Below are 98940 nucleotides of genomic sequence, written 5' to 3' on the forward strand. Positions count from 1 at the left end.
AAGGGGGAGAAGGAACCCTTTGAAAAGGGTTCCTTCTCCCCCTTCCCCACGAAAATCGACGCCGCATCATACCCTGGGCGCTCAAAAGGCGTCAGATGCAAGGAGCAAGGAACGCCCAAGCCCGACGCGTATTCCCCATACGCGAGGGTTTGGGCGTTCCGCAGCGACGCAGCGGATGGCGTCTTTTCAGCGTCCTAGGGCATGGAATAGGCGGCGATGCACAGCACCGCGCCCTGCGGGTCCTGGAACACGCCCATGCGGCCCACGTCGGGCACGTCGAAGGCCGGGACCAGGACGCGGCCGCCGTGCTTCTCCACCAGCGAGAGGGTGTCGTCCACGTTGTCCACGGTGACGTAGCTGCCCCAGTGCGGCGGGATGTTGTGCTCGCCTGCAGGCATGGACATCATGCCGCCCGCCCAGCTCTCGCCCACCTTGGCCGAGGTGTAGGTGCCGCCCGCCATGGGGCTGTTCCCGCCGATGACCATCTCCTCGTAGGTCCAGCCGAAGAGCGCGGCATAGAATTTCTTGGCCGCCTCCACGTCCGTGGTCATCAGTTCGTTCCAGGAAAACGCGCCGTGCGTATGCATGGGATCCATGTCGTGCCTCCATGGCATATGGGTTCATGGTTCAAAAACTCGGACCCATGCTATCCCAGAAAAGGACGGCCAGGGCAAGGCGGATGCCGGGGAAGGGGAGCGCGGCGGGGGGCGTTGCCCGCGGGGGCTTCTGGCGGCGCTTCGGCAGCCGCCTCAATCGTCGCTGAAGATGCAGTGTATCTTCAGCTCTGGGCCCTGCTCCTTCACGAGCTGTCGGCGGATGCTCTCCTGGTAGGCCTTGCTCAGGATGACCACGTCGCCCGCGTGGCGCCCGATGTCCGCCGGGTTTATCACCGGCCTGCCCAGGAACTCCTTGCCCCAGGACGACTTGTCGTTGTCCGCGAAGGCCGCGAAATGGAGTTCGCCGAGGCGGCTGTCCGCCAGAATGCGCGCCGCGGCGCCGCCCGTGCCGAAGCCAACCACCGGCCGCTCCCCGAGCTCGTCCACGAGCGCGTCGATGCGCCGCTGCGTCCTGCCCCACCAGAAGGGCCGGAAGCGGACCGAGGCCTGTGGCGCGGAGCGCGCGAGAACGTCGGCGTACTTCGCCTGGAGGTTGGTGGGGGCGCAGACGAGCACGTTGCCGGTGTATCCGGCGATGTCTTCGGCCCTGCGCAGGGCGTGGCCGCAGTAGCTGCCGGGGAATTCCGTGAAGTCGTAGACGGCCTGGAGATGCTTTTGCTCCGGCCGCATGGTCAGGGCGCCGAGCAGGCTCGTGTCCGTGCCGAAGACGACGTAGGGCTCGCCGTCGAAGGCCGCGCCGAGCCAGTCGGCCAGGGCCTCGTCGCTCTCGCCCATCGCGGCGGAGCTCATGGTGTAGGTCTTCTGCGCCAGGTTCCGGGCCAGCGTCTCCCCGGCCTCGGCCAGGTGGGCGGCCGCGGCCGGAAAGTCGTCGCCGCAGGCCGCCACGGCCGCGTCGAGGTGCTCCTTCCAGCCCGAGCCCTCGAGAAGGTGCGGGAAGGCGAAGATGTTCTCGTCCAGGTAGTTGTCGCGGCAGGTGCCGAAGGAGGGCGTGAAGCCCAGCTCGCGCGCCAGGTTCACGATTCCGGCCAGGTGGGGCAGGGACGAGCGCATGATGACCGAGACGGTGGTCACCTGCCAGCCGGGCTTTTCGCGCGCCATCTCCGAAACCATCCGCAGGTTGGCCAGGAGGCGGTTCCAGCTGCCGCCCACGCGGATCTTCCCGTAGTCCTCGCCCGTGGCCTCAAGGCTCAGCATGAGGTGTATCTTCTCGAGGCGTTCGAGCAGTTCGCGCTGCGCGTGCAGCAGCAGGCCATTGGTGTAGACGCGAAGGGCCGGGCCCCGTGGCGCCTCGGCCGCGGCCGCGATGACGGCCAGGGCGTCGCGCGTGAGGAAGGGCTCGCCCCCGGCGATGATCATCTCTGCGACGTTCTCCCAGCCCAATCGGTCCAGCGCGTCCAGCAGGGCCGAGGCGTCGATGCCGTCGCGGTCGTGGTCCGGCTTGCTCGGGTAGCACATCACGCAACGCAGGTTGCAGCGCAGCGAGGTCATCAGGTTGTAGACCCTGGGCGGCGCCGCGAAGTCCGCTTCGCCCGCCTCGAAGGCGCGCCTTGAGGCCTCATGCGCCGCGGGCGTCGCCCCCCGGCCCTCGAAGGCGGGGAAGTCCGGCATGTGCCCGCCGCCCCGCACGCAGGCCTCGCACGGCGTCCCGGCGATGTCGCGCCCGGCGAGCCGCGCCCGCAGCTCGCGCATCTTCGCGCCGTGGTAGAGTTCCATGATCCCGTCCTGCGAGATGTCCAGTCCCTCGGGCTGGAAGAGCAGGGAGCAGCACGGGCCGAAGACGTTGTGGCCGAGCAGGAGGTAGTGCCAGGGAAAGGCGCAGATCGGTCGCATGTCGTTCCTTCGGCTCGCGGGAAAGGGAGAGCGCGCGGGCCGCGTCGGCGGCCGTGCCCGGACAGACTAGCAACAGGGGGCGCGCAAGCGCAAGCGCGGGCCGAGGCTCCTCCTGCTGTCCTGCAACGGGGTGGTTTCACCGCGGATTTTGCACGACCAGTTAGAAGGTGCGCAGTCGCGCTCGGATATGGTGGAATAATCATACCAACTTCCGCATCGGGGACATAGGCAAGGCGAAAGCACAAGGGGAAAGAATTTTTTCGGAGGGGGTATGAAACAGCTCTTGCGTATTCTCGTGTCGTTGGCCGTCTTCGCCCTGTTGCCTGCCTTGCTGGCGGCCTATGAAGTACCTGCCGAGATCGTCATCAAACGTCCGAAGAATCTCGAGGCGCAGTCCTCCTGGGTGGGGAGCGTGCAGTTTCCGCACGGCCTGCACGCGGTGATGAATCCGTGCCGGGCCTGCCACCATATGGAGACGGACAGCACCCTGGGCAATTTTCTGCCGTGCACCCAGTGCCACAACCAGCCCGGCGTCAAGGGCTCGAGCAGCTTCTACCTGGCCTTCCACAACTCTCGGACCACCAGTTGCCTCGGTTGTCACAAGGAGAAGCGCCTGAAGCGGGAGGCCATGCCGCCCATCTCGTGCACCCGGGGCTGCCACAAGCTGAAGCAGGGAGGCAAGTCATGAGCGCGAGCGCCCGCATCGAGGCGAAGCTGCTGGAGCGTCAGGTCGGCGGAGAGCGCATGTCCCGTCGCGATTTCATCAAATTCTGCTGCATCGTGGCCACGGCCATCGGCATGGAGGCGAGCCACGGCGCCACGGTGGCCAGGGCCCTGGAGAGCAAGACGCGGCCGAGCGTCATCTACATGCACGGGGCCGAGTGCACCGGCTGCACCGAGGCCCTCCTGCGCTCGGTGGATCCCTACTTCGACGTCCTGATCATGGAGACGATCTCCCTGGACTACTGCGAGACCATCATGGCCGCCGCCGGCAAGGCCGCGAACGAGGCCCTGGAGAAGGCCATGCAGAATCCCGCTGGCTATTTCTGCACCATCGAGGGGGCCATCCCCATGCGCGGCGGCGGCGTCTGGGGCCAGGTGGGCGGAGAGACCATGCTCTCGCTGTTCGCGCGCGTGGCGGGGGGGGCCAAGGGCGTCATCGCCATGGGCACCTGCGCCAGCTTCGGCGGAATCCAGGCCGCAGAGCCGAATCCCTCCATGGCGGTGGGCGTGGGGGAGGCCCTTGCGGCAATGGGCGTCTCGCCCATCAACATCTCGGGCTGTCCGCCGAACCCCATGAATTACGTCGGCACGGTGGCGCATCTGCTGACCAAGGGCATGCCGGAGCTGGACGAACTCGGGCGGCCCAAGATGTTCTACGGCTCCACGGTCCACGACCAGTGCGAGCGGCGCAAGCACTTCGACGCGGGCGAGTTCGCCCCGTCCTTCGACTCCAGGGAGGCGCGCGAGGGCTGGTGCCTGCATCTTCTCGGCTGCCGCGGACCCTACACCTACAACAACTGTCCCACGGCCCTCTTCAACCAGACCAACTGGCCCGTGCGCGCCGGGGCGCCCTGCCTCGGCTGCAGCGAGCCGGACTTCTGGGACACCATGGCCCCGTTCAACCGCGACGTCCGCATGAAGGGCGAGAAGGCGTAAGGAGGCGACATGAGCGGGAACAAGGCGTCAGGCCGCATCACCATAGATCCTGTCACGCGCATCGAGGGGCACCTGAAGATCGACGTGGAGCTGAAGGACGGCGTCGTCTCCAACGCGTGGTCCAGCGCCCAGCTCTTCCGCGGGCTCGAGCTCATCGTCAAGGGACGGCCGCCCGACGACGTGCACAACTACGTGCAGCGCACCTGCGGGGTCTGCACCACGACCCATTCCCTGGTCAGCATCCGCGCCGTGGAGAACGCCATGGGGCTGAAACCTCCGGTCGCGGCGGAGCTCGTGCGCCTGCTGATCCTCGGAACCCTCGTGGTGCACGACCATCTCGTGCATTTCTACCATCTGCACTCGCTCGACTTCTTCGACATGGCCGACGCGCTGAAGGCCGATCCCGTGGCCGCGGCGCGGCTCGCGGGCGAGGTCTCGGGGCGGGAAGCCCAGCCCGGCGACTACTTCGTGGTCCAGTCGCGGCTCAAGAAGTTCGTGGGCTCGGGCCAGCTCGGCTGGCTCTCCAACGCCTACTCCCTGGGCGGCCATCCCTCCTACCGCCTGAGCCCGGAGGAGAACCTGGTCCTTGCCGCCAACTACCTCCAGGCCCTGCGCGTGCAGGCGAACATCGCCAAGTCCATGGCCATCTTCAGCGGCAAGAATCCCCACTCCCAGACCATGCGCGTGGGCGGCGTGACCTGCTACGACAGCCTGCGGCCCGAGAGGCTGGCCGAGTTTCGCGCCCTGCACGAGGAATCTCTGGAGTTCATCAACCACAACTACGTGGGCGACCTGACCATCCTCGGCCGCCGCTATCCGGAGGCGGCCGCCTATGGGCGGACCACGAATTTCCTGGACTTCTCGGACTTTTACGACCCCGAGACGGGCAAGAATCCGTTCTTCCGCGGCGGGATCATGTGGGCCCGGGACTTCAGGCGGGTGGAGGAGTTCGACCCGGGCGAGATCAAGGAGCACGTGACCCGTGGCTGGTACAAGCCGAGCCCGCCCGCCCATCCCTACGACGGGGTCACCGATCCGGACTATACCGGCTATGACCCCGACGGCAGGTATTCCTGGGCCAAGGCCCCGCGCTACAAGGGCGAGCCCATGGAGACCGGCCCCCTGGCGCGCCGCGCAATGGCCTATGCCCGCGGGGACAAGGAGACCGTGAACCGCCTGAATGCCTGGTTCTCGGCCTGCAGGCTCGAGCCCGAAAACCTGTTCTCGACCATGGGGCGGACGGCCGCGCGCATGGTAGAGGCGGTGATCCTGGCCAACAGGATCCCCGGCTGGCTGGACGAGCTCGAGGCCCGCGCCAAGGCGGGGCCGGTGGAGATATTCAAGCCCTGGAAGATGCCGGACTCGGCAAGGGGCGTGGGCTTTTGCGCCGTGACGCGGGGCGGGCTCTCCCACTGGATCCGCATCGAAAAAGGCAGGACCGCCAATTACCAGCTGGTCGTGCCCAGCACCTGGAATCTCGGGCCGCGCTGCGCCGCGGGCAAGCTCTCGCCGGTCGAGGAATCGCTCGTGGGAGTGTCGGTGGCCGATTCCGATCGGCCTGTGGAGCTTCTGCGCACGGTGCACTCCTTCGATCCCTGCATCGCCTGCGCCGTGCACCTCATCGAGGCGGACAAGGCGGACGCGACCCGGATCATCCGGGTCGTGTAGGCGACCTCGTACACCGCTCGCCCGGACGCCCGGAGCGTGACCAAAAAGGCCGCCAGAAATGGCGGCCTTTTCGCGTCCATGCGCGGCGCCTCATTTCCCGGCCACTGCCGTGGCCTCGCCCGAGAGGCCGCAGGCGCGGCTGCAGCGTTCGCGGCAGGCGGCGTAGTCCTCCTGCTCCTCGTCGCAGATGAGCGTGCAGGCGAAGCACAGGGTGGGGGCGTAGCCGCTCGCCAGAACGCCCTCGCGCGCGCCCCAGTACTGCAGACAGAAGAGTTGTTCCGTACTGCCGAACGCGAGGCTGCGTTCAGAGCAGCGCGATTCTATCTCTGCTCGTCTGTCGTTGGCGTTTACGGAGCATGAAAAAAGCACGAGCAAGAGCGCAGCAAAGACGCAGGATGAGATCATGGAACGTATACAGACGTTCATTTGTTTCTCCGTACTGAAAAGTTGCGTCAGGTTTCGGCAACCGACGTGTCCATTTACTGCCATGTACCGTTTTCGTAGCAGTGCAGGACGTCTTGACCTTTTGTGTACGGGAAAGTAGAAGGCGAAATCCAACGACGTTTTCCGAACACGTCGTTCTCTTTTTCCGAAGACGGCCCCGTGCGGGCCCGCGTGTCCCCGCGCAGGGAGAACAGGAGGCAGGGGCGATGGACTTGAACCAACTCCGTTCCTTCGTGGCCGTGGCCGAGGAAGGGCACCTGACCCGGGCGGGCGAGCGGCTGCACCTGAGCCAGTCGGCCCTGAGCGGGCAGATCAAGGCCCTCGAGGAAGAGCTCGGCCTGTCGCTCTTCAGGCGCACGCCGCGCGGCATGCAGCTCACGGACGCGGGCGCGCGCCTCATGGCGCGGGCAGGCGCCGTGCTCGACGCCTCGCGCGCCGTGTTCGAGGAGGCCGCGCACCTGCGCGGCGAGGTCACGGGCAACGTGCGCATCGGCCTGAACACGGACGCCCCCTTCCTGCGCGTGCTGCACCTGCAGGAGGACCTTGCACGCCGCCATCCCTGCCTCTCCCCGGAATTCGTGCAGAGCCAGTCCGTGACCACCTCCGAGGCCCTGCGCCACGGCGACCTGGACTGCGGCTTCTGCTTCGGCGACCGCGCGGACGAGGGCATCCACAAGGAGCTCATGGCCCGCGTGGAGATAGTGGCCGTGGGCCCGGCTGCCTGGCGCGACAGGATCGAGGGCGCGGGCGTGGCCGAGCTGGCGGCGCTGCCCTGGCTGTGGACCACGAGCGACTACTGCCCCTGCTACGTGGACGGCGAGGCCCTGTTCCGCGCGCACGGGGTGTGCCCGAACACGGTCCTGCGCTCGGACACCGAGGACGTGCTGCGCGAGCTGGTGGTTGCGGGCAGGGGCATGGCCTTCCTGCGCCGCGACATGGCTGACGCCCTGCTGGCCGAAGGCTCGGCAACGGCCTGGCAAAGCGGACCTCCGCTCTCCGTGTCGCTTCACCTGGCGTTTCTCGCGCGGCGCGGGGCCGACGCCGTGATCGCGGCCGTGGCCGGTTCGGCGCGGGCCGTGTGGCGGACCTCCGCCGCCTGCTGCCGCGAGGCGGTCTCGATGAACGAGGCCGTCATGGTTTCTTCTCCGGCGTGAGCCAGCAGGAGAAGCAGGACGAATCCGGCGCAGAGGGCCAGGGCCAGGGCCAGGCGGAAGAGTTCGGACATGGCGGGTGCTCCCTTCGTTTTCGTTCCTCGGATGATCGATCCGTCCAGTGTGACGTCCGCAAAATACGCAGAGCCGTATTTTGCGGGAGATCGCTGCACCGAAAACGTGGTTTTCGGCTTGCTCACGCCGCCGCAGCTCTGCTGTCGGCATCCGTAAGACTCGCGCCTGAGGGCGCTCGCCTAACGGCTGCCGCTGGCGGCGGAACCGGGCGAATGCACGGTTCACGTGTCGCGTACGACTCCTGCGCGGCATGTCGACTTTTTTCACGGACGCGACACTAGCAGCCGCCGCGCGCCGGAACCCATGGCAATGTTTCGAAGCAGGCCTTCGGAAAAATCGAAGACCCGGAAGGGACGGGGAGCGGAAGGCACGTGGAGCTCTATCAACTGAGATCGTTCCTGGCCGTGGCCGACGAGGGCGGGCTGGCCCGCGCGGCCGACCGCCTGCACCTGAGCCAGTCCGCGCTCTCCACGCAGATCCGCGCCCTGGAGGAGGAGTTCGGCGTGCCGCTCTTCGCGCGCACGCCGCGCGGCATGCTGCTCACGGCGCAGGGCAGGGCGCTCCTGCCCCGTGCGCGCGAGGCCGTGCGCGCCGCGCAGGAGGTGCTGTTCGAGGCGCAGCGCATGGCCGGAGGGCTCGTCGGCGACATCTCCGTGGGCATCCCCACGGACCCGGACTTCCTGCGCGTGGCCGCCGTGGAGTCGCTGCTCAGCGGCGCCCATCCCGGGCTGCGCGCGCGGATCATGACCATGATGTCCATGCGCCTGCCCCAGGCCCTGCGCGAGGGCGAGCTGGACGCGGGCTTCCTCTTCTGCGCCGAGCCGCCCGCCGGGCTCGACATCCTTCCGCTCGGCGAGACGAGCATGGTGGTGGCCTGCCCGTCCGCCATGGCGGAGCGTGTGGCGGAGGCGGACTTCGCCGCCCTGGCCGAGCTGCCCTGGATCTGGGCCGAGTCCGGCTGTCCGTACTACGCCGCGGGCCGGGCGCGCTTCGCCGAGCTCGGGGTCAGGCCGCACGCCGTGGCCGCCTCGGACAGCGAGGAGGTCATCCAGAGCTTCGTCTCGGGCGGTCGCGGGCTCGCCTTCCTGCGCGCGGACAGGGCCAGGGCGCTCGAGGCCGAGGGCCGGATCGCCATCTGGGACCGTGAGCCCCTGGGCACGCGGCTGTTCCTCGGCTGCCTCGCGGAGCGTCGCGCCGAGCCCGCGCTCTGCGCCCTGTTCGAGGCCGCGGCCGCGGTCTGGGCCGCTCCGGGCGCGGCCGAGGACGCGGCGCTTGCCTCGGCCCCGGGGACGCCGTAACGTCGCCGCCATGCCGATGCCGCTGACCATCCGCAGCCTGGCCTCCGGGGGCATCATCACCACCTATCGCTGCGGCTCGCGCTGCGCCCACTGCCTGTACGACTGCGGGCCGCACCGCCGCCATGCCTTCATCGAGCCGGACGAGGCCGCCCGGGCCGCGCGCACGGCCAGGAGCCTCGGGTGTTCGAGCCTGCACGTGGGCGGGGGCGAGCCCTTCCTGAACCCGGAGAACCTGCGCGAGGTCCTGCGCGCGCTGCGCGGGGAGGGGGTGCGGCTCGAGTACGTGGAGACCGGGGCCTGCTGGGCCGGGCGCGAGGACGCGGCCGCGGACCTGCTGGCCGAACTTCGGGCCGCGGGGCTGCACAGCCTGCTCGTGAGCATCAGCCCGTTCCACAACGAGCACGTGGATTTTTCCCGCACCCGCGCGGTGCTTTCCGCCTGCGAGCGCAGCGGCGTGCGCGCGCTGCCCTGGGGCGCGCAGTTCTACGGCGAGATCGAGGCCCTGGGCGAGGGGCGCCACAGCCTCGCCGAATACGGGGCGCGCTACGGGGCCGACTATCTGCGCGCCGTCCCGGAGCGCTTCTGGGTGCACATGGGCGGGCGGGCGCTGGCGACGTACCGGCCGTACATGGAACACCGCCCGGCCGACGAGGCGGCGGCCGCGTCCGGCCCCTGCACGGCCCTGGCCGACGTGAGCCACTTCCACTTCGACCTCTGGGGCAACTACGTGCCCGGCCTGTGCGCGGGTCTCGCCCTGCGGCGCGAGGACGTGGGCAGGCCGCTCGAGCGCGAGCGCTACCCGCTGCTCTGGCTGCTCTGGGACGAGGGCGTGCGCGGGCTTTTGCGCGCGGCGCGCGAGCGCGGCTTCGCGCCCGAGGCGGAGGGCTACGTCTCGGCCTGCGACCTGTGCACCGCCTGCCGCCGCTTCCTCTACGCCGCGGGCGACTTCCGCGAGCTCGCGCCGTCGGGGTTCTACCGCAGCCAGGGGCAAGGGCCCGGCCCTTCGTCCGGGCCCCTGCAATCCCAGGCCCCGTACCCGCTTGACTCTGCCTGCGAAGTCCAGTAACCAGCACCGTCTTTCCGACGCAGGTGGGTGAATTGCGCCCTGCGTCCGCCCTGCGCCGGCCCTTGGCCCGGCGCGTAAAACGCCCGGGAGGCGAGACGGGGCGCGGATCGGAAGGCCTCGAGCCTGCCCTGTTTCCCGCGTCCGTGGAGTGTGTTCAGTGTTCGAGAGTCTTGGCGATCGGCTCGAAGGAGTATTCAAGAAGTTCCGCGGTCAGGGCAAGCTGACCGAGGAGAACGTCGGGGAAGGCCTGCGCGAGGTGCGTCTCGCGCTGCTCGAGGCCGACGTCAACTTCAAGGTCGTCAAGGACTTCGTCGAGCGCGTGCGTGAGCAGGCCCTGGGTGTGGAGGTCATGCGCAGCCTCTCGCCCGGCCAGCAGGTTGTCAAGATCGTCCACGAGGAGCTCATCCGGCTGCTCGGCGGAGAGACCACGGAGCTGGACCTGCGCGGCAAGCCTCCCGTGGGCATCATGATGGTCGGCCTGCAGGGCTCGGGCAAGACGACCTCCGCGGGCAAGCTGGCGCTGTGGCTTCGCCGCGAGAAGAAGATGAAGCCCTATCTGGTCCCCGCGGACGTCTACCGTCCCGCGGCCATCGACCAGCTGACCAAGCTCGCGGCGCAGATCGCGGTCCCGGTCTTCCCGTCCACCACGGCGATGAATCCGGTGGACATCTGCCGCGAGGCGCTCGCCCGCGCGGCCGAGGAAGGCTGCAACGTGGTGCTCTTCGACACCGCGGGCCGCCTGCACATCGACGAGCCGCTGATGCAGGAGCTGGCCGACATCAAGGCCACCTGCGCACCGAGCGAGATACTTTTCGTGGCCGACGCCATGACCGGCCAGGACGCGGTCAACGTGGCCAAGAGCTTCGACGACCGCCTGGACGTCTCCGGCGTGGTCCTGACCAAGATGGACGGCGACGCGCGAGGCGGCGCGGCCCTGTCCATCAAGTCCGTGACCGGCAAGTCGGTCAAGTTCGTGGGCATGGGCGAGGCCCTGTCCGAGATGGAGGTCTTCCATCCGGACCGCATCGCCTCGCGCATCCTCGGCATGGGCGACGTGCTGACCCTGATCGAGAAGGCGCAGGGCTCCATCGACGAGGAGGAGGCGCGCAACCTCGAGGAGAAGCTGAAGAAGGCTTCCTTCAACTTCGAGGACTTCCGCGTCCAGATGCGCCGCCTGAAGAAGCTCGGCTCACTCGAGGGGCTGCTCAAGATGATCCCGGGCATGGGCAAGATGGCCCAGCAGCTCGGCGACATGAGCGTGCCCGAGAAGGAGCTCGGCCGCGTGGAGGCCATGATCGGCTCCATGACCGTGGCCGAGCGCGAGAATCCGGAGCTCCTGAACAAGAGTCGCAAGGCGCGCATCGCCAGGGGCTCGGGCGTGAAGGCCTCCGAAGTGGACCAGCTGGTCAAGAATTTCGAGCAGATGCGCAAGATGATGCAGTCCATGATGGGCGGCGGCAAGGAGGGCAAGAAGAAGGGCAAGTTCGGCCTGCCCGGAATGCCCAAGATGCCCGGCCTGCCCCAGGGCATGCAGATGCCCCGCGGCATGCCCGGCATGCCGCGCGGACTGTCCGGAATGGGCGGCGGAATGCCCGGGATGTCCGGCCTGCCCGGCATGGGCGGGATGCCCGGAATGCCCGGCGCGGGCGCGGGCGGAGAGTCCCCCTCGCGCGGCTCGACCAAGAAGAAGAAAAAGGACCGCAAGAAGAAGAAAAAGCGTCGCTAGGGCGCGCTTGCCTTTTCGCTTGCATTTTCAGGCAACATCAATAGTATTGTAAAAGGAGAATAGGAATGGCTCTGAAGCTGCGTCTGACCCGTCTGGGCTCGAAGAAGCGCCCGTTCTACCGGATCGTCGCCGTGAACAGCGAAACCCGCCGTGACGGCCGTGCGCTCGACTATGTGGGACACTACAACCCCATGGTCCAGCCCGAGGAGATCGCCGTGGACAAGGAGAAGGTCGAGATGTGGATGGCCCGTGGCGCCACACCGTCCGACACTGTCCGCTCGCTCTTCAAGAAGGCCGGCATCTAAAGCGGGGCGGGGGCTTGCGCCCCCTCTCCCCTTTGCCGACCCATCCGACCGGCGGAACGCGAGCGACCCGAACGCGCCAGCGAGGCGCGTCATCTGACTGCGGAGGTTCCGATGTTGAAAGACCTGATCGAGTACATCGCCAAGTCGCTGGTGGATCAGCCCGATGACGTGCACGTTTCCGAGATCGAAGGCGAACAGACTTCGGTCATCGAACTCAAGGTAGCCAAGGAAGACCTGGGCAAGGTCATCGGCAAGCAGGGACGCACGGCACGCGCCATGCGCACCATCCTGGGAGCCGCCTCGACCAAGGCCCGCAAGAGGTCGGTCCTGGAAATCCTGGAATAGTCCACGCCTCGATGGCGCACGAGAACCGCATCCTCATAGGTGAGGTCGTGAAGCCGCACGGGCTTCGTGGGGAACTTTGCGTGCAATGGCACGCTGAGTCCCCCGAGCTCTGCGACGACCTGCCCAGAGTCTGGCTCGCGCCGGCCGCCGGCCGGGCCAGGTCTTTTGCCATCGCCTCCTGGCGCATGCACCAGAAACGCCTTTTGCTCACGCTCGCGGGCATCGACGGCCGCGACCAGGCCGAGGCCTGGCGCGGCGCGCGCGTATATGCCGACGCCGACGACCTGCCTTCCGTGGACGAGGGCGAAGTCTACCTGCACGAGCTCATCGGACTGTCCGTGCAGGACGAGTCCGGCGCCGTGCTCGGCAGGCTCGAGGCGGTCATGGCCGAGCCCCAGGAGGTCTGGACCATCCGCACCCCCTCGGGCGAGGAGATCCTCTTTCCCGCGCGGCCCGAGTTCGTCTCGGAGATCGACCTGGACGCGGGCACGGTGACCGTGAACCCGCCTCCCGGCCTGCTCGACCTCTACCTGGGCGGCGACGCGTCCGGCGAAGCCGGAATCCCGGCGGACGACGGCGAGAGCCGGGACTAGGTCCGGCAGGGCAGGGGGGCTTCGCGGCCTTTCGCCCCGGCCAGGCCCTCCACCGAGGTCTGCATGCGCATCACCATCCTTTCCCTCTTCCCCGAGTTCTTCGACTCGCCGCTCGCCTCCGGCCTCATGGGCAAGGCGCGCGCCAAGGGCGTGCTCGACGTCTCTTGCGTGAACCCGCGCGACTTCGCGCAGGGAAAGCACAAGAGCGTGGACGACTCGCCCTACGGCGGGGGGCCGGGCATGGTCATGCAGCTCGATCCCCTGGCCAGGGCCGTACGCGCGCTGCCCGAGCCCGGCCGCATCCTGATGCTCTCGCCCAAGGGCAGGCCCATGAGCCAGGCGCTCGCGCGCGAGCTTGCCGCCGAGTCCGCCCTGACGCTGGTCTGCGGCCGCTACGAGGGCATAGACTCCCGCTTCGAGGAGCTTTTCCCGGTGGAGCCCGTGTCCGTGGGCGACTTCGTGCTCAACGGCGGCGAGGCCGGGGCGCTCTGCCTGCTCGAGTCCGTGGCCCGGCTCCTGCCCGAGTACATGGGCAAGGAGGCCTCGGGCGAGGAGGAGAGCTTCAGCAGCGGGCTGCTCGAATATCCTCATTACACGCGGCCCGAGGAGTTCGAGGGGTGCCGCGTGCCCGACGTGCTGCTCTCGGGCGACCACGCGCGCATCGCCTCCTGGCGGCGCGAACAGTCGCTCGCGGCGACGCTCGACGCCCGGCCGGAGCTCCTGGCGGAGGCCGATCTTTCCCGCGCCGACCTCTCCTTCCTGCGCGCCCTGCCGCGCGCGAAGCCCGGCCGGAACCTGCATGTCGCGCTGCTCCACCACCCGGTCATGACCGGCGAGCGCAAGGTGGGCACGACGTCCTTGACCAATCTCGATTTGCACGATATAAGCCGCGTTTCCCGCTCGTACGGGGTCTGCAGCGTGTTTGCCGCAACGCCCCTGGAGGACCAGAGGGCGCTGGCCGAAAGCCTCGTCGCCCACTGGACGACCGGGCCGGGAGCTGCGGCGAACCCCGATCGGGCCGAGGCGCTGAGCCTCGTGCGCATCGTACCGGACCTTGAGACGGCCGTGCGGGAGCTGGCCCGGGAGACGGGCAGGCCGCCCCTGGTGGTGGCCACCAGCGCGCGCGGCGCGGGCACGATCACCGTGCGCGGGCTTCGCGAGCGGCTGGCAGGGGAGGCGGTGCTCCTCCTCCTCGGGACCGGGCACGGCCTGGCCCCGGAAGTGCTGGATACGGCGGACTTCACGCTCCGCCCCATACGGCCCTTCGGCGATTACAATCACCTGCCGGTGCGCGCAGCAGCGGCGGTCCTCCTGGACAGGCTCCTCGGGGACCACGGGTAGGGCGCAGGCAAGGCGCCACGGGCAACGACGATAGTAACGACGCATGCGTCATGAGAAATAGGAGAGGTTCTGGTCATGGACATCATCAAGCGTCTTGAGAACGAGCAGATGCGCCTCGACATGCCCGAGTTCAAGTCGGGCGACACCCTCAAGGTCCACTTCCGCATCATCGAGGGCGACAAGGAGCGCATCCAGGTCTTTCAGGGCGTGTGCATCCGTCGTCACCGCGGCACCACCGGCGCCACCTTCACGGTGCGCAAGGTCTCCGACGGCGTGGGCGTGGAGCGCATCTTCCCCCTGCATTCCCCCTTCATCGAGCGGGTCGAGATCGTGAGCGAGGGCAAGGTTCGCCGCAGCCGCCTCTACTACCTGCGCGACCTCAAGGGCAAGGCCGCCCGCATCAAGTCCAAGCGGGCCTACTAGCCAGCCACGGCGCCTGGCCCCGGGATTCCGGGGCCTGCGCCCCGGCTTCGTCCGGGCATGGCACGTCCCCGCCGCGGCCAGGCCGCCGGTCATCTTCTTCTGTCGCTGCCGTCCTCCTCTGGAGCGGACGGCAGCGATGCTTTTTCCGTTTTTCCGTCCGATCCGGCCAATCCGGCTGATCCGGGCCGTCTCCTCGCCTGCGGCATCGACGAGGCCGGGCGCGGCTGCCTAGCCGGGCCCGTGGTCGCCGCCGCCGTCATCCTTCCCGAACGCTTCGACCTGCCGGGGCTGACCGATTCCAAGGCCCTGACCGAGGCCAGACGCGAGGCCCTGGTGCCGCTGATCACGGCCCAGGCCACGGCCTGGCGGCTCGGCTTCGTCTGGCCCGCCGGTCCCGCGGGCATCGACGCCCTGAACATCCTGCAGGCCACCTTCCTGGCCATGTCCAAGGCCGTGCGCCGCCTGCCCGTGAGGCCCGCGCGCCTTCTCGTGGACGGCGACAAGACCGTGCCCGAGCGCTGGCTCCCCGGCCCCTACGCCCAGGAGGCCATCGTGGGCGGCGACGCCCTCGTTCCGGCCATCTCCGCCGCCTCCGTCCTGGCCAAGACCTTCCGCGACCGGCTGATGCGGGTGCTGGACCGCCGCCATCCCGGCTACGGACTGGCCGGGCACAAGGGCTACGGCACCAAGGAGCACCGCGAGGCCCTGCGCCGCCTCGGCCCCTCCGCCTGCCACCGCATGACCTTTGCCGGAGTGGTGGAGGACCAGTGCCGCCTGCCCGGAACGTAGGGCCCAAGGCCTCCCATCTGCTTCTGGGCGAGCGCGGCGAGGCCGCTGCGGAAAAGCTCCTGCGCGCAAAGGGCTACCGCGTGCTCTACCGCAACTGGCGCGCTGGCTCCCTGGAACTCGACCTCGTCTGCCGCACGGGCAGGACCGTCGTCTTCGTTGAGGTTAAGGCGCGCGGCGCGGGAAGCCGCGGCTCGCCGACCGACGGCCTGACTCCCGCCAAACGTTCGCGCCTCGCCCGCGCCGCGGCCCAGTGGCTGAGCGCCCACGACCTCTGGGGCGCTCCCTGCCGCTTCGACCTCGTGGCCGTGCACGCGGCGAAAGGGGAGGGCGGCGAGCCCGGAACCCTCGAGTGTGAGCACTTCGAGAACGTCATCGACATCGCCGAGGCACTCTCCGCCCAGGGTTCCTGGCAACCCTGGTGACAGGACGCTGAAAACGCGCCGTCTGCTGCGTCGCTGCGGAAAAGTCGCACCCTCGCGTATGCGCGAATACGCGTCGGGCGCGACTTTTCCTTGCTCCTTGCATCCGACGCGTTTTGAGCGTCCTGTCGCGTGGAGCTTCCGCACATCATGTTCTGCGGCCTGCCGCGCCCGGGTGGCCTGTGCCCTGCCGTCGGTCGTGACGCTTGCGAAGCGGGTCAAGGGCATCGCCCTTGTGCGGGAGGGTGCAGGGAGGGGCGCATAGCCCCTCCCTGCCCGCCGGAGGCATTCCCGGTCGTGCAAAATGCTTGACGCGGGTTTCGACTTGGTGCAGCCTCCCCTGTAACGGAAGAAACGGAACAGACCCATGCATACCCAGAACAGCCTACGCGTCACCGCCCTGAACACCGCCGTCGTACTCGACGTAGCGGTCGTCGTCGTTGTCGTCGTTGGCGAGGGTGCGCCGTAGCGGGTCGAATCGGTAGAGAACCGGAACGAAAACCCCCGTCGGCGCACCCGGCGGGGGTTTCGCCGTTTCAGGCCCCCCGCCCCCGCCCCGGGCAGGAGGTCAGCATGCCGAGCCTCACAGGTGCACAGATCGTGGTCCGTCTTCTGGAACGCCAGGGAGTCCGCCACGTCGCGGGCATTCCCGGCGGCGCCAACCTTCCCCTGTACGACGCGCTTTCCGAGAGCACGCGAATCCGCCACGTGCTGGCGCGCCACGAGCAGGGCGCGGGCTTCATCGCCCAGGGCATGGCCCGCGTCACGGGCCATCCGGGCGTCTGCCTGGCCACCTCCGGCCCGGGCGCGACCAACCTGCTCACGGCCGTGGCCGACGCCAAGCTCGACTCCGTGCCGCTGGTCTGCCTCACGGGCCAGGTGCCGGGCAGCCTTCTGGGCGAGGATGCCTTCCAGGAGGTGGACGCGTACGGCCTGGCCATCCCGGTGACCAAGCACTGCTTCATGGCCAGAAGCCCTGAGGAGCTTCTCGAGATCATCCCGGAGGCGTTTCGCATCGCGGCCTCGGGCCGCCCCGGACCGGTGCTCGTGGACCTGCCGCGCGACGTGCAGACCGCGAGCGCGACCTTCGAGGCCTGGCCCGATCCCGGCCTGCCCGCGCCGCCGCCCCTGGCGGCCGAGAGCGACCTTGGGCAGGCGGCCGGGCTCCTCGCGGCGGCCAAGCGGCCCATGCTCATCGTGGGCAACGGCGTGGTCCAGTCCGGCGCCGGGGATGCCGCGCGCGACCTCATGGAGCGCCTGGACATGCCCGCCGTGGCCACGCTGCACGGGCTCTCGGCCATGCCGGGCACGCATCCGCTCTTCCTCGGCATGCTCGGCATGCACGCCTCGCGCGGCGCGAACACGGCGCTCGAGGAGTGCGACCTGATCCTGGCCGTGGGCTGCCGCCTGGACGACCGCGCCACCGGCCGCCTGGACCGCTTCTGCCCGGACGCCGCCCTGGTGCACGTGGACATCGACGCCAGCGAGATCGGCAAGCGCCGCGCGGCCTCGGCCTCCATCGCTGGCGACGCGGGCGCGGCGCTCGCGGCCCTGGCCGGGCTGCTGCCGCGCATGGAGCGCCCCGCCTGGCGCGAGCGCGCGGCAGAGCTCAAGCGCGAGCACGGCCTGCGCCTGCCGGGCAGCGACGATCCGCGCTCGAGCTACGGCGTGCTGCTGGCCGCGGCCCGCGCGGCGGGCGAGAACGCCCTGGTGGCCACGGACGTGGGGCGGCACCAGATGCGCACGGCCCAGGCCTGGCCGCACTTCCGTGCGCGCGGCTTCCTGACCTCCGGTGGGCTCGGGACCATGGGCTTCGGCCTGCCTGCGGCCATCGGCGCCTCGCTGGCCGCGCCGGACCGTCCGGTCGTCTGCGTCTCGGGCGACGGAAGCCTGCTGATGAACGTGCAGGAGCTGGTCACGGCCGTGGAGCAGGGCGCGCGGGTGAAGATCCTGCTCATGGACAACGGCGGCCTCGGCCTCGTGCAGCAGCAGCAGGACCTCTTCATGGGAGGGCGCATCTTCGGCTCGCGGTTCGAGGCGCGCGCGGACTACGTGGCCCTCGCCCGGGCCTTCGGCGTGCCCGCCTTCGACCTGGCCGACGTCGCCGACCCCGAGGCGGCTCTGGCCGAGGCCTTCGCCGCGCCCGGCCCCTGCCTCGTCCGCTGCGCCGTGGAGGACGACGCCCACGTGCTGCCCATGGTCCCGCCGGGCGGGGCCAACTGCGAAATGATCTGCGAGCTTGCAAGCGAAACCGCCTGCGTCGCCAAGGGCGACGCCACGGCCGACAAGGAGGCCGCCCATGTCTGATCCCAACCATGATTCCATTCTGGGGAACGCGCCGGAGAACCTGACGTCCGATCCCCGCTCCGGGGCCCACGGCGGGGCCGTGCTGGAGCTGACCGTGAACAACCACCCCGGCGTCATGTCCCACGTCTGCGGCCTGTTCGCGCGCCGCACCTACAACGTGGAGGGCGTTGCCTGCCTGCCCGTGAACGGCGGGGAGACGAGCCGCGTCTGGCTCCTGGTGCGCGAGGACGAGCGCCTGCCCCAGGTCGTGCGCCAGGTGGAGAAGCTGCACGACGTGCTGGCCGTGACCCGCCACGACGACGGGCACCCGGTCTTCGCCGCGCTGTCCTCTTTCGTGGCCTGAGCAGGGGAGCGGGCTAGGAGCCGGGCAGGGGAGGGGGCCTTTCGTCCTCCGCCCCCGTTGCCCGGACCGCCGGGAACTATCATCCCTGCGCCCTTCCTGCCGGGGCGGCGCTGTGATAGGCAGGTGTGCGCCGCGCGGCGGCATGGATACGCATCGAGGAGCAGGGAGAGACAGGTGACCGAGGAACGCGGGCCGGACAAGCCGGCCGCAGGGCTCTACGTGGTGGCCACGCCCATCGGCAACGCGGCGGACCTCTCGCCGCGCGCGGCGGGCGTGCTGGCCGGAGCGGACATGATCCTGGCCGAGGACACGCGCCGCGCCGGGCTGCTGCTCAAGCGCCTGGGCATCGCGGGAAACCGCTTCGTGTCGTTTCACGACCACAACGAGGCCGAGCGCCTGCCCCAGGTGCTCGGGCACCTGCGCGCGGGCGGCAGCGCGGCCCTGGTCTCGGACGCGGGCACGCCGCTCCTCTCGGACCCCGGATACCGCCTGGTCGGGGCCTGCCGCGAGGAGGGCATCCGCGTCTCGCCCGTGCCCGGGCCGTGCAGCTTCGTGGCCGCGCTCTCGGCCGCGGGCCTGCCGCCGCAGCCCTTCGTCTTCCTGGGTTTTTTGCCGCGCTCGGCAGGCGACGTGAGAAAGACGCTCGCGCCCTTTGCCGCGCTTCCGGCCACGCTGGCCTTCTTCGAGCGCAAGTCGCGCCTGGCCGCGAGCCTGGGCCTGGCCCACGAGGTGCTCGGGGAACGCACGGTCTGCGTGGCGCGCGAATTGACCAAGGTGCACGAGGAGTTTATCTTGGGCGAGTTGTCGGCCCTGGCCCGCGACTGCCCCGACGTGCTGGGCGAGATCACCGTCCTGGTGGGCCCGCCGCGCGCTCCGGGGGAGGCCTCGGAGGACGACATCGAGGCCGTGCTGGCCGAGGAGGCCGCACGCGGCGGCAAGCCCCGCGAGGTGGCCCGGCGCGCCGCGGCCCGCCTGCCGGGGACCACGGCCAAGGAACTCTACGGTCGCCTCGCTGCCGCGGCCTCCCGCAAACCCTGACCCGCGCGCGCCATGACCCATACCCTGGCCAGAACCCCGGACCGCCGGACCCTGATGACCTGCTTCGCGCGGACGTATCTGGTCATGGCCGCCTTCAACACCAAGGGCATGCAGAACATCGGCCTGGTCTCGGCCATGGAGCCGGGGCTTCGGGCCATCCACGAGGACCCGGCGGCCCTTGCCCGGGCGCGGCGCCGCTACCTCAAGCACTACAACAGCCACCCCTTCTGGACGCCGCTCCTGGTTGGCCTGTTCCTGGCGCTCGAGCGCGACATCGCGCGCGGCTCGCTGCCTCCGGAGATGCTCGAGCAGGTCAAGGGGACCACCGTCTACACCCTCTCGGCCATCGGCGATTCGCTCTTCGGCGGCACGCTGCAGGCCACCTGGGCCCTGGCGACCATCTGTCTCCTGGCCTCTGGCAATCGGACCGGAGCCGTGCTAGTAGGGGCCGTTTTGTTCGTCGCCCTGCAGGCCTTCAAGCTGACGGGCTTCTGGCTCGGCTGGCGGGACGCCTTCAAGGTCCTGCCGAGGCTCAAGCGACTGAACCTGATCAACTGGGGACGGCGCCTCAAGTACGTCAACGCCCTGCTCCTCGTCCTGCTCTGGGCCATCGTCTGGCCCGGGGAGGTCGTCTGGTGGAGCTGGCTGGCCACCGTGGGGCTCCTGTCGGCCGCGGCCTGGCTCGTCTCGCGGCTGCTCGTGATCCGCGAGCTTCTGGTCGTCCTCGTCATCGGAGCCATGGCCTTCTGGCCCTGGTTCGTGCGCGCCGTGGCGCATTGACCCGGCAACATTCGAGAGTACGCGGTCCGCGAAAGCGGCCCGCTCGTGATAGTGGAGAGAAATGAACAGCCAAGCGACCCGACACGAAGACAGCGGCGAACCCCCCGCCGTGCTCCGCCACGTCTGCGTCCTCGACGAGATGGGGCTGCACGCGCGTCCCGCGGCCCGGCTGGCCCAGGAGGCGCAGAAATTTTCCGCCGACATCAGGCTCGTCTCCGGCAAGCAGGAGGTCGACGCCAAGAGCATTCTGGACATCCTGACCCTGGCCGTGGGCAACGGCGCGAAGGTGGCCATAAAGGCCGTCGGAGAGGACGCGGAAGAGGCCATCGAGCATCTGGAGCGCCTGTTCCGCAACAAGTTCCAAGAGGACTAGCGTGGCCAAGGCAGTCATCAAGGGCATCCCGGTCTCGGCGGGCATCGCCATCGGGAAGGCGCTCTTCCTCAACCGCAACCGCTTCGAGAACGTCCCTCGCCGGGCGCTCCCGCCGCACGTCGTGCCGCTGGAGCGCGAGCGCCTGACGCAGGCGTTCCTGGACACGGCCAAGGACCTGGAAGCGGCGCGGGAGAAGATCCCCCTCGAGCTGCGCGACCACGCGGGCATCATCGACTCGCACCTGATGATTCTGAAGGACCCCAAGCTGCGCGGGGCGGCCGAGAAGTATCTCGAGGAGCACGCCATCTGCGCCGAGTGGGCCCTGGAAAAGGCCGTGGCCGACGTGCGCCGCGCCTTCTCCGCCCTGGACGACCCCTACATCCGCGAGCGCATGAACGACGTGCGCATGGTGGGCGAGCGGGTCATGGTCCACCTCATGGGCGACGAGCCGGACTTCGGGGCCATCGAGGACCGCGTGGTGCTCATGGCCCACGACCTGGCCCCGGCCGACACCGTGGAGCTCGAGGTCGACAAGATCATGAGCTTCGCCACCTCGCTCGGCGCCAAGACCTCGCACACCGGCATCCTGGCGCGCTCGCTGCAGATCCCGGCCGTGGTCGGCGTGACCGACCTCGAGAAGTCCGTGACCGACGGCGACCTGGTCATCGTGGACGGGCTCAAGGGCCGCATCATCATCGAGCCCGACGACGAGGAGCTGAACCGCTACGAGACGCTGGGCCGCCAGTTCCAGAACTACCAGAAGAGCATCATCCGCTTCTGCCACCTGCCCGGCGAGACGCGCGACGGCTACTCCGTGTCCGTGCTCGCCAACATCGAGCTCTTCGAGGAGGTGGCCCAGGTGCTGGACAACGGCGGCGAGGGCGTGGGGCTTCTGCGCACCGAGTACCGCTACATGAACCGGCGCGAGCTGCCCACCGAGGACGAGCTGTGCGAGGAGTATTCCGACCTCGCCTCCATCCTCTCGCCGCGCACGCTCACGATCCGCACCCTGGACATCGGCGCGGACAAGATGTTCACCCATTTCGGCCACCTGGAAGAGACGAACCCGGCCATGGGGCTGCGCGCCATCCGCTTCTGCATGCGCTACCCGGAGGTCTTCAAGACCCAGATCAGGGCCATTTTGCGCGCCGCGGTCTGGGGCAACGTGCGGGTCATGTTCCCCATGATCTCGGGCCTCAAGGAACTGCGCTTCGCCAAGGGGCTCTTCCTCGAGGCCCAGGCCGAGCTGCGGCGCGAGGGCGTGGACTTCAACCCCGAGATCCCCTTCGGGATCATGGTCGAGGTGCCCTCCGCGGTCATGGTCTCCGAGTTCCTGGCCCAGGAGGTGGACTTCTTCTCCATCGGGACCAACGACCTCATCCAGTACTCCATGGGCATTGACCGCACCAACCGCTACGTCTCCTACCTCTACCAGCCGCTGCACCCGGCCATCGTGCGCATGATCAAGCACACCGTGGACGCGGCGCACGAGGCGGGCATCGAGGTGGGGCTGTGCGGCGAGATGGCCTCCGACCCCTTCTGCGTGCCCATCCTGATGGGCATGGGCATGGATTCCCTGTCCATGAACCCGCAGGCCGTGCCCGGCATCAAGCGCATCATCCGCCAGACCGACATGGACGAGTGCACCGAGCTTCTGAAGCTCGTGCTCGAGTCGCGCACCGTGAGCCGCACCAACCGCCTCGTGCGCGACATCATCTTCCAGCGTTTCCCCGAGGAATTGACCTTCTACACGTCCCTCCTGGACATCGAAGAGGCCCAGTAAATGAGTGGCACCGGCGCGTCGCGCAAGCTCGTCTCCGCCAACCGCAAGGCGCGGCACGAGTACGAATTCATCGAGACCTTCGAGGCCGGGCTCGCGCTCACGGGCTCGGAGGTCAAGTCCTTGCGCGCCGGCCGCGTCTCCTGGGGCGACGGCTACGTGGACTTCAAGGGCGACGAGGCCTGGCTCGTGGGCGTGAACATCGCCCCCTACGAGAACGCGGGCTATGCCCAGCACGACCCCGTGCGGCCGCGAAAGCTCCTCCTGCACGGCCACGAGATCCACCTCCTGCGCACGCGCGTGGAGCAGAAGGGGCTCTCCGTGGTCCCTGTGGCGCTCTTCCTCTCGCGCGGCCGCTTCAAGCTCGACATCGCCCTCGCCCGCGGCAAGAAGCTGCACGACAAGCGCGACGCCCTGCGCCAGCGCGACCTCGACCGCGAGGCGCGCCGGGCCATGGCCCGCGATTAGTCCCCGAACGGGCGCCCTTCGGCGCCCGCCTCGAAGGCCGCCCGCCGTCGCGAAAAAGAGATCGTGCCGTTTCCCGCACGAGTTCCCAACGAATTCTTTTTGCGCTACAAGTTCCGGAATCGTCGTTCTCCTCTCGACATAGGAACGACAACCACCAATCGAGGAGGATAGCATGTCCGACAAGACCATGGACAATCTGATGGAGGCCTTCGCCGGAGAGTCGCAGGCCAACCGTAAATATCTGGCTTACGCCGAAGTGGCGGACAAGGAAGGCCACCCCCAGGTCGCCAGGCTGTTCCGCGCCGCGGCCGCGGCCGAGACCGTGCACGCCCACTCGCACCTGCGCGTGGCGGGCAAGATCGGCAACACCGCGGACAACCTGAAGGACGCCGTGGCCGGCGAGACCCACGAGTTCAAGAGCATGTATCCGGCCATGATCACCCAGGCCGAGATCGACGGCAACACCTCGGCCGTGCGCAGCTTCTCCTACGCCAACGCCGTGGAGAAGGTGCACGCCGGGCTCTACCAGAAGGCCCTGGACAACCTCGGCAACGAGGGCAAGGTGGACTACTACGTCTGCCGCGTCTGCGGCCACACCGTGGAGAACGAGGCGCCCGAGAGCTGCCCCATCTGCGGCTCCGCCAAGAAGGCCTTCTTCAAGGTCGACTAGCCGCGCCGCGTGACGGCCCGCCCGGGGCCGGGAGCGCTTCGCCGCGCCCCGGCTCCGGGCGGCCTTCATCCCCGCGCGCCGCACTCTCCAGAGCCCTCCGCACTTGCCCTTCCCGCAAGAGATGACTACATTCTCCCGCGCCGCGGCGAAGAGAATCGCCGCGTCCGAACCGGCGGCGAAGAGTCCGCCGCCCCCCTGAACCGGCACGCATGCTCACCCCATCCCAACGCACTTTCCTGGAAAAGCTTTTCCCCGGCGACGCCGCGAGCTTCGGCCAGGCCCAGGCCGTGGTCCACGGCTCGGACGCCTCGCTGCTCGAAGGCCGCCCCTGGGGCGTGGTCCGCCCGGCGACGCCGGAGCAGGTGACCGAACTCATGGCCTGGGCCCAGGCGGAGCGCGTGCCCATCGTGGCGCGCGGCCGCGCCACGGGCGCCGTGGGCGGGGCGGTTGCCTCCAGGGGCGGGCTCGTGGTCTCCACGCTGCGCCTGAACCGGATCATCGAGATCTCGGCCGAGGACTTCGTGGCCGTGACCGAGCCGGGCGTCGTCACGGCCGAGCTGCAGAAGGCCTGCGCCGCAAGGCGCCTCTTCTACCCGCCCGATCCCGGCAGCGTGAACATCTCCACCATCGGCGGCAACGTGGCCACCTGCGCGGGCGGCATGCGCGCCGTGAAGTACGGCGTGACCCGCGACTGGGTGCTCGGCCTCACGGCCGTGCTGCCCGGCGGCCAGGTGGTGCGCTGCGGCGGCCGCTGCCACAAGAACGTGGCCGGGCTGGACCTCACGCGCCTCATCGTGGGCAGCGAGGGCACCCTGGCCCTGGTCACCGAGATCATCCTGAAGCTCACGCCCCTGCCCGAGGCCTCGGTCTCGCTGCTCGCGGGCTTCGCGGACATGGACGCGCTGCTGGCCGCGGCCTCGGCCGTGTTCCGCGCGGGCCTCCTGCCCACGGCCATGGAGTTCTTCGACAAGGGGACGATGCGCGCGCTGGAGCTGACCGCGCCCGCCGTGCCCTGGCCCTCCGTCGTGGACGGGGGCACGCAGGCCGCGCTGCTCCTGCGCCTGGACGGCAGCCGGGCCGCGCTGGCCGCGGACCTCGCCGCGCTCGACGCCGTGCTCGCCGCCGCGGGCACCACGTTCCGCGAGGCCGCGGGCGACGCGCCGTCCGAGGAGCGGCTGTGGGAGCTTCGCCGCCTGGTGAGCCCGGCCCTGCACAAGCTCGGCCCGGACAAGCTGCGCGACGACATCGCCGTGCCGCGCGGCTCCATCGCCAGGGCCGTGCACGCCTTCCATGAGATCGGCGAGCGCCTGGGCGTGACCGTGGTCTGCTTCGGCCACCTCGGCGACGGCAACGTGCACACGGACGTCATGTTCGACGGCTCGGACAGGCGCCAGTCCGATGCCGCGCACCGGGCCAAGGAGGAGATCCTGCGCGCCGTGGCCTCCATGGGCGGCACGCTCACGGGCGAGCACGGCGTGGGCCTCGTCAAGCTGCCCTTCCTGGAGCTGCAGCTGAGCCGCCCCGAGCGCGAGCTCATGCGCCGGGTCAAGGCGGCCTTCGATCCGTACGGCATCATGAACCCGGGCAAGGCCTTCTGATGGGCGACGCGAAGATTTCTCCCCGGACCGCACCCGGCCACGGAGCAGGCCACGACGCGGGGCACGGCGCGGGCCACAGGGCCGAGTGCGTGCACTGCGGCCGCTGCCTCTCGGTCTGCCCGCTGTTCGCCGCCACCGGGCTCGAGGAGACCGCGCCGCGCGCCAAGTTCCTCCTCGAGCGGGCGCTTGCGCACGGCGAGGCCGGGCTGTCCGAGGCCGAGGCCGTGCGCCTGGCCGGGCTCTGCCTCTCCTGCCGCCGCTGCGCCAAGGCCTGTCCCGAGGGGCTGGACGCGCCCGAGCTGGTGGCCGAGTTCCGGCGCACCCACCCGGGCTGGCAGTCCGCGCTCTGGAAGCTCTGGATCGGCCGCGCCTCCGCGCTCTGGCCCATGGGCAGCTTCCTCTCCCGGCTTCTGCCCGAAGCCGTGGCCGACGCGCTGCCGGGCAGGGCCGGGCAGGCCGTGGCCAAGCTGCGCGCGCTGCACGCGGCTCGCCGCGTGCGCCCCTGGCTGCGCTTCGCGCGGCCGGAAAATCCAGGGAACACCGCGCTTTCAGGTGAGAGCGGCAAGGCGCAGGGGCCTTGCGGGAAGGACGCAAAGGCCGTACTCTTCTCCGGTTGCACTGCGCGCCACCTGCGGCCGGACTGGAGCGGGAAGGCACAGGGGCTTCTGCGCGGCGCGGGCTTTGCCGTGGCCCCGGAACCGGATTTCGCCTGCTGCGGCTACACGCTCGGCAGCGCGGGCTGCGCGGCGGAGCAGCGCGCCGCGCGCGAGAGGAACCTCGCCGCCTGGCGCGCCGCGGGCCGTCCGCTGCTGGTGACCTTCTGCGCCACCTGCCGCGCGGGCCTCGCCGCCTACGCGGACGCCGACCTCGGCTGGGAACCGGGCGAGGCGGATGCCTGGCGCGCGGCCGTGCAGCCGCTGGCCGCGCTCCTGGGCGAGGCGGCCTTCACGGTCATGGTCGAGACCGCCCCGGCGCGCGCGCACTACCACCGTCCCTGCCACGCGCCGTCGGACGACCCGGACGAGGCCATGCTGCGCCGCGCCGCGGGAGACGTGCTCGGCCGGGTCTCGCGCGACAACTGCTGCGGGCTCGGAGGCGTGCTGCAGGTCGCGGCGCCCGAGCTCACCGGCAGGGTGGCGGAACAGGCCTGGAAATTTTTTGACGCGAATTCCGGGGATCAGGTCATCTCCGGATGCAGCGGATGCGTTCTTCAATTGATGTCCACCGCCCCCGGGGGCGTGGACGTGTGCCACTGGCTGGACGCCGTGGCCGATTCGTGATCCCCCCGGGCACATCCTCCAGCCGGAGTAAGGAATGTTCACCTACGTCGCCAAGAAGGTTTTCGGATCCGCCGCCGACCGCTACGTGAAGCGCGTTCGGCCCCAGGTCCAGCGCATCGCCTCCCTCGAGGACAAGTACACGGCCCTCGCGGACGAGGACTTCAAGCCCCTCGTCCAGTCCTGGAAGCAGGAGGTTGCGAACGGAAAAAGCCTCGACGACCTCCTTCCCGACGTTTTCGCCTGCGTGCGCGAGGTCGGGCGCCGCGTCCTGGAGATGCGCCACTTCGACGTGCAGCTCATCGGCGGCATGGTCCTGCACCAGGGCAAGATCGCCGAGATGAAGACCGGTGAAGGCAAGACCCTGGTGGCCACCCTGCCCGTGGTGCTGAACGCGCTCACGGGCAAGGGCGTGCACGTGGTCACGGTCAACGACTACCTGGCGCGGCGCGACTGCGAGTGGATGAGCGGCATCTACAACTTCCTCGGGCTCTCCACGGGCACCATCCTGCACGGCCTGACCCCGGACGAGCGCCGCGCGGCCTACGGCGCGGACATCACCTACGGCACGAACAACGAGTTCGGCTTCGACTACCTGCGCGACAACATGGCCTTCTCCCCGGACCAGCTGGTGCAGCGCGGCCACTCCTTCGCCATCGTGGACGAGGTGGACTCCATCCTCATCGACGAGGCGCGCACGCCGCTCATCATCTCCGGCCCCTCGGAGCAGTCCACGGACCTCTACGTGCGCGTGGACGCCGTGGTGCCCAGGCTCAAGAAGGAGGAGGACTTCACGGTCGACGAGAAGGCCCGCTCCGCCTCCCTGACCGACGAGGGCGTGGCCCGCGTGGAGAAGATCCTCGGCGTGGACAACCTCTTCGACCCGGCCAACATCACCGTGCAGCACCACGTGCTGCAGTCGCTGAAGGCCCACGCCATCTTCCAGCGCGACGTGGACTACATCGTCAAGGACGGCGAGGTCCTCATCGTCGACGAGTTCACCGGCCGCCTGATGCCGGGCCGCCGCTACTCCGACGGTCTGCACCAGGCACTCGAGGCCAAGGAGAAGGTGGAGGTCAAGGCCGAGAACCAGACGCTGGCCTCCATCACCTTCCAGAACTATTTCCGCATGTACGACAAGCTCTCGGGCATGACCGGCACCGCGGACACCGAGGCCGTGGAGTTCAAGGAGATCTACAACCTCGAGGTCATGGTCATCCCCACGCACCGGCCCATGGTCCGCAAGGACCACGCCGACGTCATCTACCGCACGCAGCAGGAGAAGTACCACGCCATCGCGGACGAGATCAGCGAGCTGCACCGGAAGGGGCAGCCGGTGCTCGTGGGCACGGTCTCCATCGAGAAGTCCGAGCTCGTCTCCGCGCTGCTCGACAAGCGCAAGGTCCCGCACAAGGTCCTGAACGCCAAGCTGCACGAACAGGAGGCCGAGATCGTGGCCGAGGCGGGCCAGCCCGGCAAGGTGACCATCGCCACGAACATGGCGGGCCGCGGCACGGACATCAAGCTCGGCGAGGGTGTGGTGGACCTGGGCGGCCTCTTCATCCTGGGCACGGAGCGCCACGAGTCGCGGCGCATCGACAACCAGTTGCGCGGCCGTTCCGGCCGCCAGGGCGATCCTGGCGCCTCGCGCTTCTACCTGGCCCTGGACGACGAGCTCATGCGCCTGTTCGGCTCGGAGCGCATCTCCGGGCTCATGGAGAAGCTGGGCATGAAGGAGGGCGAGGCCATCGAGAACAAGATGGTCTCGAAAGCCATCGAGAACGCCCAGAAGCGCGTCGAGGCGCACAACTTCGACATCCGCAAGAACCTCCTCGAATACGACGACGTCATGAACCAGCAGCGCGAGGTCATCTACACCCAGCGCCGCGAGATCATGACCAACGCCGACCTCCCGGCCCTGATCGACGCCTTCGCCGAGGACCTGGTGGACGACATCCTCGCCCCGGCCCAGCTGCGCGACGGCGCGGCCGACGAGGAGACCGTGTCCTCGGTGCGCGCGCGCCTGGACGAGGTCTTCGACATGCGCCGCTTCCCCGAGTTCCAGCAGGGCGGTCTGCCCACGGCCGAGCGGTGCCTGGAATGGGTCGGCTCCATCATCACCTCGCTCAAGGAGCAGGTGCCCGACCACTTCGACGAGATCGTCCGCTACTTCCTGCTCGAGTCGCTCGACCGCAACTGGAAGGAGCACCTCCTGAACATGGACCACCTGCGCGACGGCATAGGACTTCGCGGCTACGGCCAGAAGGACCCCAAGCAGGAGTACAAGCGCGAGGGCTTCGACCTCTTCCAGGAGATGCTCTACCGCATCAAGGAGAACACCCTCTTCGCCCTCATGCGCCTGCGCATCAAGAGCGAGCAGGTGCGCGAGGAGGATTTCCAGCACGAGGAGCAGAAGAACCTGAGCTACGGCGGTGCGGGCGAAGGCGAGGGCGGCAAGCCCGCCAAGAAGCCGGTCAAGCGCAGCCAGCCCAAGGTCGGCCGCAACGATCCCTGCCCCTGCGGCTCGGGCCAGAAGTACAAGAAGTGCTGCGGCCGGGGAAAGTAGCCGCGCACGCGCCGAGAGAGAAAACAGAGAGGGGAGGTCCTGGCGGGCCTCCCCTTTTTTTGCGTCCTCTCGCCGCGCGGGCCTCTAAGGCTTCGGCAGGCGCAGGGTGTCCGGGGCGTTGGCCAGGAACTTCGGCCGTTTGCCCTGCCGGTAGCGCTCCATGTTGGCGACGAAGGCGCGCGAGATGCCGTCGTAGGAGGCGTCCGTGACGCCCGCGACGTGCGGCGTGGCGATGACGTTCTCGGCGAAGAGGGGGTGGTTCGGGTCCACGGGCTCCTGCCAGAAGACGTCGAGCCCGGCCCCGGCCACGCGGCCCTCGCGCAGGGCGTCGAGCAGGGCGTCCTGGTCGAGCAGGCCGCCGCGCGCCACGTTGATCAGGAACGCCCCCGGCTTCATGCGCGCGATGATCTCGCGGCCGAAGAGGTGATGCCGCTTCGGCGTATAGTTGATGCACAGGATGACGTAGTCCGCCTCGGACACGGCCTCGCCCAGGTCGGCAAGCTGCCGGACCGTCTCGATGTCCGCGCCGGACACGCTGCGCCCCTTGCGGTCGTCCACGGCCGTGATCGTCATCTCGAAGGCCGAGAGCCGCTTGGCCAGCTCGCGGCCCAGGCCCCCGAGCCCCACGACGCAGGCGGTCCTGCCGATGAGCGCCTGGCCCGTGGGTGCGCCGAAGCGGCCGGAGGCGAAGTTCCTCGCCGCCGCGCCGAGGTTTCGCGAGAGCATGATCATCAGCATCAGCGCGTGCTCGGCCACGGAGCCCGCGTTGCCCGACTCGGCGCTCGGCACGCGGGCGACCATCACGCCGTGGCGCGTGGCCGCCTCCATGTCCACCACCTCGAGCCCCACGCCGAACTGGTGGATGAGGCCGAAGCGGCCGCTCGCGATGATCTCCTCGCTGATCGGCGTGATCAGGGGCACGAGCACGTCGGCCTCGGGCGCGAGGCGCGCCACGTCCTCAGGCCCGCAGAACTCGATGCGGTCCTCGGGCAGGAGCCCCGGGATGCGTTCGTGGGCCGCGGGGAAGCTTTTGCTGCAGAAGAGTATGTTCATTCGTCCGCCTGGAGCCCGCGCGTCCCGGCCGCGCGGGAGGGAATTTTCCGGGCGCCGCGGCCGCACGGCCGGGCCGGGACGGCGCCCTCCCGCGAGTGTAGCGGATCGCAGCCGCAAAGGCCACGCGTGCGCTCCGGAATGCGCGGTACCCGTGGTTTCCGGGGCGATCGCCCCCTTTCGGCGGGCAGACTAGGCCAGGCGACCGGCCGCCAGGTCTCGGACCACGTCCTCCATGGCGTCGTAGGCCCGGTGCAGCTCGTCGTCCGTGACGCAGTAAGGCGGCAGGAGGTAGAGCACGTTGCCGAGCGGGCGCAGGAGCAGGCCGCGCGCGAGCAGGGCCTTCTTCATGAGCGGACCGGCGGGCGCCGCGTAGTCGGCCGCCTCGGCGCCGGGCCGGGTCACGTCCACGGCCGCGATGGTGCCGCACAGGCGGGGGCGGATGACGCCGGGGAGTGCCGCGAGGCGGGGCAGCCGCTCGCGGTGCACGGCCTCGATCCCCGTGATGCGCGCGCGGCATTCGGGCGCTTCGAGGAGGTCCATGGAGGCCAGTCCCGCGGCGCAGCCGAGCGGGTTGGCCGTGTAGGAGTGGCCGTGCAGGAAGGCCGTGGCCACGTCCGGGCCGAGGAAGGCCTCGTAGATGCGCTCGCTCGCCACGGTCACGGAGAGCGGCAGGAACCCGGCCGTGATGCCCTTGGAGAGGCAGATGACGTCCGGGGTGACGCCCGCCTTCTGGCAGGCGAAGTTCGCGCCCGTGCGGCCGAAGCCGGTCATGACCTCGTCGAAGACGAGCAGGGCGTCCGCCGCGCGCACGCGCTCGGCAAGCCCGGCCAGGAACGAGGGGCGGCACATGCGCATGCCGCCCGCGCCCTGCACCAGCGGCTCGATGACCACGGCCGCCACCTTGCCCCTGTTCCTTTCGAGAATCCGTTCCAGCGCGGCCAGGGCCTCGGCCTCCCTGGATTCAGCATCCGGATCGCCGTCCCATGTGGCCGGGACGGGGGCCACCTCGACCGGGAAGAGCATGCGCTCCCAGGCCGCGAAGAAGCCCGAGGCCCGGCCAGCGGACATGGCGCCCACCGTGTCGCCGTGGTAGCCGCCCTCGAAGCCGACGTAGACGGTCTTCTCCTTCCCCTGGTTGCGCCAGAACTGGTGCGCCATCTTGAGCGCCACCTCCACGGCCGTGGAGCCGTTGTCCGAGTAGAAGACCCGGGAGAGCCCGGCGGGCAGCATGGCGGCCAGGCGCGCGGCCAGGCGCACGCCCGGCGCGTGGGAGAAGTCCGCGAAGATGGCGTGCTCCAGGCGGCCTGCCTGCTCCGCGATGGCCCGGGCCACGGCCGGGTGGCAGTGGCCGTGCAGGTTGACCCACCACGAGGAGACGAGGTCGAGGAGCTCGCGGCCGTCCGCGGTGTACAGGCGCGCGCCCTTGCCCGAGACGATGGGCACGGGCGTCGGCGCGGTGGCGGCCTGGGTGAAGGGATGCCAGACGTGACGGGCGTCGAGCTCGGCGAGGCGCGCCCGGTCGGCGGCCTCTGTCGGAACGGGAGGAAAGGGGGAAAGGGGCGCTTCGGAAGGCTGGGAGCTCATTGCAGGACCTCGGTTTCGGGAATGGCGAAGGCGGGGCGGGGCAGGGCGGCGATGCCCTCGGCCGAGACGGTGCGAAGGCGCGGCAGTTCGGCCAGCACGGCGGTCCTGCCGTAGTGGGCCACGGCGGCGGCGTTGGCCTGGTTGGGCTCGCCGTTCATGATCACGCCGAGCACGCGAAGTCCGCGTGCGCGCAGCGCCTCCAGGGTCAGCAGGGTGTGGTTGATGGTGCCGAGCCCGCTGCGCGCCACCACGATCACGGGCAGGCCGAGCGCGGCCATGAGGTCCGTGGTCAGGGCCTTCTCGTTCAGCGGCACCAGCGCGCCGCCCGCGCCCTCCACGATGAGCGCGGCGCCGGGCCGGCGCGGGCGCGGCAGGCGGATGGCCGAAAGCTCGATGCGCCTGCCCTCGCGCTCTGCCGCCTCGTGCGGGGAGAGGGGGGCGGGAAAATGGCAGGCCGAGGGGTGCGTCACGGTCCCGGGCGCGAGCCGCGCCACCTCGGGGGCGTCCACGGCGTAGCCGGAATCCGGGGCCGTGCCGGTCTGCACCGGCTTCCAGTACTCGGCCGCAAAGCCCAGCGCCAGCCAGGCGCAGGCAAAGGTCTTGCCCACGTCGGTGTCCGTGCCGGTCACGAACGCGCCGCGAATCTTCATTCTTCTCCGTCCTCCAGGCGCGTGTGGCGCTCCTTGCGCCACACGGCGTAGAGCACGTCGTAGGTCGCGGTGCACGGCGCGCCGAGGGTGCACAGCGCCTTTCGCAGGCTGCCCGGCGCCAGGGGCACGTGGCCCTCCCGGGGCACGGCGGCGCCTATGGCCTTGAGCGAGCGCGCGAAGGAGAGGCCGTCCGCGTGCTCGACGGCGAAGACCTCCCGCTCCACCCGGCCCGTGCCGCCGTCCGGCAGCAGTCCGGCCAGGGTCTCGGCGTCCGGATAGTCCGGCACGCCGCAGCTAAGGCCGAGCCCGGCGCAGGCCTGCCGCCATTCGCGAAAGCTTTCGCCGCCGAGGAGCGACACGGCCAGCGTGCCGCCGGGCGCGAGGCAGCGGGCCAGGGCCGCGAGCCCGGCGGAGAGGTCCGAGAACCACTGCACCGCCAGGCTGGCCGCGATCAGGTCGCAGCTTGCAGGCGCCGCGTCCGGCCGCTCGCCGTCCATGAGCCGCCAGGTGACGTCGGGACCGGAAATGCCCGCGCGCGCCGCATCCAGCATGCCGGGCGAGATGTCCGTGGCCAGCACCCGGGCCCCGGGCAGAGCGTCCAGGATGCGGCGCGTGAGGAGCCCCGTGCCGCAGCCGACCTCGAGCACGCGGGGCTCGGCTGGCAGGGGAAGGGCCGCGATGCGCGCGCAGAGTCCGGCGGCCGCGCGGCGCTGGGCCTCGGCCGCGCGCTCGTAGCCCACGGCCGCGGCGGAAAAGGACGCGGCGACCCGCATCTTGCGGGCCCGGGCATCGGCGGGACGGGGAAAGAGCGGGGAGGTCACGACGCAATCCGCTCCAGGAACGCGCGCAGGCGTTCGACCGTCAGGGAGGTGTGGCTCAGGGGGAGGAGATGGCCGCCCTCGGCCACGATCTCGTGCGTCACGTCGGCTTCGCCGCCCTCGAAGCAGGCCCGGCTCATGGCCTGGGACACGATGGGATCGGCCCCGCCGGACAGGGCCAGCACCGGGCAGGAGAGCGCCGCGAAGGCCGCGCGCTCGTCGCAGGCCGCGAGCCAGGCCAGGGCCGCGTAGAGGGTGCGGGCCTTCAGCCCCGCGAGGAGCCCGTCGAGGTCGGGCCCGGCCACCCCGCAGCGGGTCAGAAAGTCCCGGCTCACGCGTTCCGGCTCCTCCACGAAGCGGTCCAGCATGCGCCGCACCACGCGCGGCGCAACGCCCGCGGGAAAGTCGTCGGCCCTGCAGAAGCTGGTGAAGGCGTTCACGGCCACGAGTCCGGCCCAGGGGCGCGGCACGTTGGCCAGGGCCCAGGCGAGCCCGAGCGAGTGCGCCAGCACCAGCGGCGGTTCGTCTCCGGCCGAGATGGCCTCCATGGGCGTCGGCGGGCCGGAGAAGCCGAGGTCCACCGCCTGCCACGAGATGTCGGGCAGCAGCGCGCGCAGCGGCTCCCAGAACGCCGGGGAGAAGCCCCATCCGTGCACCGCGAGCAGCCTCATGCCGCGCCCTCCCGGAGTTTCGCCACGGCGGCCGTCAGCACGTCGAGGTCCGCATCGGAGTGCGCGGCCGAGAGTGCGAAGCGGATGCGCGCCGTGCCTGCGGGCACCGTGGGCGGCCGGATGGCCACCCCGAGCACGCCCGCCTCTTCGAGCCTGCGCGCGGCGGCAAGCGCCCGCTCCTCTTCGCCGAGCATCAGGGGAATTATCTGCGTGGCCGAGGCGCCGGTGGAGAACCCGAGGGCCGCGAACTCGCGGCGCATCCGCTCGGCGTGGGCGAGCAGCCGCGCCCGCTGCGCATCGAGCGTGGGCGTCAGCTCCACGGCCGCGTCGATGGAGCCGAGCACCGCGGGCGGCAGGGCGGTGGCGTAGATGAGGCCGGAGCAGCGGTTGACGAGGTAGTCCTTCATCCGCGCCGAGCAGGCCACGTAGGCCCCGAAGCAGCCGAGCGCCTTGGAGAAGGTGCCCATGGCGATGTCCACGCCGTGGCCCACGGACAGGCCGAAGCCTTGCCTGCCGAGCACGCCCGTGGCGTGCGCCTCGTCGAGGTAGACGTGCGCTTCGTGCGCGCGCGCGAGCTTCATGAGCGCGGCCACGTCCGTCACGTCGCCGTCCATGCTGAAGACGGATTCCGTGACGATGAAGCGCGGCGCGTCCCCGGCCGGGTGCTTTTCCAGAAGCTCGGCGAGGTGCGCGAGATCATTGTGCCGGTAGCGGATCTGCCTGGCCCCGGCCGCGGCGAGCCCGGCGTGCATGCTCGCGTGGGCCAGCCGGTCCGTGAAGACCTGCGGCTGCCCGCCCCAGGCCGTATGGTCGCACAGCGCCGCCAGCACCGAGGCGTTGCACTGCCAGCCGCTGGCGAGGACGAGCGCCGCCTCGCTGCCCTTGGCCGCGGCGATGCGCGCCTCAAGCGCCTCCACGGCCTCGAAGTGGCCCGTGACCAGGCGCGAGGCGCCGCTGCCCGCGCCCAAGCGCTGGGCGAACTCCGCCGCCCGCGCGATGAGCAGGGGATGGCGGGAGAGTCCCAGGTAGTCGTTGGAGGAGAAGTTGATCAGGTCCCGGCCGCCCGCCCGCACCCGGCCCCCTTCGAGGGGAGCCACGGGCCGCAGGCGCCGCCGCCGTCCGGCCGCGTCCAGTCCTGCCAGGAACCGGTCCAGCCTCTCGTCGAGCGTGCGCATGGGCCGGGGTAATAGGACTTTTCTCCGCGCTTGGCAAAGGGCGGGAAGAGCGGAAAAGGGGACGGACGGAAAGGGGAGGGAAGCTGCCGGGACGTCAGGCGGTCATCCGAATCTCCGCCGTCTTCCAGCCGTCATCAGCTCTCCAGCCCGAAGAAGCGCGCCGCGTTCTCGCCGGTCCTGCGCCAGACCTCCTCCACCTCGGTGCCCAGCGCCTCGGCGATGGTCCTGGCGGTGAAGGCCACGAGCGCGGGCTCGTTGCGCGTGCCGCGCCAGGGCTCGGGCGTGAGGTAAGGGCAGTCCGTCTCGATGAGCAGGCGGGAAAGGCCCATGAACTTCACGGCCTCGCGCAGCTCCTCGTTCTTCTTGTAGGAGACGGGGCCGGGGATGGAGACGTGCCAGCCGCGCTCGAGCAGGGCGCGGGCCTGCTCCGTGTCGCCGCCGAAGCAGTGCCAGAGCAGCGGCCTGCCCGCGAAGCCTTCGGCGTCGAGCAGCTCGATGGTCTGGGCGAAGGCGTCCCGGCTGTGGATGACCGGGGGCAGGCCGAGGTCGCGGGCCAGGCCGAGCTGGGCCACGAAGGCCTCCCGCTGCACGGGAAGCGGCATGTCGTCCCAGTAGAGGTCCAGGCCGATCTCGCCCACGGCGCGAAGCCGCGCATCGGCCGCAAAGGCCAGGCGCATGGCCTCGAGGGCCTCGGGCGTGCAGGCGGCCGCCTCGTTGGGATGGATGCCGAGGATGAAGTAGACCTCGGGATGGGCGTCGAAGAGATGACGGCCCGCGGCGTAGGCCTCGGGGCCGAGGAAGACGTTGCCGATGCGGGCCACCCCGGCCGCCCTGGCGCGCGCCAGTACCTCCGGCAGGTCCTCCCCGAAGGTGTCGGCCATGTCCAGGTGGGCGTGGGAATCGACGCCCGCCGGAGGCAGGCCGAGGCTTGCAGGATCGGGACGCGGGGTTTTCTTCTTCGACATGCGGCGGCTCCTTGTGCGGGGCTTTGCGTAGCCCATGGCGGGCGGTGTGGAAAGCCTTTTCTGATCTTCACGCTCATGATCCGAAAGTGACAGAAAATTTAATTCATCGCCGGAACGTCAAGAATGCCACGCAGTCACGGCATGGTGCGGCAGAAAGGCATGTGAAATGATGGGCGAACCAGCTTGCTCTTTGTTCATTTTGGGATATACGAAAGAGCCGTGGAGGGGGCGTTCGGTCGCCGGAGGCATTCGCCGAAGCGGCAGACCGCATCCACAAAGAGGGATCGATGAACGTGCCTCGGCGTGAGCCGGGTCTCGGCACGAAAGGGCTCCTTCGCCATGGCGGAAGGAGAGGGGGATATACGTCAATGAACGGCAGCAACGGAGTCGCGCTGGACGGCCTGCCTCCTCTGGGCAACGCGCAGGCGGGCGCCGGACAGGATTCCCGCGGGCAGACTGCGTCGGTGATGACGGCGGATGCTCCGGCGCCCATCGCCAGCATCCTCGTGGCCGAGGACGACGCGGCCAGCCGCTTCGTCCTCGAGGCCTACCTGCGCCGTCTCGGCTTCCACGTCATGTCCGCCGTCAGCTGGCCCGAGGTGCTGGAGGCCATGGCGCGCGAGCACTTCGACCTCGTGATCCTGGACATCGGCCTGCCCGTGATGGACGGCATGGAGGTTCTCGGCCGCATCCGCGCCGAGAGCTTCTCCCAGCGCGACGTGGCCGTGATCGTCCAGACTGGCTATACGGACTCCGAGGACGTGGACGCCTGCAGGACCCTGGGCTGCGACGACTTCATCGCCAAACCGTATGATCCTGAAGACCTGCTCGGCAAGGTTCTGGTGACGCTCATGGAGCGCGGCTACGCCCTGCAGGCCTAGGTTCGGGCGCTCGGACAGATTGTACGTCTAAAACGTACCGCGAGCGTTCGCGGTTCGCCCTCAGTCGCGCGACATCTCTTCCCACAACGTCAGCACGGCCTCTGACTGCGCCTGTGCGGAGCAGGCCCGGGCAGTCGCCTGTCCGGCCGCCAGGGCCGGTCCCAGGCGGGCGTCGCCCGTTTCCCACCACGCAGCGGCCTGCACGAGGCCGTTGACCGCAGCGGCCACGTCCGCGTCCGCGCACCACAGGCCGTTGCCGCCCCAAGGCACGTCGCGCAGCTCCCACCAGGGGGCGTAGGCGCCTGGAAAGTCGCCTGCCTGGCGCATGTAGTCGTGCCCCCCGAAACCGCCGAATCCCACGCACAGACAGCCGGAGGCCATGGCCTCGAGCGGCGGCAGGGGGCAGCCCTCGGGAAAGCCCGTGGCCAGGAAGACGTGGGCCGAGGAGAGCGCCGCGGCCACCTCGGCCTGGCTCATGTTTTCCACGGCCAGCCAGTGGACCTCGGACAGGCCCGCGCCGCGCCGCCGGGCCGTGAACCCGTCGCGGATCTGCTCGGCCAGGGCCTTGTTCTTGCGCGGCATGAAGGCCACGCGCAGGGGGCCGCCCGGTTTTTTCGCGGGCGCGGCGAAGCGCGCGAGGTCGATGCCGGGCCTGAGCACGGGGCAGTCCCGGCCGATGGTCTCGAGGATGTAGCGGCGCACCGGGTCGGACACGGCCAGGAAGGAGACGGGCAGCCCGCGCCAGTCCGCGCCCTGCGGCAGGGCGGAGAAGAGGTAGGCCCAGTTCTGCACGTAGACCAGGCAGCGCGCCTTGGCCGCGAGGCCCGGCGCCAGGGCGTTGGGCCAGCCCTCGGGCACGAGCCAGCAGTCGCCGGGCGAAAGCGAGAGGGCGTCCCAGGGAACGACCGGCGCCGCGGCGTCCTCCAGATAGGCCTGGCCGCTCTCGCGCGGCACGAGGAATGCCTCGCGGCCTGCACGGGCCAGCACCTCGGCCACGGTGCGCAGCACGGCCACGCCGCCCGTGGCGCGCCTGACCGGGGGCAGGAAGACGAAGGTCCGCATCATCCCTATCATCCCTCCCTTGCCCCGGCGCTTCGGGCCGGGTCACGGCCCAGGCCGCGGGCCGCGGCGGCCTTTTCGGCCGTGTAGCCGTCGCGGGAAAGGGCCGCGTAACCGTTGAAGACGATGTACCACAGCCGTTCCAGGGCGTGGCCGGTGTTGCGCGCGTCGTCGGGGTCGGCCTGGACCATGGCCATGGCCGTCTCGTAGAGGCCGCGCGGCCGGAGCAGGATGCGTTCGCGCGAGACGAGGAGCAGCCCGGCCGGAGCGCGGCAGTGAAAGGTCTCCGGCACCTCGCCGGAGAAGAGCAGGCCGTAGGCCTCGCCGAGCGGGATGTCCCGGCCGTGGCCCGCCCATTTCCCCCGGCCTTCGGGATCGAAGAGGTGGTGCGGCCTGCCCGCGCGGTCGCAGCGGACGGCGTAGTCGGCCAGTCCCTTGAACTTCACCCGTCGGGCGGCCAGCCCGGCCAGCAGATCCGCCATCTCCCGGCCGAGCCCGGCGGGCGCGCGGCCGGTCGATGCGTCCGTCGTCCGACCTCCCATGTGGTCGAAGGGCCAGCCCTGGCAGAAGACGGTGTACTCGGGAAAATCGGGCCAGCGCGCGAGGATGTGGTGCAGGTAGGTGTGCGCCTCGCGGCCGGTGTTGGGGAGGGGGATGCGCGCCGGGCCTGCGGCGCCTCCCGCGGCTGCGCTACCGCCGTTGTCCCCGCCTTTGTCGTAGACGGTGACGGCCGCGCCCGCGGCCGCAAGCGCGGCCGTCCAGGAGACGTCCTCGCGGTAGCGCGCCACCACGATCTCCATTCCCGCGAGCCCTCGGCCCGCAAGGCCGGGGGATGCCGGTTCCCCTCCCGCGTTCTTTGGGGCGGTGCTGTCCGGGAGCTTCGTGCGCATGGCGGTCTTATGGCACGGGAGCGCGGCAGAGGGAAGGGCGGGAGCGGGCTTCTCCGCACCGCGCTTTTCGGCCCTGGAACTGTCGCCCCAGGCATTCCCGGCCGGGTCCATCCGGCCGCCGGTTTCGCGTCCGGACCTTGGCACGTCCCCTGCATACTTGCCGTCCGAGGAGGACCGCTCGATGCAGGACAGCATGTACAGCGCGCTTTTCGGGGCGCTCTCCAACGAGTTCAGGCTCAACCTGATCTCCAACAATCTCGCGAACGTGAACACCACGGGCTACAAGCAGGACAAGGTGAGCTTCAAGGACACCTTCCAGCATTTCGCCCATGACTACATTCTTGACTCCAAGCCCTTTCTGCGCGGCGAGGCCCTGTGGCCCGACCCGGACGTGAAGGCCAAGCCGCGCCTCTCCGAGCAGACCACGGACTTCAGCCAGGGCGGGCTTCACCTGACGGGCAACCCCCTGGATTTCGCCATCCAGGGCGACGGCTTCTTCCGGGTGCAGGACCCGACCTCGGGTGCCACCTTTCTGACGCGCAACGGGAACTTCTCCCTCGACGCCGATGGTCAGATCGTTGACGCCAACGGCAACTACCTGCTCGCGGGCGGCTCGGCCGTGGCCGTGCCCCCGGGCTCGGTGCTCAGCGTGGACAAGGCGGGCAACATCCAGAGCGGCGGGCAGGTCCTCGGCACCATCGACCTGATGTACGTGGAGGACCCGAAGAAGCTGCAGCGCGTGGGCAAGAACCTCTACACCGTGCCGCCGGACGCCGGGGTGGTGCCGCAGGCGCTCCAGCCGGGCATGCCCGTGGCCGACGCAAGCGGCGATTCCCAGACCATCCGTTCGACCATCAACCAGGGATATCTGGAGGCCTCCAATGTGGAGATCGTTCCCGAAATGGTGCGCATGATCGAGGTCAACCGGTCCTTCGAGGCCTACAACAAGATCATGCAGGAGTCGGACTCCATCGACAAGCGCGTGATCTCCACCGTCAGCAAGTCATAGCCAAGGCATTAGGAGGATCTCCGCCATGATGCGTTCCCTCTGGACGGCGGCCACCGGCATGGTGGCCATGCAGACCCAGATAGACACACTCTCGAACAACCTGGCCAACGTGAACACCGTGGGCTTCAAGAAGAGCCGGGCCGAGTTCGAGGACCTCATGTACCAGACCCTGCAGATCGCGGGCACCCTGAACGAAGGCGGCAACCGCATCCCCACGGGCCTGCAGGTGGGCATGGGCGTGCGGCCGGTCACGGTGCACAAGTACTTCAGCGAGGGCAACTTCCAGAACACGGGCAACCCGCTGGACGTGGCCATCGAGGGCGACGGCTTCTTCCTGGTCGACTACAACGGCCAGGACGCCTACACCCGCGCGGGTTCCTTCAAGCTGAACAACGACGGCCAGGTGGTCACGGCCAACGGCTACGCCCTGCAGCCCGCCTTCACCGTGCCCACGGACACGGTCAACGTGGTCATCACGCCCACGGGCCACATCTCGGCCCTGGACAAGTCGGGCAACGAGCTGGCCGGAGCGGACATCCAGATCTACCGCTTCATCAACCCCCCCGGCCTGAACGCCGTGGGCAGCAACCTCTATTTCGAGACCCAGGCCAGCGGCGCGGCCGAGGCGGGCACGCCGGGCGACAACAACTACGGCACCCTGGCCCAGGGCTTCCTGGAAGGCTCCAACGTGGAGCTGGTTGACGAGATGGTCGGCCTGATCGTCGGCCAGCGCGCCTTCGAGATCAACTCCAAGGCCATCACCACGGCGGACGCCATGCTTCAGACCGCCATCCAGGTGAAGAGGTAGCGGATCATGCGTCTTTCGGCAGTCGCAGCCGTCCTGCTGGCGCTCTTCGCGGCGCTCCTGGCCTGGCCCGCGCCGCGCGTCTTCTCGGCCTCTCCGGCCCCCCTGGTGCTGCCCGAGCCTCCGCCGCGCGCGACGCCGCAAGGCCTCATGCCGGCGACGCCTCCCGCGACCACGCCGCAGGGACGTTCCTGGACCATCGTGGTGCGCCCGGCGGCCACGGCGCACGGCCCCAAGGTGCTGGTCGGCGACGTGGCCGACGTCTACGGCGACCTGCCGCAGCAGACCTGGGACAAGATCAAGGCCATGGCGCTCTGCTCGTCTCCGGACAGGGGGCGCCAGGTGGTGCTGAACCCCGACCAGGTGCGCGCCCTGTTCGCCGCCGCGCTCGGCGACGACATGGCCCGCGGCGTGTCCGTGCGCACGAGCCTCGCGGTGCAGCGCGGCGGCTTCGTGGTTTCGGGCGAAGAGCTGCGCAAGCTGGTCGTCGCCTTTTTGACGGAGCGGACGAAGGGCATGGCGGGAGAGGTCAAGGTGCGCGACATCGCGGTGCCCGACGTCCTGTTCCTGCCCGACGACTTCGCGCGCATGGGCGTGGAGCAGCCGCGCCAGATCGCGCCGGGAAAGATATCCCTGCGCCTCGACGCCCTGACCGCGGACAGCCGCGTGCTGCGCTCCGTCGCGGCGGGCGCCTTCCTGGACCAGTGGGTGGCCGTGCCCTGCGCGGCCAGGCCCATCAACACCGGCGACGTCATCACCCCGGACATGGTGGTCAGCGAGCGCAAGAACGCGGCCTACCTGAAGGACGAGCCCGTGCGCGTCAGGCCGGGCATACGCGCCAAGCGGCCCATAGGGCAGGGGCTGGCCATCACCCGCGACGACGTGGCCGAGGTGCCCGACGTGGTCAAGGGTGCGACGGTGCAGCTGCTCTACAGGGGGACCAACGTGCAGCTGAGCATCAATGCCCAGGCCATGGCCGACGGCTCGCTCGGCGAGGTGATCCCGGTCCGCAACTTGCAATCCGGCAGAGAGGTGCGCGCCGTCGTCGAGGGTGAAAACACCGTCGTGGTGCGCTGAGAAAGGAGAATCCAATGCGTAACGTTTGGCCGAGCATCATCCTTACCGCCGCGCTGGCCGCAGGCTGCGCCCCGTCGCGCACGCGGCCCGATCTCATGCCCGTGGTCACGCCGCCTCCGGCCGCCCCGGCGCAGACCCAGGACAATCCCGGCTCCCTGTTCGGGCAGGGCCAGGCGGACAACCTCTTTTCCGACAACCGCGCGCGCCGCGTGGGCGACGTGGTGGCCGTGCTCGTCAACGACGTGAGCAAAGGCGAGCACAAGGCCGACACCACGGCCTCGCGCCAGTCCACCATGAACTTCCAGGTCAACTCCTTCCTGGGCCACAGCAAGCTGCCCTACGGCGTTCCCACGCTCGGCCTGGGCACGCCGGTGAACCCGAGCGTGGCGGCCATCGACACCTCGTCCACCAACGACCACACGGCCACTGGCGACACCAAGCGCGAGTCGCACCTTTCGGCCTCGGTGGCCGCGCGGGTGGTCCAGGTGCTGCCCAACGGCCTGATGCAGATCGAGGGCGCGCGCGAGCTGCGCATCAACGACGAGACGCAGATCCTGGTGGTCAAGGGGCTGGTCCGGCCGCAGGACATCGATGCGGACAACTCCATCGGCACGGACAAGCTGGCCGACGCGACCATCGAGTACTACGGCGAGGGCGTGCTGGCGGACAAGCAGAAGCCCGGCTGGCTGGCCCGCATCCTGGACAACGTCTGGCCCTTCTAAGCTGAGCACAGAGTCTACCGAGAGGAACGGATCATGCGCATTCTTCGGGGATGGACCGCACACCGCGCCGCAAGGGCGCTCGCCCTGGCGGGCCTCATGGCCTGCACGCTCCTGGCCGCGCAACCGGCAGGCGCGGTCCGCATCAAGGACATCGCCACCTTCAAGGGCGTGCGTTCCAACCAGCTCGTGGGTTACGGTCTGGTCGTGGGCCTCGGCGGCACGGGCGACCAGCGCGGCAGCGATTTCACCATCCAGTCCCTGGTCAACATGCTGGACAAGATGGGCGTGCGCGTGAACCGCGCCGACATCAAGCCCAAGAACGTGGCCGCGGTCATGGTCACGGCCAACATGATGGTCTCCGCCACCCCGGGCTCGAAGATGGACGTCACGGTCTCGAGCATCGGCGACGCCAAGAACCTGCTCGGGGGCCAGCTCCTGCTCACGCCGCTCAAGGGCATAGACGGCAACGTCTACGCCACGGCCCAGGGCGCTCTGACGCTCGGCGGCTTCCTGGTGCAGGGCACGGCGGCCCAGGCGCAGAAGAACACCACCACCGTGGCCATCATCCCGAACGGCGCCACGGTGGAACGCGGCGTGCCCTTCAATTTCAACGACATGCAGAACATGACCCTGAACCTGTCCGTGGCGGACTTCTCCACCACCATGCAGGCGGTCAAGGCCATCAACCGCGAGATGGGCGGCGACTTCGCCAAGGCCCGCGACATCTCGACCATCGACATCGCCGTGCCGCAGAAGTTCCAGGGCAACCTGGTGCCGCTCATGGCCTCGCTCGAGAACATCGAGATCGAGCCCCAGACCCGCGCCCGGGTGGTCGTGGACGAGAAGACCGGCACCGTGGTCCTGGGCCAGGACGTGCGCCTGGGCAAGGTGGCCGTGGCCCACGGCAACCTGCAGATCGTGGTCTCCAACTCGGCGCAGGTCAGCCAGCCGCCCGCCTTCAGCGGCGGTCAGACCGTGGCCGTGCCGCAGACGACCATCGGCGTGACCCAGCAGAACAAGCGGCTCATGCTCATGGAGGGCGCCACCCTGCGCGAGCTGGTGGACGGCCTGAACGCCATCGGCGCCTCGCCGCAGGACCTCATTTCCATCCTGCGCGCGCTGAAGGCGGCGGGCGCCCTGATGGCAGACGTGGAGGTGATCTAGCATGGCCGGCGATCCGACCACCGGAATCGGCGGGCTGCCCGACGCGGGCAGCGCCGAGATGGCGCGCCAGAAGGTGCGTCTGGACGAGCTCAAGCACCGCGTCGAGGGCGGCAAGTCCTCGGAGAAGGACCTGCGCAAGGTCTGCTCCGACTTCGAGGCCATCTTCATGCAGAAGATGTGGGAGCAGATGCAGCACTCCATACCCAAGGAGGGCTACCTGCACAGCCGCTACGAAGACCAGTACATGTCCATGTTCAGCCAGGAGCTCTCCAAGAAGTTCGCCAACGCAGGCGGCATAGGGCTCGCGGACATGATGTACAAGCAGCTCTCCGCCGAGCTCAAGTCGAAGCAGAATCCGGCACAGCACGTCCCGGTGCGCCCGCTCGACGCGCACGACGAGCTTCCCGGCCAGCCGGGCGTCTCCGGCGGGCACGCCGCGGCCCCGGCCCCCCAGGCTCCTCAGGCTCCCCACGAGGCGCAGGCCGCCCCCGCCCCCCACGCCGCGCAGACGGCCCGGGCAGCCCAGGCCGCGCCCCATGCGACCGAGGCTCGGGCCTCCTCCGGGATCATCGACGTGGGCGGGCTTTCCCAGGCCGAGGCCGACCGCCGCGCCGCGGAACTGGCCGCGTCCATCACCGCGAGCCTCGGCGAGCGCCTGGCCGACGCGGCGGGCGAGGCGGGCGGCGCGGTCGCGAACCGCGGCGCGGATCATGACGCGAATACGGGCGCGAATACGGCCGCGAACACGACCGGCACGGACGGCAGGACTCTTGCACAGTCAGGGGACAGAGCCTCCGAGGGGGGAAGAATCGTCCTAGAGGCGAACGCTTCCGGACAGACCCTCTACAGGCCCGGCAGGTCGCGCCGCACGGCCGCCGCAAAGGGCGGAGGCGACGCGGGCTAACAAACCCTGGAGCACGCCATGAGCGAAATGATGCGGGAAAATCTGGACAGGCAGCACAAGGCGATGGTCGTCCTCTACGAGCTGCTGCAGGAAGAATTTTCCCTTCTGCGTGCCGGAAAGCCGCAGGAGGTCACCGGCCTCGAGATGTCCATCCAGGAGCTGATCCGCCAGATCGCCCTGGAGCGCGCCGAGCTCAAGAGCATGGTCCTGGCCCGCGAGGGCACGGTCGTGCGCCTGAACGTCCTGGTGGATTCCATGCCTCCCGAGGAGGGCGAGCCGCTGCGCAAGCTCGTGAACACCATCGACGCCCTGGAGCAGGCCTGCGCCCGGCAGGCGGACAAGAACAGCAACCTCGCCATGGCCCTCTTCGACCAGAGCAAGAGCATGCTCGAGTTCATGCAGAGCCAGATCAAGCCCAAGCGCGTGGACGTCTATGCGCGCAACGGACGTTTCGCCCAGGGCAAGTCCGAGGCGGCCCTCCTGCACGGGAGATACTAGATGTCCGTCAACTCCCTGCTCGGCATCGGCCAGTCCGGGATCTTCGCCTCTCAGTCGTCGATCCAGACGGTCGGCAACAACATCGCCAACGTCGATACGCCGGGCTACCACCGCCGCACGGTGGAGCTCGACGAGGCCATGTCGATCAACGGCAATCCCGGCCAGATCGGCACGGGCGTGCTGGCCACGCAGGTGGTGCGCAGCTTCGACCAGTTCGTCGAGAACACGTACAACACCAAGGCCTCCGACCGCGACCGCTGGAACTCCCTGAACACCGAGCTGAAGGGCCTCGACTCCCTGTTCAACGAGTCCAACCAGGACGGGCTGAACGCGGCCCTGTCCGGATATTTCTCCGCCTGGAACGACCTGGCCGCCGCGCCGGACAGCTATCCCGCGCGCGAGGCCCTGCTCTCCAAGACCCAGGTCCTCACCGGGCTGCTGAACAGCGCGGATGCCCAGATGGCGTCCCTGCAGAAGCAGACCGACAGCTACATCAGCCAGGACGTCACCACGGTCAACGACCTGACCACGTCCATCGCCGCGCTCAACAAGCAGATCAACGAGCAGGACATCCCGGGCGTCAACAACGTCAACGAGCTCTACGACAAGCGCGACTCCCTGGTGCGCCAGCTGGCCGAGAAGATCGACATCACCTACGTGGACAACGGCGGCGGCAACGTCACCATCCTCACGCGGGCGGGACAGCCCCTGGTGGACGGCGCGGAGCGCTACGAGATCAAGTTCGAGGGGCCGAAGAGCTTCAACGACCTGACGCCGGACTCCAACTTCGACGGCAAGATCAATTTCTCCGGCGACGACGACTACGAGTACACCTTCCAGGTGGTGCAGGGCGGCTCCGTGAACAGCGGCGCCTCCGCGGCCATGATGAAGGTCTCGCTGGACGGCGGCAAGACCTGGCTCAAGGACGACGACGGCAACACGCTCCTCGTCCCGGCACGCCCCGACGACGGCAAGATCACCGTCCGCGGCCTCAAGATCTGGTTCGGCACCGCTGACAATTCCCAGGCCACCCCGAGCAACGACATGGAGGTGGGCGACACCTTCACCGTGGTGCCCAAGAAGGGGCTGTACTGGTACCAGAACACCTCGTCCTTCGTGAACATCACGCCGCAGACGAGCTTCACCGGACAGGCGGACGACTCCCGCGTGACCGGCGGCAGCCTCGCGGGCTACTTCAATTTCCGCGACGACTACGTGGGCAACTACCGCGACAAGCTCGACGCCTTCTCCAAGACCCTGGTCTGGGAGACCAACCGCATCCACAGCCAGGGCGCGGGCCTCGATCCCCAGAGCTCGCTCTCCGGCACCTACGGCGTGGACAACGACGCCGTGGCGCTCGGCAGCGGGGCCTCGGGCCTGGCCTTCGCCGACAAGCTCTCCTCGGGCACGTCCATGGTCTACCTCTACGACGCGCAGAGCGGCGCGCTGGTCTCGAGCGCGGCGCTGGACTTCGACCCGTCCACGCCCGGGCAGCAGAACTTCGATCCCGACACGAACACCCTGCAAGACGTCTGCACCGCCCTCAACAACGCCTTCCCCGGCAAGCTCTCGGCGCAGATCGTGAACCACAGGCTGCAGATACACAGCGCCGACGGCTCGAAATTCGAGCTCGGCGAGGACACCACGGGGCTGTGGGCGGCGCTCGGCATCAACACCTTCCTCGACGGCTCGAACGCGGAGGACGTCTCCTTCAACACGAACGTCACCCAGGACTTGGCCCACATCAACGCGGGCCACGTCAACGGCGCCGGCGAGGCCAACACGGGCGACAACACCACGGCCGCGTCCATCGTCGGGCTGGAGACCAAGAACGTCGACATTCTCACGCTGCAGGCGGGCAAGCTCAACGAGACCATGTCGAGCTTCTACAACTCCCTGGTGGCCGAAGTGGGCAGCGACACGGAGCAGGCCAACTTCAACTTCACCTACCAGAAGGCCCTGGCCGACGACCTCGACCGCCGCCAGCAGGAAGCCTCGGGCGTCAACCTGGACCAGGAGCTGAGCGACCTGATCAAGTTCCAGCACTCCTACACGGCCGCGGCCAAGCTGATCACCACCGCGGACCAGATGATCCAGACCCTGCTTGCGATCAAGCAGTAGGGAGGGCAGACACCATGCGCGTCACGCAGCAGATGATGTACGGCAACTTCCTGCTGTACATGAACAACAACCTCTCGGACCTGATGGAGTCCAACCTCCAGTCCTCGAGCCAGAAGCGCATCAACCGGCCCTCGGACGACCCCGTGGGCACGGCGCGCGTGCTGGACCTGCGCACCTCGCTGTCCGGCATCGCCACCTACCAGAAGAACATCGACACGGCCAAGGGCTGGCTGAACCTCGCGGACACCACGCTTCTGCAGGTTTCGGACGTCATCACCCAGGCCAAGGGCATCGCCGAGCAGGCGGCCACCGGCACCCTGAGCAAGGAGAACCGGGAGCAGATCTCGTATCAGGCGCGCCAGCTCTTCGAGCAGCTCGTCTCCCTGGCCAACACGTCCTACGACAACAAGTCCATCTTCGCAGGCCACAAGGTCGACAAGGACGCCTTCGCGGAGCGGCTGTGGGCCACGGCCAGCGACAACTCGCTCGACAACGGAGGCTGGACCATCGAGGGTTCCGCCGACAAGACCGTGCTCGTGCAGTTCACGGACACGGCCGCGGCCAGCGGCGGCAGCGTGAGCAACATCGGCAGCGCCACCCTGGGCTATCGCTACAGCACGGACGGCGGCCAGACCTTCACCTCCGTGAACGGCCCCATCCCGGTCTCGGGCGGCAAGGCGCTCCTGAACCTGGGCGGGGTCAAGATGACGCTCGACGCGGGCACCCAGGTCACGACCACCTCCATCTCCAATCCCAACGACGACCGGGGCACCTGGTTCTGGGTGCGCCCCACGGCCCAGTACATGGGCGACGACAAGGACTCGGCCTCGGTGGACGAGTACGGCACGCAGACCATCGCCGGGCAGGCCACGGGCTCGTTCCCGGGCAACGTCACCGTGCGCATCGATTCGGGCGGCGGCTCGCTGCTCGGCCCGATCCTCTATTCGTACAGCATGGACAACGGCAACACCTGGACCACGGGCAACATCATGGCCTCGGGCGTCTCGTCCAACGCGGCCACGCTCGTGGTGCCGGGAGGCATCCTGACGCTCTCCTCCAACGGCGGCAACACGCTGTTCGCGGGCGACCAGTTCGTCATCCACCCGCGCATGGCGGACATCAAGCTGCGCATCGCGGTGAGCGAGGAGATCAGCATCAACAACGTCGGCAAGGACATCTTCGGCGGCGTGTACCAGGACCCGAACGCCTCGAACGCCTCGCTGGTCTTCGGCAACGATGCGGCCAAGAACCTCTTCGACGTCATGGGGCGGCTGGTCGGCTATCTGGAGACGAACAACCAGACCGGCATCCAGGGCGTGCTCGAGGACCTGGACAAGGCCCACAGCCAGGTGCTGAACCAGGCCGCCAACGTGGCGGGGCGCGAGAACCGGCTGACCGTGGCGGGCAACGTGCTCTCGAGCCTCAAGTTGAACGACAACGAGCGCCTGGGATCGGTCGAGGACATCGACCTGGGCGAGCTTCTGACCAAGATGGCCCAGCAGCAGCTGGCCTACGAGACCGTGCTCAAGAGTTCGAGCATGATCATGAAGATGACGCTCACGAACTATCTCTAGCGTCGCGTTCATGGAAAAAGTCGATATGCCGTACAGGAGCCGTCCGCGACACGTGAACCGGGCGAATGCGCGGTTCCGCCGCCGGCGGCACGGGCAAGCCGAAAACCGCGTTTTCGGCGCGGCGGTCTTCCGCGGAATACGGCTTTGCGTATTCTGCGGACGTCACACGAGGAGCGTTTGCGAGAAGGGCGTTTGGGGCCCCGCGCGCGTCCGCCGGGCATGCCGGGACGATTGCGCTTGACGATCAGGAGGCGCGCGGACAGAATGCGCCTCTGCCGTGCGGGAGTCCGCGCGGGGACGACAACCGGGACCGCGAAATGCTGATATTGACCCGTCGCCCAGGAGAATCCATCCACGTGGGCGACACCATGAAGATTACTGTCCTGTCCGTGAAGGGCAAGCAGATAAAGATCGGGCTGGAAGTCCCGGACGACGTGCCCGTGTACCGCGAGGAGCTTTACGTGAAGGTCAGGGAGCAGAACCGGCTTGCCCTGGAAGCCCTTGAGAACGACCTGATGGCGGCGGCGGAATTATGGCCCGGAAAGAAGTAACCATCCAGACTCGCCTGGGCGAGCGCACGGTGGACCAGTCCCGGATCATCACCTTCCCCAAGGGGCTGATCGGCTTCGAGAACCGGCACGAGTTCGCGCTCCTGCAGATCCGCGACGACTCGCCGTTCATGCTCCTGCAGTGCCTGAAGGACTCCAAGCTCGGGCTCGTGGTCACGGATCCCTTCGCCTTCCTGGAGGACTACGAGATCCAGATCGGCGACGCGGAGCAGAAGATCCTGCGCATCGAGAACATCCGGCAGCTGGCCATACTGGTCACGGTGACCATCCCGCAGGGCAGGCCCGACGCCGCCGCCCTGAACCTCACCGGCCCCATCTGCGTCAACTCCAAGTCGCACATCGGCCTGCAGGTGCCGCAGACCGACCCGCGCTTTCCCACCCACTATTCCCTGTCCCTGAAGCAGGCCGAAGGCCAGAGCGGGGAAAAGACCGGGACGAAGGCCGAAGAGAAGGCCGGGGAGTAGGCCGCAGGCTTTTCGATCAGACCGGCCCCGGTCCGCTTGCGGGCCGGGGCCGTTTCTGTTTCGGGCCTAGGAAGAGGCCAGCCGCACGAGGTCGAGCAGGAAGAGCGCGCCCTCGTCGTTGCCCCCGCACAGATAGCGTCCGTCCGGCGACCAGGCGAGGCAGGAGATGCGCTCGCCGCCCAGGCTGAAGAGCGGCTTGGCCGAGCGGCGCACCGAATCGCCCAGGAAGACCGCTCCGGTGTCGTAGCCCGCGGCCAGCAGCGGCAGGGCCGGGTGCGGCGCCACGATGCGCACGTAGCCGTGCTCGAAGGCGCCGAAGACGATCGGCTCGCCGCGCTTCTCGGGTGGCGCGCCCAGGTCCCACATGACCACGGCCTGCTCGCCGCTGGTCATCAGGAAGCGGCTCTCGCCGTCGAAGGCCAGACTCTCCACCTTGATCGGGTAGCCCTCGAGCACGAAGCCCTCGCTCTCCTGCAGGTCGAGGATGCGCACGGCCTTGTCCGGCGTGGCGGTGGCCGCGAAGCGGCCGTCCGGGGAGACGGTCAGGGCCAGGTGCGCGCCCTCGCCCTCCACCGGCCGTCCGGCAGGGGAGGAGGGCGGGATGTCCCACATGGTCAGCCCGCCGTTGTGCGAGGCGTAGAGGATGCGGCCGCGCGCGCCCGAGGCCAGCCCTGCGGCGTTGGCCGGAAGCGGCCCGAGGACCGTGGGCCCGGCGAAGGGGCACTCGTCGTCCTCCTCATCGGGCTCGAAGAGCAGCACCTCGCGGCCAAGGGTGGCCGCGAAGCGGCCGTTGGCGCAGACGGCCAGATGCTCGATCCATTTGCCCTTGCGCGCGTAGATGTCGCAGCCCTCGCCCGCGCCCTCTCCCGCGGTCCGGGTCAGGACCACGCGGCCGTCGTCGCCGCCGCTCAGGAATCCGGCCTCCATGGTGGCCAGGCTCAGGATCGCGCCCTCGTGGGGCTTGGTGGTCATGGCCGCGCGCGCCTCGCAGTCGAGGAGCAGCAGGCGGCCGTCACCCGTGGAGAAGGCGGCGTGCGTCCGGCCGGATTCGCCGTCGGCCGCGAAGGCGCAGGCCGTGACGTAGGCGTCGGTCTGGGCCAGGGAGAGGCCGGGGACGTTCTCGTCGGCCATCCATTCCATGCTGTCCATGTTCGGGGTCATCCTCATTCTCCTTGGGGAGTCGGGGCGTTCTCTGGAATCGGTCGGAGCGGCCCTGGTGTCGCGTCCATGAAAAAAGTCGATACGCTGCGCAGTGGTCGTACGCGACACATGAACCGGGCGGATGCACGGTTCAGCCGCCCTTGGCGGCGTGAGCAAGCCGAAAACCACGTTTTCGGCGCGGCGATCTCCCGCAAAATACGGCTTTGCGTATTTTGCGGACATCACACTAGGCCCGGCAGGCCTCGAGCCCGGCGCGCAGGGCGGCCTCGTCGAGGCCGCGGCCGATGAACACGGCCCGGGAGATGCGCTCCTCGTCGTCCTTCCAGGGAGCGCCGAAGCCCACCTCGAGCAGCATGTGCACGCCCTGGAAGACCAGGCGCTGGGCGTTGCCCGCGGCGTGCATGATGCCCTTGCAGCGGTAGACGTCCTGTCCCTGCTCGGCCAGGAAGCTTCCCAGGTGCTCGCGCAGCTTCTCCACGTCCACCGGGCCGTCCAGGGTGATGGAGACGCTGGTCACGCCGGATTCGTGGGCGCCCTTGGCCGGGGCGTCGAGCATGGCGGGCGAGAGGAAGAGCAGGCGCGAGAGGTCGAAGGAGCGGCGGCCGAGGATCTCTTCGATGGGCGCGTCGCAGCGCGTGGTGCGCAGGATGCGGGCCTGGGGGTTGAGGGCCCGGATGCGGGCCTCCATGGCGGCGAGGCGGTCCTCGCCGACGAGGTCGGCCTTGTTCAGCAGCAGGAGATCGCCGTAGACGACCTGCTCGACGGCTTCCTTGGCCGCTTCCGTGGCCGAATCGCCGGAAAGGTCGAAGTGCACCGCGTCCACCACCGTGACCACGGAGTCGAGCAGCGTGCCCTGGCGCATGTCGTCGTCCATGAAGAAGGTCTGGATGATGGGCGAGGGATCGGCCAGCCCCGTGGTCTCGAGCAGGATGCCGTCGATGTCGCGCCGCTTGACGAGCGAGGAGAGCACCCGGATGAGGTCGCCGCGCACGGTGCAGCAGACGCATCCGTTGTTCATGTTGTAGATCTCTTCGTCGCTGTCCACGACGAGGTCGCCGTCGATGCCGATCTCGCCGAACTCGTTGACGATCACGGCGAAGCGAAGTCCGTGCTCCTCGGACAGGATGCGGTTCAGCAGGGTGGTCTTGCCCGCCCCGAGGTAGCCTGTCAGAACTGTGACGGGTATCTGTCGCATGAAAGACTCCTTGGCTTCGCGCCGGTTTTGCGGCGCGGAACTGGCCGTGTAGACCAATCGGCCCCGGAAGTGAAGGGACCGGATCGAAGGCCCGGGGAGCGGGCGGATGGAGCAGGGCCGCAGGAGGGAGCAGGGCGCCCCGCCGCCCTGTCCGCGCGCAAAAAAAAGCGGCGGGCGGGAAGTTTCCCCCCCGCCCGTCTTGCGCCGTCCGGCGTGCCGCTTGGCGATTCGTCCCGCCGTCCGGGCGCCTCTTGCGTCCGGCCTGCGCGAATCCTGAAAGGTCAGGCTAGGCGATAAGGCTCAGGTCCTCGCGGACGATGCCTTCCGCGATCTTCTTGTTGTCGGGCTGGTACGTGCCGTCCTTGATGCGGGCCTTGAGGTCCGCGATCTTCTCGGCGCGCACGTCCGGATCGGTGCCCGCGCTGCGCACGGCAAGGCTGCGCAGGGTGCCCTCGCTGGACAGGGAGACCTTGTCCCCGGTCGCAGAGTCGGACTTCTGGCCCTTGTCCGCAGCGTCGTTGCGCTCGGCCTTGTCGATCTTCTTGCTGTCGTACGGCGTTCCCGCGATCAGCAGATTCTTGATTTCCATAATCGCCTACCTCAATGGAGGAGATACACCGCTCCTCCCCCGTGCACAAGTGTCCTGACCTATTTATCGGTCCTGCATCGCCTTTTCTTTAGGGCCCTCCAGGGGAGCGCCGCGGTTCTCAGAGCATCGTCTCGTCCACGGCCCGGGTGGTGATCTCCCAGAGCGTGGCCAGGACCTCGTGCGTTTCCTCGGGCGAGAGCAGGACCGCTCCGTCTCCGTCGTTTTGCCGGAGAATTTGCAATTCCTGTTCCATGAAGGGGTACTCGAAGAGCAGCCTGCCGCCGACCCGCTTCTCGAGCTCTTCCTTGATGTGCTCGACGAGGGGATTCTCCACCCCGGTGACCACGAGGTTGTCGATGATCTCCCGGGCGACCTTCTCCACCAGGGCCTGGCGTCTGAGGTCCCGTGTCGCCGCATTGTTCCCGTCCGCACCGTCCCCGTCCGCGCCGTGCATCCGGCGCTGGAAGCGCGCCAGCCTGCGGGCGTTCACGAGCTGCTTGCCGTAGGTGCGCAGCATGGTGCGGATCTGGTACGGGTTGGTCAGCATTTAAAATCATCCCCTTTCGCCGTTCTTTTCGGTACCGGGAGTCGGAAACTTTAGATGGAAAGCTGACTTTTTTCGTGTCCCTCGGAAAAAAGCCGGGCTTGAATGATTCGCGCCTTTCTACTACCTATCGCCCATGTCGCCAGCCACGCGCCGCATCTGCCTGATCGTCCGAGACCGACCCGAAGCCCGCCGCCTCGCCGCCGAGATCACCACTTGGTGCGGGGAGCGGAGCGTCGCCGTCCAGACCTTGCCCCACGTCAGCTCCGGCTTCCTCTTTCCGAGGGACAGCCTGGAGTCGTCCGAGTTCGTCCTCGTGCTCGGCGGGGACGGGACCTTCATCTCCGTGGCCCGTTCCGCCCTGGGCAGCGGCGTGCCCCTGCTCGGCCTGAACATGGGCCGCGTCGGCTTCCTGGCCGAGGCGGACATGGCCTCCTGGCCCACGGCGCTCGACCGGGCGCTCTCCGGGGACGTGCGGCTCGAGGAGCGCATGGCCTTCTCCTACCGCGTGCTGCGCGGCGAAGGCATGGTCGCCGAGGGCCGGGCCATCAACGACGTGGTCGTCAGCCGCGGCCGCCTGGCCCGCCTGGTGCGCCTCTCCCTGGCCTACGGCGGCGAGCACGTGAGCCGGCTGCGCGCGGACGGGCTCATCATCTCCACGCCCACGGGCTCCACGGCCTATTCCGTGTCCGCGGGCGGTCCGCTCGTCCACCCCTCGGTGCAGAGCTTCTGCGTCACGCCCATCTGCCCCTTCCGCAACTATTTCCGCACCCTGGTCCTGCCCACGGAGCGCCCGCTGGTCGTGGAGAACGACGACGGCGCCTGCGAGGTCTACCTGACCGTGGACGGCCAGGACTCGCTGCAGCTCCGCCCCGGCGACCGGCTCGAGGTCCGGCGGGCGGAGCAGGGCATGCTCCTGCTCAGGCTCGACCGCCACGGCTACTTCCAGTCGCTGCAGGACAAGGGCTTCCTTACGGAGCTGACCACGTGAGGGACTTCTCGCTCGTCACGAGCCCCGAGGAGCTGCGCTTCGGCGTGGGACCGGAGCTCGACGCCTGGCTGCTGCATTTCCTGACCGAGAACTCCCTGGTCCACGCCACGGATCCGGAGAAGAACGCCACGCCCGAGCAGCTGCGTTTCATGATCCCCCTCGGGGAGGACCAGATCTTCGCGCCCTGCTCGGACCACATGCTGCGCCTGCTGCTCAACAACTCCCTGGACCCGGGGCTGCGCGCCGAGTACTGCGCGCGCTGGCGCCGCCTGGTGGGGCTCACGCGGGAGTTCCTGCCCGACCGCGACGACAGGCGGCGCGTCCTGGACCTCTGCCGCCACAAGCTGCGCATGGTCCTGGCCTCGCCGATCATCATCCCGTCGCGGCTGCAGAAGCGCTTCATGACCATGTTCATGGCCGTGAGCGGACTTTCCGACCCCTACCGCGAGAAGCGGCGCCGGGCCAACGAGCGCGCCTGGCACGCGCTGAAGCACGAGGGCGTGGACCGCTTCATCACCGAGTGCCCGGAGACGCTCCAGGCCTGCCGCCACATGGACGACGTGCGCCACGAGCTGGACATGCGCGAGCTCGAGCGCCTCTTCCATCTGGCGACCTACTCCGACCTGTGGCTCCCCGAGGCCGTGAAGGACGGTGCGAAGGACGGTGCGAAGGATGGTGCGAAAGACGGGCGGCCCGATCTGGACGCCCTGCGCGCCGAGTGCCGCGCCGACACCGCCTGCATCGACATCCTGCGCCGCGCCTTCGGCCGCGACGTGGGCCGGGACCAGAAGATCCTCTACCTGCCGGAGCGCAGCGGGGGCCTGATCTTCGACCTGCTGCTCGTGCGCGCCCTGGTGCGCCAGGGCCACCGCGTGATCATGGCCTTCAAGGACGGCTTCAATTTCCACGCCCCGGTCTTCTGGGACTGGGACCACGACTCCGTGCTCGCCGGACAGCTGCGCGAGGCGACCTTCATCGCCGAGCCGCGCATGAGCAAGAACGACCTCCTGCGCGCCCAGCGCGAGAACCGCTTCATCGTCATCTCCGACGGCACGCGCGAGGAGCTGAACCTCTACCGCGCCTCGGTGACCTTCGCCCGGGCCTGGAAGGAGTCGGATCTCGTCATCGCCAAGGGCGCCTCCAACAAGCGCCGCCTGGCCATGACCCACCACAGCTTCACGCGCGACGTGATCTGCTTCTGGCGCGACCCGGACGGCAGCTTCCAGATGGTCCACCGCCAAAAGCCAGAGTCCGTGCGCAAGTTCAACGAGGCCGGGCTCTCCGCCCTGTCCGGCAGCATCATCGCGTCGCTTCGGCGGGCCAAGTCCCAGGGCAAGAGCGTGATGTTCTACTCGGCCATCGTCGGCTCCATCCCCGGCCAGGTGAAGACCGCCCTCAAGGTGCTCGAGACCTTCGTCGGCTACCTGCGCGACCGCCTGGACCAGACCTTCGTCATCAACCCCGGCGAGCACTTCGTCGAGGGCATGGACGCGGACGACCTGATGTACATGTGGGAGCAGGTGCAGCGCTCGGGCCTCATAGACGTCTGGCGCTTCCAGACCGTGGAGGACATCGAGAAGAGCTTCGAGCTCATGGGCCAGAAGGTGCCCAACTCCTGGACCGGCAAGGACTCCACCTTCTCCACCGGCTGCACCAAGGAGATGCGCATCGCGCTCGAGGTGCAGAAGAGCCATCCCGAGATGCAGATCATAGGCCCCGCGCCCGAGAAGTTCTTCCGCCGCCAGGAATACGGCGTGGGCAAGTTCTTCGACGCCACCATCGCGGCCCAGTGAGGTACGCCATGTCTTCGCTTTCGCGACCCCTTTCCCCGTCCGTTCCCCGGTCCTTCCGCGCTCGCCTGCGCGCCTGCCTCGCGGGGGCGGCCATGCTCCTGCTCGCGGCCTGCGCGGCCAAGGCGCCCGTGGCCCCGACCCCGCCGCCCCCGACCTCGGCCGCGCCGGGCTTCACCCGCGTGGGCCCGGCCGAGGCCCTGGCCCTGGCGGACCGCCTCGACCCCGCGACCCAGCGCCTGGGCTCGTGGAACGACATGGCCGGAGCGCTCTCCCAGAGCCTGGCCTACCTCGACGCCAAGCCGTCGGGCGCTCTGGCCCTGGACACGCCCGGGCTGCAGCTGACCTGGGGCCAGCTCGACATGACGGCGCGTCGGCTGCTGGCGGACCTGCCCCGGCTCGACGCCGACCCCTCCATCCTCGCCCGCGACTACGTCTGGCTGCGCGTGGGGCCCGACCCCCTGCTCACCGGCTACTACGCGCCGCTGCTGGACGCGAGCCTGACGAAGAAGCCCGGCTACGACTGGCCGCTCTACGGCCTGCCGCACGACCTGCAGACCATCGACCTGGGGCAGTTCCAGCCGCGCTGGACCGGGCAGAAGATCGTCTACCGGGTGGAGAACGGCCGCATCAAGCCGTACTACGACCGCCGCCAGATCGACCTGGGCAAGGCCCTTGCGGGCAGGCACCTCGAGATCGCCTGGACGCGCGACCCGTGGGACATCTACGTGCTGCAGGTGCAGGGCTCGGGCTACCTGAAGCTTCCGGACGGCCGCGTCCAGCCCGTGCTCTACGCGGGCAAGAACGGGCGGCAGTTCATCTCCTCGGAGAAGCTCATGCTCCAGCGCGGCCTCCTGGACAGGGCCGAGATCGACCGCGAGGGCATCCGCGCCGCCCTGGACCGCATGGGGCCGGAGAAGATCGACATCCTGGCCGAGAACCCGAGCTACGTCTTCTTCCGCCTCTCGGACAGCCCGCCCGTGGGCACCATCGGCCGTCCCCTGACCGGGCTCGTGTCCATGGCCACGGACCCGGGGCTTTTGCCGCTCGGCTCCATCATCCCCTTTTCCGCCGACCTGCCCGGCGGCTCGGCCGACGCGCCCTGGACCTCGGTGCACGGCATCGGCCTGGCCCAGGACACGGGCGGCCTCATCAAGGGCAGCCACATCGACTACTATTGCGGCGCGGGCCAGGATCGCGAGTGGATGGCCTTCCACATGAAGAAGCCCGCCCAGGCCTTTTTGCTGCTGCACCGCGACGCCCTGGCCCTGGCGCCGGGCGGCGCGCAGTGAGCGCGAACGAACACGGAGAGACGATGACCCTTGACGAAATCACCGGCCTCGTTGCCGCCTGCGCCCAGGCGCAGCTCGACCTGACCGACCTCTGGCACGAGCGCGAGCCCGCCGCGGACTACGACCCCATCGCCCTGGACGAGGCGGGGCAGGGCGGCGCGCCCTCGCTGCCCGCCGTGGCCGCGGCCGAGCACCTGGCCAACTTCCGCCTCTGGCACGTGGAGGACGAGGCCCGGCGGCGCGACGTGGGGCCGGAGGTCATCGCCGACTGCAAGCGCCGCATCGACGGCCTGAACCAGCGCCGCAACGACCTCATCGAGCGCGTGGACGCCGCGCTCATCGCCGCCATGCAGGACGTCCTGCCCGCAAACGCGCCCGCGCGCCACAACACCGAGAGCGCGGGCATGGCGCTGGACCGGCTGTCCATCCTGGCGCTCAAGGTCTTCCACATGAAGGAGCAGACCGAGCGCCTGGACGCGGGCGAGGAGCACCGCAGGGCCTGCGTCGCCAAGCTCGCCGTGCTGCGCGAGCAGCGCACCGACCTCCTGGCCGCGCTCACCGACCTCCTGGCCGACTACGCCGCGGGCAGGAAGCGCCCCAAGGTCTACTTCCAGTTCAAGATGTACAACGACCCCGCCCTGAACCCGGCGCTGTACGGAAAGGGCGCGAAGGCCTGATCCGGTAGGACACGAGGGCGGCGGGCCGGGACGGCCGAGCCGCGGCCCGCAGCCCCGCCTCCTGCCGCGCCTTGCCTTCCGGCGGGGCCGGGCTCTCCGGCCTTGTCTGTCCGGCCCTCCCGGGCTATAGTCCCCAATTGCGCCAGGATGTCCGCAGTTTGTCGGGCTCCCGCCACGGTCCTTCGCGCGTGCCGCGTCAGGACGCGCCGCGCGGGCCGGACGGAAATCCGGCTCCGCCGCCGGGGGGCGGCGTGAGCGAGCCGAAAACCACGTTTTCCGGCGAGCGGCCCTCCGCACGATACGGTCTTGCGCATCGTGCGGACATCACACAAGAGAGGAAAGCATGGCAGAATACGAAGCCGTCATCGGGCTCGAGGTCCACGCCCAGCTCACGACCAACACCAAGCTCTTCTGCGGCTGCTCCACGCATTTCGGGGACGAGCCCAACGCCAACGTCTGCCCGGTCTGCGCCGCCATGCCCGGCGTGCTGCCGGTGATGAACGACCGCGCCCTGGAATACGCCTGCAAGATGGCCATGGCCGTGGACGCGCGGATCAACATGACCAGTATCTTCGCGCGCAAGAACTATTTCTATCCCGACCTGCCCAAGGGCTACCAGATCAGCCAGTACGAGCAGCCCCTGTGCGAGCACGGCCGCATCGACATCGAGGCGGGCGGCGGGACCAAGACCATCGGCATCACGCGCATCCACATGGAGGAGGACGCGGGCAAGAACATCCACTCGAGCGTGGAGAACAAGAGCTTCGTGGACCTCAACCGCTGCGGCGTGCCGCTCATCGAGATCGTCTCCGAGCCGGACCTGCGCTCCTCGGAAGAAGCCGTGGCCTACCTGAAGGAGCTGCGCTCCATCCTCGTCTACCTCGGCATCTGCGACGGCAACATGGAGGAGGGGTCGTTCCGCTGCGACGCCAACGTCTCCGTGCGCAGGAAGGGGGCCACCGCCTTCGGCACCCGCGCCGAGATCAAGAACGTCAACTCGTTCCGCAACGTGCAGCGCGCCATCGACTACGAGATCGGCCGCCACATCGACTGCATCGAGGACGGCGAGGCCATCGTGCAGGAGACGCGCCTCTTTGACGCGAACAAGGGCGTGACCCAGTCCATGCGCGGCAAGGAAGAGGCCCACGACTACCGCTATTTCCCCGATCCGGACCTCGTGCCCGTGCAGCTCGAGCCCTCCTGGGTGGAGCGCTGGCGCGGCGAGCTTCCGGAGCTGCCCGCCGCCCGCCGCGCGCGCTTCGCCTCGCAGTACGGCCTGCCCGAGAAGGACGCGGCCGTGCTGACCTCCGAGCGCGACGTGGCCGACTACTTCGAGGCCGCCGTGGGCGCCTACGCCGAGCCCAAGAAGATCGCCAACTGGATCATGAGCGAGCTTCTGCGCGAGCTGAAGGACTGCGACACGAGCCTTGCGGGCTGCAAACTGACGCCAAAGGGGCTGGCCACGCTCGTGCGCCTCGTGGACAGCGGGGCCATCAGTGGCAAGATCGGCAAGCAGATCTTCGGCGACCTCTTCGCCAGCGGCGAGGACCCGGAGGCCTACGTCAAGGCCAAGGGGCTCTCGCAGATCTCCGATTCCGGCGAGCTCGACGCCGTGGTCGACGCGGTCGTGGCCGAGCATCCGGCCGAGGCCGAGCGCTACCGCGCGGGCGAGAAGAAGCTGACGGGCTTCTTCGTGGGCCAGATCATGAAGAAGACCAAGGGGCAGGCGAATCCGAAGCTGGTCAACGAGTTGTTGGCCAGGAAGCTCGGTTGACCCCCCTCGTGCTCGAAGGAGTGGAGTAAATGAGCATCCTCGACGTCGCCATCATCGGCGGCGGCCCCGGCGGCCTGGCCTGCGCTCGCCGCGCCATGCTGAAGGGCCTGTCCTGCGTGGTCCTGGAAAAGGGCCGTCACATCCTGCAGGGCATCCGCGACACCTACCCCAAGGGCAAGTCCGTGTACCCCACGGTGCCCAAGGGCGCGGAAGACGACTACATCATTTCCGAACTGCGCCCCGAGGGCGAGAAGGAAGACCTCGAGAGCTACCTTTGCCGCATCGAGGCCTTCGTGGCCGAGGCGGGCATCCCGGTGCGCCTGGGCGAGGAGTTCCTCTCCCTGGCCAAGGACCGGGACGGCTTCACGGTGACCACGAGCCACGGCACCGTCCAGGCGCGCAACGTGGTCCTGGCCTTCGGCAGCAACATCCCGGTGGAGCTCGGCGTGTACGGCGAGGCCAAGACCGTGGCCAGAAGCCTCGAGAACCCCGAGGACTTCCTGGGCACGCCCTCCCTCGTGCTCGGCGGCGGCAGCACCGCGGCGGACATCGTGGCCGTGCTTTCGCGCTTCAAGCGCGACCGCGGCGACGAGACCCCGGTCTACTGGGGGCACCGCCGCACCACCATGCGCGTGCAGAAGGACGTGGCCCGCGACATGGGCGAGGAGATCCTGCTCGGCGGGAACATCAAGATCCTGCACAACGCCGTGCCCAAGCTCGGCGAGGTGGACGAGGAGGGCATCGAGCGGCTGGTCATCCAGACCCAGCGCATGGCCCTGGACGGCGGCGTCTACCTGCTGCAGAGCCTGTCCTTCCCCATGAAGAACGTCATCGCCTGCATCGGCTCGCAGGGCCCGGCCCCGGTCTTCCGCAAGCTCGGCCTGCAGATGATCACCTGCACCGAGGGCATCTGCAAGATCGGCAAGGAGGGCTCGGAGCTCATCCTCCTCAACCACTCCCTGGAGACGAGCGCGAAGGGCGTCTACGCCATCGGCGGCGCGGTCAGCCCGGTGTACATGGGCGTGCCCGAGGAGGGGACCATCACCGAGCAGCGCCATCCCAACATCATCTACGTGGCGGTGCGCGACGGCGTGGCCGTGGCCGACGAGATCGCCGTCGAGTGCGCCGCCTGCAAGGAATAAGGAGTATCCGGTGCTGAACACCCACATCCGCTACGAGCCCGAGGCCGACGCCCTCATGCTCCTGGACCAGCGCTACCTGCCGCGCCGCGAGGAGTGGTACGAGGTGCGCGACCTCGCGACCACGGTCTATGCGCTCCAGGAGATGGTCATCCGCGGCGCCCCGGCCATCGGCGTGACCGCGGCCTACGGCTGCTACTTCTGCGCCCGCGAGACGCAGCGTACGGAAGGCACCGGCGAGGGCTGGGAGGCGGCGCTTCGCGACCGGCTGGAGACGCTGAAGAACGCCCGGCCCACTGCCGTGAACCTGCGCTGGGCCGTGGAGGAGCTCACGAAGATGTGGGAGGAGCGGCCCGGCATCGGCCTGCCCGCCCTGGCCACCATCTGGCTCGACCGCGCCCGCGCCATGCAGCGCGAGGACGAGGAGATCAACAAGGCCATGGGCGCGCACGGCGCGAACCTGCTGAAGGACGGCGACCGCGTCATGACCCACTGCAACGCGGGCGCTCTGGCCACCGCGGGCTGGGGCACGGCCGTGGGCGTCATCTACTCCGCAGTGGAGCAGGGCAAGAAGATAACCGTGGTCGCCAACGAGACGCGCCCCTTCCTGCAGGGCGCGCGGCTCACGGCCTACGAGCTGCACAAGTGCGGCGTGGACGTGACCGTGGCCTGCGACAACGCCTGCGCCCTGCTCATGAAGAAGGGGCTGGTGGACAAGGTCATCGTGGGTGCGGACCGCATCGCGGCCAACGGCGACGCGGCCAACAAGATCGGCACCTACGGCGTGGCGCTCCTGGCCAAGGCCCACGGCATCCCGTTCTACGTGGCCGCCCCGTCCTCCACCTTCGACCTGCGCTGCCCCACGGGCGAGGAGATCCCCATCGAGGAGCGCACCCCGCGCGAGGTCACCCACCCCACGGGCGAATCGGCCATCACCCCGGAGGGCGTGAAGGTCTACAACTTCGCCTTCGACGTCACCCCGGCCGAGCTCATCGCCGGGATCATCACCGAGAAGGGCGTGCTCACCCCGCCCTACACCGAGTCCATCGCGAAGATCATCGGCGGCAAGCGCTAGCCGCACGCCGCCTTCCGCCTCCCCCCGCGCGGCCCGTTCCCGGGCCCGCGCGGCGGGGCGGGCGTCCTCGTCCTTCCCGCACCGTGCCCCATCCGTGCCTCAGCGGGCGACCGTGAAGCGCTGCTTCACGTGGCGCGGGTGCTCCAGCTCGTCCAGCGCGGCGATGGCGTAGTCCTCCATGGATATGCGGCTCCTGCCCGTGTCGTCGGTCAGGAGCTGGTCGCCGCCGGTGCGGTAGGTCCCGGTGCGCTCGCCGGGCGCGAACTCGGCCGGGGGGGAGAGAAAGGTCCAGTCCAGGTCGTCCACCGTGCGCAGCGCGTCGAGGAATTCCTTTCCCGGCACGGCTTCGGCCAGAAACTCTGCCGGAAAGCTCGGCTCGTCGACCACGAGGCGGCCCGGAACCACCTCCAGGCTGCCCGCGCCGCCCACCACGAACAGCCGGGTGATGCCCGCCGAGCGCACGGCCTCGAGAAGCGGTTCGGCCGTGAGGACGGCGAAGTTGGCCGCGCTGACCACCGCGTCGTGGCCCGCCAGCTGCATGGCCAGCTCCGCCGAGTCCCTGGCGTCGGCCACGACCAGCCGCACCCCCTCGGGCGCCTTGGCGGCATGGGGATGGCGGACGATGCCGGTCACCTGATGGCCGCGCGAAAGCGCCTCGGCCGCGATGCGCGAGCCGACCCTGCCTGTCGCTCCGATGATGGCTATCTTCATGATCGTTCCTCCTTGCGGTCTGTGCTTCGCCGTATGGCGTCGCCCGGCATGCGTCGCTGCGGAGAGCCGGGCGGACTCGCCCAGGGGCTTCCGGACGGTACGCACCCTTCACCGTACACCAGAAGGACGCAAAGGGGGAGGAGGAGGCGGGGCAGGCGGGGAAAAAGTGCAGTGAAGAGCAGCGGAAATCGCGGAGGCAGGGCACCACGACGCGGGCATAAGCGGGCGGAATGCCACGCTGCCCCGTTCCCCATCCCGCCGCGCCCCTTGATGTTTTCCGCGTCTTCGTCTAGCTCAGCTACCAGCGTCGCGGCCACCCGCGACGCGGCTCACCGCGCGGCGTCCCGCCGCGCACCCGCCATTCACGGGCACGGAGGGATGGCAGAGTGGTTTATTGCGGCGGTCTTGAAAACCGCTGACGGGGCAACCCGTCCGGGGGTTCAAATCCCTCTCCCTCCGCCAGCTGAATGTGCCTGCTAAATATCATCCTTTATTGATTCGTTAAGATAGGCTATCGCTTCTTGAAGCTTTTAGCTTTTAAAGGCGAACTCCCTGGAGTCGGCCACTCGAGAATTTTTTCTGACCGGCCGATCGCAATAGCCGTCAAATGGCCACTGTTTCTACCCATGCCACATTTTTTCGAAAGGAAGAACTAACCAATGAATAGCAATGACAGGCCTATTAGATTGGGTAGCCATTGGAGTGCCGTCGGGGTACCAGCCGGGAGCAAGGAAGAGTTTAAGAATTTCATATGCCATATTCTCGACAAAGTTCACTCGACTCGAATGGTGAACGAATCATGCAAAGATTATATTTATAATTCATCAAAATACCTTGAGATTTGCTGTGTTATTGACAGCGCGTCAAAATTTTCAAGTGCTGTTCCTTCTTTACGATTTGATGCTTTCCATGGAAAAAAGATGCATATGAAACTTGAGAGAATCAATGAATGGGATGGAGGTTATGAAGCAAATCTGGCGTGTACATTTTATGGCGCGAGTGTATGTTTTTTCGATACGGCATATAGATATAACAAGCATAAATATGTAGTTGGAATGGAATATGATTTTTTAATCGGTGCCATAGCTTACAAAGTAGAAAAAAGTAAGCAGGAATTGAAATTCAAAGATGATCATGGACGACAGATTAATATGGGGAAAGGTTTCGCGGCATTTCTACCCTTTCGAAAAGATGTGAAGGACGATCCGGAATACACTATCCTCGGACCGGTGCTAGCGTATGAACCCTCGGAAGAAGGGCAATCCGCCTTCAACAGGTTCCAAGTGGTGGCTTGCCGCCCGCCGATCCCGGAAACGGATGAATCCGCGGAACTGACTCTTGATGTCTTTGCCCTGGACAAGGCACTTGCGGACGAGCGGCCAGAAAAAGAGGATTCCCTTTTTGCAATCGCCTGGTTGCAGGGAAAATTGGCGGATGTCTAGACCCGTTGTTATGGTCAGTGGGCAAGCGAATGGTGATTGACGAAGCTTGAGGCCGGTGAAGCCGAGGGCTGCTTGCCATATGTAAAAAGGCCGTCCTTTTGGGACGGCCTTCATATTTTTTCACTGTTTTTTCGTTCTCTATTCTACGGCTTCACCGTGGAGCCCAGCACCTCGAGGAACTTGCGCATCCATTCCGGGTGGGCGGGCCAGGCCGGGGCGGTGACGAGGTTGCCGTCGACCACCGCGTTGCTGAAGGTCTCGTTGGGCGCGACGTAGGTGCCGCCGGTCATCTCCACGTCCGGGCCGACCGCCGGGTAGGCCATGCAGGTGCAGCCCTTGGTCACGCCCGCGGCCGCGAGGATGAGCGGGCCGTGGCAGATGGCGGCGATGGGCTTCTTGGCCGCGGCCATCTCCTTCACGATCTCGATGACGCGCGGATTCAGCCGGATGTACTCCGGCGCGCGGCCGCCCGGGATGACCAGGGCGTCGTAGTCCGCGGCCCGCACCTTGTCGAAGTCCTGGTTCAGGCCGAAGAAGTGGCCCGGTTTCTCGCTGTAGGTCTGGTAGCCGTCGAAGTCGTGGATCGCGGTGATGACCTTGTCGCCCGCCTTCTTGTCCGGGCAGACCGCGTGCACCGTGTGCCCGACCATGAGCAGCATCTGGTAGGGCACCATGACCTCGTAGTCCTCCACGAAGTCGCCCACGAGCATGAGGATCTTCTTGACCGCCATGTGTTTCGTCTCCTTTCCGTCTTTGGGGGTAGGGGGATGAGAATGAACACCGTTCACGCATAGCATACTCCGCGCGGCGAAATGAAGTCCAGGGGTCGGGGCGGACGGGGCGGGGCTTCCGGGAGAGGTACATTTCCTGCGTTCCCGCGCGCCGGGGTGCTCATCCACGGCCCTGCGCGCACCCCCGCCCACGCGCAGGCCGCCATTTGACGGGAGTCCCGGCTTCGCATACTCCATGGGAACCCGGGAAAAACGGGCCGCCCGGGGCTTGCGGCCGCGCCCGTCCGAGGATAGGGTGCCGCCTCCCGCGCGGGCGGGAAAAGGCCGCCGCGGTCCGCGAGGACGGGCCCCGGCGGCGGTTCGCCGCCCCCCAACATCCATGCGCCCGGCCAGGGCGCGCAAAGGCCAGAGAACACCAGAATGCCGATCGTCATCGCCGTCGTGGGCCGCCCCAACGTGGGCAAGTCCACGCTCTTCAACCGCCTTGTCCGCCGCAACGCGGCCATCACCCACGACCGCGCCGGGGTCACCCGCGACCGCATCTACGGCGAGACCGTGCTCGACGAGCGCCGCGTGGCCCTGGTGGACACCGGCGGCCTGGAGATGGAGTTCACGGGCACCGATCCCATCTCCGAGGGCATCATGGCCCAGGCGCGCGAGGCCGTGGCCGAGGCCGCGGCCATGCTCATGGTCGTGGACGGCCGCGAGGGGCTGGCGCCGCTGGACGAACGCGTGGCCGCGACGCTGCGCAAGTCCGGCAAACCCGTGCTCCTGGCCGTGAACAAGGTGGACGGGCCGGAGCTCGAGGCGTCGCTGACGGCCGAGTTCCACGCCCTGGGCTTCCCCATGGTCGCGGTGTCCGGGGCCCACGGCTTCGGCCTGGAGGACCTGCGCGGGCAGATAGGCAGCGTGCTGCTGGACGCCGTGCCCGAGCCCGAGGACAGCGCTCCCGGCGTGGAGCGCGGGCTTCGCATCGCGCTGCTGGGCAAGCCCAACGCGGGCAAGTCGAGCATCATCAACGCCCTGCTCGGCGAGGCCCGGCTCATCGTCAGCGCCGAGGCCGGGACCACGCGCGACGCCGTGGACGTGGTCATCGAGCGCAAGGACAAGCGCTACACCTTCGTGGACACCGCGGGCGTGCGCCGCCGCACCAAGATTTCCGATTCGCTGGAGCGCTACTCGGTCATGCGCGCCCTGACCTCGGCCAAGCGCGCCGACGTGGCCGTGCTGGTCATCGACGCGGGCGAGGGCGTGAGCGTGCAGGACAAGAAGCTCCTGTCCTACATCGACAAGGAGAAGACGCCCTTCCTGGTCGTGGTCAACAAGATAGACCTCTTCAAGGACGACGCGCGCAAGAAGCTGAAGCGCGCGCTGGAGGAGGAGCTGCGCATGGTGGACCACGCGCCGCTGCTCTACACCAGCACCCTCTCCCGCGAGGGGCTGGGCAAGATCCTCCCCACGGTGGAGAAGATCAAGGCCGACTGCGACGTGCGCGTGCCCACGGGCGAGCTGAACCGCGCCATGCGCGAGGCGCTCACGCGCCACCAGCCGCCCCAGGTCAACTACCGCCGCGCCAAGTTCTACTACCTGACACAGGTGGAGACCAACCCGCCCACCTTCGTCTTCTTCGTCAACAACCCCGAGCTGGTGAAGGACTCCTACAAGAAGTACCTGGAGAAGACCCTGCGCAAGCTCTTCGACATCCCCTTCGCGCCCATCCGCATCCACTACCGCGCGAGCCGCGACAGCGAGCAGAAGTGGGGCTAGCGCGCATGCCGCGCCGCGGCCATTTGCGCTTGACAGGGGAGTTCGGGCAATTTAGGTAGTTTGTCCCCGCGCGGCATCGTCGCGCGGGCTCTGCGGAGAGGTGGCCGAGCTTGGCCGAAGGCGCACGCCTGCTAAGCGTGTATAGGGGCAAAACCTCTATCGTGGGTTCAAATCCCATCCTCTCCGCCATAGAAATCCCGAGGGGCCGCTTGCGGCCCCTTTTTTTGCGCCCGATACCCGGTTCCAGGGCGTCGGCTTTCCGACTCCGCCCGCCGCCGCCACGGGCCTGGCACGGCTCCGACACGGCTCCGCCGCGCCGCCGACCCGCCCGGGAAGCCGCACCAGGCGCCCGTCCGCGTTGACGAAGCCCCGTGGCTCGTCTATTGCATCGTCGGATGCCGCGGCGGACAGGCCGGACTGACCCGCGCCGCCGCAGACTCTCGCCGATTGCAAGGAGCGCCAATGGACATCTCCCAGACGGCCCTCGGGGGGCTGCTCTGCCTGCGCCCGAAGGTCTTTGCCGACGCGCGCGGCTTCTTTCTCGAATCCTACAACCGCGACGCCTTCCGCGAGGCGGGCATCACCTGCGAGTTCGTGCAGGACAACCACGCCTACAGCAAGGACAAGGGCGTGCTCAGGGGGCTTCACTTCCAGGCGCCGCCCAGCGCCCAGTCCAAGCTCGTCTGGGTCACGCGCGGCGCGGTCTTCGACGTCGCGGTCGACCTGCGCAGCGACTCCCCGACCTACGGCAGGTGGGAGGGCTTCACGCTCTCGGCCGAGAACTTCACGCGCCTCTTCATTCCGCGCGGCTTCGCGCACGGCTACGTGACCCTCACCCCGGACACCGAGTTCATGTACAAGGTGGACGCGGTCTACGATCCGAAGAGCGAGGGCGGCATCCGCTGGGACGACCCCGACCTGGCCATCGACTGGCCGGTGGAGGACCCCATGCTTTCGGACAAGGACAGGCGGCAGCCGGACTTCGCTTCCTTCAGGTCTCCTTTCAACTGCGAGAACACAACCAAGCCACAAGGCAGGTAGACGATGCAGGACAGCGCCGCGACTTCCCCAAAGGCCTGCGAAGGGCACCACGCAATCATCCTCGCGGGCGGCTCGGGCACCCGCCTGTGGCCCGTATCGCGCACCCTGCTGCCCAAGCAGCTCATGCCGCTCGGCGGCGAGAAGAGCCTTCTGCAGCAGACCGTGCTGCGCGCGCTCACCGTCTTTACGCCCGGCCACATCTGGGTGGTGACCAACGAGGAGCACGTCTTCGAGGTCCGCGCGCAGCTGCGCGAGATCGACCCCGCGCTGACCGCCCAGGCCCTGGCCGAGCCGGTCGGCCGCAACACCCTGCCCGCCATCCTGCTCGGCCTCGAGCGCGTCGTCGCCCAGGACGAGCGGGCCTGCGTCGCGGTCTTCCCCTCGGACCACATGATCAGGAACGACGAGGGCTGGCGCGCGAGCATGGAGCGGGCGCTCGAACTGGCAGCAAGCGACTGGTTCGTGACCTTCGGCGTGGAGCCGACCAAGCCCGAGACCGGCTACGGCTACATCCGCCACGGCCGCGAGCTCGGCGACGGCGCCTTCGAGGTCGCGGCCTTCGCGGAGAAGCCGGGCATCAAGGCGGCCCAGGCCTTCGTGGATTCCGGGGAATACTTCTGGAACAGCGGCATGTTCGTCTTCTCCGCCGAGCGCTTCCTGGGCGCCGTGGCCGACTTCCAGCCCGAGCTCGACGCCTGGTGGCGGACGCGCGGCGAGGCCCCCCTGACCCAGGGCTACGGCAAGCTGCCGGACATCTCCGTGGACTACGGCATCGCCGAGAAGATCGCCAAGCAGGCCGTGGTCAAGGCGGCCTTCGACTGGGACGACCTGGGCAACTGGGAGGCCATCTACCGCCTGGACCCCAAGGACTCCTGCGGCAACGCCGTGGAGGGCGACGTGCTGGCGCTCGGCTGCGAGGGCAACCTCTTGCTCTCGCGCGGCGGCAAGCTGGCCGCCGTGGGGCTGCGCAACATGATCGTCGTCCAGACCCGCGACGCCACCCTCATCTGCCCCAAGGACGAGGTCCAGCGCGTCAAGGACGTGGTCGGCCTGCTCAAGGCCCAGGGCAGCCCCCTGGTGGAGGCCCACGTCACGGTCAACCGCCCCTGGGGCAGCTACACCGTGCTGGAGGAGGGCAGCGGCTACAAGGTCAAGCGCATCATGGTCCATCCCGGCGCGCGCCTGTCGCAGCAGATGCACCACCACCGCTCCGAGCACTGGATCGTGATCAAGGGCACGGCCGTGGCCGAGGTGGACGACACGGAACACCTGCTCACGGAGAACCAGTCCATCGACATCCCCAAGGGCGGACGCCATCGCCTCTTCAATCCGGGCAAGCTGCCGCTCGAGATCATCGAGGTGCAGAGCGGCCCCTACCTCGAGGAGGACGACATCGTCCGCTTCGACGACATCTACGGGCGGATCCGCTCCTAGGCGCGAGGGCGGCCGGAGCATCAACAGACCGCAGGGAACCGCATCCGCGGCCGCAGGCTGACGCCTCGGCCGCACGCGAAGACGGCCGCCGGGCAGGATTCTGCCTCGCGGCCGTCACTTTTTTCACCTTCTCTCCGCCGTTCCGGCCCTCCCGGCGCCGCTCGCCGCCGTCCCGATCAGGGCCCGCGTCCCCCCAAGCCGTCTTGTTCTGTTTTTCCCAAGGCCGCTATCATCCCTGTGTCATTAGGTAATGCTGGCCTGTATAACCTGGTTGAATTATCAGTCAAAAACCTTGTGCGCGTAGCCGCTTCAAGTGTGTGAAAAAATTCCTAAAGCCTTGACAGGACGCCACCTATCTGCGATGAAGTCCGCTGTTTGCAGCATAAGCTGGCTCTCATCGATTTCCAAAACTTCATGGGGCGTGTGTATGGAGCGGAAAAGTGGCTTTGACACCGGAGCGCTGGCGTTTCTCTTTTTGGGCCTGCTCTTCGGTCTCGGGTTCGGCTGGTTCGTCTTTCCGCAGCTGCTCTACAGCGAGGTAAGACAACCCATTCCTTTCAACCACAAGACGCACATCGAGAACGCCGGCATGTCCTGCGAGGACTGCCACAAGTTCCGCGATGACGGCTCGTTTGCCGGGTACCCGGACACCGCGCAGTGCGGCGAGTGCCATGCCGACACCACCGGCGGCGACACTCCGGGCGAAAAGGCCATCGACAAGCTGGTGACCGAGTACGTCCAGCCCGGCAAGGAAGTGGAGTGGCAGACCTACCAGTACCAGCCGGACAACGTCTTTTTCACCCACAGCGCGCACCAGGCCTTCGAGTGCACGCAGTGCCATCCCGACATTGGCAACTCCGCCACGGCCCCGGTCCTCTACCGTGACCGGCTGACCGGCTACAGCAAGACGACGATGAAAATGGACCGCTGCGAGCGCTGCCACGCCGAGAACGGTGTCAGCAACGCCTGCTACGTGTGCCACAAGTAAAGGGGTGGGAGAGATATGAGTCTGACACGCAGAGGATTTCTCTTCGTCCTGGGCGCCGGCGCCGGCGTGACTCTGAGCCCGGTGCTGTGGAAGCTCACGGACGATGTCGCCATCTGGTCCCAGAACTGGCCCTGGATCCCCCGCCTGCAGTACGGCGCGCTCGCCAAGAAGCCCGGCCTCTCCAAGGCCTTCGCCGGCGGCTCGCCCCTCGAGGTGCTGACCGTGGCCGGACGCCCGGTCGAGGCCCAGGGACACGCCGACAATCCGCTCTCTCAGGGATCGCTGCCCGCCGTGGCCGCGCCCGAGGTGCAGATGCTCTACAAGGCGGCCCGCGTGACCGGGCCGATGAAGAAGACGGGCGAGGGCAAGTACGAGCCCATGGCCTGGGAGGACGCCGAGGCGCTCCTGGCCGAGAAGCTGAAGGAAGCCGGTCCGGCCACGGCCATGATCACCGGCGACGTGACCGGCACTTCGTCCGAGGTCTTCTCGGCCCTGCTGCGCGGCCTCGGCTCGACCGACCTCTACACCATGCCGAGCGAGCAGCAGAGCGCCGGCCGGGCCTGGCGCTCGGTCATGGGCGGCAAGGGCACGCCCGGCTACGACATCGAGAACAGCGACTGCATCCTGGCCCTCGGCCCGGATCTGCTCGAATCCTTCGGCACCCCGGTGCGCAACGCCAAGGCCTTCAGCCGCACGCGTCCCACCGGCGAGAAGCCGGGCGCGACGTGGATCTACTGCGGTCCGCAGCGCACCCGCACGGCCAGCGTCTCCGACATCTACGTGCCGGTGCCTCCGGGCGGCGAGGCGACCTTCGCCCTCGGCCTGGCCAATGCCCTGATCGCCGCAGGCGCCTCGAGCGGCGCGGCCGACTTCGCCGAGTTCAAGTCCCTGGTCGCGGCCTACACCCCGGCCAAGGTCCAGGATATGATCGGCGTCGCGCCCGAGACCATGAAGAAGGTCGTGGACGCGCTCAAGGCCGCCCGCAGGCCCCTGGTGGTGCCCGGCTCGGCCATCGCCCAGGGCGGCTCGCAGGCCGCCTTCGTGGCCGGAATGGCGCTGAACCTGCTGCTCGGCAACGTCGGCAGGCCCGGCGGCGTGCGGCCCCTGCCCGCGCTGCCCGCGGTGGTCTCCGGCGCCACGGCGCGCGACGAGGTCTTCGGCAAGGACGTGGTGGCCTGGCTCTCCGGAGTCGCTTCCGGCGCCAAGCCCGCGCCCAAGCTGCTCATGGTCTACGAGGCCGACCCCCGCTACGCGCTGCCGTCCACGGCGGCCATGAACGCGGCCCTGGACAAGGCCGGCTTCACCGTGAGCTTCTCGCCCTTCATGGACGAGACCTCCTCCAAGGCCGACCTCATCCTGCCCAACCCGCTCTGCCTGGAGCGTTACGACGACCTGCAGACCCCTTACGGCTCGGGCTTCGCCTCCTACACCCTGGGCACCCCGGTGACCAAGCCGGTGGCCAACGGCAAGGCGACCTGCGACGTGCTCCTGGGCGCCGCCGGAAAGCTCGGCATGAACCTCGGCTTCTCCTCCTTCGAGTCGGTGCTCGAGGCCAAGATGCAGGCCGTGGAAGGCTCCGGCGGCTTCATCGCCGGTCAGACCCAGCCCTGGCAGGCCATCGCCCAGGGCGCCTCGCCCACGGCCGGTGCCGTGGCCGACGGGCTCAAGAAGGGCAAGGCCTGGGTCAGCGTGCGCACGGTGGAGCAGGGCGGCCTGTCCATGGGCGCCTCGCTGCTCGCCAAGGCGGCCGCCTTCAAGGCCCCGGGGAGCGACTTCCCCCTGCTGCTGGCGCCGCTCTACCAGCTCAACGTGGGCACCACGCACATGGCCATTCCCGACTACAACCTGCCGACCATCCGCGAGGACGAGCTCAAGGGCAAGTGCATGTTCGTCTTCCTGAACGGCAAGACCGCAAAGGCCGCGGGCCTCTCGCAGGGCGATACGGTCACGGTCTCGAGCGCCGCCGGCTCCGTGAAGGGCCTCGTCGGCATCGACGAGTCCGTCATGCCCGGCGTGGTCGCCGCCCCCATGGGCTTCGGCCACACCTCCTGGGACGCGCACTCGAGCGGCAAGGGCGACAACCTGAACAAGGTTTTTGCGGTCAGCGACGAGCCCGGCGCCGGTCTGCCCACCTGGGCGGCCGTCGCGGTCAAGATAGCTAAAGGCTAAGCCAAAGGACGCCGTATATGTCTGAACATAAGAACTTCAGAATCCGGTGGGGAATGGCCATCGACCTGGACAAGTGCACGGGCTGCGGCGCGTGCGTGGTCTCCTGCCAGGTCGAGAACAACAACGCCCCGCTCGTCGACGCCTCCGACAAGGAGCGCATCGTCAACTGGCTGACCGTCTACCGCCTCGAGAACGGCAAGTCGTTCCCCGACGCCGAGGTGGCCTACCTTCCCCGGCCCTGCATGCAGTGCGGCAACCCCTCCTGCGTGCCGGTCTGCCCGGTCGTGGCCACGGACAAGAACGAGGAAGGCGGCATCGTCAGCCAGATCTACCCCCGCTGCATCGGCTGCCGGTACTGCATGGCGGCCTGCCCCTACCACGTCCGCGTGTTCAACTGGTTCGATCCGGTCTGGCCCAAGGGCATGGAGAAGACGCTGACCCCGTTCACCTCCACGCGTCCCCGCGGCGTGGTCGAGAAGTGCAACTTCTGCCACCAGCGCTGGGACATGGCCAAGGAGAAGGCGCGCAAGGACGGCACCGATCCCATGGATCTGCCCGAGGGCGCGTACGTCCCGGCCTGCGTCGAGACCTGCCCCACCGGCGCGCTGGTCTTCGGCGACCTGAACAACAAGGACCACAAGGTCAGCCAGCTGGCTCACGGGCCGCATGCCCGCAGGCTGCTCGAGCGCCTCGGCGGCGATCCCCAGGTCTACTACATCAGCCGCCGCGACTGGGTGCTGGATCTGCTCGACAACCATCTGGCCGGGGAAGCCGGCCACGGCAAGGCCGAAGGAGGGCACCATGGCTAAGCCCATCGACTCCGCGCTCTTTCCCGGCGACTTCCCGCGCTGCAGCCTGCTGAAGTTCCTCATCTGGCTGAGCTTCTGGGGAGTTCTGTTCCTGGCCGGCATCTACGCGGCCTACGTCGTGTTCGCCAACGGCCTGGGCATGACCGGCCTGACGAACTACTTCGCCTTCGGCCTGTACATCACCTTCGACCTGGCGGTCATCGCCCTGGGCGCGGGTGCGTTCTTCAGCGGCCTTCTGCGCTACATCCTGAACATGGACGAGCTGAAGAACATCATCAACCTGGCGGTCATCGGCGGCTTCTTCTGCTACTCCGGCGCCATGCTCATCCTGACCATGGAGCTCGGGCAGCCGCTGCGCGCCTGGTTCGGCTTCTGGCACCCCAACGTCCACTCCATGCTCACGGAAGTCATCTTCTGCATCAGCTGCTACCTCCTGGTCCTGACCATCGAGTACGTGCCGCTGATCATGGAGCAGAAGCACCTGAACAAGGTTCCCTTCCTGCACAACTTCGCCCACAACATGCACATCTTCATGCCGCTGTTCGCGGGCATCGGCGCCTTCCTGTCCACCTTCCACCAGGGCTCCCTGGGCGGCATGTACGGCGTCATGTTCGCGCGGCCCTTCGTCTTCCGCGAAGGCTTCTTCATCTGGCCGTGGACCTTCTTCCTCTTCGTCATGTCCGCGGCCGCCGTGGGTCCGTGCTTCACGACCCTGATCTGCAAGTGCATCGAGCTCGCCTCGGGCCGCCAGATGACCACGTGGAAGGTCAAGCAGCTCATGGGCAAGATCTCGGGCACCATGCTCTCGCTGTACCTGTTCTTCAAGCTCATCGACACCTACAACTGGGCCGTGAACCTGCTGCCCACCCTGGGCGAGACCTACGAGCAGATGTTCCACGGCCTGGTCTACGGGCAGTGGCTCTTCTGGCTGGAGCTCGGCGTGTGCGGCGTGATCCCGGCGGTCATCCTGCTCATGAAGCCCCTGCGCAACAACCACACGCTCTTCTGGACGGCCTGCATCCTGGCCTGCGTGGGCATCTCGCTCAACCGCTACACCGTCACGGTGCAGGGCCTGGCCGCCCCGGTCATGCCCTTCGACGTCTGGCGCGTGTACACCCCGCGTTGGACCGAGATCCTGCCCTCGATCATGGTCCTCGCCTACGGCGTGATCATCGTCTCCCTCTCCTATCGGTACCTCCCGGTCTTCCCGCAGGAGAAGGAGCTGAACCAGGCGCCTGCCGAAGGCTAGCGCGCCCGTCCATCCATGCCTCGTCCTTTGGAAAGGCCCGCCTCGGCGGGCCTTTCTTTTGTGCATGCCCGGCCCGGCCGTGCCCGGCTTTCCCGCGGTGGACGGCCCGCTTCGCCCGGTATACAAGGGGAAAGCCCTGCCGGGCAGCGCGTCCGCCGGACCCGGCGGCGCCGATAAGGTCATCCGAAGGGAGCATGCATGGACTTTTTCCGCGGCAAGAAGATTCTCATCACCGGTGGGCTCGGCTTCATCGGCTCCAACCTGGCCCGACGCCTGCTCGAACTCGGCTCCGAGGTGGTCCTGGTGGACAGCCTCATTCCGGAGTACGGCGGCAACATGGCCAACGTGGCCGACATCCGCGGCCGCGTCGAGGTGAACATCGCGGACGTGCGCGACCCGCACGCCATGAAGTGGCTCGTGCAGGGCCGCGACGTGCTCTTCAACCTCGCGGGCCAGACCAGCCACATGGATTCCATGGCCGACCCCTACACGGACCTCGAGATCAACGCCAAGGCGCAGCTCTCCATCCTCGAGTCCTGCCGCCACCACAATCCGGAAATCCGCATCGTCTTCGCGGGCACGCGCCAGATCTACGGCAAGCCGGACAGGCTGCCCGTGGACGAGGAGCATCCCATCCGCCCGGTGGACGTCAACGGCATCAACAAGGTGGCGGGCGAGTGGTACCACCTGCTCTACCACCAGGTGTACGGCATCCGCTCGAGCGTCCTGCGCCTGACCAACACCTACGGCCCGGCCATGCGCATCAAGGACGCGCGCCAGACCTTCCTCGGCATCTGGGTGCGCCTGCTGCTCGAGGGAAAGCCAATAGAGGTCTGGGGAGGCGAGCAGTTGCGCGACTTCACCTACGTGGACGACTGCGTGGAGGCGCTGCTCCTCGCGGCCTGCCGCGATCAGGCCTTTGGCCGCGTCTACAACCTGGGCGGCGACCGCGTGGTCTCCCTGCGCGAGCTGGCGGAGCTGCTCATCAAGGCCGCGGGCGAAGGCGAGTTCGTGGTCCGGGAGTTCCCCGCCGAGCGCAAGAAGATCGACATCGGCGACTACTATTCCGACGACGCCCGCATCCGCTCGGAACTCGGCTGGGAGCCGCGCGTCTCTCTGGAGGAGGGGCTGTCGCGCACCGTGGCCTATTACCGCGAACACCTGGCGGACTACCTCTAGGTCCCGCCTTTCGTCTCTCGTTCAGCCTTTTTGGGCGTCGCCTCCTCGGGAGATGGGCGAAAAAAAAGACCGCGCCTGGGCGCGGTCTTTTGCGTGCCGCCGGAGGAGGGTTCTACCGGCGATGCACTGGGGGTTCGTTAGGAGGCGCCTTCCTCGGCCACCTCGCAGCAGCCGCGGAACTTGACCAGGAAGATCACCAGGGAGACCGCCGCGGAGCCGACGCCGATGATCGTGGCCACGTTGAGCGGCAGCCTGAAGCCGATGGGCGCGTAGCACAGGTACGTGTTGACCACCGCGGTCATGAACACCGCGGGCACGGTGGCGATCCAGTGCATCTTGCCCTGCTTGATCAGGTAGGCGGCGCCCGCCCAGAGGACGATGGCGGCCAGCGTCTGGTTGGCCCAGCCGAAGTAGCGCCAGATCACGCCGAACTCGAACTTGGTGATGGCGAAGCCGACCAGGAACAGGGGCACGGAGATCAGGAGCCGCTTCACGATGGGCTTCTGGTTCATCTTCAGGAACTCGGCGATGATCAGGCGCGCGCTGCGGAACGCGGTGTCGCCCGAAGTGATGGGCAGGACGACCACGCCGATGATCGCGAGCAGGCCGCCGAAGCCGCCGAGCAGCGAGGTGCAGACCTCGTTGACCACGAAGGCCGGGCCGCCCTTGGCCAGGGCCGCGTTCAGCGCCGCGGGATCATGGTAGAAGGACATGCCGAGCGTGGCCCAGACAAGGGCGATGACGCCCTCGCCGATCATGGCGCCGTAGAACACGGAGCGGCCGCAGCGCTCGTTCTTGATGCAGCGGGCCATCATGGGCGACTGCGTGGCGTGGAAGCCGCTGACCGCGCCGCAGGCGATGGTGATGAACATGAGCGGCCACAGGGGCAGGCCCTTGGGATGCAGGTTGGCCAGGGTGAGCTGCGGGTAGAAGGTGTGGTCGGAGAGGCACAGGGTGACGGTCAGGCCCACGGCCATGAACAGGAGCACGGCGCCGAAGAAGGGGTAGAGGCGGCCGATGATCTTGTCCACGGGCAGGATGGTGGCCAGGGAGTAGTAGGTGAAGATGATGGCCACCCAGGACCAGGTGGGCATGCCGGACATGGTGGTCAGCAGCTTGGCCGGGCCGAGCACGAAGACGATGCCCACGAGCAGCAGCAGCACGACGGAGAAGCCGCGCATGAACTGCTTGAAGCCGTTGCCCAGGTTCTGGCCGACCACGTCGGGCACCGAGGCGCCGCCGTAGCGGACGGAGAGCATGCCGGAGAAGTAGTCGTGCACGGCGCCCGCGAAGATGGAGCCGAGCACGATCCAGATGAGGGCCGAGGGGCCGTAGAGCGCGCCGAGGATGGGGCCGAAGATGGGGCCCAGGCCGGCGATGTTCAGAAGCTGCACGAGGTAGACCTTGGACGTGGACATCTCGACGTAGTCCACGCCGTCGGCCATCGTGCAGGCCGGGGTCGCACGGCCCGGATCGCAGCCGAAGAGCCGGTCGACGATCTTTCCGTAGACGATGTAGCCGACGATGAGCGCGGCTACGCATGCGAAGAACAGTAACATGGCGGACACCTCCAGAAATTGTGCTTGTGCACCTGCGGCCGAAGCCGCCTCTTGGCTCAAGCCATAGCAGCCCTGGAGGGTCCGTTTCAACGCGGGAGCGCGAATCGCATCATCGGGGGGGCGAAGCGTCGTCTTTTCGGGGCGAAGTGCATCGCCGGGAGGTCTCCCGCAATGGGCGAGCGGGACTTTCGCCGGGCCCCTCGGAAGCGGGCCCGCGAGGGACGCCGCGCGCGTCCCTGTCGGGGAAGGCCGAGGAGGGGAGCGCCCCCGGCTACTGCACCGGCGCCGCAGCCTGCTCGGCCAGGGCGCGGGGCCTGGGCAGGCGGAAGCTGATGCGCGTGCCGTGTCCGGGGCTGCTGGCGATGTCCAGGGCGTATTCGGCGCCGAAGATCTGCACCAGCCGCTGGTTGCAGTTGGTCAGGCCGATGCCCTTGGAGGTGGACTCCAGGCCACCCGCGGCGACCAGGTCGTTCTGCCGCTCCTCGGGCATGCCCACGCCGTCGTCCTCGATGCACACGCACAGATGCCCGTCCTCGCGCCGCGCCGCCACGCGCACCGTGCCGCCTTCCTCGCGGGGCAGGATGCCGTGCTTGACCCCGTTCTCCACCAGCGGCTGGATGATCAGCGGCGGGATGGGCCAGTCCATGACCTCGCCGTCCACGTCCATCTGGCAGCGGATGCGCTCGCCGAAGCGCGCCTGCTCGATGGAGAGGTAGGAGCGCACGCGCGAGAGCTCGTCCGAGAGGGGGATGAAGCCCCGGCTGCTGTCCAGGTTCTGGCGCATGTAGTGGGCCAGGTCCAGGAGCAGCTCGCGCGCGCTCTGGGGCGCGGTGCGGCACAGCGAGGCGATGGTGTTCAGGGAGTTGAAAAGGAAGTGCGGGTTGATCTGGGCCTGCAGCCTCCTGATCTCGGCCAGGGCCAGGAGCTGGTTGGTGGTCTGGATGTCCTCGAGCTCGAGCTGGATGGAGAAGAGCTCGGCCAGGCCGCGCGCCAGCTCGAAGTGGGTCATGTCCAGCGGCTGCTTGCGGGTGCCGTAGAGCTTGAGGCAGCCGACCACCTCGCCCGATTTGCGCAGCGGCACCACCGCGCCGGAGGTCAGCGGGCAGGCGAACCCGGTGCAGCCTATCTCCTCGGCCCCCTCGATGCGCAGGGGGATGCCGGTCGAGAGGACCCTCTGCGTGGCCTCGGTGCGGATGGGCGCGCCCGCCTTGTGGTGGTCCGCGCCCTCGCCCACGTGGGCCAATATCTCGCTCTTGTCCGTGAGCGCCACGGCGGCCACGTCCACGAGCTCGTGAATGATCCCGGCCGTGGCCGCGGCCGATGCCGCGGACAGTCCCTTGCGCAGGTGGCCCACGGTGCGGCTGGCGATGGTCAGGATCTGCTGCACCTGCGTGGAGTCCTGCTTGCCGCGCAGGTGGCTGCGCAGGCTGAAGGCCTCCACCAGCAGGGCCGCGCCGAGCGAGTTGACCACGATCATGGGCAGGCCGATGACCCGCACGAGGATCAGCGCCTCCTCGTAGGGGCGCGACAGGCCGAGGACCAGGCCCATGTGCAGGCTCTCTCCGACAACGCCGAGGATCAGCGCCAGCCGCCAGTCCAGGCTGCGGCCGGGGAGCTTGGCGGCGATGAGCCCCGCGGCCGTGCCTTCGGCCAGGGTGGCCAGGGCGCAGGGCAGGGCGCTGAAGCCGCCCACGTCGATGAGGTAGCGGTGCCCCGCGGCGATGAGCGCGGAGCCGAAGCCGACGGCCGGGCCGCCGAAGAGCCCGGCGGTGATCACGGCCATGGCGCGCAGGTTGGCGTAGGACTGGAAGACGTTGTTGCCGGTGTAGGTGCCGAGGATGCCGAAGATGCCGAAGAGCAGGATCTGCAGGAGGGTCTGCGAGCCGCGCGGCGCGCGCTTGAGGCCGAGCCTGCCCATGGGGGCCAGGGTCAGGACCGCGAAGGCGCAGGCCAGGAGCAGTCCGAAGCGCTGCGAAAGGCTGACGAAAAGATAGGGAATGTAGCTCGGCTCGCCCATTCTGGGGCCTCATCGCGGCCGTTGAAAAACGGCGATCTGCTGCGTCAGCGAAAAAAATCCAGACCGCTTATGTATGCGCAATACACTGCGCGTCCTGGATTTTTTCACTTCCTTGCAGCTCACCATTTTTGAACGGCCTGTGTTTTTCGACCATTTCAAATGGTCGGATCAGATACCCAGGCTGTGCCGGAAGTCCTTGACCCGGCTGCGGCAGACCGTGACGTGGGTGCGCTCGCGGTCGTCCATGATCAGCACGTACTTGCCGTTGACCCAGGTGGTGAACTCGGCGATGCGCCTGAGGTTCACCAGCTCGCCCCGGCCGATGCGGAAGAACGGACGGCCCTGCAGCCGTTCCTCGAGCTTCTCGATGGACGGCATGCCGTGCAGGTGGAAGGTGCCGCTGTCCGCCAGCACCAGAATGCGCTTGCCCTCCACGCGGCAGAGCACGATCTCGGAGAAGGGCAGCAGGCGGATGCGTCCGGCCTGCTCCACGGGCAGGCGGTCGAGCTTCTCGCTGCGGCCCTCGCTCCTGGCCGCCTCCCCCTTGGCCGCCTCGCCGAGCCCCATGCCCTCCAGCAGGCGCTCCAGCACCTGGCGCTCCTCGGGCCTGCCGGAGCGCTCGCCCAGGCGGCTGCGCACCCGCGTGAGGCTCTTGGCCAGCCTGTCGGCCGACACGGGCTTCAGCAGGTAGTCCACGGCGTTCTCCTCGAAGGCCCGGATGGCGTAGTCGTTGTAGGCCGTGACGAAGACGAAGAGGGGCGGGGAGGGCAGGGAGAGGGATTCCCGCAGCACGTGGAAGCCGTCCTTGCCGGGCATCTGGATGTCCTGGAAGACCACGTCCGGCCGCTCGTCGGCTATGGCCGTGAGCGCCGCCGAGGCGCTTCCCGCCTGCAGCACGGAGACTTCGGGGTGGGCCGCCAGGAGCCAGGCCAGCTCGTCCCGCGCAGGGGCCTCGTCGTCGACTACAAGCGCGCGCATCATGCTTCTGCACCTAATGCCGCCCGGGCCGTCTGTCCAGCCCCCGTCCCGTTCCCGGCAGGGCCCGCAGAGGCAGGGGAAAAATGCGTTTGACGAAGGGGGGGGAGGAGAGGCTACATACACGAGACGAATCCACAGCTGCTCATCCCGAGAACGCGACAAGCCGACAACCTGAGGCGGAAGAACACCGGATGGAGAAGGGGAACGATTCGCGCGCGACCGTCCCGGTCACCAAGCGCTCGCTTTTTTCCTGGGTCTGGGCCAGCAACCTGAAGCTCCAGCTTCTCCTCCTCGTGGTCATCGTGATCACGGTCTTCGCGCGCGTCCTGCCGCTCGAGCTGCAGAAGAAGATCATCAACGAGGCCATCGGCCAGCGCAAGCTGAACCTGCTGCTCATGTACTGCGGCTACTACCTGGCCGCGGTCGTCACCTCGGGCGCGCTCAAGTACGTCATCAACCTCATCCAGACCCACCTCGGGCAGCGCGCCCTGGCCGACCTGCGCAAGGCGCTCTACGAGCACATCCTGACCCTGCCGCTCAACTACTTCCGCAAGACCCAGGCAGGAATGGTCGTCTCCTCGCTGGTCACGGAGATCGTGCCCGTGGGCGACTTCGTGGGCATGGCGCTCGGCATTCCCGTGACCAACGTGCTCACGCTCTTCGCCTTCGGAGGCTATCTCTTCTACCTCAACTGGAAGATGGCCTGCATCTCCATGGCCATCTACCCCTTCATCCTGCTCGTCATTCCGCGTCTGCAGCGCAAGACCAACCGGGTCAACAAGCGCCGCGTGGACGCCACGCGGGAGATCTCCTCGAGCATCGCCGAGGCCGTGACCGGCATCCACGAGATCCACGGCAACGGCTCCTACATCCTGGAGAACCGCAAGTTCGGCGCGCAGTGCGACTCCCTGGAGCACTGGCGCATCATCTGGAACCTGTACAAGCTGGCCGTGAAGGCGGTGAACAACCTCCTCGTCAACCTCGCGCCCTTCACCCTCTTTCTGGTCGGCGGCTACCTGATCATCAAGGGCCAGTTCGACCTCGGCGCCCTGGTGGCCTTCCTCTCGGCCCAGGAGAAGCTCTTCGAGCCCTGGTCGGAGCTCATGGAGTTCTACCAGGTCTATCAGGACTCCTCGGTGCGCTACGCGAGGACCCTGGAGTATTTCGACGAGCTGCCCGAGCACGCCATGGAGCCGGAGGGGCGGCCGCCCATGAAGCTCGATCCGCGCATCGAGATCGAGAAGCTGTCCTTCGTGGTCGACGGCAGCATCCGCCTGCTCTCGGACATCAACCTGAAGATCGGCGCGGGCGAGCACCTGGCGCTGGTCGGCTTCTCGGGCTCGGGCAAGAGCACCCTGGCGCTGTGCATCGGCCAGCTCTACAAGTACACCTCCGGGTCGCTGCGCATCGGCGGGCAGGAGGTGGACGACCTCTCGCGCCAGGACATGGCCGAGAACATCGGCTTCGTCTCGCAGGCGCCCTTCATCTTCACCGGCACCATCCGCGACAACCTGCTCTATGCCTGCGAGGCCGAGCTGCACGGCGCGGCGCCCGTGGAGGGCGAGAACATGCCGAGCCTGGACGACCAGATCGCGGTGCTCCAGCAGTCCGGCATCTTCGTGGACGTGCTGCGCTTCGGCCTGGGCGCCATCCTGCCCGGCACGGACGACAGCGGCCTGGCCGAACGCATCATCCGCGTGCGCGAGAACTTCCGCCGCGACTACGGCGAGGCCCTGGCGGACAACGTGGAGTTCTTCGAGGAGAACAGCTACCTGGTCTTCTCGAGCGTGGCCGCCAACCTGACCTTCGGCAGCCCGACCGACCCCGAATGGGCCGTGGAGCGGCTGCCCCACAACGAGGTCTTCCAGTCCTTCCTGGACGAGGTCCAGCTCGGCGCGCCTCTGCTCGCGCTCGGCGCGGAGATCGCCCAGTCCACTGTGGACATCCTGGGCAATCTGCCCAAGGACGCGGTGTTCTTCGAGCAGAGCCCGATTCCGGCCGATGCCATCGACGACTACAAGGACCTCGTCAGGCGCATGGGCAAAAGCAGGCTCTACGAGCTCGCTTTGGCGGACCGCGCCAGGCTCGTGGAGCTGGCGCTGAACTTCACGCCCGGCCGTCACAAGATGGTCGGCATGCCGCTCATGGTCGAGAACATGATCCTCGAGGCCCGGGCGCGCTTCCGCGCCCGCATCGAGGACGAGCGGCCCGGGGCCTTCTCCTTCTACCGCCAGGACGAGTACCTGCACGCGCAGACCATCCTGGACAACATCCTCTTCGGCAAGGCCAAGAGCCTTTCGCCGCAGAACCAGGAGAAGATCAACCAGAGCATCATCCAGCTCCTCATCGAGGAAGACCTGCTCGAGACCATCGTGGCGCTCGGCATGGAGTTCCAGGTGGGCAGCAAGGGTGACAAGCTCTCCGGCGGCCAGCGCCAGAAGCTCGCCATCGCCCGCTGCTTCCTCAAGCAGCCGCGCATACTTATAATGGACGAAGCGACGTCGGCCCTGGACAACAAGTCCCAGGCGCGTATTCAGAATATTCTGGAAACGCGCTACAAGGGCAAGAGCACGCTCGTCGCCGTCGTCCACCGCCTGGACATCATCAAGAACTACGACAAGGTCGCGGTCATGAAGGCGGGCAAGATAGTGGAGTGCGACACGTATCCCGCACTCATGGCCAAGAAGGGGGGCCTTTATGAGCTCGTCCACGGAAAGAAATGAACCCTGCGCGGCCAAGCAGTCGTGCGAGTTCACCCAGAACATCGAACTCCTGCGGCAGGTGCCGCTGTTCGCCGCGCTGCCGCTCGAGCCGCTGAAGATCCTGGCCTACCTCGCCCAGCGCGAGACTTTCGCCGCCGGGGACATCCTCTTCCACGAAGGGGAGGCCGACGGTCAGGCCTTCTACATCATCTCCGGCAACGCCCGCCTGCTGCGCGAGGAGGAGACGGGCACGCGCGAGCTTCGCGACTACGGCGAGGGGGAGTTCCTGGGCGGGCTCGGCCTGCTCGGCGAGATGCGCCGCCTCTTCTCCCTGCGCGCCGAGACGCAGATCCGCGCCCTCGTCCTCACGCGGGAGCGCTTCGCGAAAGTCCTCGAACAGTTCCCGGACATCCATGCACGCCTCGGCGAGGCCATGGTCAAGTTCATCGGGGAATGGGAGGAGCACGTCCTGCGCGACCAGGGCTCGGAATGCCTGGCGTACTGCGGCGTGAGCCTGCTGTAGGGACCTAAGCCGAGGAGGCGGCATGATGACATCGCATTCACGCAAAGACGGCACGACGGTGGCGGGGCGGGGCCTCGCCCGTCTTTTCTGCGCGGCCTTGCTCGCTCTCCTTCTCCTGCCCGGGGCGGCCCTGGCCGCACGGGCGCCGAGCGGCATGGCCGGCATCCGCCTGGGCGACAAGATCGACTCGGTGGCGGACAAGGTCCTCATGAGCACCGCGATGCGGATGTGGGGCCAGGAGTACCTCTCCCGGGTCGACATCGCGCCTCTGCCGGGATTCCGCAGCGGCTACGTCTCCTACGGCGACTGCCTGCATCCCGGCCGCATCGTGCGCATGAAGTTCAATTACGAGGACGGCTCGCGCGGATTCTTCGACAAGCTCCTGGCCGCGCTCAAGGCCCGCTACGGGAGCAATCCGCAGTGGCGCGGGGACGCCTTCGGCACCCTGCGCGTCTGGAAGTGGAGCCTCAAGCGGCCGGACGGCACGCGGGTCAGCCTCATCCTCGAGAACTACTCCGGGGACGACGACAGCTACAGCCGCGGCACCTCCATCAGGCTTTCGGTGCCCGAATGGATAGACGAGGAGGCGGGCTGCTGGCAAAAGAAGGCCGCAGCGGCTGCATCCTCGGCTCCGTCGGATTCGGGAGCCGGGAGGAGTCTCGATTGGTATCTCCCCATGGAGTAGACGTGGCACGCGTCGTTCGTCGTACCTTCACGCTCCGCAACTCGCTTCAGGAGCTCGACACGCTGCGCGAGCACTTGGAGGCGTTCGCGTCGGAATGCGGCCTGACGCCGAGGAGCCTCTTCGAGCTGAACCTCATCCTCGACGAGCTTCTGACGAACGTCATCACCTACGGATTTCCCGGCGGCGGGGATCACGTCATCCTCATGGACCTGGGGCTCGATGACGATACGATGCACGTGGTCATGGCGGACGACGGAGAGCCGTTCGACCCCCGGCAGGCGCCGGAGCCGGAGATGGACGGGCCGCTCGAGAGCCGCAGCATCGGAGGGCTGGGAATCCACCTGGTGAAAAGTCTGGTGCAGGAGATCGACTATCAACGGGCGGGGGGACGCAACGTCCTCAAGCTCACCAAGCGCATGCAGCGCACGTAAAGGGCAGGGAAGGGAATCATGCAGGTGAACGAGAACAAGAACGGGGACGTTGTGGTCCTGTCCGTGACGGGCAGGCTGGATTCCAACACATCTCCGGATTTCGAGGAGCGGCTGCTCGGCCGCATCCGTGACGGAGAGCGAAAGCTGGTGCTGGACTTCGGCGAGCTGGAGTACATCTCGAGCGCCGGACTTCGCGTGCTGCTCAAGGCCACGCGGGAGGTCAAGGCGCAGAACGGAAAGCTGGTCATCTGCGGCGCCCGCGACTACATCCAGGAGGTCTTCGACCTCTCGGGCTTCACCACGGTCTTCGCCCTGGCTCCCGACCTGGGCGGCGCCGTGGGGCAGTTCTAGCCGCCTTCCCGGCGGCGCGATCGATCCGTTTCCGTATCCGACGACAGGGACGCGCGCGGTGCGCGGCCGGACGCATGTCCGGCCCCGCCCGGCCCCGGCCTGCGCGCTCTCGCGCAATCAGTCAGTCATACAGGGATAGTGTCCGGCGCCGGACAGCGCCCGGCCCTTCTCAGGACGGCTTCTTCGCGTCGTTCGCGGCCTTTGCCGCGGCATCCGCCCGGGCCTGGCCGTCCTCCGTCTTCAGGGTCACCACCCGCTGCGGGAAGGGGATGGTGATGGAGTGCTCGCGGAAGAGGTCCCAGATGCGCAGCATGACGTCGCTCTTGACGTTGGCCACTCCGCCCTGCGGATCGCTTATCCAGAAGCGCAGCTCGAGGTTCACCGAGCTGTCCCCGAAGCCCATCAGCCTCGCCGCGGGCGGCGGAACCGAGAGGACGCGCCCGGTCTGTGCGCCGGCCTGCTCCATGAGCCGCATGGCCTGGCGGATGTCGGACTCGTAGCTCACGCCCACGGGGATCTTCAGCCGCACGTCCGGCTTGCCGTAGCTCCAGTTGACCACGCGGTTGGTGATCAGCTCCTCGTTGGGGATGAGGAAGTGCGTGCCGTCGCGCGTGAGCACGGTGGCGAAGCGGGCGCGCAGGTCCGTGACCCAGCCGTAGACCCCGCCCACCTCGATGACGTCGCCGGGCCGCACGGACTTGTCCGTGAGGATGATGAGCCCGGAGACGAAGTTCGCGATGACCTTCTGCAGGCCGAAGCCCACGCCCACGCCCACGGCGCCGCTGAACACGGTAAGCGCCGTGAGCTTCACGCCCAGGCTGTCCAGCGGGATGACCACGGCCACGACGAGCGCCGTGATGCGGAAGAGCTTGGAGAAGAGCACGCGCGCCGAGGGCGTCAGGCTGTGGCTCTGTTGCAGGCGGCTGTCCACGGCGTCCGTGGCCCAGGTGCCGATCTTCAGGAGCACGCCGAGCAGCACCAGGGCCTTGAGCAGCGTGAGCAGCGAGAGGCGGATGTCGCCGAAGGTCAGGGCCACGGAGTCGAGGACGTCCAGGGCCTCCTTCCTGACCCCGGCGATGGACAAGAGGGCCGTGAACCAGATGAGGACCATGAGGCTTCGGCGCAGGAAGACGTCGCTCAGCAGGGCGGCCGCGAAGCGCGTCGCGGCCACGGCCGCGGCCAGGATGAGGGCCGTGTCGAGCAGCGGGAAGGGCAGCTTGTGCTCGCGGAAGAAGACCTCTCCCACGGCGCACAGGAGCACGCCCAGGAGCTCGGGAAGGCTGCGCAGGAACGCCCTGGCGAGGCGCCCGTACAGCCCGTCTTCCCCGTCGTGCGGGAGGAAGCGACCGAGCCAGCGGCCCACGGCCTTGCGCAGCACGGCGGCCAGCAGCCAGGAGAGCACGACGATGACCGCGAGCGCGGCGTACTGCTTCACCGCGCCGGGGCCGAGCATGTTGGACGCGGCCCAGCTCTCGGCCTCGGCGGGCGAGGGCAGGGCGGCGAAGAGGTTCGAGGCGGCGCTCATCGTCCTCGGATAGCCTTGCTGCGGGCCGCTGTAAAGCGGGTTCAGCGTCCGGCCGCGCCCGCCTGCGCCAGCGCCCAGGCGAGCAGGGTGTGCCCGGGCTCCACGCGCAGCCCGGTGGAGGCCGCGGTCTCCTCGGTGAAGGCGGCAAGGCCGGACGGTGTCGGGCAGCCCCTCCAGGAGAGAAGGAAGGGCACGGGATCGCCGTGGTGCGTGCGCAGGGCGATGGGCGTCAGGTGGTCGCAGGTCACCAGGAAGACGACGTCCTCGTCCGCGAGGGCGCGGATCATGGGGGCCACGACGCGGGAATCGAAGCGGCGCACGGACTCGGTCTTGGCCGCAGCGTCGCCGCCGTGGCCGCACTCGTCCGGGCCTTCCAGGTGCACGAAGACGAAGTCCCCGCGCTTCAGGAATTCGAGCGCCGCGTCCACCTTGCCCTCGTAGTTCGTGTCCAGCAGGCCCGTGGCGCCGGGCACGTCGATGACCTCCATGCCCGAGGCGCGGCCGAGCCCCTTGACCAGGTCCACGGCCGAGATGACGGCACCCTTGAGGCCGAAGGCATCCTCGAAGCGCGGCAGGCGCAGCGGCCTGCCCTGCCCCCAGGGCCAGACGGCGTTGGCCGCGCCGCAGTCGATTGCGCCGCCCATGCCGTCCGCGAGAAGCCCGGCCGCCTCGCCGACCAGACGCGAAAGCGCGGGGTTTTTGGCGTATTCGGCCAGATCCTGGGCGATGGGCCTGTCCAGGATGTCGTGCGGCGGGCGGGGGCAGAGCCCCGCGTCGGACCCGGCGGCGGCGTCGCGCTGCACGAGCAGGTGGCGGTACTGCACGCCCGCGTGCATGGTGAAGGTCGCGTCGTCGAGCCGTTCCTTGAGCGCCGCGACGATCGCCGCGGCCTTCGGCGTGGCGATGTGCCCGGCGGAGTAGTCGCGCATCGTCCCGTCCGGGCCGAAATTCTCCACCGTGACCAGGTTCATGCGCCAGATCAGGTCGTCGTCACCGGCCTCGAGCCCCTGGGCCGCGGCCTCGATGGGGCCGCGCCCGGTGTGGTGGCGGGCCGGGTCGAAGCCGAGCAGGGCCATGTTGGCCACGTCCGAGCCCGGGGCCATCCCCTCGGGCACGGTGCGGCAGGTGCCCACCAGGCCGGAGGCCGCCAGGGCGTCCATCGCGGGCGTCCGGGCCGCGGCGAGCGGCGTCCTGCCTCCCAGGCTTTCGACGGGCCAGTCTCCCATGCCGTCGGCGATCAGGGCCACGAATTTCATGCTGCATCCTTTGCAGTGGGCTCGCGCCGTGAAGCGCGGCGGGAAAAGACCCTAGCCCAAGCCCGGCCGGGAGGAAAGCCCCGCGAGGCCGCGGGTCTCCGGGCGGCGGTCCGCTTGACGGAGCCGGGCAAACGTGGGCATATCTCGAAAACCATGCAGGACGGGGAGAACATCGCCACCGAGACGGACACGGCACCCGGGGCTGCTCGGACCGTGTTCTCCGAAACGGCCCTGGACGCCCTCGGCGCGCACGTCGCCGTGCTCGCTCCGGACGGCACGGTGCGCTACGCCAACCGGGCCTGGAGCGGGTTCTCCGTGTCGGCCCAGGGCGTGCCGCTGCGCTGCAAGGTGGGCGAGCGCTGTCTCGGCGTCTGCCTTCCCGGCCCGAGCGGCCCCTGCGCGAGCGGGCAGGACGAGATCGCCGAGGTCCTTTCCGGCAGCCGCGACAGCTGCCAGCTGCGCTATCCCGTGTCCACCTCCGAGGGGCTGCGCTGGTTCCTGATGCGCGTCACCCCGCTCGATCTGCCCGAAGGACGCGGGGCGCTCGTGGTGCACGAGGACGTCACGGCCTATCGCGAGCTCGAGGAACAGCTTTCCCACCACGCCTTCCACGATCCCCTGACCGCGCTGCCCAACCGCGCCCTGCTGCTCGACCGGCTGAACATGGCCGTGCGCCGGGCCAAGCGCCGCGGGGCCTCCTCCTACGCGCTGCTCTACATGGACGTGGACCGCTTCAACCTGATCAACGAGACCCTGGGCCACGTGGCGGGCGACCGCCTGCTCATGGCCCTGGCCCACCGCCTGCTGCACGTCATGCGCGACGTGGACACCCTCTCGCGCTTCGGCGGCGACGAGTTCGTGGTGCTGCTCGAGGACGTGCGCTGCGAGGACGAGGCGAGGCTCGTGGCCGAGCGCGTCCTCAAGCAGGTGCTCGAACCCTTCCGCCTGCGCCGCCGCGAGATCGTCATGTCGCTGTCCATCGGCATCGTCTGCGGCTCGGAGATCTTCGAGAACGCGGGCCAGGTGCTGCGCGACGCGGAGACGGTCATGCACCTGGCCAAGGAGCAGGGCGGCGGCCGCTACGAGATGTTCAGCGAGACCATGCGCGAGGTCACCCGGAAACGACTGCAGATGGAGATGGACCTGCGCCGGGCCATCGACGAGGGCGAGCTCGAGGTGCACTACCAGCCCATCGTCTCGCTGCGCAGCGGCGAGATAAAGGGGCTCGAGGCCCTGGCGCGCTGGAACCATCCCGAGTTCGGCATGATCTCGCCGCTCGAGTTCATCCCCGTGGCCGAGGAGACCGGGCTCATCGTGCCGCTGGGCGACTGGGTCCTCATGGAGGCCTGCCGCAAGCTGGCCGACGTCCAGAAGCGCTACCCCGCGGCCGCGGGGCTGACCATGAACGTCAACATCTCGGGCATGCAGTTCGGCCGTCCGCGCTTCGTCGGCGAGGTGCGGGACATCCTGACCGAGACGGGCGTGCGCCCGGATTCGCTCAAGCTCGAGCTGACCGAGAGCGTGATCATGTCCGACGCCGAGAAGGCGGCGGCCGTGATCCTGGCGCTCAGGGAGCTCGGCGTGCACGTGGTCATCGACGACTTCGGCACGGGCTACTCATCGCTCTCCTACCTGCAGCGCTTCCCGGTGAGCTGCCTCAAGGTCGACCGCAGCTTCGTGCTCAAGATGGACGACGCGCGCGGCAACCGCGAGATCGTCAAGACCATCATCAAGATGGCCCACAGCCTGGGGCTCGAGGTGGTGGCCGAGGGCGTGGAGCAGCAGTCCCAGCTGACGCTCCTGGCCGGGCTCAAGTGCGAGAGCGGCCAGGGATTCCTCTTCTCCAAGCCTCTGGGCGCCATCGAGCTCGACGCCCTGCTCCGGGACAAGCTCGGCGTACTCTGCTAGGGCGTATTTTCCGGAACCCCATCTGACGCAGTGAGAATCCAGTTTTTTATTTCTTTATATAAATCTGTTGTATAGAAGGATCCTCCTCCATAATCTCAAAAGCTCCCTGATATTTCCGCACAGAGACCAGTACGACAAAGCCGCACAAGATAAGGAATTACTTTGTCTTGTGTAACTCCAAGAAGTATTGCCATTTCGTGTCGCATTTGCAAATGGTATTCATTATCAGGTTCTGTTTTCTTAAAACTAGAATTAATTCTTATTGCATTTTCTTCAAATTCTTCAAGTAAGTTGAGCAATTTTATTTCCACAACTCCAAGGTCATTAACAAGTGAAAGAATATACTCTAATTTGTCTGTGTTGTCAGAAATGTTGTTTCTGTTTATCGATTTGCAGTATTCTTTGAAAACGTTGGCGAGTATAGTAATTTTTTCTAATCTTAATGTTCTATTCACATACTCGGATGTGCATAGAAATGCATGAACAAATTCTTCACTTTCTACTATATCTTTCGGTATGGTGCAGTCACATCTTTTTATTTCCTCAAGGAAAAATCTGAGCCTACGTTTTTCAATCGCTCTCGCGACCCTTTCAAGGCTGTTTGAAAAAAATCCACCATAAATTGGGATCAATTCTGATAATAATGCAGAATCATTTAGAATATCTCGCATTAGTTCAGTGACTGAGACATCGCCTGTTTTCATTGGAATTTATCCGAAGGTTTGTGTTTGAATAGATAAATAGAATATAAAATATAGTACCTGGCTGCCATTGGCAATGTGTGTTGCAAACGATTTTTGTTCTCACGGCTGGACCGTATTCGCGTGGCTGGTATACAGCCAGGGCAAGGAGCCGTGAATGCAAGTCACTTCCGTCAGACGCTACGCCATGCTTTCCGTGGCGGCCTCCATCATCGGGCTGATCCTCAAGTTCGGCGCCTGGTACATGACCTCGTCCGTGGGCCTGCTCTCGGACGCCATGGAATCGCTGGTCAACCTGAGCGCGGGCATAATCGCCGTGATCGCCCTGACCGTGGCCCATGCCCCGCCGGACAAGCGGCACGCCTACGGCCACGGCAAGGCCGAGTACTTCTCCTCGGGCATGGAAGGCCTTCTGGTGCTGTGCGCCGCGGTGGGCATCGCAGGGGCTGCCGTCGACCGCTTCCTGCACCCCGCAACGCTGGCCCACCTGGGGCCGGGCCTTCTGGCCGCCGTGGCCGCGGCCGCGGTCAACTGGGGGGTGGCCCGGGTCATGCTGCGCGCCGCGCGCGAGTACGACTCCATCGTGCTCGAGGCCGACGCGCGCCACCTGATGACCGACGTCTGGACCTCGGCCGGACTGGTGGCCGCGCTCACCATCCTGCTCTTCGCCCCCACCCTGGGCTTCCTCGATCCCCTGCTGGCCGCGATCATGGCCGTGAACATCGCGCATACGGGCTGGGAGCTGCTGCGCCGTTCCGTGGGCGGGCTCATGGACCATTCCCTGCCCGAGGAAGAGGAGGAGGCCATCGTCGAGGCCGTGCGCCGCATCGGTCCGGAGCGCTCGGAGATCCACGCCTTGCGGACCCGCAAATCGGGACGGCAGCGCTTCGTGGAGTTCCACTTCCTGCTGCCCGGCGAGACCACGGTCAAGCGGGCGCACGACGTGTGCTGCGACGTGGAGAACGAGCTCAAGCGCATCCTGCCCGCCATGAACGTGTCCATCCACGTGGAACCGCTGGAAGAGCAGGCCGCCGAGGAAGGCGGCGCCATGCCCGAGCGGCACTGCCCGGAGGACGGGCCGCCGGACTACTAGGCCATTGGAGGGAAGGGGGGGCGGTGACTGCCGGAAGGCAGGCGATGGTCAGGTGATGGTCAGGCGATGGCGCCGAGCTCGCGCAGGCGGCGCAGGAGGATGCCGGTACGCAGAGGCTTGACCAGGTAGCCCGCCGCGAGTCCCTGCAGGTGCGCGTTCCAGATCTTGTCCGCGTCGTCCACTGCCGTGGCCATCAGGACGTCCACGCGCTCGCCGTGCGGCACGCGGCGTTCGGCCTCGATCCTGCGGATGTCTTCGAGCGTCGCGAGCCCGTCCCTGCCCGGCATGAGCACGTCGAGGATGACCACGCGGTAGGGTGCCCCCCGGTCCAGGGAATCCCGGATCAGCGAAAGGGCCTCCTCGCCGGATCCGGCCTCGTCGCATTCGGTGTGGGGCGCGAGCGCAACGCGCAGGAGCAGCCGGGCCTCGGGGTCGTCGTCCACGATCAGGAGGCGCGACTTGGCCGTTGCGGAGGGCTCAGAGGGATTCATCTGTTCTTCTGTCCTGGAAACGCGTCGTCTGTCGCGGAGGACATAACGGGCCGAGGCATGAAAGGCAAGGTCGTCCGGTGGCGGGTGCGCCGCGCGACGCTCCGGCAGACCCCGGTGCTAGGCTGGCCGCGCGCCCTGCTCGGGGAAGTAGGTCACCCGCATGCCCGGGTTGAGGTAGGCGACGGCGTCGGCAGGCACCTGGACCGGCTCCAGGGTGGCGGCGACGCTCACGTCCGGGTCGTCGTCCATGTCGAAGATCACGGCTTCCTCGCGCGGCACCTCAGCGTCGTAGAGCACGAGCGAGGGCTTCAGCGGATTGGCCGGGTTGACCGCGATGACCATGGCCAGGATGCCGTTGCTGAGCCTGACGAAGGTCCCGGGCGGGTAGATGCCCAGGGAATGGATGAAGAGCGCGAAGATTTCCATGTCCAGCAGGTTCTGCTGCCGCGTGTACATGTGCGCCAGGGCCTGGTAGGGCGTCATGGCCTCGGCCGCGCCCTGTGGGACGGCCTGGGCGTTGTTGCACAGGTTGTCGTAGACGTCGGCGATGGCCACGATGCGCGCGAGCCTGCGGATGGACTTGCCGGGAAGCCCGCGCGGATAGCCCGAGCCGTCCATGCGTTCGTGGTGCTGGGCGATGACCTCGGCCGCCTCGACCGGAAAGCCAGCCGCCTTGGCCACCGTCTCCACGCCGTACTGCGGGTGCATGCGCACCACTTCCCGCTCTGGCTTGGTCAGCGCTTCCTTCTTGCGCAGGATGCGCCGGTCGATGCGCATCTTGCCCACGTCGTGCAGCAGGGCGCCGAGCCCCAGGCAGTGCATCTCCGCCTTGGACAGGCCGAGCGTGCGGCCGAGCATCAATGAGAGCACGGCCACGTTCAGGGAGTGGCTGTAGAGCGTCTCCTCCTGCTCCGCGACCGTGAGGATGTTGACGATGGCGTCGGTGTCGCCGAGGAAGGTGCCGACCATGGCGTGCACCGTGTCGCCCGCCTGGCGCACGATCTCCTCGGTGCCGGAGAAGATGCCCTGCAGCAGGCCGGGCATGCGGGCCAGGGCCGCCTCGTACTCCTTTTTGCAGCGCTTCAGGCTCTCGTGCTTCTGCCTCAGCTTGGCGATGCGGTCCTTTTTCAGCTGCCAGAGGAACTGCACGGCCGCGTCGCGCTCCGGCGGCACCTCCGGGCGCGCGCCCAGGTGGTGGCCCGACTCGGCCTCGGCCTCGGCCGGGCGCAGCGGGAGATGGTCGCTGCGTTCCGGGATGTAGACGACCTTGTCGATGCCGAGTTTCTTCAGGGTATTGATCTGTTCCCAGTTCTTGATCTTGAACTTGTTGAACAGGAAGGGATGCTCGAACCATGCCCCGTCCAGGCGGATGAACACGCCCGGCTGGAGCTGCTCCACCGCGACGTGGTATTCGGTCTCGCTCTGTCGTGCCATGTCCGCCGCCGGTCTCGGGGAGCCGCGGGGCGCGGCGGTCCCTCCATCCTTCTTGTAGGCGGTTTGCCGGTCCTGGGCAATACTGCGGAATGGGAGCGGAATGCGGTCGCGGCCGCGCGCGGACTTCCGCGCGCGGCCGCGACCGTGGAAAGGGAACGCTAGAGGATGCGGTAGTTGACCGTGGGCGCGGTCACGAAGTCCATGGCGTCGATGGTCGCCAGGGCGTCGTGCACCATGCGCGCCGGGGCCTCGTGGGTGATGATCACGAGCGAGACGTCCGACGCGCCCTCCTCGCCCTTCTGGATGGCCTGGGCGATGGAGATGTCGCGGTCGGCCATGACCCGGGTGATGGCGGCCATGACGCCCGGCCTGTCGGCCACGCGGAAGCGGAAGTAGTACTGGCTCTCCGCGTCCTCCGGGGGAAGGATCGGGGCCGCGGGCAGCGGGTTCTCCGGAAAGCCGGTGTTGTTCGGCTTCCTCGCGTCGCGGGCGATGGCCATGATGTCCGCCAGCACGGCCGAGGCCGTGGGCAGGTCGCCCGCGCCCTGGCCGTGGAGCATGATCGGCCCCACGGCGTTGCCCTCGATGCGCACGGCGTTGTAGTTGCCGCCCACGCGCGCCAGCAGGAAGGTGTACTTGACCAGGGCCGGGAAGACGCCCGCCTCCAGGCGTCCGTCCACCTCGCGCACCTGGCCGATGAGCTTCAGGCGGTAGCCGAACTCGCGCGCGAAGGCGATGTCCTCGCGCGAGACGTCGCGGATGCCGCGCACGGGCAGCTCGGAGAGCGGGTAGTGCTGCCCGTAGGCCAGGCGCGCGAGCAGCACGAGCTTGTGCGCGGTGTCGATGCCGTCGATGTCGAAGGACGGGTCGGCCTCGGCGTAGCCGAGCGCCTGGGCCTCGGCCAGGGCGGTCTCGAAGTCCAGCCCGTTGCTGGTCATCTCCGAGAGGATGAAGTTGGCCGTGCCGTTCATGATGCCGGTGAGCTTCACGATGCGGTTTCCGGCCAGCGATTCCTTGAGCGCCTGGACCACCGGCACGCCGCCCACGCAGGAGGCCTCGTAGTAGAGGCAGCGTTCCCGCTCGCCCGCCAGGGCGAAGAGCTCCTGGCCGCGCTCGGCCAGCAGGTGCTTGTTGGCCGTGACCACGTGCTTGCCCGCGGCGAGCGCGGCGCGCATGAGCTCCTCGGCGGCGGAAAGCCCGCCCATGAGCTCGCAGACGACCTCGATCTCCGGGTCCTCGACCAGGTCCATGAGGCGGTCGGAGACCACGGTGCCTTCGGGCAGCTCTACGCCGCGCGGCTTGTTCAGGTCGCGCACGACCGCGCGCTTCAGCAGTATGTCGTGGCCGATGCGCCGCCTGATCCAGTCGGCGTTCTCGGCCAGGATGCGCACGAGCCCCTGGCCGACGGTGCCGAGACCGGCGAGTCCGATGACGACGGGTTTGCCCACGCTAGCCCCCAAGAGCCTTCTTGATGCCGCGCACGGCCTGGTTGATGCGCTGGCGGTTCTCCACCAGCGCGAAGCGCACGTGGTCGTCGCCGTAGTGGCCGAAGCCGAGCCCCGGCGCTACGGCGGTGTGCCCCTGCTTGAGGAGCATCTTGGCGAACTCCACCGAGCCCATGTGCCTGAACTCCTCGGGAATCCTGGCCCAGGCGAACATGGTCGCGCGGGGCAGGTCGATCTCCCAGCCGATGCGCTCGAGCCCTTCGCAGAGCGCGTCGCGGCGGTCCTGGTAGATGCCGACGATCTGGCGCGGGCACTCCGGCGGCGAGTTCAGCGCCGCCACGGCCGCGATCTGCAGCGGCTGGAAGATGCCGTAGTCCAGGTAGGACTTGATGCGCGTGAGCGCCTGGACCATCTGCTGGTTGCCGCAGCAGAACCCGATGCGCCAGCCGGCCATGGAGTAGCCCTTGGTCAGGGAGTAGAACTCCACGCCCACGTCCTTGGCGCCCTTGGCCTGCAGGAAGGAGGGCGGCTCGTAGCCGTCGAAGCCGAAGTCGGCGTAGGCCAGGTCGTTGATGACCCAGAGCTTGTTCTCCTTGGCGTAGTCCACGATGCCCTGGAAGAAGTCGAGATCCGCGGTCTCCGCGGTGGGGTTGTGCGGGTAGTTGATGACCAGGAGCTTGGGCTTGGGCCAGGTCTGCTGCGTGGCGACGGCCAGGTCCTTGAAGAAGTCCCGGTCCTTGCCGATGGGGATGCGGCGCACGTCCGCCCCGGCGATGATCGCGGCGTAGGGGTGGATCGGGTAGGCCGGGTCCGGCGCGAAGACCACGTCGCCGGGCGCGAGCATGACCAGCATGAGGTGGGCCAGGCCTTCCTTGGACCCCATGGTGACCACGGCCTCGGTGTCCGGGTCGATCTCCACGCCGAAGCGCCTGAGGTACCAGTTGGCGATGGCCAGGCGCAGGCCCTTGATGCCCTTGGAGGCGGAATAGCGGTGGTTGATGGGCTTGTGCGCGGCCTCGCACATCTTGTCCACGATGTGCTGCGGAGTGGGAACGTCGGGGTTGCCCATGCCGAGGTCCACGATGTCCTCGCCCTGGCGGCGCATCTGCATCTTGAGTTCGTTGACCGTGGCGAAGACGTAGGGGGGAAGGCGCTGCAAGCGCGCGAACTGTTCCATTGCATCGGCTCCTTGCAAAGAAAGACAAGGCCAGAGGACGTGCCGAAAAACAGCGGGGAAATCCCGCGAAGGCGCACTGTAGCCGGAAGGCCTGCGGCCGTCAAAGGGAAGCGCGGGCCGATGTCCGTAAGTCAAGGCGCAGCAAGGATCGAGAGGACCCCTTGCGCCGGGCATCGTTCGGTCCTATATCCGGCTCGCCCTCCGATCGTCGGCCGGGCCAACCTCTTTCGGGCGGAGCATCGCTCATGGTCCACGTCCTCTTCGTTTCCGAAAACTGCCCCTAGGGGCCTCCCCCTTCTTCCGGTTCCGGGGCCGGGCCGCGTGCCCGGCGAGTCGCTCCGTGCTGCACAGGAGGAGAGCGCCCATGTCCGAGCGCCAGGATCAGGATCGTTTCCAGGAAGAGGTTTCACGGGATAGAGGCGGGGCCGGGCAGGCGCTCGGCCCCGGCATGGGGCAGGGGCCCTTCGGGCTCTGCCTGTCCACGCTCGAGAAGTTCCTGCTCAAGCGCGGCTTCACGCTGCGCGAGACGTGCGACCGGCTCACCGGGGTCGTCTGGACGGTCTGCGGCCGCGCCGACCTGCCCGGCGAGGTCCGCTATCCGTCGCCCGCCTATCATTATAATGCCCGCGACCGCGGCGCCGACCTCGAGGCGGCGCTCGCCGCCGCCGCCGCGCTGCTCGGCCTCGCGCCGGAGGTCCTGGCCGCCCAGGCCGCGGGCGTGGCGCTCATGCCGCCGGCGGGCTTCGCCTGCCGCCTGTGCGGCTCCTGCTGCACCTCCATGCCGGACGCCTTCCGGGGGCGCCTCTCGTACGAGGAGGTCGCCTGGTGGCGCAGCCTCGGCCTCTACCGCATCCTGCGCCTGGTGGGCGTGGAGGAGCGGGCGGGGCACACGCTCTACACGGCCTGGAAGAATCCGAAGACCGGGAAGTTCTTCAAGCGCTGCCCCTGGCTGCGCGCCCTGCCAGGAGGAGGCCGGGGCTGCGGCATCTACGAGCACCGGCCCCTCAAGTGCCGCTCCTTCCCGATCACGCGCGAGCATGCGGAATGGTCGCACTGCCGCGCCTTCGAACATTTTCCCGTCGTGCCGGATGGCGGCGAGCGCCGCGGGGAGGGCCGCGAGGCGGCGGCCGAAGAGGGCTAGCCCGGGAGCGGACGAACTGCCGCTCGGGCGGTTGCGCCTGCCGGGCGGAATGCATGGCATGATTCTATAGTTGCGGATGCGACGGCATGCATCACGAATGTAACGTGGGGTGCGTGGAAAGGAGTTGCATTTTGAGGCGGCTTTCTTACACTGCGTAAAACGCCTGCAGCAAGGCGAGGAGGTTTTCGTGGCGCAGCCGCGTCTGCACAAAGGGATGTATTTTTCGGCACGCGCGCTGGGCTATTGTTCCCTCGCGTTTCTTCTTTTCCTGCTGGCGTTCGCGACTTTCGGCTGCGCCAAGGGCAAGGATTCGGACCCCTCGGGGGCCCGCACCGCCCAGGCCGGGGCCGACGCCCAGACGGGCGCCCGGACGGATGCCCAGTCCGCCCAGTCTGCGGACCAGGCCGACGCCGCGGCCGCTCCGGTCACGGAGGAGGACGCCTCGCCTCCCCCGGCCGAGGAAGGCGCCGCCGCATCTTCCGGGCAGGCTCCCGCGCAGGCCTCGGCCTCGCCCTGGCCCGATCTGGTGCGCCGCCTCTCCGCCCTGGGCCATGACCCGGAGCGCGTGGCCGCCCTCTACGACCGGCCCGAGACCGTCTACGACCCCATGGTCATGGGGCGCAAGATGCGCACCCTTTACGAGATCAAGTACCGCGACTGGATGTACCAGCGCGTGCAGGAGCGGCTCATCGCGCTCGGCTGGATGCAGGGCGAGGCGGACGGCCGCGTGGGCGAGCAGACCATGGCCGCGGTGCGCGCGTTCCAGCTCCACGAGGGGCTGCGCGTGAACGGCTGGCCGACCTGGAAGCTGCTCGACCGGCTCGACGCCGCCACCGAGCACGCGCCCGCGAATTTCGTGGTCCCGCCCCCGCCCCCGGAGAAGCCGCAGGCGAAGCGCCCGGTCTACACCGGAGCCCTGACGCCCGAGCGCATCAACGAGGCCGCCAAGCTCTACTCCAGCCACAGGAAGCTCTTCAAGGCCGCGGAGAAGCAGTACGGCATCCCTCCGGCCACGGTCCTCGGCATCCTGAACGTGGAGACCCGCTACGGCCGTTCGCTCGGCGGGCACAACGCCTTCGTGGCCCTGTCCAGCATGGCCGCGACCGCTTCCTGGCAGGACGTGGCCCCGGCCTTCGAGGGCCGCACCGTGACGCCCGAGCAGCGGCAGTGGCTGATGGGCCGCATGGCCGACAAGGCCCAGTGGGCCTTCGAGGAGCTGGCCGCGCTCCTGTCCTACGCCGAGAGCTGCGGCCGCGAGGCCGCGACCATACCCGGCTCGGTCTACGGGGCCATCGGGCTCTGCCAGTTCATGCCTTCCTCGGCCGTGCAGCTCGGGGTGGACGGCAACGGCGACGGCAAGGTGGACCTCTTCTGCCTCGAGGACGCCGTCTTCAGCATCGCCCGCTACCTGCACGCCAGCGGCTACCGCACCGGCAAGAAGTACGCCTCCGCCCGGCGCAAGGCCGTGTGGCGCTACAACCACAGTGAAATGTACGTGAACACTGTCCTCGACTCCGCCGACATGGTCGGGCGCAAACTCCGTTAGCTCAGGGCGCTGAAAAGGCACCGTCTGCGGCGTCGCCGCGAAAAAATCGCGCCCTCGCGTATGTCGCAATACGCGTCGGGCGCGATTTTTTCTTGCGCCTTGCATCTGACGCTTTTTGAGTGCCCTGAGAGAGAAGGTTGTTGTCTCTTGGCGGCTTTTCACGCCCGGGTTGCCTGGGACGCAGGGGCCGAGCGTGCCATGAGCGGAACAGGTCGAGGCTTAGCCTCGCGTGGGAGGGGCCAGGGAGGGGCGCGTGGTCAGGGCGCTGAAAAAGCGCCATCTGCTGCGTTGCTGCGAAAAGTCCAAACCCTCGCGTAGGCGGACTACGCGTCGGGCTTGGACTTTTCTTGAGCCTTGCATCTGACGCTTTTTGAGCGCCCTGAGAAACGGGGGACGCCGTTTTTCGGCGGCTTTTCACGCCCAGGCCGCCCGTGTTCGTCGGCCGGCATATCGAGAGCGAAGGAAGGTCAAGGGGTAACCCCTTGCGGGGAGGGTCCAGGGAGGGCGAGGAGCCCTCCCTGGTCGGGGCGCTGAAAAGGCGCCATCTGCGGCGTCACTGCGGAAAGGCCAAACCCTCGCGTATGCGGAATACGCGTCGGGCTTGGCCTTTCCTTGTTCCTTGCATCCG

General features: G+C 68.2%; 90 protein-coding genes and 2 tRNA genes. 64 read left to right on the forward strand and 28 right to left on the reverse strand.

From position 1 onward, the window contains the following. Positions 1-194 precede the first annotated feature (194 nt). Both DSX2_RS10160 and DSX2_RS10165 read right to left on the reverse strand, forming a co-directional pair. Positions 195-596: a VOC family protein gene (locus DSX2_RS10160; RefSeq protein ID WP_020880941.1), complete on the reverse strand. Its 402-nt coding sequence runs from the start codon at positions 594-596 to the stop codon at positions 195-197. Positions 597-749: 153 nt separating this feature from the next. Continuing rightward, positions 750-2447 (reverse strand): radical SAM protein, encoded by a 1698-nt coding sequence (locus DSX2_RS10165; RefSeq protein WP_020880942.1) that lies wholly within the window; start codon positions 2445-2447, stop codon positions 750-752. A 271-nt stretch (positions 2448-2718) separates the two neighbouring features. On the opposite strand from DSX2_RS10165, the gene DSX2_RS10170 reads away from it, so the two are divergent. The 3 genes from DSX2_RS10170 to DSX2_RS10180 are packed head-to-tail and all read left to right on the forward strand — an operon-like array spanning position 2719 to position 5774. Further along, on the forward strand, positions 2719-3135 hold the full coding sequence (locus DSX2_RS10170) for a cytochrome c3 family protein (protein ID WP_020880943.1): 417 nt from the start codon (positions 2719-2721) through the stop codon (positions 3133-3135). Then, positions 3132-4106, forward strand: coding sequence for a hydrogenase small subunit (locus DSX2_RS10175; RefSeq protein ID WP_020880944.1), 975 nt, complete (start codon positions 3132-3134; stop codon positions 4104-4106). Before DSX2_RS10170 ends, DSX2_RS10175 begins: the two co-directional genes overlap by 4 nt. A 9-nt stretch (positions 4107-4115) precedes the next feature. Then, entirely contained in the window at positions 4116-5774 is a 1659-nt protein-coding gene (locus DSX2_RS10180; protein ID WP_020880945.1) for a nickel-dependent hydrogenase large subunit, read from the forward strand. 90 nt (positions 5775-5864) lie between these two features. Here DSX2_RS10180 and DSX2_RS10185 read toward each other — a convergent pair whose 3' ends face one another. Then, positions 5865-6200 (reverse strand): hypothetical protein, encoded by a 336-nt coding sequence (locus DSX2_RS10185; protein ID WP_020880946.1) that lies wholly within the window; start codon positions 6198-6200, stop codon positions 5865-5867. Positions 6201-6424: 224 nt separating this feature from the next. On the opposite strand from DSX2_RS10185, the gene DSX2_RS10190 reads away from it, so the two are divergent. The 22 genes from DSX2_RS10190 (at position 6425) to secA (ending at position 28949) form a co-directional block, all read left to right on the forward strand. Further along, positions 6425-7372, forward strand: coding sequence for a LysR family transcriptional regulator (locus DSX2_RS10190; protein WP_020880947.1), 948 nt, complete (start codon positions 6425-6427; stop codon positions 7370-7372). Between the two features lie 443 nt (positions 7373-7815). After that, on the forward strand, positions 7816-8742 hold the full coding sequence (locus tag DSX2_RS10195) for a LysR family transcriptional regulator (protein ID WP_020880949.1): 927 nt from the start codon (positions 7816-7818) through the stop codon (positions 8740-8742). A 10-nt stretch (positions 8743-8752) separates the two neighbouring features. Continuing rightward, positions 8753-9808: a radical SAM protein gene (locus DSX2_RS10200; protein WP_084486543.1), complete on the forward strand. Its 1056-nt coding sequence runs from the start codon at positions 8753-8755 to the stop codon at positions 9806-9808. Between the two features lie 157 nt (positions 9809-9965). Next, positions 9966-11534: a signal recognition particle protein gene (gene ffh, locus DSX2_RS10205; protein WP_020880951.1), complete on the forward strand. Its 1569-nt coding sequence runs from the start codon at positions 9966-9968 to the stop codon at positions 11532-11534. Between the two features lie 65 nt (positions 11535-11599). Continuing rightward, positions 11600-11839, forward strand: a complete 240-nt coding sequence (gene rpsP / locus DSX2_RS10210; RefSeq protein ID WP_020880952.1) for a 30S ribosomal protein S16 — start codon at positions 11600-11602, stop codon at positions 11837-11839. Positions 11840-11950: 111 nt separating this feature from the next. Next, positions 11951-12184, forward strand: coding sequence for a KH domain-containing protein (locus DSX2_RS10215; RefSeq protein WP_020880953.1), 234 nt, complete (start codon positions 11951-11953; stop codon positions 12182-12184). Positions 12185-12195: 11 nt separating this feature from the next. After that, positions 12196-12777 (forward strand): ribosome maturation factor RimM, encoded by a 582-nt coding sequence (gene rimM, locus DSX2_RS10220; RefSeq protein WP_020880954.1) that lies wholly within the window; start codon positions 12196-12198, stop codon positions 12775-12777. Between the two features lie 63 nt (positions 12778-12840). Continuing rightward, the gene (gene trmD / locus DSX2_RS10225; protein WP_020880955.1) at positions 12841-14118 is read left to right on the forward strand and encodes a tRNA (guanosine(37)-N1)-methyltransferase TrmD; all 1278 of its coding nucleotides are present in this window, start codon (positions 12841-12843) and stop codon (positions 14116-14118) included. 75 nt (positions 14119-14193) lie between these two features. After that, a complete protein-coding gene (rplS, locus tag DSX2_RS10230; RefSeq protein ID WP_020880956.1) occupies positions 14194-14541 on the forward strand; it encodes a 50S ribosomal protein L19 in 348 nt (115 codons plus the stop codon). A 204-nt stretch (positions 14542-14745) separates the two neighbouring features. Continuing rightward, entirely contained in the window at positions 14746-15330 is a 585-nt protein-coding gene (locus tag DSX2_RS10235; protein WP_035041770.1) for a ribonuclease HII, read from the forward strand. Continuing rightward, positions 15309-15752 carry a YraN family protein gene (locus DSX2_RS10240; RefSeq protein ID WP_020880958.1) on the forward strand — a complete coding sequence of 148 codons (444 nt, stop codon included), beginning with the start codon at positions 15309-15311 and terminating at the stop codon, positions 15750-15752. The genes DSX2_RS10235 and DSX2_RS10240 overlap by 22 nt, the downstream gene beginning before the upstream one ends. Before the next feature lie 570 nt (positions 15753-16322). Then, a complete protein-coding gene (gene ilvB / locus DSX2_RS10245) occupies positions 16323-18056 on the forward strand; it encodes a biosynthetic-type acetolactate synthase large subunit (RefSeq protein WP_020880959.1) in 1734 nt (577 codons plus the stop codon). Beyond that, the gene (gene ilvN / locus DSX2_RS10250; protein WP_020880960.1) at positions 18049-18399 is read left to right on the forward strand and encodes an acetolactate synthase small subunit; all 351 of its coding nucleotides are present in this window, start codon (positions 18049-18051) and stop codon (positions 18397-18399) included. Before ilvB ends, ilvN begins: the two co-directional genes overlap by 8 nt. Before the next feature lie 174 nt (positions 18400-18573). Then, positions 18574-19437, forward strand: coding sequence for a 16S rRNA (cytidine(1402)-2'-O)-methyltransferase (rsmI, locus tag DSX2_RS10255; protein WP_020880961.1), 864 nt, complete (start codon positions 18574-18576; stop codon positions 19435-19437). A gap of 12 nt (positions 19438-19449) precedes the next feature. Further along, on the forward strand, positions 19450-20217 hold the full coding sequence (locus DSX2_RS10260; RefSeq protein WP_020880962.1) for a PTS system mannose/fructose/sorbose family transporter subunit IID: 768 nt from the start codon (positions 19450-19452) through the stop codon (positions 20215-20217). 61 nt (positions 20218-20278) lie between these two features. Next, positions 20279-20590: an HPr family phosphocarrier protein gene (locus DSX2_RS10265; RefSeq protein WP_020880963.1), complete on the forward strand. Its 312-nt coding sequence runs from the start codon at positions 20279-20281 to the stop codon at positions 20588-20590. 1 nt (position 20591) lies between these two features. Then, entirely contained in the window at positions 20592-22373 is a 1782-nt protein-coding gene (gene ptsP, locus DSX2_RS10270; RefSeq protein ID WP_020880964.1) for a phosphoenolpyruvate--protein phosphotransferase, read from the forward strand. After that, a complete protein-coding gene (gene smpB / locus DSX2_RS10275; RefSeq protein WP_020880965.1) occupies positions 22374-22838 on the forward strand; it encodes an SsrA-binding protein SmpB in 465 nt (154 codons plus the stop codon). A 172-nt stretch (positions 22839-23010) separates the two neighbouring features. Then, positions 23011-23508, forward strand: a complete 498-nt coding sequence (locus DSX2_RS10280) for a rubrerythrin family protein (RefSeq protein ID WP_020880966.1) — start codon at positions 23011-23013, stop codon at positions 23506-23508. Between the two features lie 209 nt (positions 23509-23717). Then, entirely contained in the window at positions 23718-25106 is a 1389-nt protein-coding gene (locus tag DSX2_RS10285) for an FAD-binding oxidoreductase (RefSeq protein ID WP_020880967.1), read from the forward strand. Beyond that, positions 25106-26386, forward strand: a complete 1281-nt coding sequence (locus DSX2_RS10290; RefSeq protein WP_020880968.1) for a (Fe-S)-binding protein — start codon at positions 25106-25108, stop codon at positions 26384-26386. Before DSX2_RS10285 ends, DSX2_RS10290 begins: the two co-directional genes overlap by 1 nt. Before the next feature lie 34 nt (positions 26387-26420). Beyond that, positions 26421-28949: a preprotein translocase subunit SecA gene (gene secA, locus DSX2_RS10295; protein ID WP_020880969.1), complete on the forward strand. Its 2529-nt coding sequence runs from the start codon at positions 26421-26423 to the stop codon at positions 28947-28949. Positions 28950-29033: 84 nt separating this feature from the next. Here the strand turns inward: secA and DSX2_RS10300 are convergent, their stop codons facing one another. From DSX2_RS10300 to DSX2_RS10330, 7 genes are all read right to left on the reverse strand, one after another. Continuing rightward, positions 29034-30002, reverse strand: coding sequence for a 2-hydroxyacid dehydrogenase (locus tag DSX2_RS10300; protein ID WP_020880970.1), 969 nt, complete (start codon positions 30000-30002; stop codon positions 29034-29036). Between the two features lie 189 nt (positions 30003-30191). After that, the gene (gene bioA, locus DSX2_RS10305) at positions 30192-31586 is read right to left on the reverse strand and encodes an adenosylmethionine--8-amino-7-oxononanoate transaminase (RefSeq protein ID WP_020880971.1); all 1395 of its coding nucleotides are present in this window, start codon (positions 31584-31586) and stop codon (positions 30192-30194) included. Next, complete coding sequence (gene bioD / locus DSX2_RS10310) at positions 31583-32236, reverse strand: dethiobiotin synthase (protein WP_020880972.1); 654 nt, start codon at positions 32234-32236, stop codon at positions 31583-31585. The genes bioA and bioD overlap by 4 nt, the downstream gene beginning before the upstream one ends. After that, positions 32233-33057, reverse strand: coding sequence for a methyltransferase domain-containing protein (locus DSX2_RS10315; RefSeq protein WP_020880973.1), 825 nt, complete (start codon positions 33055-33057; stop codon positions 32233-32235). The genes bioD and DSX2_RS10315 overlap by 4 nt, the downstream gene beginning before the upstream one ends. After that, positions 33054-33725: an alpha/beta fold hydrolase gene (locus DSX2_RS10320; RefSeq protein WP_020880974.1), complete on the reverse strand. Its 672-nt coding sequence runs from the start codon at positions 33723-33725 to the stop codon at positions 33054-33056. The genes DSX2_RS10315 and DSX2_RS10320 overlap by 4 nt, the downstream gene beginning before the upstream one ends. Beyond that, complete coding sequence (locus DSX2_RS10325; RefSeq protein ID WP_020880975.1) at positions 33722-34900, reverse strand: 8-amino-7-oxononanoate synthase; 1179 nt, start codon at positions 34898-34900, stop codon at positions 33722-33724. The genes DSX2_RS10320 and DSX2_RS10325 overlap by 4 nt, the downstream gene beginning before the upstream one ends. Positions 34901-35034: 134 nt before the next feature. Continuing rightward, positions 35035-35865, reverse strand: a complete 831-nt coding sequence (locus DSX2_RS10330) for a TatD family hydrolase (protein WP_020880976.1) — start codon at positions 35863-35865, stop codon at positions 35035-35037. A gap of 368 nt (positions 35866-36233) precedes the next feature. Here DSX2_RS10330 and DSX2_RS10335 point away from each other — a divergent pair, with 368 nt between their 5' ends. Further along, entirely contained in the window at positions 36234-36746 is a 513-nt protein-coding gene (locus DSX2_RS10335; protein WP_020880977.1) for a response regulator, read from the forward strand. 60 nt (positions 36747-36806) lie between these two features. On the opposite strand, the gene DSX2_RS10340 is transcribed toward DSX2_RS10335, so the two are convergent. Then, the gene (locus tag DSX2_RS10340) at positions 36807-37811 is read right to left on the reverse strand and encodes a glycosyl transferase group 1 (RefSeq protein ID WP_020880978.1); all 1005 of its coding nucleotides are present in this window, start codon (positions 37809-37811) and stop codon (positions 36807-36809) included. 5 nt (positions 37812-37816) lie between these two features. Beyond that, entirely contained in the window at positions 37817-38695 is an 879-nt protein-coding gene (locus tag DSX2_RS10345; RefSeq protein ID WP_236615104.1) for a DUF3431 domain-containing protein, read from the reverse strand. A 181-nt stretch (positions 38696-38876) separates the two neighbouring features. Between DSX2_RS10345 and DSX2_RS10350 the strand changes: the two genes are divergently transcribed. The 11 genes from DSX2_RS10350 to fliW all read left to right on the forward strand — a co-directional run bounded on the left by DSX2_RS10350 (position 38877) and on the right by fliW (position 49602). Further along, the gene (locus DSX2_RS10350) at positions 38877-39704 is read left to right on the forward strand and encodes a flagellar hook-basal body protein (protein ID WP_020880980.1); all 828 of its coding nucleotides are present in this window, start codon (positions 38877-38879) and stop codon (positions 39702-39704) included. Positions 39705-39729: 25 nt separating this feature from the next. Next, a complete protein-coding gene (gene flgG, locus DSX2_RS10355; RefSeq protein WP_020880981.1) occupies positions 39730-40512 on the forward strand; it encodes a flagellar basal-body rod protein FlgG in 783 nt (260 codons plus the stop codon). Positions 40513-40518: 6 nt separating this feature from the next. Beyond that, positions 40519-41586 carry a flagellar basal body P-ring formation chaperone FlgA gene (flgA, locus tag DSX2_RS10360; RefSeq protein ID WP_020880982.1) on the forward strand — a complete coding sequence of 356 codons (1068 nt, stop codon included), beginning with the start codon at positions 40519-40521 and terminating at the stop codon, positions 41584-41586. Between the two features lie 14 nt (positions 41587-41600). Further along, the gene (locus DSX2_RS10365) at positions 41601-42308 is read left to right on the forward strand and encodes a flagellar basal body L-ring protein FlgH (RefSeq protein ID WP_020880983.1); all 708 of its coding nucleotides are present in this window, start codon (positions 41601-41603) and stop codon (positions 42306-42308) included. Positions 42309-42404: 96 nt separating this feature from the next. After that, a complete protein-coding gene (locus DSX2_RS10370) occupies positions 42405-43472 on the forward strand; it encodes a flagellar basal body P-ring protein FlgI (protein WP_152512916.1) in 1068 nt (355 codons plus the stop codon). Position 43473: 1 nt separating this feature from the next. Continuing rightward, positions 43474-44376 carry a rod-binding protein gene (locus tag DSX2_RS18705; RefSeq protein WP_020880985.1) on the forward strand — a complete coding sequence of 301 codons (903 nt, stop codon included), beginning with the start codon at positions 43474-43476 and terminating at the stop codon, positions 44374-44376. 18 nt (positions 44377-44394) lie between these two features. Then, a complete protein-coding gene (locus tag DSX2_RS10380; RefSeq protein WP_020880986.1) occupies positions 44395-44874 on the forward strand; it encodes a flagellar protein FlgN in 480 nt (159 codons plus the stop codon). Continuing rightward, positions 44875-46995 (forward strand): flagellar hook-associated protein FlgK, encoded by a 2121-nt coding sequence (flgK, locus tag DSX2_RS10385; RefSeq protein ID WP_020880987.1) that lies wholly within the window; start codon positions 44875-44877, stop codon positions 46993-46995. 14 nt (positions 46996-47009) lie between these two features. Beyond that, positions 47010-48569 (forward strand): flagellar hook-associated protein FlgL, encoded by a 1560-nt coding sequence (flgL, locus tag DSX2_RS10390; protein WP_020880988.1) that lies wholly within the window; start codon positions 47010-47012, stop codon positions 48567-48569. A gap of 317 nt (positions 48570-48886) precedes the next feature. After that, a complete protein-coding gene (csrA, locus tag DSX2_RS10395; RefSeq protein WP_035041805.1) occupies positions 48887-49120 on the forward strand; it encodes a carbon storage regulator CsrA in 234 nt (77 codons plus the stop codon). Then, positions 49102-49602: a flagellar assembly protein FliW gene (fliW, locus tag DSX2_RS10400; RefSeq protein ID WP_020880990.1), complete on the forward strand. Its 501-nt coding sequence runs from the start codon at positions 49102-49104 to the stop codon at positions 49600-49602. The genes csrA and fliW overlap by 19 nt, the downstream gene beginning before the upstream one ends. A gap of 66 nt (positions 49603-49668) precedes the next feature. Here fliW and DSX2_RS10405 read toward each other — a convergent pair whose 3' ends face one another. The 4 genes from DSX2_RS10405 to DSX2_RS10420 form a co-directional block, all read right to left on the reverse strand. After that, positions 49669-50763: a WD40 repeat domain-containing protein gene (locus tag DSX2_RS10405; protein WP_020880991.1), complete on the reverse strand. Its 1095-nt coding sequence runs from the start codon at positions 50761-50763 to the stop codon at positions 49669-49671. Between the two features lie 226 nt (positions 50764-50989). Next, positions 50990-51958, reverse strand: a complete 969-nt coding sequence (locus DSX2_RS10410) for a GTP-binding protein (RefSeq protein WP_020880992.1) — start codon at positions 51956-51958, stop codon at positions 50990-50992. 286 nt (positions 51959-52244) lie between these two features. Beyond that, positions 52245-52547: a flagellar biosynthesis anti-sigma factor FlgM gene (gene flgM / locus DSX2_RS10415; RefSeq protein ID WP_020880993.1), complete on the reverse strand. Its 303-nt coding sequence runs from the start codon at positions 52545-52547 to the stop codon at positions 52245-52247. Between the two features lie 118 nt (positions 52548-52665). After that, complete coding sequence (locus DSX2_RS10420; RefSeq protein WP_020880994.1) at positions 52666-53094, reverse strand: DVU0524 family FlgM-associated protein; 429 nt, start codon at positions 53092-53094, stop codon at positions 52666-52668. Between the two features lie 133 nt (positions 53095-53227). Here DSX2_RS10420 and DSX2_RS10425 point away from each other — a divergent pair, with 133 nt between their 5' ends. The 7 genes from DSX2_RS10425 (at position 53228) to mtnA (ending at position 61829) form a co-directional block, all read left to right on the forward strand. Further along, entirely contained in the window at positions 53228-54082 is an 855-nt protein-coding gene (locus tag DSX2_RS10425; protein ID WP_020880995.1) for an NAD(+)/NADH kinase, read from the forward strand. Then, on the forward strand, positions 54079-55875 hold the full coding sequence (locus DSX2_RS10430) for an ARMT1-like domain-containing protein (RefSeq protein ID WP_020880996.1): 1797 nt from the start codon (positions 54079-54081) through the stop codon (positions 55873-55875). Before DSX2_RS10425 ends, DSX2_RS10430 begins: the two co-directional genes overlap by 4 nt. A gap of 92 nt (positions 55876-55967) precedes the next feature. After that, complete coding sequence (locus tag DSX2_RS10435) at positions 55968-57164, forward strand: MltA domain-containing protein (RefSeq protein ID WP_152512912.1); 1197 nt, start codon at positions 55968-55970, stop codon at positions 57162-57164. A gap of 23 nt (positions 57165-57187) precedes the next feature. Next, on the forward strand, positions 57188-57841 hold the full coding sequence (locus DSX2_RS10440; RefSeq protein ID WP_020880998.1) for a DUF4254 domain-containing protein: 654 nt from the start codon (positions 57188-57190) through the stop codon (positions 57839-57841). 343 nt (positions 57842-58184) lie between these two features. Then, positions 58185-59615, forward strand: a complete 1431-nt coding sequence (gatB, locus tag DSX2_RS10445; RefSeq protein WP_020880999.1) for an Asp-tRNA(Asn)/Glu-tRNA(Gln) amidotransferase subunit GatB — start codon at positions 58185-58187, stop codon at positions 59613-59615. Positions 59616-59644: 29 nt separating this feature from the next. Continuing rightward, positions 59645-60757: an NAD(P)/FAD-dependent oxidoreductase gene (locus DSX2_RS10450; protein WP_020881000.1), complete on the forward strand. Its 1113-nt coding sequence runs from the start codon at positions 59645-59647 to the stop codon at positions 60755-60757. Between the two features lie 10 nt (positions 60758-60767). Beyond that, the gene (gene mtnA / locus DSX2_RS10455; protein ID WP_020881001.1) at positions 60768-61829 is read left to right on the forward strand and encodes an S-methyl-5-thioribose-1-phosphate isomerase; all 1062 of its coding nucleotides are present in this window, start codon (positions 60768-60770) and stop codon (positions 61827-61829) included. 99 nt (positions 61830-61928) lie between these two features. Here mtnA and DSX2_RS10460 read toward each other — a convergent pair whose 3' ends face one another. Further along, complete coding sequence (locus DSX2_RS10460; RefSeq protein WP_020881002.1) at positions 61929-62540, reverse strand: NAD(P)-dependent oxidoreductase; 612 nt, start codon at positions 62538-62540, stop codon at positions 61929-61931. Between the two features lie 372 nt (positions 62541-62912). Here DSX2_RS10460 and DSX2_RS10465 point away from each other — a divergent pair. Both DSX2_RS10465 and DSX2_RS18325 read left to right on the forward strand, forming a co-directional pair. Further along, positions 62913-63002 (forward strand) — tRNA-Ser (locus DSX2_RS10465). A 197-nt stretch (positions 63003-63199) separates the two neighbouring features. Further along, positions 63200-63982 (forward strand): hypothetical protein, encoded by a 783-nt coding sequence (locus tag DSX2_RS18325; protein ID WP_020881003.1) that lies wholly within the window; start codon positions 63200-63202, stop codon positions 63980-63982. A gap of 143 nt (positions 63983-64125) precedes the next feature. Here the strand turns inward: DSX2_RS18325 and DSX2_RS10470 are convergent, their stop codons facing one another. Beyond that, positions 64126-64713: a DJ-1/PfpI family protein gene (locus DSX2_RS10470; RefSeq protein WP_020881004.1), complete on the reverse strand. Its 588-nt coding sequence runs from the start codon at positions 64711-64713 to the stop codon at positions 64126-64128. Positions 64714-65133: 420 nt separating this feature from the next. Between DSX2_RS10470 and der the strand changes: the two genes are divergently transcribed. The 9 genes from der to DSX2_RS10515 all read left to right on the forward strand — a co-directional run bounded on the left by der (position 65134) and on the right by DSX2_RS10515 (position 75349). Next, on the forward strand, positions 65134-66480 hold the full coding sequence (gene der / locus DSX2_RS10475) for a ribosome biogenesis GTPase Der (RefSeq protein ID WP_020881005.1): 1347 nt from the start codon (positions 65134-65136) through the stop codon (positions 66478-66480). Between the two features lie 94 nt (positions 66481-66574). Then, positions 66575-66669 (forward strand) — tRNA-Ser (locus DSX2_RS10480). 273 nt (positions 66670-66942) lie between these two features. Then, complete coding sequence (gene rfbC / locus DSX2_RS10485) at positions 66943-67521, forward strand: dTDP-4-dehydrorhamnose 3,5-epimerase (protein WP_020881006.1); 579 nt, start codon at positions 66943-66945, stop codon at positions 67519-67521. Positions 67522-67524: 3 nt separating this feature from the next. Further along, a complete protein-coding gene (locus DSX2_RS10490; protein WP_020881007.1) occupies positions 67525-68955 on the forward strand; it encodes a mannose-1-phosphate guanylyltransferase/mannose-6-phosphate isomerase in 1431 nt (476 codons plus the stop codon). 427 nt (positions 68956-69382) lie between these two features. After that, positions 69383-69943 carry a menaquinone reductase multiheme cytochrome c subunit QrcA gene (gene qrcA, locus DSX2_RS10495; protein WP_020881008.1) on the forward strand — a complete coding sequence of 187 codons (561 nt, stop codon included), beginning with the start codon at positions 69383-69385 and terminating at the stop codon, positions 69941-69943. Positions 69944-69958: 15 nt separating this feature from the next. Further along, positions 69959-72112, forward strand: a complete 2154-nt coding sequence (gene qrcB / locus DSX2_RS10500; protein WP_020881009.1) for a menaquinone reductase molybdopterin-binding-like subunit QrcB — start codon at positions 69959-69961, stop codon at positions 72110-72112. 17 nt (positions 72113-72129) lie between these two features. Beyond that, positions 72130-72921, forward strand: a complete 792-nt coding sequence (gene qrcC / locus DSX2_RS10505; RefSeq protein WP_020881010.1) for a menaquinone reductase iron-sulfur cluster-binding subunit QrcC — start codon at positions 72130-72132, stop codon at positions 72919-72921. Beyond that, positions 72914-74170, forward strand: coding sequence for a menaquinone reductase integral membrane subunit QrcD (gene qrcD / locus DSX2_RS10510; RefSeq protein WP_020881011.1), 1257 nt, complete (start codon positions 72914-72916; stop codon positions 74168-74170). Before qrcC ends, qrcD begins: the two co-directional genes overlap by 8 nt. Before the next feature lie 198 nt (positions 74171-74368). Continuing rightward, positions 74369-75349 carry an NAD(P)-dependent oxidoreductase gene (locus DSX2_RS10515; RefSeq protein WP_020881012.1) on the forward strand — a complete coding sequence of 327 codons (981 nt, stop codon included), beginning with the start codon at positions 74369-74371 and terminating at the stop codon, positions 75347-75349. A gap of 137 nt (positions 75350-75486) precedes the next feature. Here the strand turns inward: DSX2_RS10515 and DSX2_RS10520 are convergent, their stop codons facing one another. From DSX2_RS10520 to DSX2_RS10530, 3 genes are all read right to left on the reverse strand, one after another. After that, the gene (locus tag DSX2_RS10520; protein WP_020881013.1) at positions 75487-76908 is read right to left on the reverse strand and encodes a carbon starvation protein A; all 1422 of its coding nucleotides are present in this window, start codon (positions 76906-76908) and stop codon (positions 75487-75489) included. 271 nt (positions 76909-77179) lie between these two features. Next, positions 77180-78925, reverse strand: coding sequence for a LytS/YhcK type 5TM receptor domain-containing protein (locus DSX2_RS10525; RefSeq protein WP_020881014.1), 1746 nt, complete (start codon positions 78923-78925; stop codon positions 77180-77182). A gap of 168 nt (positions 78926-79093) precedes the next feature. Then, positions 79094-79906 (reverse strand): LytTR family DNA-binding domain-containing protein, encoded by an 813-nt coding sequence (locus DSX2_RS10530; RefSeq protein ID WP_020881015.1) that lies wholly within the window; start codon positions 79904-79906, stop codon positions 79094-79096. Positions 79907-80094: 188 nt separating this feature from the next. On the opposite strand from DSX2_RS10530, the gene DSX2_RS10535 reads away from it, so the two are divergent. From DSX2_RS10535 to DSX2_RS10555, 5 genes are read left to right on the forward strand one after another with little or no spacing between them, the layout of a single operon-like run. Next, complete coding sequence (locus DSX2_RS10535) at positions 80095-82626, forward strand: ABC transporter ATP-binding protein/permease (RefSeq protein ID WP_020881016.1); 2532 nt, start codon at positions 80095-80097, stop codon at positions 82624-82626. Further along, entirely contained in the window at positions 82601-83128 is a 528-nt protein-coding gene (locus DSX2_RS10540; RefSeq protein ID WP_020881017.1) for a cyclic nucleotide-binding domain-containing protein, read from the forward strand. The genes DSX2_RS10535 and DSX2_RS10540 overlap by 26 nt, the downstream gene beginning before the upstream one ends. Positions 83129-83153: 25 nt before the next feature. After that, on the forward strand, positions 83154-83813 hold the full coding sequence (locus DSX2_RS10545) for a hypothetical protein (RefSeq protein ID WP_152512917.1): 660 nt from the start codon (positions 83154-83156) through the stop codon (positions 83811-83813). 2 nt (positions 83814-83815) lie between these two features. Next, the gene (locus DSX2_RS10550) at positions 83816-84244 is read left to right on the forward strand and encodes an ATP-binding protein (protein ID WP_020881019.1); all 429 of its coding nucleotides are present in this window, start codon (positions 83816-83818) and stop codon (positions 84242-84244) included. 18 nt (positions 84245-84262) lie between these two features. Continuing rightward, complete coding sequence (locus tag DSX2_RS10555; protein ID WP_020881020.1) at positions 84263-84595, forward strand: STAS domain-containing protein; 333 nt, start codon at positions 84263-84265, stop codon at positions 84593-84595. A gap of 169 nt (positions 84596-84764) precedes the next feature. Here the strand turns inward: DSX2_RS10555 and DSX2_RS10560 are convergent, their stop codons facing one another. After that, the gene (locus tag DSX2_RS10560) at positions 84765-86120 is read right to left on the reverse strand and encodes a mechanosensitive ion channel family protein (protein ID WP_020881021.1); all 1356 of its coding nucleotides are present in this window, start codon (positions 86118-86120) and stop codon (positions 84765-84767) included. Between the two features lie 41 nt (positions 86121-86161). Beyond that, entirely contained in the window at positions 86162-87376 is a 1215-nt protein-coding gene (locus DSX2_RS10565; RefSeq protein WP_020881022.1) for a cofactor-independent phosphoglycerate mutase, read from the reverse strand. 153 nt (positions 87377-87529) lie between these two features. On the opposite strand from DSX2_RS10565, the gene DSX2_RS10570 reads away from it, so the two are divergent. Beyond that, a complete protein-coding gene (locus DSX2_RS10570) occupies positions 87530-89284 on the forward strand; it encodes an EAL domain-containing protein (protein ID WP_020881023.1) in 1755 nt (584 codons plus the stop codon). Positions 89285-89379: 95 nt separating this feature from the next. Here the strand turns inward: DSX2_RS10570 and DSX2_RS18330 are convergent, their stop codons facing one another. Then, the gene (locus tag DSX2_RS18330) at positions 89380-89988 is read right to left on the reverse strand and encodes a hypothetical protein (RefSeq protein ID WP_152512913.1); all 609 of its coding nucleotides are present in this window, start codon (positions 89986-89988) and stop codon (positions 89380-89382) included. Between the two features lie 154 nt (positions 89989-90142). Between DSX2_RS18330 and DSX2_RS10575 the strand changes: the two genes are divergently transcribed. Then, positions 90143-91078 (forward strand): cation diffusion facilitator family transporter, encoded by a 936-nt coding sequence (locus DSX2_RS10575; RefSeq protein ID WP_020881024.1) that lies wholly within the window; start codon positions 90143-90145, stop codon positions 91076-91078. A 59-nt stretch (positions 91079-91137) separates the two neighbouring features. Here the strand turns inward: DSX2_RS10575 and DSX2_RS10580 are convergent, their stop codons facing one another. The 4 genes from DSX2_RS10580 to DSX2_RS10595 form a co-directional block, all read right to left on the reverse strand. Beyond that, entirely contained in the window at positions 91138-91569 is a 432-nt protein-coding gene (locus DSX2_RS10580; RefSeq protein WP_020881025.1) for a PleD family two-component system response regulator, read from the reverse strand. Positions 91570-91686: 117 nt separating this feature from the next. Next, the gene (locus DSX2_RS10585) at positions 91687-93003 is read right to left on the reverse strand and encodes an HD-GYP domain-containing protein (RefSeq protein ID WP_020881026.1); all 1317 of its coding nucleotides are present in this window, start codon (positions 93001-93003) and stop codon (positions 91687-91689) included. 158 nt (positions 93004-93161) lie between these two features. After that, entirely contained in the window at positions 93162-94451 is a 1290-nt protein-coding gene (locus DSX2_RS10590) for a homoserine dehydrogenase (RefSeq protein WP_020881027.1), read from the reverse strand. Between the two features lies 1 nt (position 94452). Continuing rightward, complete coding sequence (locus DSX2_RS10595) at positions 94453-95625, reverse strand: aminotransferase class I/II-fold pyridoxal phosphate-dependent enzyme (protein ID WP_020881028.1); 1173 nt, start codon at positions 95623-95625, stop codon at positions 94453-94455. Positions 95626-95989: 364 nt separating this feature from the next. On the opposite strand from DSX2_RS10595, the gene DSX2_RS10600 reads away from it, so the two are divergent. Both DSX2_RS10600 and DSX2_RS10605 read left to right on the forward strand, forming a co-directional pair. Further along, positions 95990-96766, forward strand: a complete 777-nt coding sequence (locus DSX2_RS10600; protein ID WP_020881029.1) for a YkgJ family cysteine cluster protein — start codon at positions 95990-95992, stop codon at positions 96764-96766. Between the two features lie 187 nt (positions 96767-96953). Further along, positions 96954-98312: a lytic murein transglycosylase gene (locus DSX2_RS10605; protein WP_020881030.1), complete on the forward strand. Its 1359-nt coding sequence runs from the start codon at positions 96954-96956 to the stop codon at positions 98310-98312. Positions 98313-98940: the final 628 nt, after the last annotated feature.

The organism is Desulfovibrio sp. X2 (genome assembly GCF_000422205.1).
In the GTDB taxonomy this organism is placed as follows: domain Bacteria; phylum Desulfobacterota; class Desulfovibrionia; order Desulfovibrionales; family Desulfovibrionaceae; genus Alkalidesulfovibrio.

Bases quoted from the DNA above. Each gene is read 5' to 3' on its own strand.
- DSX2_RS10520 (WP_020881013.1), bottom strand. From the start codon at position 76,908: ATGTTACTGTTCTTCGCATGCGTAGCCGCGCTCATCGTCGGCTACATC.
- DSX2_RS10365 (WP_020880983.1), top strand. From the start codon at position 41,601: ATGCGTAACGTTTGGCCGAGCATCATCCTTACCGCCGCGCTGGCCGCA.
- DSX2_RS10160 (WP_020880941.1), bottom strand. From the start codon at position 596: ATGGATCCCATGCATACGCACGGCGCGTTTTCCTGGAACGAACTGATG.
- DSX2_RS10180 (WP_020880945.1), top strand. From the start codon at position 4,116: ATGAGCGGGAACAAGGCGTCAGGCCGCATCACCATAGATCCTGTCACG.
- DSX2_RS10185 (WP_020880946.1), bottom strand. From the start codon at position 6,200: ATGAACGTCTGTATACGTTCCATGATCTCATCCTGCGTCTTTGCTGCG.
- DSX2_RS10370 (WP_152512916.1), top strand. From the start codon at position 42,405: ATGGCCTGCACGCTCCTGGCCGCGCAACCGGCAGGCGCGGTCCGCATC.
- flgL (WP_020880988.1), top strand. From the start codon at position 47,010: ATGCGCGTCACGCAGCAGATGATGTACGGCAACTTCCTGCTGTACATG.
- secA (WP_020880969.1), top strand. From the start codon at position 26,421: ATGTTCACCTACGTCGCCAAGAAGGTTTTCGGATCCGCCGCCGACCGC.
- rimM (WP_020880954.1), top strand. From the start codon at position 12,196: ATGGCGCACGAGAACCGCATCCTCATAGGTGAGGTCGTGAAGCCGCAC.
- rplS (WP_020880956.1), top strand. From the start codon at position 14,194: ATGGACATCATCAAGCGTCTTGAGAACGAGCAGATGCGCCTCGACATG.
- DSX2_RS10330 (WP_020880976.1), bottom strand. From the start codon at position 35,865: ATGTCGAAGAAGAAAACCCCGCGTCCCGATCCTGCAAGCCTCGGCCTG.
- DSX2_RS10410 (WP_020880992.1), bottom strand. From the start codon at position 51,958: ATGCGACAGATACCCGTCACAGTTCTGACAGGCTACCTCGGGGCGGGC.
- rfbC (WP_020881006.1), top strand. From the start codon at position 66,943: ATGGACATCTCCCAGACGGCCCTCGGGGGGCTGCTCTGCCTGCGCCCG.
- DSX2_RS10570 (WP_020881023.1), top strand. From the start codon at position 87,530: ATGCAGGACGGGGAGAACATCGCCACCGAGACGGACACGGCACCCGGG.
- DSX2_RS10460 (WP_020881002.1), bottom strand. From the start codon at position 62,540: ATGAAGATAGCCATCATCGGAGCGACAGGCAGGGTCGGCTCGCGCATC.
- DSX2_RS10325 (WP_020880975.1), bottom strand. From the start codon at position 34,900: ATGCGCACGCTCGACGAGAGGCTGGACCGGTTCCTGGCAGGACTGGAC.
- csrA (WP_035041805.1), top strand. From the start codon at position 48,887: ATGCTGATATTGACCCGTCGCCCAGGAGAATCCATCCACGTGGGCGAC.
- DSX2_RS10340 (WP_020880978.1), bottom strand. From the start codon at position 37,811: ATGATGCGGACCTTCGTCTTCCTGCCCCCGGTCAGGCGCGCCACGGGC.
- DSX2_RS18330 (WP_152512913.1), bottom strand. From the start codon at position 89,988: ATGAAAACAGGCGATGTCTCAGTCACTGAACTAATGCGAGATATTCTA.
- DSX2_RS10350 (WP_020880980.1), top strand. From the start codon at position 38,877: ATGCAGGACAGCATGTACAGCGCGCTTTTCGGGGCGCTCTCCAACGAG.
- DSX2_RS10170 (WP_020880943.1), top strand. From the start codon at position 2,719: ATGAAACAGCTCTTGCGTATTCTCGTGTCGTTGGCCGTCTTCGCCCTG.
- flgK (WP_020880987.1), top strand. From the start codon at position 44,875: ATGTCCGTCAACTCCCTGCTCGGCATCGGCCAGTCCGGGATCTTCGCC.
- der (WP_020881005.1), top strand. From the start codon at position 65,134: ATGCCGATCGTCATCGCCGTCGTGGGCCGCCCCAACGTGGGCAAGTCC.
- DSX2_RS10530 (WP_020881015.1), bottom strand. From the start codon at position 79,906: ATGATGCGCGCGCTTGTAGTCGACGACGAGGCCCCTGCGCGGGACGAG.
- DSX2_RS18705 (WP_020880985.1), top strand. From the start codon at position 43,474: ATGGCCGGCGATCCGACCACCGGAATCGGCGGGCTGCCCGACGCGGGC.
- gatB (WP_020880999.1), top strand. From the start codon at position 58,185: ATGGCAGAATACGAAGCCGTCATCGGGCTCGAGGTCCACGCCCAGCTC.
- ilvB (WP_020880959.1), top strand. From the start codon at position 16,323: ATGCCGAGCCTCACAGGTGCACAGATCGTGGTCCGTCTTCTGGAACGC.
- DSX2_RS10335 (WP_020880977.1), top strand. From the start codon at position 36,234: ATGAACGGCAGCAACGGAGTCGCGCTGGACGGCCTGCCTCCTCTGGGC.
- flgA (WP_020880982.1), top strand. From the start codon at position 40,519: ATGCGTCTTTCGGCAGTCGCAGCCGTCCTGCTGGCGCTCTTCGCGGCG.
- qrcA (WP_020881008.1), top strand. From the start codon at position 69,383: ATGGAGCGGAAAAGTGGCTTTGACACCGGAGCGCTGGCGTTTCTCTTT.
- DSX2_RS10540 (WP_020881017.1), top strand. From the start codon at position 82,601: ATGAGCTCGTCCACGGAAAGAAATGAACCCTGCGCGGCCAAGCAGTCG.
- DSX2_RS10215 (WP_020880953.1), top strand. From the start codon at position 11,951: ATGTTGAAAGACCTGATCGAGTACATCGCCAAGTCGCTGGTGGATCAG.
- DSX2_RS10575 (WP_020881024.1), top strand. From the start codon at position 90,143: ATGCAAGTCACTTCCGTCAGACGCTACGCCATGCTTTCCGTGGCGGCC.
- bioA (WP_020880971.1), bottom strand. From the start codon at position 31,586: ATGAGCTCCCAGCCTTCCGAAGCGCCCCTTTCCCCCTTTCCTCCCGTT.
- qrcD (WP_020881011.1), top strand. From the start codon at position 72,914: ATGGCTAAGCCCATCGACTCCGCGCTCTTTCCCGGCGACTTCCCGCGC.
- DSX2_RS10425 (WP_020880995.1), top strand. From the start codon at position 53,228: ATGTCGCCAGCCACGCGCCGCATCTGCCTGATCGTCCGAGACCGACCC.
- DSX2_RS10345 (WP_236615104.1), bottom strand. From the start codon at position 38,695: ATGCGCACGAAGCTCCCGGACAGCACCGCCCCAAAGAACGCGGGAGGG.
- DSX2_RS10545 (WP_152512917.1), top strand. From the start codon at position 83,154: ATGACATCGCATTCACGCAAAGACGGCACGACGGTGGCGGGGCGGGGC.
- qrcB (WP_020881009.1), top strand. From the start codon at position 69,959: ATGAGTCTGACACGCAGAGGATTTCTCTTCGTCCTGGGCGCCGGCGCC.
- bioD (WP_020880972.1), bottom strand. From the start codon at position 32,236: ATGAAGATTCGCGGCGCGTTCGTGACCGGCACGGACACCGACGTGGGC.
- fliW (WP_020880990.1), top strand. From the start codon at position 49,102: ATGGCCCGGAAAGAAGTAACCATCCAGACTCGCCTGGGCGAGCGCACG.
- DSX2_RS10280 (WP_020880966.1), top strand. From the start codon at position 23,011: ATGTCCGACAAGACCATGGACAATCTGATGGAGGCCTTCGCCGGAGAG.
- DSX2_RS10560 (WP_020881021.1), bottom strand. From the start codon at position 86,120: ATGAGCGCCGCCTCGAACCTCTTCGCCGCCCTGCCCTCGCCCGCCGAG.
- DSX2_RS10165 (WP_020880942.1), bottom strand. From the start codon at position 2,447: ATGCGACCGATCTGCGCCTTTCCCTGGCACTACCTCCTGCTCGGCCAC.
- ilvN (WP_020880960.1), top strand. From the start codon at position 18,049: ATGTCTGATCCCAACCATGATTCCATTCTGGGGAACGCGCCGGAGAAC.
- DSX2_RS10535 (WP_020881016.1), top strand. From the start codon at position 80,095: ATGGAGAAGGGGAACGATTCGCGCGCGACCGTCCCGGTCACCAAGCGC.
- DSX2_RS10300 (WP_020880970.1), bottom strand. From the start codon at position 30,002: ATGAACATACTCTTCTGCAGCAAAAGCTTCCCCGCGGCCCACGAACGC.
- DSX2_RS10260 (WP_020880962.1), top strand. From the start codon at position 19,450: ATGACCCATACCCTGGCCAGAACCCCGGACCGCCGGACCCTGATGACC.
- DSX2_RS10380 (WP_020880986.1), top strand. From the start codon at position 44,395: ATGAGCGAAATGATGCGGGAAAATCTGGACAGGCAGCACAAGGCGATG.
- DSX2_RS10595 (WP_020881028.1), bottom strand. From the start codon at position 95,625: ATGGAACAGTTCGCGCGCTTGCAGCGCCTTCCCCCCTACGTCTTCGCC.
- DSX2_RS10175 (WP_020880944.1), top strand. From the start codon at position 3,132: ATGAGCGCGAGCGCCCGCATCGAGGCGAAGCTGCTGGAGCGTCAGGTC.
- DSX2_RS10585 (WP_020881026.1), bottom strand. From the start codon at position 93,003: ATGGCACGACAGAGCGAGACCGAATACCACGTCGCGGTGGAGCAGCTC.
- DSX2_RS10440 (WP_020880998.1), top strand. From the start codon at position 57,188: ATGACCCTTGACGAAATCACCGGCCTCGTTGCCGCCTGCGCCCAGGCG.
- smpB (WP_020880965.1), top strand. From the start codon at position 22,374: ATGAGTGGCACCGGCGCGTCGCGCAAGCTCGTCTCCGCCAACCGCAAG.
- DSX2_RS10515 (WP_020881012.1), top strand. From the start codon at position 74,369: ATGGACTTTTTCCGCGGCAAGAAGATTCTCATCACCGGTGGGCTCGGC.
- DSX2_RS18325 (WP_020881003.1), top strand. From the start codon at position 63,200: ATGAATAGCAATGACAGGCCTATTAGATTGGGTAGCCATTGGAGTGCC.
- DSX2_RS10555 (WP_020881020.1), top strand. From the start codon at position 84,263: ATGCAGGTGAACGAGAACAAGAACGGGGACGTTGTGGTCCTGTCCGTG.
- DSX2_RS10405 (WP_020880991.1), bottom strand. From the start codon at position 50,763: ATGACCCCGAACATGGACAGCATGGAATGGATGGCCGACGAGAACGTC.
- DSX2_RS10190 (WP_020880947.1), top strand. From the start codon at position 6,425: ATGGACTTGAACCAACTCCGTTCCTTCGTGGCCGTGGCCGAGGAAGGG.
- qrcC (WP_020881010.1), top strand. From the start codon at position 72,130: ATGTCTGAACATAAGAACTTCAGAATCCGGTGGGGAATGGCCATCGAC.
- DSX2_RS10565 (WP_020881022.1), bottom strand. From the start codon at position 87,376: ATGAAATTCGTGGCCCTGATCGCCGACGGCATGGGAGACTGGCCCGTC.
- flgG (WP_020880981.1), top strand. From the start codon at position 39,730: ATGATGCGTTCCCTCTGGACGGCGGCCACCGGCATGGTGGCCATGCAG.
- DSX2_RS10525 (WP_020881014.1), bottom strand. From the start codon at position 78,925: ATGGGCGAGCCGAGCTACATTCCCTATCTTTTCGTCAGCCTTTCGCAG.
- rpsP (WP_020880952.1), top strand. From the start codon at position 11,600: ATGGCTCTGAAGCTGCGTCTGACCCGTCTGGGCTCGAAGAAGCGCCCG.
- trmD (WP_020880955.1), top strand. From the start codon at position 12,841: ATGCGCATCACCATCCTTTCCCTCTTCCCCGAGTTCTTCGACTCGCCG.
- DSX2_RS10435 (WP_152512912.1), top strand. From the start codon at position 55,968: ATGCTCCTGCTCGCGGCCTGCGCGGCCAAGGCGCCCGTGGCCCCGACC.
- DSX2_RS10470 (WP_020881004.1), bottom strand. From the start codon at position 64,713: ATGGCGGTCAAGAAGATCCTCATGCTCGTGGGCGACTTCGTGGAGGAC.
- DSX2_RS10600 (WP_020881029.1), top strand. From the start codon at position 95,990: ATGTCCGAGCGCCAGGATCAGGATCGTTTCCAGGAAGAGGTTTCACGG.
- DSX2_RS10450 (WP_020881000.1), top strand. From the start codon at position 59,645: ATGAGCATCCTCGACGTCGCCATCATCGGCGGCGGCCCCGGCGGCCTG.
- DSX2_RS10200 (WP_084486543.1), top strand. From the start codon at position 8,753: ATGCCGATGCCGCTGACCATCCGCAGCCTGGCCTCCGGGGGCATCATC.
- DSX2_RS10580 (WP_020881025.1), bottom strand. From the start codon at position 91,569: ATGAATCCCTCTGAGCCCTCCGCAACGGCCAAGTCGCGCCTCCTGATC.
- DSX2_RS10290 (WP_020880968.1), top strand. From the start codon at position 25,106: ATGGGCGACGCGAAGATTTCTCCCCGGACCGCACCCGGCCACGGAGCA.
- DSX2_RS10320 (WP_020880974.1), bottom strand. From the start codon at position 33,725: ATGAGGCTGCTCGCGGTGCACGGATGGGGCTTCTCCCCGGCGTTCTGG.
- DSX2_RS10265 (WP_020880963.1), top strand. From the start codon at position 20,279: ATGAACAGCCAAGCGACCCGACACGAAGACAGCGGCGAACCCCCCGCC.
- flgM (WP_020880993.1), bottom strand. From the start codon at position 52,547: ATGGAAATCAAGAATCTGCTGATCGCGGGAACGCCGTACGACAGCAAG.
- DSX2_RS10490 (WP_020881007.1), top strand. From the start codon at position 67,525: ATGCAGGACAGCGCCGCGACTTCCCCAAAGGCCTGCGAAGGGCACCAC.
- DSX2_RS10420 (WP_020880994.1), bottom strand. From the start codon at position 53,094: ATGCTGACCAACCCGTACCAGATCCGCACCATGCTGCGCACCTACGGC.
- DSX2_RS10285 (WP_020880967.1), top strand. From the start codon at position 23,718: ATGCTCACCCCATCCCAACGCACTTTCCTGGAAAAGCTTTTCCCCGGC.